Raw genomic sequence first — 113,131 nt, forward strand, 5'->3', positions numbered from 1 at the left:
GGTCATCTGCAGGAAATTATCGTTCAGAATTTCCGCGCCAAACCCGATACCAAAATGGCTGCAGCCCCCGAGCCGGATCTGAATGAGCTGTTGTGGACAATTGCCGTCTGCCGCCTGGTCTTCGGGCCGGAGATGAGCATTCAGGCGCCGCCGAATCTGAGTCCTGGCGTGCTTGAGAAAATCGTTGCGGCGGGCATTAACGACTGGGGTGGTGTATCCCCGCTGACGCCGGATTTCGTCAACCCGGAAGCGCCCTGGCCTCATCTGGAAGAGCTGGCGCGAGAAACCGCAATTGCAGGGAAGCACCTGCAGGAGCGACTGACGATTTATCCCGCCTACGCCATCGATTTCAACCAGTGGTTGGATTCCGCTATGCACGAGCGCGTGCTGGACATCATCGACACGGAAGGCTTTCCGCGCACCGATAGCTGGCTGACCGGACAGCACGCAGAGCTTCCGCAGGATGATGTTCGCTGGCTGGGCGAGACAGTCAGGGATATGGATGTGTCGGCTGATATTCGCGATATTCTGAACCGCGCAAGCACCGGAGAAGCGCTCTCTGAATCCGAGGTGGTGCGCCTGTTTCAAAGCCGGGGGCCGGACTTTGCGGCGGTCACGAAGGCGGCCAATACCCTGCGAGAAAAGCTTTGCGGCGACAGCGTCAGTTATGTGGTTAACCGCAATATCAACTACACGAATATCTGCTATTTCAAATGTCAGTTCTGCGCTTTTTCCAAAGGTAAGCTGAGCGAAAACCTGCGCGGCAGACCCTACGATTTGAGCCCCGAAGAAATTGCCCGTCGCTGTACTGAGGCTTGGTCGCGAGGTGCGACCGAGGTGTGTATGCAGGGCGGCATTCACCCGGAATATACCGGCCAGACCTATCTGGATATTTTGGCTACGGTGCGCAGCGCCACGCCGGATATGCATATTCATGCGTTTTCTCCCCTGGAAGTGTGGCAGGGAGCGGCGACTCTGGGGCAGGGTATTGAACCTTTCCTGCAGCAACTGAAAGAGGCGGGCTTGAATACCTTGCCCGGCACCGCCGCGGAAATTCTGGACGACGAAGTCCGTGCCCAAATCTGCCCTGACAAGATCAATACCCAGCAGTGGCTTGAGGTCATGGAAACAGCGCACCGCATTGGCCTGCGCACGACGGCGACCATCATGTTCGGTCATGTCGACCGCTTGGAGCACTGGGCTCGCCATCTGTTGCGGGTGCGCGATCTGCAGGCGCGGAGCGGCGGGTTTACCGAGTTTGTTCCCTTGCCCTTTGTCGCCTCTGAGGCGCCGGTTTATCTCAAAGGCAAGGCGCGTAAGGGGCCGACCTTCCGGGAGTCAGTGCTGATGCATGCCGTTGCCCGGCTGGTGTTGAACGGTCTGATAAATAATATTCAGGCCTCGTGGGTGAAGCTGGGCCACAACGGCGTCGAAGCCTGCCTGAATGCAGGTGTCAACGATGTGGGCGGTACCCTGATGAACGAAACCATCACCCGGGCGGCCGGTGCGACTCACGGTCAGGAAACCTCACCGCAGCAAATGGATGCCCTCATACGCGCCATGCAGCGCCAGCCGCGACAACGCACCACGCTGTATGAACCGGTCCCTGAAGAGCGCGAGCACACCGCCCGGGCGGCGGGGGCACTGCTGGATGTAATCAATACCCCTGCGCAGAAGTACGAGCGCTCCGGGGGGCGTAAAAATCTCGCCAAGAACGCCGCTGACGATCTGATTGCATCGGCCTGAAACTCACCAGTTTGGGCTAGGCGCGAAGGGCCGCAGTCGGCGTAGACTTTTCGGTGTTGCTTGCAACCTGGATTCAAGTTCGCTGAATTATAATGGAGCCCGCCATGCCTGCTACACCAGATCAAGTCAGAGCTGTCATAGACCAGTACGTACAAGCCTGGAAAACAGGCGACAAGGCCTTGTTGCTGTCCATTTTTGCCGAAGATTGCAGTTGGGAAGACCCGGTGGGAACACCGGCTTTTGTGGGGCATGAGGGGCTCGAGAAATTCTGGGCTTTTGCCTATCCTCAGGACGCAAGTCGCACACTGACACCCGTACCCGAGCAGGTTATCGTCTGCGGCAACGAAGGCATCCTGCGGTTTACCATGCAGGTGCGAGTGCCTTCAGAAAACAAAGGTTTAAACCTTCTCGTGACTGACCACTTTGTGTTGAACGACGCGGGCAGGATCAAATCGGCCCGGGCGTTCTGGGACGAGGGCTGCGTCTCCTGTCCGGATGGTATGGATATGTTCGTTCCGGATATGAGTGAGGCACATGTCTAGCGCTAGCTGCTGTTGAGACACAAAAAAGGCCGCAAAAGCGGCCTTTTTATTGCGTAGAAGAGGCTGGTTCAGCGTTTCTCCACAGGGACAAAGTCACGCTGAGCCGGGCCAGTATAGAGCTGGCGTGGACGACCAATGCGGGAGTTGTCCTTGTGCATTTCGTTCCAGTGCGCGATCCAGCCGGGGGTGCGGCCCAGGGCAAAGATAACGGTGAACATGGAGGTCGGAATGCCCAGCGCCTTCAGAATGATGCCTGAGTAGAAGTCCACGTTGGGGTAGAGCTTCTTCTCGATGAAGTAGTCGTCTTCCAGCGCGATTTTCTCCAGGCGGGTGGCGATTTTCAGCAGGGGATCGTCGATACCCAGTTCGCCCAGTACCTCGTCGGCAACCTTCTTCATGACGCGAGCGCGCGGGTCGAAGTTCTTGTAGACGCGGTGACCAAAGCCCATCAGGCGGAAGGGGTCATTTTTGTCCTTGGCGCGGGCCACGCACTCATCAACGCGCGACTCATCGCCGATTTCATTCAGCATTTCCAGTACGGCCTCGTTGGCGCCGCCGTGAGACGGCCCCCAAAGGGCTGCAATGCCTGCGGAAATACAGGCGAAGGGGTTGGCCCCGGTAGAGCCTGCAAGGCGCACAGTGGACGTTGAGGCGTTCTGCTCGTGGTCGGCGTGCAGCAGGAAAATAGTGTCCATGGCTTTGGCCAGGATCGGGTTCACCTTGTACTCTTCGCAAGGGTTGCCGAACATCATGTACAGGAAGTTCTCGGAATAGCTGAGATCGTTGCGCGGGTACATGAAGGGCTGACCGATGGTGTATTTGTAGGTCATGGCCGCCAGGGTAGGCATTTTCGCCATCAGACGAATAGCCGAGATTTCGCGATGCTCTTCGTCAGAGATATCCAGAGAATCGTGGTAGAAGGCGGATAGGGCGCCCACGACGCCGCACATGATGGCCATCGGGTGTGCATCGCGGCGGAAACCTTTGAAAAAGGTGCTCATCTGGTCGTTGACCATGGTGTGGCGGCGCACGGTGCTGTTAAAGGCTTCTTTTTCCTGCTTGTTCGGTAGTTCTCCGTACAGCAGCAGGTAGCAGGTTTCCAGGAAGTCGGATTCCTCCGCCAGTTGCTCAATAGGATAACCGCGGTGCAACAGCACCCCTTTGCCACCATCGATGTAAGTGATTTTGGACTCGCAGGCTGCGGTGGAGACGAAGCCTGGGTCATAGGTGAAGTAGCCTTCGCCCGTCAACGCACTTACTTCGATTACGTCTGGACCGATAGTACCTGAGTGCACATTCAGGTCGATGGTTTTGCCATCTATCGTCAGACTGGCTTTCTTGTCACTCATTACGACGAGCTCCTGTAGGGTAATGTCTTTTGAACGTCCTTTAACCGGAGCGACAAATATAGAGCCTCGAATAGTTTTGTCAACGTTGCATACTTTGGCGATTTGTCGTTAGCGAGGGCTAAAACCGGTTAATAATTAAGCGTTTCTGCTTTTCTTTTCACTTTCTGCATGCAAATGCAGCGCGGGGGCAGAATGTGAGCAATGAATTGCTGCTTTCTGGTGCAAATTATCGCCTAAGCACTTGAAATCTCATTTTTTTGCACGGGCCCGGTGCGATGGAAGTTGGTTTGTAATTGCCCGATGATGGTCCTATAATGCGCGGCGTTTCCGCTATGCAGGGTATTCATACTATATATAGTGTTTTGACTGTATATAGTTCGCCGTGCTCCAGTTCGGCCTTCGGGTCGTATCGAGTGGAAGCCTTGCTCCACATCCTTTTAATCGCCTGCGCAAGTCGGGCCAGAAAAAGTGTGACATTACCGTGAAAGATAAACGACCCGTAAACCTTGATATAGGGACGATTGCGCTGCCAATTACCGCGATTGCTTCCATCCTGCACCGTGCAAGTGGTGCCTTTATATTCTTCGCCGTTGCCATCCTCTTTGCTCTGCTGGGGCAGAGCCTGAGTGGGCCCGAAGGCTTTGCCGCCGCACAGGAGTGTCTGAACTCCTTCATTGGCAAGCTGCTGGTGTGGGGCACTCTGGCAGGCATCATTTACCACTCTGTGGCGGGTGTTAAGCATCTGGTCATGGATGCCGGTATCGGCGAGACGATGGAAGGCGGTATCCGTGGCGCCCAACTCGTGTTTGTCGTTTCTGCGGTACTGATTGTTATTGCGGGGTTGTGGGTATGGTAAAGGCAGTGACAAGTTTTGGCCGTAGCGGCCTGTCCGATTGGCTGGTTCAGCGCGTCAGCGGCGTTATTCTGCTGGTCTTCGCATTGGTGATGGTGTGCAAACTGGGGTTTGGCGGCGAGTTGACCTATGAGAGCTGGAAGGCCTTTTTTGATGGTATCTGCATGCAGGTACTGACCACGGCAGCTCTGCTGTCACTGGTTGCGCACGGTTGGATTGGTATGTGGTCCATTTCCACAGACTACTTCACCGAACGTTTGATGGGTACTAAGGGCACCGTGATTCGCCTGGCCTTTCAAGCGCTGTGCGCGGTGGTGCTGTTTACCTACCTCATCTGGGGTTTGCGGATTCTGTGGAGCTGATCAATGAGTAAGATTCGAACCATTTCTTTCGACGGTGTTATCGTCGGTGGCGGCGGCGCCGGTATGCGCGCGGCCCTGCAATTGGCCCAGTCCGGTTACAAGACTGCGGTTATCTCTAAAGTTTTCCCTACTCGTTCTCACACGGTATCCGCCCAGGGCGGCATCACCTGTGCGATTGCCAGCAACGATCCGAACGATCAGTGGGAATGGCACATGTACGACACCGTCAAGGGCTCCGACTACATCGGTGACCAGGACGCGATTGAATATATGTGTAGCGTTGGCCCGGAAGCGGTGTTTGAGCTGGATCACATGGGTCTGCCGTTTTCCCGTACCGAAGAAGGCCGTATTTACCAGCGTCCTTTCGGTGGTCAGTCCAAGAATTTCGGTGAAGGCGGTCAGGCTGCCCGAACCTGTGCTGCGGCCGACCGTACCGGTCACGCACTGCTGCATACGCTGTATCAGGGCAACCTGAAGAACAACACGGTCTTCTTTAATGAGTGGTACGCCACCGACATCGTCAAAAATCAGGACGGTGCGGTTGTCGGTGTTATCGCCATCTGTATTGAAACCGGCGAAGTGGTTTACGTGAAATCGAAAGCCACCGTATTTGCCACAGGTGGTGCGGGCCGTATCTACGCCTCTACTACTAACGCTCACATCAACACCGGTGACGGTATCGGTATGGCGCTGCGCGCCGGCTTCCCGGTACAGGATATCGAGATGTGGCAGTTCCACCCGACCGGTATTGCCGGCGCCGGCGTTCTGGTTACCGAAGGCTGTCGCGGTGAAGGCGGCTATCTGGTAAACAAGGACGGCGAGCGTTTCATGGAGCGCTATGCGCCCAACGCCAAAGACCTTGCTGGGCGTGACGTTGTTGCCCGCTCCATGGTTCTGGAAATCCTCGATGGCCGCGGCTGTGGCCCTGAAGGCGATCACGTATACCTGAAGCTGGATCATCTGGGTGAAGAGGTTCTCGAGAGCCGTCTGCCCGGTATCTGCGAGTTGAGCCGAACCTTTGCCCACGCCGATCCGGTGAAAGAGCCGATCCCGGTTGTGCCGACCTGTCACTACATGATGGGTGGTATCCCGACTAATATTCACGGTCAGGCCCTGACCCTGGATTCCAATGGCGAAGAGCAGGTTATTCCTGGCCTGTACGCCTGTGGTGAGGTTGCCTGCGTATCTGTCCACGGTGCCAACCGCCTCGGCGGCAACTCGCTGCTCGATCTGGTTGTATTTGGTCGCGCCTCTGGTCTGCACATTGAGAAAACTCTGCGCGAAGGTGTGGAAATGCGCGATGCCACCGACAGCGACGTTGAAGCTGCGGCCTCTCGTATTCATGCGCTAGACAACACCACCGGTGGTGAAAGCGTTGCCGCGCTGCGCAAAGAGCTGCAGAACACCATGCAGAATCACTTCGGTGTATTCCGCAATGAGAAATTCATGCAGGAAGGTATCAAGAAGCTGGCCGAACTGCGTGAGCGCATCAACAATGCGCATCTCGAAGACAAAAGCATGGCCTTCAATACTGCCCGTATTGAAGCGCTGGAGCTGCACAACCTGTTTGAAGTGGCTGAGGCGACTGCGGTTGCGGCTGAAGCGCGCAAGGAAAGCCGCGGAGCCCATGCTCGCGAAGACTACACCGAGCGCGACGACGAAAACTGGCTGTGCCACTCCATGTACTTCCCCGGTGAAAAACGTGTGGGTAAACGCGCTGTAAACTTCGCGCCGAAAACCCGCGAAGCGTTTGAACCGAAAACACGTACTTATTAAGTCGGGGAGATCAAAGAATGTTGCAAGTAAGTCTGTATCGCTACAACCCGGAAGTTGATCAAGAGCCCTACATGCAGGACGTTGAGGTCGATACCGGTGGTAAAGACCTGATGGTGCTGGATGTTCTGGAACTGCTGAAAGCTCAGGACCCGAGCTTGGGTTATCGCCGCTCCTGCCGTGAAGGTGTGTGTGGCTCCGACGGCATGAATATCAACGGCAAGAACGGTCTGGCCTGTATCATGCCGCTGTCTGAAGCCATGAAGGGCGGTAACAAGCTGATTTTGCGTCCGCTACCCGGCCTGCCGGTTATCCGCGACCTTGTGGTGGATATGGCGCTGTTCTACAAACAGTATGAGAAGGTGAAGCCTTACCTGATCAACGATACTCCGGCACCGGCGATCGAGCGACTGCAGTCACCCGAAGAGCGCGCCAAGCTGGACGGTCTGTATGAGTGCATTCTGTGCGCCTGCTGTTCCACGTCCTGCCCTTCGTTCTGGTGGAATCCGGATCGCTTTATCGGCCCGGCTGGGCTGTTGCAGGCCTACCGATTCCTGGCCGACAGCCGCGATACGGCCCAGCAAGAGCGCTTGGCCAACCTGGATGACCCGTTCAGTGTGTTTCGCTGCCACGGTATTCAGAACTGTGTGAATGTATGTCCCAAGGGCCTGAACCCGACTAAGGCCATTGGCCACATTCGCAATATGCTGCTGACTAACGCGACTTGATTTAGCAGTGAACTTTTTCAGGTATTTTATTGTAATACTTGAAATTTCGGCCCAGGCTGCCACTCTTGTAGCTGGGCCGGAACGCCTGTCTTGGCAGAGGTAAGTCAAGCAAGCGCAGTACGTCTACAATAGAAAAGAGGAACCGAATAACCCTTGCGGTTATCTGTATGATGCAGTCGGTTCTCGTGATGGCCAGGACCGTTTATCGGGGGAGAGCGGTTGGCGTTGCGCGAAGCGGTTCAAAGCGGATACCGCGTTTGAAGCAGGTGAAAATCCATGCAAAAAAGCTCGATGGAGTTGCTTTGGAGCAGTTCCCATATCTCGGGTGGCAATGCCGAGTACGTCGAACAGATGTACGAAACATTCCTCACAGACCCCAATGCCGTGCCGGAGGTTTGGCGCAGCTATTTTGAACAACTCCCGCGCGTTACCGAGCAGGTCGTCCGTGACATTCCGCATTCTCCGGTACGCGAGCATTTCGCCAATCTGGCCAAGGTTAAGGTTCGTCCCTCAGCCGCTGCAGCCAGCCCTGTGTCTGATCACGAGCGCAAGCAGGTCCGCGTTATCCAGTTGGTCAGCGCCTATCGCCAGCGAGGCCACCAGAAAGCCAAGCTCGATCCGTTGAACCTCTGGGAGCGAGCGCCGGTAGCAGACCTAGATCTTCACTATCATCAGCTTAGCGATGCCGATCGAGATACGGTTTTTCAAACCGGCAGCTTGTATATAGGCAAAGATCAGGCAACGCTTGGTGAGATTCACGAAGCACTGGAACGTACCTACTGCGGTACCGTTGGCGCCGAGTTCATGCATATTGTGAACACGGAAGAGCGCCAGTGGATTCAACAGCGTATGGAGAGTGTACGTTCTCGGCCAGAGTATGGATCAGATGTAAAGCGCCACTTGCTGGAGCGACTAACGGCTGCTGAAGGCCTGGAAAAATCGCTCGGTTCAAAATTTCCCGGCACCAAGCGTTTCGGTCTGGAAGGCGGTGAAAGCCTGATTCCGATGATGGACGCCATGATTCAGCGCGGTGGCGCCTACGGAACTAAAGAGATCGTGATTGGCATGGCCCACCGGGGCCGCCTGAACGTACTGGTCAATATACTGGGTAAAAATCCCGGTGAGCTGTTCGACGAGTTTGAGGGCAAGGCCCGCTATCAGGGCTCTGCTGACGTCAAATACCATCAGGGTTTCTCCTCGAACGTCATGACCAGTGGCGGCGAAGTGCACCTGGCGTTGGCCTTTAACCCGTCCCATTTGGAAATTGTCTCTCCGGTAGTGGAAGGCTCTGTCCGAGCCCGTCAGGATCGTCGCGATGATGAGGTTGGCAACAGTGTGATGCCGATTGTCATGCATGGGGATGCGGCCTTTGCCGGGCAGGGTGTGGTCATGGAGACCTTCCAGATGTCCCAGACCCGGGCTTACCGCACTGGTGGCACAGTGCATATCGTCATCAATAACCAGGTGGGCTTCACCACCAGTTTCCAAGCCGATGCGCGCTCGACCGAGTACTGCACCGACGTGGCAAAAATGGTGCAGGCACCGATTTTTCACGTTAACGGCGACGACCCCGAGGCTGTTCTCTTTGTTAGTCAGCTGGCGGTGGATTTCCGTCAGGAATTCAAGAAAGACGTGGTTATCGACCTGATCTGCTACCGCCGTCGCGGACACAATGAGGCGGATGAACCCTCCGGCACCCAGCCGCTGATGTACGCCCAGATCAAAAAGCAGAAAACCTCACGTGAGCTGTATGCCACCGCACTGATGGATCAGGGGGTTGTCGACAAGACAGATGTCGAGGAAATGGAAACCGAATACCGTGCGGCGCTGGATGAAGGCAAGCACGTGGTGAAAAGCCTGGTGATGGAGCCGAACAGTGGCATGTTTGTCGACTGGCGGCCCTTTATCGGTCACGACTGGCAGGCGCCAGGCGATACCAGCTACGAAGAAAAGCGTCTGCGGGATCTGGCCAACAAGATCAACACCATACCGGAAGGTTTTACCCTGCAACGGCAAGTGGCCAAGATCTACGAAGACCGGCGCAAGATGGCTGCGGGGGCTACGCCGATAAACTGGGGCTTTGCCGAAACGTTGGCCTACGCCTCGCTGCTGGACCAGGACTACGCAGTGCGCATTACCGGGCAGGATGTAGGCCGCGGTACCTTTTCCCATCGCCACGCGGTTCTGCACAGTCAGAAAGATGCCAGCACCTATATTCCGCTCCAGCATGTGGCGGAAGATCAGCCGCACTTCACAATACACGACTCGCTCTTGTCTGAAGAAGCCGTGCTGGCCTTCGAATACGGGTACGCGACGACTCAGCCTAATACCCTGGTGATCTGGGAGGCCCAGTTTGGCGACTTCGCCAACGGTGCCCAGGTGGTCATTGACCAGTTTATCAGCAGCGGCGAGTTCAAGTGGCAGCGGCTGTGTGGCCTGACCATGCTGTTACCACACGGCTATGAAGGACAGGGCCCCGAGCACTCGTCGGCGCGTCTGGAGCGCTTCATGCAGCTGTGTGCAGAGCACAATATGCAGGTCTGCGTACCTTCCACACCGGCGCAGGTTTATCACATGCTGCGTCGGCAGATGGTTCGGCCTATGCGTCGGCCGCTGATCGTCATGTCGCCGAAAAGTCTGCTCCGTCACAAGGATGCGGTCTCCACGATGGAAGAGCTGGCCAACGGTAGCTTCCAGACGGTCATTGACGAGGTGGATAATCTCGACAAGAGCAAGGTTAAGCGCCTGATTCTGTGCAGCGGCAAGGTCTACTACGACCTGTTGGAAAAGCGCCGCGAGCACGAAAAAAACGATATTGCGATTGTGCGTATGGAGCAGTTGTATCCCTTCCCATACGATCGCCTCAAAGAGGTGATTGGTGGCTACCCGAACCTGAAAAAAGTGGTTTGGTGCCAGGAAGAACCGCGCAACCAGGGGGCCTGGTACAACAGTCGTCACCGGATACTGCGCGTTGTGCACAGTTTCCGCCCGGACAAGAACCTGTTGCTGGGCTACGTGGGGCGCGACCCTTCGGCCTCGCCTGCGGCCGGTTATGCGGCACTCCATTTGGAGCAGCAGACTCGCTTCATACACGAAGCGCTAAGAATAGAAACACACTGACAACCCGGTATTGGTATTTAAGGAATTCTGATGACAACCGAAATCAAGGCACCCACTTTTCCCGAGTCAGTGGCCGATGGCACCATCGCGACCTGGCACAAGCAGCCCGGTGAGGCCTGTAAGCGCGATGAGCTGCTTGTTGATATCGAGACTGACAAAGTTGTGCTGGAAGTGGTTGCTCCAGCTGACGGCGTCGTCGAAGAAATTGTAAAAGCTGAGGGTGAGACTGTCCTGAGCGACGAAGTGATAGGTCGATTCAAGGAAGGGGCCAGCGGCAGTGCATCTGCTGACAAGGCCGAGACCAAGAAAGAAGACGAGCCCAAGACGGAAGAATCTGCGCCGGCAAAATCGGCCGAGGATCTGAAAGTCAGTCCGGCGGCGCGCAAAATGATCGAAGAAAACGGTCTGGACGCTGCGGCTATCACGGCAACAGGCAAGGGCGGTCTGATTACCAAGGAAGACGTTGTTTCCCACATGGAGCAACCCAAGGCGACAGACAAGCCTGAGGCGGCTGCCAAGGCCACGTCCTCGCAAGCGCCGGAAAAAGCCTCACTGGATAATCTGGTGGTGGGTGAGCGCGTCGAAAAACGCGTGCCAATGACCCGGATGCGCGCCCGTATCGCCGAGCGTTTGCTGGAAGCGTCCCAGGGTACCGCCATGTTGACCACCTTTAACGAGGTCAACATGAAGCCGATTATGGAACTGCGCAGCCAGTACAAAGAGCTTTTCGAGAAGACCCACAATGGCACTCGACTGGGCTTTATGGGCTTTTTCGTTAAAGCGGCCTGTGAAGCGCTGAAACGCTTCCCCGCGGTCAACGCGTCGCTTGATGGCAATGACATTGTGTATCACGGCTATCAGGATATTGGCGTTGCGGTGTCAACGGACAAAGGTCTTGTCGTGCCGGTGCTGCGCGATGCGGACGCGATGGGGATAGCGAACGTCGAGGACAAGATTCGCGATTTTGGTCTGCGTGCCCGGGACGGGAAGCTGGGTATCGACGATATTCAGGGTGGCACCTTTACCATCACTAACGGCGGGGTATTTGGCTCACTGCTGTCCACGCCCATTCTCAACCCGCCGCAAACGGCGATTCTGGGTATGCACAAAATTCAGGAGCGACCGATGGCGGTGAACGGCCAGGTGGAAATTCTGCCCATGATGTATTTGGCGCTGTCGTACGACCACCGTCTGATCGATGGCAAGGAAGCGGTACAGTTTCTGGTGACCATTAAAGATCTGATTGAAGACCCGGCGCGCATTCTGCTGGAAGTCTGATTATTGCCGGTCAGTGGTGCGGGCGCTGCGCGGCAACGGGCAGCGCCCGCTGACCATTCACTCGGAAAACAGTTTTAATTAAGGTTGAACTTATGTCGAAATTCGATGTTGTAGTTATTGGCTCCGGTCCCGCCGGATATGTCGCAGCGATTCGTGCTGCGCAGCTGGGCTTGAAAACCGCCTGTATAGAAAAAGCTAAAGGTAAGAACGGCAAGCCTGCCCACGGCGGCACCTGCCTGAACTGGGGCTGCATTCCCTCCAAGGCGCTGCTGGACTCTTCCCATAAATACGTTGAGGCGGCCCACGATTTTGCAACCCACGGTATTACCGCGAAAGACCTGAAGATCGATGTGCCGGCCATGATCAAGCGCAAGGATCAGGTGGTTGGACAACTGACCGGTGGTATTGGTGGCCTTTTCAAAGCCAACGGCGTGACCCCGATAGAAGGCTCCGGCAAACTGCTGGCGGGCAAAAAAGTTGAAGTCACCAAGGAAGATGGCTCCACCGACACACTTGAAGCCGAGCACGTGATTATCGCTGCCGGCTCGCTGCCGGTCGAAATCCCACCGGCTCCTGTTGATCAGGAAGTGATTGTCGATTCTACCGGCGCCCTGGATTTTCAGTCAGTACCCAAGCGTCTTGGCGTTATCGGCGCGGGTGTCATTGGTCTGGAACTGGGCAGCGTCTGGTCGCGACTGGGCAGCGAAGTGGTTGTACTGGAAGCCCTGCCTGATTTTCTGCCTGCTGTAGACCAGCAGATCGCCAAAGAAGCTGCCAAACTCTTCAAAAAGCAGGGGCTCGATATACGCCTCGGTTGCCGCGTGATGGACACCAAGGTTGCGAAGAAAAAAGTCACGGTTAAATACAATGACGGTGACAATGAGCAGGAAGAGGTTTTCGATAAGCTGATCGTAGCGGTGGGTCGTCGCCCTCACAGCCAGAGCCTGCTGTCGCAGGATTGTGGCGTAAATCTCGACGAGCGCGGCTTTATCTTCGTCAACGACTACTGTGAGACCGATGCTCCGGGCGTTTATGCCGTCGGTGACATTGTGCGCGGTCCGATGCTTGCTCACAAAGGTTCGGAAGAAGGTGTGATGGTTGCCGAGCGTATTGCCGGCAAGAAGACCGCCATGAACTACGATGTGATTCCAAGCGTGATTTACACCCACCCGGAAATTGCCAGCGTCGGTAAAACCGAAGAAGAGCTCAAGGCTGACGGCGTACCCTACAACGTGGGTGTGTTTCCTTTCGTCGCCAGTGGGCGCGCATTGGCGGCCAATGATTCCGCGGGCATGGTCAAAATGATCGCCCACGCCGAAACCGACCGCATTCTCGGTTGCCACATCATCGGCGCCAGCGCCGCGGATCTGGTTCAGCAGATCGTCATCGCCATGGAGTTTGGTTCCAGTGCGGAAGACATCGCGTTGACTGTGTTTGGTCACCCGACGCTGTCCGAGGCGGTTCACGAGGCAGCACTGGCCGTGGCGGGCCACGCCATTCATATTCCTAATCGGAAGAAACGATAGATTTTTTTGCGCAGGTATGCAGCCTGCGCAAAGAAAGGGGGAGGAGGCTCTGGCTGGTTGATTTATGATCAGCAGCTGGCGCTTTAATTTGCGATAGTCGCCATTTTCAGGGAAAATACGCGCCCACATTTTGCGGCTTTTCGCAATTTTTCGAGGGAGCAGGTCACACACTGACAGGATGAGATCTGCTTGAAGTTCCACAGACCGAGACGGTAAAAATCATGAACCTTCACGAGTACCAGGGCAAACAACTCTTTGCCGAGTACGGCCTGCCTGTATCCAAGGGTTTTGCCTGCGATACACCAGAAGAAGCAGTAGAAGCCGCCAAGAAAATTGGCGGAGATCAGTGGGTAGTAAAAGCACAGGTTCACGCCGGTGGCCGCGGTAAAGCGGGTGGTGTGAAGCTGGTCAGCAACACTGATGACATCAAAGCTTTCGCCGAAAAGTGGCTGGGCAAAAACCTGGTGACCTATCAGACAGACGAGAATGGTCAGCCGGTTTCCAAGATTCTGGTTGAGTCCTGCACCGATATCGATCAGGAACTTTACCTGGGTGCGGTAGTAGACCGCTCTACCCGCAAAATCGTTTTCATGGCCTCTACTGAAGGCGGTGTTGAAATCGAAAAAGTCGCGGAAGAAACGCCTGAGAAAATCCTGAAAGCTATTGTCGATCCGCTGACCGGCGCCCAGCCTTATCAGGGCCGCGAGCTGGCCTTTAAACTGGGTCTGAGCGGTGTGCAGGTCAAGCAGTTCGTTAACATCTTCCTGGGTCTGGCCAAACTGTTCCAGGAAAAGGATCTGGCCCTGCTGGAAATCAACCCGCTGGTTATCACCAGTGAAGGCAATCTGCACTGCCTGGATGCCAAGCTGAACATCGACAGCAACGCCATGTACCGTCAGCCTCAGCTGAAGGAAATGCACGATCCTTCGCAGGAAGACGAGCGCGAAGCGCACGCCGCGGCCTGGGAACTGAACTACGTGGCACTGGATGGCAACATCGGCTGTATGGTTAACGGTGCTGGCCTGGCCATGGGTACCATGGACATCGTCAAACTGCACGGCGGCGCTCCAGCAAACTTCCTCGACGTAGGCGGCGGCGCGACCAAAGAGCGTGTTTCCGAGGCCTTCAAAATCATCCTCTCCGACGAAAGTGTTAAAGCCGTTCTGGTTAATATCTTCGGCGGTATCGTTCGCTGTGACCTGATTGCCGAAGGCATTATCGGCGCGGTTGAAGAAGTTGGCGTCAAGGTGCCGGTTGTTGTTCGTCTTGAAGGCAACAACGCTGATCTGGGCACCAAACTGCTGGCAGAATCCGGTCTGAACATCATTGCTGCAAACGGCTTGACCGAAGCTGCTGACGCAGTTGTTAAAGCAGCGGCGGAGGGTTAATCAATGAGTATCCTTATCAACAAAGACACAAAAGTTATCTGTCAGGGCTTCACCGGCTCACAGGGTACCTTCCACTCTGAGCAAGCCATTGCCTACGGCACTAAAATGGTTGGCGGTGTAACCCCCGGCAAAGGTGGCCAGGAACATCTGGGCCTGCCCGTTTTCAACACTGTTTCTGAAGCGGTAGAAGCAACGGGCGCCGAAGCCTCTGTGATCTACGTGCCGGCTCCTTTCTGTAAAGATTCGATTCTGGAAGCAGCCAATAGCGGCATCAAACTGATCGTCTGCATCACTGAAGGTATCCCCACGCTGGATATGCTCGAGTGCAAGGTCAAGTGTGATGAGCTCGGTGTGCGCTTGATCGGCCCGAACTGCCCCGGTGTTATCACGCCCGGTGAGTGCAAGATCGGCATTATGCCTGGTCACATCCACCTGCCCGGCAAAGTGGGCATCGTTTCCCGCTCCGGTACCCTGACCTATGAAGCAGTCAAGCAGACCACCGACTTCGGTTTCGGTCAGTCTACCTGTGTTGGTATCGGTGGTGACCCGATTCCCGGTTCTAACTTTATCGACATTCTCGAAATGTTCGAGAAAGACGAGAAAACCGAAGCCATTGTCATGATTGGTGAGATCGGTGGTACCGCAGAAGAAGAAGCGGCTGCCTACATCAAAGCCAACGTGACCAAGCCGGTGGTTTCCTACATCGCCGGTGTTACTGCACCTCCCGGCAAGCGCATGGGCCACGCTGGCGCGATTATCTCCGGTGGTAAAGGTACTGCAGACGAGAAGTTTGCGGCGCTGCAGGACGCAGGTGTTAAAACCGTGCGTTCACTGGCCGACATCGGCAAGGCACTGCAGGAAGTAACTGGCTGGTAAGTTAAGCTTGTTGTTCAGGAAAGGCGGCTTCGGCCGCCTTTTTTATTGCCCGACGTTATTGCGCTGAAATTGAATAGTGCTCGTCAATCTGCTTGGCGAGGGTGATATCGCGCATGGAGATACCGCCCAGGTCGTGGGTGGTCAGTTCGATATCAACACGGTTGTATACGTTGGACCACTCCGGATGGTGATCCATTTTCTCTGCCAGTATGGCGACCTGGCTCATAAAGCCGAAGGCGCTGACAAAGTCTTTGAAGGTTAACTGGCGATAGAGCTTGTCTTCTCGCACGGTCCAATCAGGCAATTCGGCCATGACATCTTTGAGTTGGGATTCGCTAAATCGCATTGTCATACAGGTTTCTTCTCCAGATAAACGCCACATTCCATATGTGATGTATAAGGAAACTGGTCAAAAAATGCCAGTGAACTGATACGGTGATTTTGGCATAAATGCGTCAAATCACGTAACAGGGTATCCGGGTTGCAGGAGATGTACAGGATCCGCTCGAAACCGCCGACAAACTGGCGGCTGAAGTCGTCCAGGCCCGCCCGGGGCGGGTCAACGAACACGGTATTCAGGCTGTAATCTGACAGCTCCAGGTGTGACAGGCGGCGGAAAGGACGCACACCCTGCAGGGCCTGGGATATTTCTTCGGCGGATAGTCGTGCAAATTCAACATTGTGAATGGCATTGAGCTCACAATTTTCCCGGGCAGCCTGAGTTGAGGTCTTGGAAACCTCAGTGGCCAGCACTTTGTTGAAATAGCGCGACAGAGGCAGAGTAAAATTACCGCAGCCGCAATACAGTTCCAGCAGGTCATCGCTTGCCTGTTGAATCTGCCTGCAGGCCCAGCTGATCATCTTTTCGTTTACCCCCGCATTTGGCTGGGTAAAACTGTTCTCGTAATGGCGAAAGGTAAAGCGTTCGCCGTCGGCTTGCAGTTTTTCCGTGATATAGGGTTTGGATAGCACCAGACGTTGTTTGCGGCTGCGGCCGACAATGCCTATCGAAAACTCTTCCATCAAGGCGCGTGCCTCGCGCTCCCAGTTTTCGTCCAGTGGTCGGTGGTAGATCAGGCTGACCAGTACTTCGCCGCTTAACCCGGACAGAAACTCTGCCTGAAACAGGCGATGCTTGAGCGTTTCAGAAGCCGAGAGGGCGCTACGCAGCGGCTGCATAAGTTGCGCGATGGGTTCGCAAGCGACGGGGAAGTCGTCGATAACCACCGCCTTGCGATCACCGCCTTTTCGAAACATCACATACTGGGGCTCGTCGTCGATATGCTGAATCCTAAATTCCGCGCGCATTCGGTAGTGGCTCTCACTGGACGAGAAAATCTCGGCTTCAGGGGCCCCCAGTGCGGTAAAGGCGGGCCGCAGCTGCTCGACTTTGAGTTCCAGCTGTTCGCGGTAGGCTGAGGGTTTGAAATTGCTTAAGGGCATGAGGGTCTCAGTGGTGACGGTTTTGCCAGAGCATAAGGGCCTGCTGCTGGGCGTGTTCGGCATCGGTGGCCTTGCCCATCATACGCAGGGCGATGGCGATTGTGCCGGTAACAGCCAGCTCACCGTAGCTGTCCAGGGTTTCGCCTTTCCAGCAGGCCAGCAAATAATCGACCGGCAAGCTTTCTAACTTGTCCTGCTTGCCGGACAAGAGGCGCGGCCAGTTTTCAATCACCGTCTTGCTATTTTCAATAAGGTGGAGTTTCAAGTCAGCTTCCGGGCGGCGTTCAACTTCACCGGCCTCACCCTTGAACACGACGGCATTTTTCTGCCCCAGCAGTTGTGCGGCCAGCTGATGGTTGTCACCGTAGGCCGGGTGAAAAATGCTTTGCAGGGAATAGGGCGCAGCCGTTGGGTTGATCAGCCGTGTAAGGGTATGCACGGGCGAGCGCAGACCAAAGACATTGCGCAGATCGACAATGTCCTGCAGCGGTCTGCAAAAGACGCGAAGCGGGACAAATGCAAAATTGCTTTTAGCCAGTGCGTCCTGCGCAGCCTGCCAGTTTTCGCAGGCGGGATGGCCCAGTTCGGTAAGAACCTGTTCTGAATAGATTCGCCCTTCGGTGTGTCCGGCAGCGCCGTGCATAACAATGCGGTAGCCGGCTTTCGCGAGAGTCAGGGCCGCGAGCAGGTACCAGGGGTGTTGCCGCCGTTTGCCCGCGTAGCTGGCCCAGTCGATATCAACCGGCAGTTCCGGCCTGTCGATAAACTCGCGTACAGCGGTAACAAAGCCCGCGAGTTCTTCCGGGCTTTCTTCTTTGACTCTCAGCAGCATGAGAAAAGCGCCGAGTTGAACCGGCTCAACCTGGTTGCGAAGGATCATACCGAAGGCGTCGCGGGCTTCTTCAAAGTTCAGCGAACGCGAGCCGGTTTTGCCTTTGCCGAGAATGCGAACGTATTGTGCGAAAGGGTGCTCAGACATAGCGGCTCTGCTGCGGGTGTGTGAAGGTTAGAGGCAGTTTTCCGGGCGCGGCAAGCCGGCAATTTTGCTCAGTAGCTTGGCGGGGCTGCCGGGAAACAGTTTCAGAAAGTAGAGGCTGCTGCCTTTGTCGCTGCCCAGTTTCTGCTTGGCGTATTTTATCAGAGGTCGCATGGCTGGTGAGTGATCAAATTCCTGATAGAAGTCCTGAATCAGTTTGATCAGTTCCCAGTGATCGGGCGTCAGCTCAATGCCTTCTTTGACGGCGAGATGCCGGGCTACACCTTCATTCCAGTCACCAAGGTGGAGAAGGTAGCCCTCGTCATCCGTTGCCGGCGAAGTGCTTGAGGCCATATCAGAACCAGCTCAGATTGTGGCGGTAGCGGTCACTGAGTGTGACTAGATCGGGATAGTCGATGATGTGAATTGCCTTGTCGACCCGATCCAGCAGGCCTCGCTCTTCCAGGTCGGGACGCAGGGCGTAGAACTCGTTATCGGCGGGCTTGCTCAGTACGGCATACACCGCGTCGTGCATCAGCACGATAGGGTCGGCTGGCTGGCAGCTTGCAAGGCAATCGCGAAGCGCCGAACTTGCGCTGGGCGATTGCTGCACGAGATGTAGCGTGGCGTTGTTCATCAGATGCTCAATACCCGGTCATACTGCTCGCACAGCGCTGAAATGTCCCTGGCCCGACACAGCTCCACCGCCATGTTGAGGTCGCTGACGATTAGATTGCGCTGCGCAAGTGCGTCTTCATTTACCAGAATCGGCGCAACCTCGTAAAGAGGCAGGGAGCTGAGTACCGCTTCAACATTCTTGCTGCCGGTATTGGCGGTGTTCTGGCCTTTGAGAAGTTGCAGCACGCCGTCGTCGGTAAACAGCATGGCAACCTTCACCTCAAAAGCGCTGGCCGCCAAGGCAATATCAATGGCTTCCCGGGCATAACTGCTGCCGTAGGGGGCTTTGCGACAGATCATCAGCAGCGAGGCCACGATCAGGCTCCAAAGGTCATGATGCGGTCCGACACCAGCATGGCTTCGACCCACTGCCCGAGTCCGGACAGGTCGAAGCTGTCCAGCGCATTGGCGCCGCTCAGGCTATAGCGTTCCGCTTCGCGCTGATTAACGATACCGCGGCGCAGGGCGCTGGAAATGCACAGCACCATATCCACCTTATGTTGCTGGGCAAAGCTCTGCCAGGCCTTGGGCAGGTTTTCCTGATCCTGAGGCGTAACCATGTAGGCGTTGCCTGTGGCAACGGCGTCGTGAAAAAAGAATACGCGAAACAGATCATGGCCGCTCGCAACGGCGGCCTCGGCAAAACGCAGGGCCGAAGTCACTGATGGCGATGATTGAGGTGAGCCAAGTACGAGCAATGAATATTTCATAGAAGTAAAAAGCCCCGGCGTGCCGGGGCTTAAATCATATACTGAGTCGTGGCAGCTCAGTCATCGCCGGAGAAGGCCATGAGCAGGTGCAGCAGGCTCATAAACAGGTTGTAGATCGACGCGTACAGCGTGATGGTGGCGAGAATATAGTTGCGCTCGCCGCCGTTAACGATCTGGCCGGTTTGAAACAGGATCGCCGCACTGGCAAACAGCATAAAGCCGGCTGAAAGCGCCAGTCGCAGGGTCGGCATTTCAAATACCAGCGCCGCAACCACACCCAGCATCAGGATAATGCCGCCGGCGACGATAAAGCCGGACAGGAAGGAGAAGTCCTTCTTGGTGGTCACCGCGTAGGCCGACAGGCCGAGGAAGATAACGGCGGTGCCGCCGAGCGCCTGCATGACCAGTTCGGCGCCGACACTGCTTTGCATCAGGGCGCCCATCAATGGGCCGATGGCAAAGCCGACAAAGCCGGTGAACCCGAAAACGGCCAGCAAGCCCCAAGCGCTGTTGGCCAGCATTTGGGTTAGAAAAGCAAGGCCGATAAAGCCGCCGAGGAAAACCCAGGGGTTAATGGGAGCCATGCCGCGTGAAAGGAACGCCGTGAATGCGCTGAAAGCCAGAGTCATGGCCAGCAGCAGGTAGGTATTTTTCAGTACCTTGTTTGTGCCAACCGCCTCAATACCAGCAGGGCTATGAGCTTGGGCAACGGTTCTGTCTTGCATTGCAGTCTCCGAAATAAGTGTTTAGCTAAGCCAAATCATACTGTGCAGGGCGCCAAAAGCAAGGTTTTCCCATCGGCTATGGCGACGCTGTCTGCAAAGCTTAGAGGTTTGATTTGCAAGGAAGTTCAAGTAGGGAAAGGCAAGCAGGGAAATGGCGGAGGGGCAGGGATTTGAACCCTGGGTGGGCGTTAACCCACGCCGGTTTTCAAGACCGGTGCATTCAACCACTCTGCCACCCCTCCGCGGCAGTCGGCAATTATACAGAGCTGATTTTGACAAACAAGCATAAGAACAGACGATTCAGTGACTTTCGTTTCGAAAGTAGAGTTTTCGTCTGCCAATTGTGCTGGATGCCGCGCCATGGAACGACAAACGATCAATTCTGAGGGCGGGCTAAACCTGTCCTGTCTGGTTGCCGACCAAACAGATGGGCAGGGGCCATTGCTGGTGTTCTGTCACGGCTTTCCCGGTCTGGGCTTCAGCTGGCGCCACCAGCTATCGTATTTCGCCCGGCGCGGTTATCTGGCAGTGGCTTTGGATATGCGTGGCTACGGCGAAAGTGATGCGCCGGCTGCAATAGCGGATTATTCGCTGGATCATATTCGCGCAGATCTGCTGGCTGTGCTCGCTCATTTTGGCAAGGCTAGGGCCGTGTTTGCCGGGCACGACTTCGGGGCACCTGTGGTCTGGAATATGGCTTTGCATGAGCCGGAGCGTGTGGCGGGGATCGTGGTGCTTAGTGTTCCCTATGATCACGATTATTACGGCCGGGGCGGATTGGATACGGCCAGCCAATTGCCCAGCGCGTTATTTGCCGAAGTGGCGCAAACCCATTTCCTCCATGCCCATTACTTTCAGCGCCCCGGTGTCGCAGAAGGCGAACTGGACGAACAGAGCAGTACCTTTCTGCGCCGCCTGTTTTGGGCCTTGAGTGCGCAGGGCGAACTCCTGTCGGCCTTTGCTGCTTCTGACGATCGCCAGGGCTATATTAATGTGCTGCCAAAAGTTGAAAAGCTATTGCCTTGGAGCTGGCTCAGTCGCGCAGAATTTGCCGTCTACGCTGAGGTCTTTTCTCGTACCGGATTTCGCGGGCCTCTGAGCTGGTACCGGGTGGCTGATATCAACTGGCGACTCAATGCGCGTTATCTGAGCCAGTCGGTGACTGTGCCGGCCTGTTTCGTGGCGGGAGCCCAGGATCCGGTCATTGCGATGAGCGGTGAGGGTTGCTGGGATTTTATGCGCAGGAGGGTGCCTGACCTGCGAAAGGTGGAGCTTGTTCCCCAGGCCGGACACTGGGTGCAGCAGGAGCAGCCGGGCGCGGTCAATTCGATCGTTGAGGACTTTCTGCGCTCGCTTTCCCTGGACGGTTAGGGCGATGCCGTAAATGAGGAGCCAAAAAAAAGCCGATACCTTTCGGTGTCGGCTTTGACAGATCTCGCCGGTTTTAGCGATTGCGCGGGTCGTTGCTCGCGCGGGCTGGTATCACCCGATCCGGATCCGGCGCTGCAACAGCATTGCGGTCCAGTTCTGCCGGGATGGGGGAGCTGGTAGAAATTTCTACCGTCGTGACCGGCTTGGGGTTTTCGCGCGGATCATTGGCCGCCCGACCGCGGGCGCTCGGTGGTACCACTGGTTTGGCGGTTGGCGCAGCTTCGCTCGTTGCTTTACTAACGGCGGGTTTGGTCGCCGGGGCCGGTGCGGGCTGCTCCACTGGTTTTTCAGCTTCGGCCTGCTCGGGTGCTGCGGCTTTTGGCGCTTCATCTTGGGCTGGCTGCGCTACTTCTGAGCTTGCCGGTTCAGCACTCTCTGGCATGGGGGCCGGTTCCGTAACTGGTTCGGGTGCCGTCTCCTCGGGAGCTTTGGGTGTTGGTTGCTCCTGCAGCGCTTCAGCTTTTCGGGCTTCAGCCGCTTTTACTGCAGCGTCTACCGTATCTTGCGGGTTTACCGGCGTGTCGCTGGAATGGTCGCTGTCAGTTTGCGCCGGTGCCGGTTTTGGCTCGACCGGTGCTTTTGCAGGCACGTTTTCAGTAGCGCTTTCCGCCACAACAGGTGTCGCCGCCGCATCATTGGGCAGGGCGATCGCTTCTTCGCGCTTGCGCTCGGCCTTCTGTCTAGGTTTGCGGTTGCTCGGACGACGCTGTGGACGGTTCTCATCGCGCTTGTTATCGAGCTGCGCACTGTCGTCGCTCTGGCGGTTGCCGCCGGCGTCCTTGGGCTTGGGCTCGCTGCGTCGATTATCGGCCTGGTTGTTGGCGTCCTGATCGCTATTGCGGCGATTTTCGTTGCGATTGTCGTTACGGCTGTCACCGCGATTTTCGCCGTCGCGACGATTGCGGTTGCGGTTGCGATTGCGGTTGCGATTGCGCTGCTGCGGTTTATTGGTGTCCTGTTCGGGCTCGGGTGCGGGCTGTGCTTTGCTTGCCGGGGACGGGCGCGTGTCAATTTCTTCAGCCTGGAAGAAAGTGCTCAGGCTGGAGACAATTTTCTTGAACAGACCAGAGCTGCTTTCCTGCGGGGCAGCGCCTGAAACAGGCGTTGGTGCAGGCGCCTGGCTGGGCGCTTCAGCGCGCTGTGGTGCCGGCGCGCGGGGAGCCAGTGTAGAAACCGCGGCCTGTTGAATCGGCGGCAGTTCTTCGTCTTTGGCTTCCTGTTCTTCCTGAGCCGTTTCGAGCTCGCTGGTGATTTTGTAGCTTACCAGTTCTTCGTCGCCAACATCGGTATCGCGCAGGCGCTGTACTTCAAAATGCGGAGTTTCGAGGTTAACGGAGGGGATCACCGCAACCCGTACACTGGCGCGCTGCTCGATTTCGTGAATCGCTACGCGTTTTTCGTTGAGCAGGTAAGAGGCAACGGTGACTGGCACAATAGCGCGAACCTCGGCGCTTTTTTCCTTGTTGGCTTCTTCTTCAAGCAGGCGCAGGATCGACAGGGCCAGTGATTTGGTGTCGCGAATGGTGCCGTGGCCTTCGCAGCGCGGGCAAACCTTGGCGCTGGTCTCGCCCAATGAGGGGCGCAGACGTTGGCGTGACATTTCCAGTAGACCGAAGCGAGAAATGCGACCGAGCTGGACGCGGGCGCGATCGGGCTCCAGGGCATCGCGCATACGGTTTTCTACTTCGCGCTGATTGCGCGGGGCCATCATGTCGATAAAGTCAATAACGATCAGACCGCCGATATCGCGCAGACGAAGCTGGCGTGCAATTTCATCGGCTGCTTCCAGGTTGGTCTGCAGCGCGGTTTCTTCGATATCGCCGCCTTTAGTGGCGCGAGCAGAGTTGATATCGATGGATACCAGGGCTTCGGTCGGGTCAATGACCACAGAGCCGCCGGAGGGAAGGCTGACTTCGCGTTGAAAGGCCGACTCAATCTGGCTTTCAATCTGGTAGCGGTTGAACAGAGGAACAGGATCCTTGTACATGCGGATCTTGCTCTTGTACTGCGGCATCACCTGCTCGACAAAGGTTTTGGCTTCGTCGTAGGAGGTGTCATTGTCGATTAATACCTGATCGATGTCGTCGCGCAGGTAGTCGCGAATCGCGCGAATAATGACATTGCTTTCCTGCAGGATGAGCAGGGGGGCTTTGTTTTCTTCAGCGGCCTTGGTCACCGAGCTCCAGAGGTGGAGAAGGTAGTCCAGGTCCCATTGCAGTTCTTCGGAGCTGCGACCAATGCCCGCGGTGCGCACAATAACGCCCATGCCGTCAGGGATGGTGATATTGCTGAGGGCTTCTCGCAGCTGGCTGCGCTCTTCACCTTCGATTCGGCGAGAGATGCCGCCCGCGCGCGGGTTGTTGGGCATCAGCACCATGTAGCGGCCGGCTAGGCTGATAAAGGTGGTCAGTGCGGCGCCTTTATTGCCGCGCTCTTCTTTCTCTACCTGAACGATAACCTGGGTGCCTTCCTTGACCACATCCTTAATTTTGACGCGGCCATCCACATCGCCGGGCGAGCGGTAGAAGTATTCCTTGGAAATTTCTTTCAGTGGCAGAAAGCCGTGGCGTTCCGCGCCAAAGTCGACAAAGGCTGCCTCGAGGCTGGGTTCAACCCGGGTGATGGTTCCCTTGTAGATGTTGGATTTTTTCTGGATGCGGGTGCGGTTTTCGATATCGAGGTCGTACAGGCGCTGACCGTCGACGAGGGCAACACGCAGCTCTTCGGGCTGCGTGGCGTTGATAAGCATTCTTTTCATTTGGTAAATCCCTGTTCGTGAAGGATTTACCGCAGTGTTACTCGAGCTGAGAACAACTTACAGTAGCGTCAAGCCAGCGCAATAACGCAGTGTTTCAGGGCCTTTTACGGAGGCGGATCGCGCCTCTACGGCTAGGGGCGAACTGAAATGGCTTGGCGAAAACTCCCTGTGGGTTGTCTGAAAGGCGTGATTGCTAAGATCGGTGCGAGCCGTTTTCATCATTTCAATTTTCATATCTACAGTCTGTCGGCTGCTCGCTTGATCGCTTAACTTATCGGCGATGCCTTTGGCACCGCTTGCTCAATTCTCATATCTCTCGTGGTAACGATGCGGTAAAATCCACTCGCATTGTTAACGTGGGTGCAAGCAACGCAATGTTCGCGCTTGCACGGGCTTGTTCTCTAAAGTTTGCGGGTTCGGACTCATCCTTCGGGACGCTGTCGACAAACCTGCGGAGCCCTTGATCTCTTTGCCTCTTTTGTAAAAAGGTGCGCAGCCTGTGGGTTGTCGCGAGAGACCAAGCGGCTACTGGCGCGAATATAGCAGTTAAATTCTGCTCGATCAATCAGTTAGACGGGAAGTGTGGCTTGGGTATGGAATCCGGGCGGCCTCAGGCTGTTCAATTAGTGACCGTGGACGAGGGCGCCGAAGGGCAGCGCATCGACAACTACCTGCTCAAGGTGTTGAAAGGCGTGCCGAAATCGCGCATTTACCGCCTGCTGCGCAAGGGCGAAGTCCGGGTTAACAAGTCCCGGGTCAAGCCCGAGTTCAAGCTCGGGGTGGGGGATATTGTGCGGATTCCGCCGGTGCGGGTCAGTGATCCGGCGGAGAAAGCGACGGCCTTTGTCTCGGACTCAATGGCCGATACCCTGCAAAATGCCATCCTGTTTGAAGACGATCGCCTCCTTATAATCAATAAACCCTCGGGTTTGGCGGTTCACGGCGGTAGCGGCGTCAGTCTCGGCCTGATTGAGGCGCTGCGCAAGCTGCGACCGGAGGCGAAGTTTCTGGAGCTGGTGCACCGGCTAGACCGTGACACCTCCGGTTGCGTCATGTTGGCGAAAAAGCGGAAGACGCTCAAAACCCTCCACGGTCTGCTGCGTGGCGATGGCGTGGACAAGCGTTATCTGGCGTTGGTGGAAGGGCGTTGGTCACCGCGGAAAGAGCAGGTCAAGCTGCCTTTACTTAAAAATGTACTGAACTCCGGCGAACGCATGGTGAAAACCAACCCGGAGGGCAAATATGCGCTTACCCGTTATCAGGTGGTGCGGCGCTTTAGCGGGGCCACTCTGGTTGAGGCCAAGCCGGTAACCGGGCGCACCCACCAGATTCGGGTGCACTGCCAGGCGGCGGGGCACCCCATTATTGGGGATGACAAATACGGGCGCGATGAGGTGAACCAGCGCTTTCGAGAACGCGGGGTGCGGCGGCTGTTTCTTCACGCCTATCGCCTGCGCTTTGAGCTGGAAGGCGAGTGGATAGAGGTCGAGGCTCCGCTCAGCGAAGACCTCCAGTTGTTTGTAAGTAATGAGTCATAAGGGGTTGTAATGGTTGTCATATTTGATTGGGATGGCACATTGATCGACTCTGCGGGCAAGATTATCGCCTGCATGCAGCAGGCTGCGCGCGATGCGGCTTTGGCGCCGCCGACCGACGACCAGGTGCGCAATATTATCGGGCTCGGCCTGGATTTGGCCATAGCCCGCCTTTACCCCGATGCGTCACAGCGGCAACGTGATGAGGTGCGTGAGCACTATTCGCGTAACTTTATTGCGGCTGACCAGACCCCCTGTGCCTTTTTCCCTGGTGTGACCGATGGGCTTGCGTCGCTGCAGGAAAGGGGCGCGCAGCTGGCGGTGGCTACGGGCAAAAGTCGCAAGGGCTTGTCCCGAGTGCTGGAAAACCTGGGGATGGAGGCGTTTTTTGCGGCGACCCGCTGCGCCGACGAGACGGCGTCAAAACCTGATCCGCTAATGCTGCATGAATTGTGTGAGGAGTTTGGTATTCGGCCCAATGAGGCGATTATGGTGGGAGATACCGAATATGATCTGGAAATGGCACAGCGCATTGCCATGCCCAGCGTGGGTGTCAGCTACGGGGCGCATGCGGTGGAGCGTCTGACGCGCTGGCAGCCATTGCAGGTTATTGATGCGTTTGCCGAGTTGGACGATGTGTTGACTCGGCACTGCGGTTTTCGTCCTTGCGAGCCAAGCGAAGCAACCTTTTAGGGTTGGCAGAGACGTCACGAGTTTGCTTCGCTTCGCTTGGCATGCCCCGCAAAGCGTTTTGGGTGCGCAATGACGGGACGCTGAACATTGCTGATTGTGGGGGCGCTCGCAAGGACAGCCGCTAAATTCAGGGAACGGCAATACCGCGCTGGTTGAGCAGGGTGGTTAGCTGTATTAAGGGTAATCCAATCAAAGTGTTGGGGTCACTTCCTTCAAGTCTTTCGAAGAGCGATATGCCAAGGCCTTCCATTTTAAAACTGCCTGCACAGTCCAGCGGCAGCTCTTTTTCTACGTAGCGCTGAATCTGCTGGGCGCTGAGTTGTCGGAAGGAGACTGAGTAGCTGTCGACCAGGCTGTCAGTCTGGCCCAGGCCCGTCAGGCACAGCCCCGTATAAAAGGTGACCGTTTTCCCGCTGCAGGCGGCCAGTTGCTCGCAGGCCCGCTTTACCGTGCCGGGTTTGCCAAGGGGGGCTCCCTTTAGTGAGGCGACCTGATCGGAGCCAATGACCAGCGCTTTGGGGTGATGATGGGCCGCGGCTTGGGCCTTTTCCTGAGCCAGGCGCAGGGCCAGCTCGCTGGGTGATTCACCTTCATATGGCTGCTCATCGATGTCGGGACTGTGCCGGGTAAAGGTGAGACCGAGGCGATGAAGCAGCTCTGCACGGTAGGCTGAACCGGAAGCGAGAACGATTTCGTAGGGCATGGAGGCGGCACCGGGGCTAAACATACTGATTTGCAGGCAGTTTAGCGTATTTGGCTTTGACAAACCGCAGACTCGGCCCTATGATTGCGCGCCTATGCGAAGACAGCCTCTGCCCCGACAGGTGGACGCTCGGAAGTTAACGTCTACTGATGTTGAACTTTCCGGATGTCAGCCGGTGAGCGATTTCCCAAGATTTGCTGCGGGACTCTGCGACGAAGGCGGAGAGGTAGACGTTAAAATGCACTTTTTCCGGGACGATTCCCATATCCACCGGATCAGTGCCAGCCTGGCCACTGATGTTTCCGTGGTGTGCCAGCGTTGTATGCAGGCGATGCCCATCAGCATCTCCTCACAGTTTGAGCTGGGTATCGTCTGGACTGAAGCACAAGCCAAGGCGCTGCCTCGCGAACTGGATTCGGTGATTCTCGATGAAGAGCCACTGGATCTGTTTCCTCTTATAGAGGATGAGCTGATTATAGAAACACCGTTCACCAACTTTCATCCGGTCGGTGACTGCCAGCCCGCAGGGCCAGTAGCCTACGGTGAAGAACAACCTGAGACTGCCGAGGAGCGGGATAACCCCTTCGCGGTGCTGAAAGATTTAAAATCTAGCGATTAAACGCTGAGGAGCATTTAGCCATGGCTGTACAGAAGAGCAAAAAGACCCGGTCTCGCCGGGATATGCGTCGTTCACATGATGCGCTGAGCGGTCCCGCGCTGTCAGTGGATTCCACCAGTGGTGAGACTCACCGCCGTCACCACGTGACTGCGGATGGTTTCTACCGCGGCCGTAAAGTTGTAGCTGGCAAAGACGACGAGTAAATCTGGGCAGCAATGCCATCTTTAGCGATTGACGCCATGAGCGGAGACCACGGTCTCCGCTCTTCACTTCCGGCCGCCGCGAAGGCAATCGCTGAAATCCCCCTTCTAAAGTTGACACTGCTCGGCCAGAAGCAAGCCATTCTGGACGAATGTCAGCGACGCTCTATCGACCCCAGTCTTTTTACCTTGATCGACGTGCCGGATGTGATCGGCATGGACGACTCTCCCTCTATCGCCCTGCGCCAAAAACAGCAATCGTCCATGTGGAAGGCGATCGAGCTGCTGCGCGACGGGGAGGTTGAAGGTGTGGTCAGTGCCGGCAACACCGCCGCGCTGGTCGCCCTCAGTCGATTCCTGCTTGAGCGATCTCCCGGAATCCGCCGGCCTGCCATGTGTGCGCCGCTGCCGGGTGACGGTGGCGATACCTACATGCTTGATCTGGGCGCCAATGTGGACTGCAAGGCGGAAGAGTTACTGCAGTTTGCCCAGATGGGAGCGGCACTGGTTACCTGCCTTAAAGGTATCGACTCGCCCCGGGTTGCCCTGCTCAATATCGGCGAGGAGGCCAGCAAGGGCACCGACTTGGTGCGCGAGGCAGCAGATCTGCTGGCGGCAGCACCGGGGCTCAATTACACCGGTTTTATAGAAGGTTTTGACCTGTTTACCCACAAGGCCGATGTGATTGTTTGCGACGGTTTTGTAGGCAATATTGCCTTGAAAGTCTGTGAAGGCACGGCATCCTACATTTCTCGCCAGCTCAAAGACCGCTTCAGTGACAGCTGGTACGGTATGTTGAGTGGGCTGTTTGTGCAGCCGCTGTTGAAAGACTTCAAAGATGACATCAACCCCGATGAATATAATGGCGCGGCCTTGCTCGGCTTGAGTGGTGTGGTGGTAAAGAGTCACGGCAGTTCCAGTAAAAAAAGTTTCTACAGCGCGATTCGCCACGCGGCAAAAGCCGTCGATCAGGAGTTGCCACAGCGTATCGCGCAAAAACTTTCTCTGACATAAATCTGATACACAGGATAGGTATAAAAATGACGAAAGGATTGGCTTTTGTTTTTCCCGGGCAGGGATCACAAAAAGTTGGGATGCTGGCTGAAATCGCTGAACAGGAAGCGGTGGTCAAGGAAACCTTTCAGGAAGCCTCTGACGCGCTTGGCTATGATATGTGGGGTATGGTGCAGGGCGGCGAACAGGAAACCCTTAACCTGACGGAAAATACCCAGCCGGTGCTGCTCACTGCCAGTGTTGCCATGTGGCGGGTCTGGCAGGCTCGTGGCGGTGCGGCGCCTTCTTATATGGCCGGACATAGCTTGGGTGAATTTTCGGCACTGGTGTGTGCCGGCAGCCTGAGCTTTGCAGACGGCGTCAAGCTGGTTCGTGCCCGAGGCCAGTTTATGCAGACCGCGGTGCCGGTAGGCGAGGGCTCTATGGCTGCGGTGCTGGGACTGGATGATCAGGTGATACTTGATATCTGCCAGCAGTGCAGCGATGCCGGCGTGGTCGAGGCGGTGAACTTCAATGCGCCGGGTCAGGTGGTTATTGCGGGCAAGGTTGCCGCGGTCGACAAGGCGATTGAAGCATTGAAAGAGGCGGGGGCCAAGCGCGCCATGCCGCTGCCGGTCAGCGCGCCTTTCCACACGTCCTTGATGCAGCCCGCTGCAGAAAAATTGAGTGAAGCCATCAATGCCATCCAATGGCAGGCCCCAAGTGTGCCGGTGATACATAACGTGCACGCGAAGCCCGAAAGCGACGAAGCTGCGATTCGCGACATTCTGATCAGGCAGCTCTACAGTCCGGTGAAGTGGGTGGACTGCGTGCAGGCAATGGTTGAAGCCGGTGTGGATACAACGCTCGAGTGTGGCCCCGGAAAGGTTTTGAGTGGTCTGAATAAGCGCATCCACAAACCGCTGAACTGCCTCAATATTGAGGACCCGGCGAGCGTGGACAAGGCACTGCAAGCCCTGGTTTGATAACGAACAAAGATAATTGGAGAGCACAATGAGCGATAAAATCGCACTGGTAACCGGCGCCAGCCGTGGCATCGGCAAGGCCATTGCCACAGCGCTGTCGGCCCAGGGGATGACGGTGATTGGCACGGCCACTACAGAAAGCGGCGCTGAAGCGATTACCGCCTATTTGAAAGAGGCCGGCAATGCCGGTTGTGGCATGGCGCTGAATGTTTCTGACGCGGCGTCAGTTGATGGCGTGATAAAAGCGATCAACGAGCAATTTGGCGCGCCAACGGTGCTGGTTAACAATGCCGGCATCACCAAAGACAATATCATGATGCGAATGAAGGACGAGGAGTGGTTCGATGTGATCGACACCAACCTCAACTCCCTCTACCGCCTGTGCAAGGCCTGCCTGCGCGGTATGACCAAGGCGCGCTGGGGGCGTATCGTCAACATCAGCTCAGTGGTAGGCTCCATGGGTAATGCCGGTCAGGCCAACTACGCGGCCACCAAGGCCGGTATGAATGGCTTTTCCCGGGCGCTGGCGCGTGAGGTGGGGTCGCGCAATATCACCGTAAACAGCGTTGCGCCAGGCTTTATCGACACCGACATGACTGCCAAACTGCCAGAAGAGCAGCGCCAGGCACTGGCCTCCCAGATTCCGCTGGCACGGCTTGGTCAGCCCGAGGAAATTGCGGGCGTGGTAGCCTTCCTGGTCAGTGATGCTGCGGCTTATGTGACCGGGGATACCATCCACGTGAACGGCGGCATGTATATGGCGTAAACATTTGTTGTACGGGATATTTTTGCCAGAAATAGGGTGAATTCAGTAAAATCCTGTGCACAAATTTGAAATCACGGGGTACAATGCCGTCCATAATTTTGGGTGGTAGTTTATACGGGTTTTCTACACGGCTTCTGCCTCTGCGGCAGCTCCGGTAAAAACCGGCAAATACCGATTCATTAAACTAGGAGTCAATAACGACATGAGTAGCATTGAAGAACGCGTCAAGAAGATTGTTGCCGAGCAACTGGGCGTAAAAGAAGAGGACGTACAGGAGTCAGCTTCTTTCGTTGAAGATCTGGGCGCGGATTCTCTGGATACCGTTGAGCTGGTGATGGCGCTGGAAGAGGAATTTGAAACTGAAATTCCCGACGAAGAAGCCGAGAAAATCACGACTGTGAAGCTGGCCATCGATTACATCAAGGAAAACCTGCAGTAATCACACGCCATTAGAGCGTAACCGGTCTACAAAAAGCCGTTTCTATTGTTTAATAGAGCGGCTTTTTTTTTGGCGCCGAAAAAATGAGAAGATAGGCGCAACCGAACAGGATCGACAGGGGCGGAGAATGTTGAGAAGAAGAGTCGTTGTTACCGGAATGGGCATGGTGACCCCGCTGGGTAATAACCTGGATGAAACCTGGAAAAATATCTGCGCGGGCAAAAGCGGTATTGGCCCCATAGAGAGTTTCGATGTCAGTGCATTTTCTACGCGGTTTGGCGGCTCGATAAAGGATTTTGATGTCAGCCCTTATATGGAGGCGAAAGAAGCCAAGCGTTTTGATCCCTTTATTCACTACGGCATGGCGGCGGCGATACAGGCACTCGAAGACAGTGGCCTGGAAATCACCGAGAGCAATGCGGATCGCGTTGGCGCGGCGATCGGTTCCGGTATTGGTGGCATTGGCCTGATTGAAAAAAGTCGTCACATTCTGGATGAATCCGGTCCGCGCAAGCTGTCGCCTTTCACGGTACCGGGGGCGATTATCAATATGCTTGGTGGTTTGTTGTCCATTCGTTACAACATGCGCGGCCCCAATATTGCCATCACTACCGCCTGTACAACGGGCACTCACAATATCGGTATGGCCGGGCGAATGATCGCTTACGGCGATGCTGATGCCATGGTGGTTGGCGGTGCCGAGCTGGCAACCACCCCGGTTGGTCTGGGTGGTTTTGCCGCAGCGCGCGCTATGTCGACTCGCAACGACGACCCTCAGGCGGCTTCACGGCCCTGGGACAAGGATCGGGACGGTTTTGTCCTGTCTGATGGTGCAGGCGTGATGGTGCTTGAAGAGCTTGAAAGCGCCAAAGCCCGAGGAGCGACTATTTACGCTGAATTGCAGGGCTTTGGTATGAGTGCCGATGCCTTTCACATGACCTCACCGCCGGAGGATGGCAACGGTGCCGCCCGCGCCATGCAGGCGGCGCTTGCCGATGCAGGCGTGAATGGTGCTGACGTGCAGTACATTAATGCCCACGGTACTTCGACACCTGCCGGTGATGTGGCTGAAGCCCGCGCAGTTAAAACCGTTTTCGGCGAGGCGGTGCATCAACTGGCGGTCAGCTCCACCAAGTCCATGGTGGGGCATCTGCTGGGTGCGGCCGGTGCCGTTGAGGCGATATTCACGGTGCTGGCAATTCGCGATCAAATTGCCCCGCCTACCATTAATCTGGATCATCCCGATGATGAGTGCGACCTGAATTTTGTGCCACACAAAGCGCAGAATCTGCCCATCACCCGGGCTTTGTCGAACTCTTTCGGTTTTGGCGGCACTAACGGCAGTTTGCTGTTTGGCAAAGTCGATTGAGGGTGAGCGCTCAATCGACAGCAATGCAAACGCTGCATAACAGCAAGCCGACCCGCTCTGTTGCTCTTGAGGATCGCGGCTGGTCGCTGGGTGAGGCCCTGTTCGAAACCCTATTGGTAAAGCAGGGCAGCCCGGTCTGGCTCGAGGAACATCTGGCGCGCTTGGCTTTGGGCTGTGAGCGTCTTCAGTTCGATTTTCCCGAGCGGGCCTTGCGCGACGATATCCATCAACTAGTGAGCGAAAGCCGCGATGATAGAGCGGTACTGCGGTTGTGCTTGAGTGGCGACAGCCTCGGTGTCCGCGGCTATGGGGCGGTCAGCCGAACGCCTCACCGCTACTGTCAGCTGGCATTGCTGGCGCCGCCCGTCCGACAATATTGGGACGAGGGTATCCGCGCCTTTGTCGCGAAAACCCGTCTGCCTGAACAGGTTGAGCTGGCAGGAATCAAGCACAGCAACCGCTTGCCCCATGTACTGGCGAGAGCTGAGCGTAAAGCGACCGACTTTCCGGAGGGGCTGATGCTGTCAACTTCCGGGCTGGTTGTAGAAGGTATTGCGTCCAATTGTTTTATCGCCGTTAACGGCGAGCTGAAAACGCCGCTGCTCGACAGGGCCGGGGTAGAGGGCATTGTCCGGCAGAAAGTCATTGAGGTTTTGCGTACACAGGGCGTCACCATCAGCGAAGCGCGGCTTACTCTGAGCGATGTTGAAGGTGCAGACGAGCTGTTTTTCTGCAATAGCCTGATTGGGCTCTGGCCGGTGCGGCAGCTGGATTGTCTGTCATTTTCATCTTTCAGCTTGTGCCAGCGGGTGCAAAAGGAACTGGAATCCGTCTGGTATGTTTAAGTGGTTAAAACGGCTGCTGCCTTTGAGTCTGGTTTTTGTGACCCTGGCGGCACTGGTGGTGCTCTGGGCGGATCAGCAGCTCACGCGGCCTTTGAATGTGGCTGGTGACGAATATCTGCTCGATCTAAAGCCCGGCACCGGCTTTTCCAGTATGGCCGCGAGTCTCGCGGCTGATCAGGTGATTGACTACCCGGTTGAGCTGCTCAATATCTACGCGCGTTTTACGGGTTATGCAGGTGCTATACAGTCGGGTGAATACCGCTTGCAGCCTGGCCTGAACAGCTATGATTTGCTGGCATTGCTGGTCAGTGGCGAGGTAGTGCGCTACCGGGCCACCTTGATTGAAGGCTGGACCTTTGCCGATCTGACGGCTTATCTGGCGGCGCACCCTGATCTGGATAAACGGTTTGATTCCGACGCGCCCGTTTGGCCGCAGCTGGGTATCGCCAATCCACTGCATGAAAACCCGGAAGGACTGTTTTTTCCCGATACCTACAGCTTCGTTAAAGGGGCAACGGATATTGGCATCATGAAGCGGGCTTATCTTCGCATGCTGTCGGTGTTGGACGAGGAGTGGGCTGGCAGAAGCGAAGGTCTGCCATTCACTGATCTCTATGAGGCCCTGATTTTGGCATCGATTGTTGAGAAGGAAACCGGGCAGCCCCATGAGCGTGGGCGTATCGCCGGGGTTTTTGTCAGCCGCTTGCAGAAAAACATGCGTCTGCAAACCGATCCCACGGTTATCTATGGCCTGCCGATGGTGGAAAGAAAAAACCTGAGGTCCAGACATCTTGCTGATGTGAGTAACCCCTACAACACCTATCGCCACAAGGGCTTGCCACCGACGCCGATTGCCATGCCGGGCAGGGCGGCGATTCATGCGGCGCTGCATCCGTTGCAGGACGGCGCGCTGTTTTTTGTGGCGAAGGGCGATGGCAGCCACCAGTTTTCGGAAACACTGGAACAGCACCAGCAGGCAGTGCGAGACTACCAGCTGCAACGCCGCAAGGACTATCGTTCTTCGCCGGCTAAACAATAAACAAAAGGTTGGCTGTGAGCGGAAAATTTATCACTCTCGAAGGCACGGAAGGTGTTGGCAAGTCCACTAATCTCGCAGTAATTGCGCAGTGGCTCGAAATGCACAGCATCCCCTATATCCAGACCCGCGAGCCCGGCGGCACGCCGTTAGCTGAGCAATTGCGCGAGCTGCTTTTATCGCCGCGCGAAGAAAAGGTAGATCCAAAAGCCGAGCTGCTGATGGTCTTTGCGGCGCGTGCCCAACATCTGGCAGAAGTTGTGAAACCGGCGCTTGCCCGGGGGGAGTGGGTATTGTGTGACCGCTTTACCGACGCCACCTTTGCCTACCAGGGCGCTGGCAGACAATTACCGAAGTCGCTGATCGAACAGCTTGAACAACTGGTACAGGATGGGCTGCAGCCAGACTGTACTGTGCTGCTGGACTTGTGCCCGTCGGTTGGGCTGGCCCGAGCCCAGGAACGGGGCGAGCTGGATCGCTTTGAAGCTGAAGCACAGTCTTTTTTCGAACGTGTGCGCGAGGCCTACTTACAACGGGCTGCCGCTGACCCCAAACGTTTTCACATTATTAATGCGGATCAGTCTATGGAAGCCGTCGCCGCTGATATAAAAAAGGCACTGGATAACATGCTTCCTGGAGCTGCTCATGGCTGAGACCATATTGCCCTGGCAGGTTGCGCAGTGGGATCAACTGATCCGAGCCCAGGACGAGGGCCGTCTTGGCCACGCGCTGTTGTTATCGGGTCCGGGCGGTATCGGTAAACAGCGCTTTGCCCGCGCCCTGATGCACTGGCTGCTCTGCGAGCAACCGGCGGCCCAGGGTGCCTGTGGCAGTTGTCGCTCTTGCCGCTTCGGGCTGGACAACCCGGATGTCCATATCATTGAGCCGCCTGAAGGCAAGCGTCAGATTGGTGTGGATCAGGTGCGCGAGCTGGTGGCTGTATCGGCCCAGACAGCGCATCGCAGCGGTGGCCGAAAGGTGATTCTGATCCAGCCCGCCGATGCCATGAATAGCAATACCGCCAATGCGCTGCTCAAAACGCTGGAAGAGCCGACCGGGGATACGGTGTTGATTTTGATCAGTGATGAGCCAGCGCGCCTGCTGCCCACTATTCGCTCGCGCTGTCAGCAAATTCCGTTTCCTATTCCGGCGCGGCAATTAGCGCTCGACTGGTTGAAGATGACCGTCGCCGAGCCGCAGCAGTGTGAAGTGTGTCTGGATGAGGCGGGAGGGCGTCCGCTTGCGGCCCAGGCCTTGTTTGAAAATGATGGTTTGGCAGCGCGACAGCGCTGCGATGAGACCTTGCAGGGCTGGGTTGACGGGCAGTTGAATCTGTCTCAGGCATCTGACGCATTGAAGGAGTTTGAGCTGGATTTTCTGCTGGAATGGCTGGCCCAGCGCAGCCATCACTTGTTACTGGCGGTGATGGGCGGCGAAGGCTACAGTGTCAATACTGTATGGCAGCGCTGGCTTAAGCGTTCCGCCGCCGATATTCTCAGCTTTCAACAGCAGGTGCTGGAGCTGCGGGCTCAGGTTCAGCGGGGCGTTGCCGTCAACCGCACTCTGACTATGGAATCGTTGCTGTTGGCCTGGATTGCGGCGTCACAGCAGCGCGCGGGGCTTGGCCTCTAGCAACCATCCCGTTATGCTTGTGGCCTAGGTTTTATCTGCCTTGATTCTTTCGGTTTTAGTTCTTTCTGTTTTGGTTATAGGAGCAAAGTGAGAATGGCACTCAACCCGGGTGGTAAGGGTGGCATGCTGTCACTGAACATCAAGGATAAATCTGTGCTGTTCAGCGCCTACATGCCCTTTGTGCAAGGTGGTGGTCTTTTTATCCCCACCAATAAGCCCTATCAGGTCGGTGATGAGGTCTTCATGTTGCTCACCCTGATGGATGAGCCGGAGAAAATACCGGTTGCAGGCAAGGTGGTGTGGATAACACCGCGCGGGGCGCAGGGTAACCGCAGTCCCGGCATTGGTGTTCAGTTTATTGGTGACGACGACACGGCCAACCGCAAAATCGAGGAATATCTGGCAGGCATGCTGGATTCGGATCGCGCTACACACACAATGTAGCCTGCTTGAGTTGCATTCAGCTCAATCCCGGTGATTTGCGCCTTTTGCATTGCGGGGCGCGACATTTAACCCGTTCGGGTACAGGAATACGGAACAGTTACTATGTTGATCGACAGCCACTGTCATTTGGACAGACTGGATCTCTCTCCTTATGACGGCAATCTTGACGCAGCTCTGCAAGCCGCGCGCGAACGCGGTGTGAAACGCATGCTTTGCATTGGTATTGATCGGGGCAACGCCCAGACCGTTATCGATATCGCCAATCGCCATCCGGATATCTTTGCCTCGGTAGGTATTCACCCGCTGGATCTTGCCGACGAAGTTGAAGCGACAGAGGCTTTGGTAGCATTGTCGGAGAGCGAAAAGGTGGTTGCCATTGGTGAAACCGGTCTCGATTATTATTACTCCGAAGACAACAAAAATGCGCAGCAGGCCAGTTTTCGTAACCACCTGCGCGCCGCCGCCCAGACGCGCAAGCCGGTTATTGTGCACACCCGCAATGCACGGCAGGACACACTGGATATTATTCGCGATGAATCCGACCCCGAGGTGGCCGGTGTTCTGCACTGCTTCACGGAAAGTCGGGAGATGGCGCACGCGGCGCTGGATATGAATTTCTACATTTCCTTCTCCGGTATTATCACCTTCAAGAATGCCGCAGATTTACGCGAAGTGGTTGCCAGCGTGCCGCTGGATCGTATGCTGGTTGAAACCGACTCCCCGTATCTCGCGCCGGTACCATTTCGGGGTAAGAAGAACGAGCCAAAATACGTGGTGGAGGTGGCGCAGTGCGTTGCTGACATCAAAGGCATATCTTTTGACGAGGTGGTCGCGCAGACTGCCGACAATTTTAATCGCCTGTTCAATCTGGCTGCATGAGAGGCTGAGCTGTTGACCGACCTGCTGAAAACCCCGCTGTACGACCTTCATCAACAACTGGGTGCCAAGATGGTGCCCTTCGCCGGCTATGCCTTGCCTGTTCAGTACGCCGATGGGGTGCTCAAGGAACATCTGGCCACCCGAGACAGCGCGGGCCTGTTTGATGTCTCCCACATGGGGCAGATTCGCCTGAACGGAGAGGGCATCGCCGAGGCTCTTGAAAAAGTGCTGCCGCAAGATGTCATCGGCCTTGGTGAAAATCGCCAGCGCTATGGCCTGCTGACCAATGAGCAGGGTGGCATTCTGGATGACCTGATGTTTGCCAATTGTGGTGACCACTTCATGCTGGTGGTAAATGCCGCTTGCAAGCACGAGGATTACGCTTGGCTTCGCAGGCACCTGCCTGACAGCATCGATATGACCCTGCTTGAGGATCGCGCGCTGCTGGCTCTGCAAGGCCCCAAAGCACGGCAGGTGATGGCGCAGCTCGCACCCGGCGCGGAGAAGATGGTGTTTATGGATACCGCCGACCTTACGGTGGCCGGCGTTGACTGCTGGGTAAGCTGCTCCGGTTACACCGGCGAAGACGGCTATGAGATTTCTGTTCCTGCCGCAAGCGCTCAAGCTGTGGCCGAGGCGCTGCTCGCCAATGAGACGGTCTCTGCCATCGGTCTGGGTGCGCGTGATTCCCTGCGGCTGGAAGCGGGACTTTGCCTCTACGGGCACGATATCGATGTCAGCAAAACCCCGGTAACCGCCAACCTGAAATGGGCGGTATCCAAGGCCAGGCGTCTGGGTGGTGAGCGCGCGGGTGGTTATCCAGGTGCTGAGGTGATTGCAGAGCAATGGCAGACGGGTGGCGACAGTCAGCGAACGTTGCTGGATATCGACGGTCGCGCACCGGTGCGCGAGGGTGCGCCACTGGTCAATGAACGGGGCGATAAGATTGGCATCGTCACCAGCGGCGGTTTCGGGCCCAGCGTGGGCAAGCCGGTCGCAATGGGCTATGTGAACATCGAAGCCCTAGACGCCCCGGTATTTGCCGAGGTGCGCAAGAAGAACATTCCGGTCAGCCCGCGCAGTAAACCCTTTGTTGAACAGCGTTACTTTCGCGGCTGATAGCTCGTGAGCAACTATCCACTGGGCATTATTGAAGGCTTTTACGGCCGCCAGTGGTCTTGGGCTGAGCGTCATTCGATGGCGGGCTTTCTGGCCGCAGCCGGTTACAGTCATTACCTCTACGCGCCCAAGGGCGACGCCTCCTTGCGCAATCAATGGCGGGAGCCTTTTGACGATTTGAGCGAGCTGAGATGTCTGGCGGCGGCCTGTCATGAGCACGGTCTGGCCTTTGGCGTCGGCTTGTCGCCTATGGGGCTGCAGATTCGCTACACCGAAGCCGACAGAAAGCTGTTGGCAGCCAGGGTAGGGGAGTTGTCATCCATTGGCCTCGACACGCTCTGGGTATTATTTGATGACATGCGCGGTGATCTGACCGATATTGCGGCCACTCAATGCCGGGTAATGGCCGATGTGCGGGCGCTTTTTGATGGGCAATTGGCCGTTTGCCCGAGCTACTACAGTTTTGACCCGGTGCTGGACGAAGTGTTTGGTCAGCGGCCGCCGGGCTATCTCGAGCAGTTGGCTGGTGGCTTGTGCGATTCCATCGATATTCTCTGGACGGGAAATCAGGTGGTCAGCCAAGCGATTACCCCGGCGGACTGCGAGCGCTTTACCGCGCTGGCGGGGCGAAAGCCCCTGCTGTGGGATAACTACCCGGTCAACGACGGTCGCAAAACCAGTCCGTTTCTGCATTTAGCACCCTTTGCCGGCCGGGCTGGCTTGGAGCCCGTCAGCGCCGGGCACTTTGCCAACCCCATGAATCAGCCGAATCTGTCAAAAATTCCGCTTTCTTCATTGCCGGCACTGGTCGATGGCTACACTGACGAGGCGGCGTTGATGGACAGGGCGCTGGCGCAATTGCCTGAGGCCTTGTCCCGTCTGATAGCGCGGGACTGGCAGCGATTTCAGCGCGAAGGTCTGGACGCGATCAGCGCGGACGACAAGCTGGTGTTGCGGCAGGACTACCAACAGATTGAGCACCCTGTGGCCGATGAAGTCGTCGATTGGTTGGGCGGGGGCTATGTTTTCGACCCGGACTGCCTGACTGGCTAGCGGGCGTCAGCGGTTGCGCAATGACACGGCTTGCGGTAATGTCTGCACCCCATGTTTACATGGTAAACATGAGTTGCGGGTGCTGCACTGACATTGCTGGCACAGCAGGTTGCCAAAACCTGACCCGCGACGAGCGATCGACCCTGAACGCCCGTCGGTTTCAACGACTGCCGGTTCGCCGGTGATGTGTTCAAGCTGCACTGCAGCCAATAACTCAAGTGATGTGAGGAAAACACATGATTTACGAAGGCAAGGCCATTTCGGCCAAGTTCCTGGATAACGGTATTGCTGAGCTGTGTTTTGATCAGCAAGGCGAATCAGTCAACAAATTCGACCAGTTGACCCTGCGGGATCTGGACGAGGCCACCAAAGCCTTGGCCAAGGAAAAAGACCTGAAAGGGGTTCTGGTAACCAGCGGAAAATCGGTCTTTATTGTCGGTGCCGATATCATGGAATTCACCGACATGTTCAAGCTGCCTGACGACGAGCTGAAAGGCTGGGTGCGTGAGGCCAATGGCATTTTCAGCCGTTTTGAAGACCTGCCGGTTCCGACGGTTGCCGCAATCAACGGCATCGCGCTTGGTGGTGGCTATGAAATGTGTCTGGCCTGCGACTACCGCGTTATGTCCAGCAAGGCCCGCGTCGGCCTGCCCGAAGTAAAGCTCGGCATTAACCCCGGCTTTGGCGGCACTGTGCGTCTGCCGCGCGTCATCGGCCCTGATAACGCCATGATGTGGGCGGCGACTGGCAACGACCAGAAGCCCGACTCTGCCCTGAAGGACGGCGGTGTTGACGCTGTTGTTGAGCCAGAGTTGCTGAAAGAAGCCGCTCTTGACCTGTTGAACAAGGCGATCGATGGCACCTTTGACTATAAAGCCCGTCGTCAGGAAAAACTGGATCCGGTCAAGCTGAATGACATTGAGCGCATGATGTCCTTCACCACCGGTAAAGCCATGATCGCGCAGCAGGCCGGCAAGAACATGCCTGCACCGCTGACGGTCGGCAAATCAATGGAGAAGAATGCGGCGCTGCCACGCGACGAAGCTATCGAAGTTGAAATTGAATACTTCGCCAAACTGGCCAAAACTCCCGAAGCCGCTTCCCTGGTTGGTCTGTTCCTGAACCAGCAGGCGCTGGGCAAGCGCAACAAGCAGTGGGAAGGCAAGGCCGCTCCGGTTGAGAAAGCTGGTGTATTGGGTGCGGGCATTATGGGGGGCGGTATTGCTTACCAGAGCGCCTATAAAGGCACCCCCATTCTGATGAAAGATATCGCCGATGCGGGGCTGGATCTGGGTATGAGCGAGGCCACCAAGCTGCTGGCCAAGCGCGTTGACCGCGGTCGCATGTCTGCGCTGCAGATGGGTGAAGTACTGAGCAGCATCCGCCCGACGCTGGATTACACCGGTTTTGATAAAGCCGACGTTGTGGTCGAAGCGGTTGTTGAAAATGTGAAGGTCAAGCACGCAGTGCTGGCCGAGTGCGAACAGCATATCCGGGAAGACGCGGTGCTGGCCTCCAACACCTCCACCATCTCCATTACTCGTCTGGCTGAACCACTGAAACGCCCGGAAAACTTCTGCGGTATGCACTTCTTCAATCCGGTGCACCAGATGCCCTTGGTCGAAGTTATCCGCGGTGAGAAAACCAGCGATGAAACGGTAGCGCGCGTTGTTAAATACGCCACGCAGATGGGCAAGACGCCTATTGTTATCAACGACTGCCCCGGATTCTTTGTTAACCGTGTTCTGTTCCCGTACTTTGCCGGTTTCGACATGATGGTCCGCGACGGGGTGGATTTCCGCCGTATCGACAAAGTCATGGAAAAATTCGGCATGCCGATGGGCCCGGCCTACCTGATGGACGTGGTCGGTATCGACACCGGTTTCCACGCCGCCGAGGTGATGGCAGAAGGCTTCCCCGAGCGCATGAAGCACGACTACACCGGTATCTCCGAGCTGATGTTCAAGGCGGACCGCTACGGTCAGAAAAACGGTGTGGGCTTCTACTGCTACGAGAAAGACAAGAAGGGCAAGCCGCGTAAGCAGGAAGACGAAACGGCCCTGAAAATGGCAGCAGATTGCGCCGAGAAATCCATTGAGATTTCCGACGAGGATATCGTGGCGCGCATGATGATCCCGATGTGTACCGAAACCCTGCGCTGCCTCGACGAGAACATCGTCAGCTGCCCGGAAGATGCCGACATGGGCCTGATCATGGGTATCGGCTTTCCGGTATTCCGCGGCGGCGCGTTGCGCTACATCGACCAGATGGGTGCCAAGGCCTTCTGTGAACTGGCGGATCGCTTCAGCGATCTCGGCGCGCTCTACGAGCCCACCGAAAGCATTCGCAAAATGGCCGCTAACGGCGAAACCTTCTTTAAATAATCTGGTGCAGGAGCTTAAACAATGAGTTACCAAGATACTGATGTTGTAATTGTTGATTGCGCCAGAACCGCTATGGGGCGCTCAAAGAACGGTGTGTACCGCAACGTACGTGCGGAGAACATGTCGGCCGCACTGGTTGACGCGCTGCTGGCGCGCAACCCCGAGCTGGATCCGGCGGATATCGAAGACGTTATCTGGGGCTGTGTTAACCAGACCCTAGAGCAGGGCTGGAACATCGCCCGCATGATGTCTGTGCTGACGGTTATTCCACACACCGTGGCGGGCCAAACGGTCAGCCGTCTGTGTGGTTCATCCATGTCGGCACTGCATACCGCCGCACAGGGTATTCAAACCGGCTACGGTGATGTTTTCCTGGTAGGCGGCGTTGAACACATGGGCCACCTGGCCATGAACCATGGCATCGATCCCAACCCGCAGGCCAGCAAGCACGTTGCACGCGCGGCCGGCATGATGGGTATGACGGCTGAAGCGCTGGGCATGCTGCATGGCATTACCCGCGAGCAGCAGGACCAGTTTGGTCTGCGTTCACACCTGCGCGCTGCCGATGCTCGCGCCAACGGTCGCTTTGATAACGAGATTCTGGCGATCGAAGGTCATGACGAATCCGGCAAGAAAATTCTGGTCACCGAAGACAACACGATCCGCCCGGAAACCACGTTGGAAGGTCTGTCTGAACTCAAGCCCGCTTTTGATCCGCGTAACGGTACCGTAACTGCGGGTACCAGCTCCCAGATAGCCGACGGCGCGTCCGCTATGTTGGTGATGTCGGGTGCCAAGGCGAAAGCCATCGGTGCCAAGCCCCGCGCCCGGATTATCGGCATGGGTGTGGCCGGTGTGGATCCGTCCATCATGGGTTACGGCCCGGTGCCGTCTACCCAGAAAGTACTAAAAAAACTGGGTATGACCATCAAGGACATCGACTGTGTCGAGCTGAATGAGGCCTTTGCAGCACAGGCATTGCCCGTTCTCAAGGATCTGGAACTGCTCGACGTGATGGACGAGAAGGTCAACCTGAACGGCGGCGCCATTGCCCTGGGTCACCCCTTTGGTTGTTCCGGCACGCGTATCACCGGCACGCTGCTGAATGTGATGGAGCAGCAGGACAAAAGCGTCGGCCTGTCCACCATGTGTATCGGCATGGGGCAGGGTATCAGCACCATTATCGAACGCCTCTGATTTCAGATGTTGTTCGCGAAACGGGCCTTACTAACTAAGGGGGCCCGTTTTTTGTGGGCGCAGGTTTTGCGGCGCCCATGACGTGCTAACATTGCCGCCTGATTTTATTAGTCACGATTCAGTTTATGACCGTCCCTGTTCTGATAGCCCATCAATCGCCGGAATCCCTGCTAAAGGCCCAGCCACCCGGTGGGTTGGTTGCCATTGCTTACAGCCTGACGCGTTTCTGGTCGAGCCAGGGCGGCGAGGATGTGCTGGTGGCAGTCTACGAACGCCAGGCGGACTCGACGCGTTTTCTGGTTGCTCCGGACAGCTCGGCGCTCCGCGAGGAGCTTGCTGGCTTTACTGGCGACCTTGACGCGCTGGCGGACCAGCTGCAGACCGAGGTCTTCGCCAGCGATCAGGCCATAGCCCTTACACCGGTGCATATTCCCAAGCCTTGGGGAGAGGAGATCTGGTATACCGGCATGGAAGATCGAGGCATTGCCCTGGCCGGTCACGCCAGCCGGGCTATACCCTTGCCTTGGGTTTTGTCAGCCCTGCCGGAGCAGCTTACCGCTAACCGCGAGCAGGGGATCATCCTGCTGAAAATACTTGCGCCGCGCCCTGAGGAGGTCTTTGGTGACCTCTACTTCGAGCTGCATGAGGAAAAGCGGGAAGTTTACGTGGTGACAGCCGTTGACGAGCGCGCCTGGCCCAATGGTGAGGGGGCTATACGCTTTGGTTTTGATCCGGGGGTTAGGGCTGAATACCCGGACGATCAGGCCTTCCGCAAGGCCTTTGCCAGCGCAGTCAGTGACTACGAAGCGGTGAGGCGGGAGATTGACGCCAGCCTTGATCAGCGCGCTGCAAAAGAGGGGCAGGCGGGCGATCGGGAGGCCTGGCTGGCGGATTTGCCTGCGGAGCTCACCGAGAAGGAAAAAACACTGCGCGAGGCGATGAATCGTTTCACGGCACTGAAGCCCCTAAGGGTGGGCGATGTGGTCAAAGTGCCGACCTTGACCCCGCACTCCCTGCAGCACGGTGTCCGAACCGTGGAGTTTCAGACCCCGGTCTACGAGCGTCTGATTGTCGCCTTCGCCCAAAAGGTGCTGACCCAGAGCCACTGGGATACGGCCAAAGCGGTCGAGTTGATGAAGTTGGAAGCGGAGCCCGAGGCATCGTTTGAGCGCTTGTCAGCGGGCGAGGGCGTGGTCGAGGAGCGCATTGTCGATTTCGATGATTTTGAAGTTCGCCGATTTACCGTTGCACCGGGCGCGGTTGTGCACATTCCTTCGCCGCCGGACTACGCGGTGCTGATGCAGGTGCAGGGCGAGCTGGTGTTGGGCATCTGCCCCTTGCAGCCGGAGCAGGCGGTGATGCTGCCGCGCGACTGGGAGTCGCCGGCACTGGCGAACGAATCGGCGAATACAATCATATTTCTGGTCGCTTACCCTCGATGATGGCTGCGCCAGCGGCTTGCGGGGCGTGGGGCGCTGTGGCACAATTGCCGACCAAAATTTGCAGGCTAAAATGTATTTGCTTGATATTTAGCCTGCCAATACAAAGGCTTATAGCTGCCTTTTGAAGAATTTGCGAAAGTGGCGGAATTGGTAGACGCACTGGATTTAGGTTCCAGCGCCGCAAGGCGTGAGAGTTCGAGTCTCTCCTTTCGCACCATACAGTTTTGACAATCTACTTTTTCGACAGACAGGTCGCGCCTCAGCTGCGGCTACCTCAGAGGGATTCCCATGCAAGTGTCAGTAGAAACGACTTCTGGTCTGGAGCGTCGTTTAATCGTCGGTGTACCTGCAGAGCGCATCGACAGCGCGGTTAACTCCAAGCTTCAGAAGGCGGCCAAAACCGTTCGTCTCGATGGCTTTCGTCCCGGCAAGGTGCCGATGAAGGTTATGCGCCAGCGTTTCGGTGAATCTGTGCGCATGGAAGTGCTGGGCGAAGTGATGAATGAGTCCTTCTACGAGGCCATTCAGCAGCAGGACCTGAAGCCGGCCGGTCAGCCCGCCATTGAGCCCAAGTCCATGGATGCCGGTCGCGATCTTGAATATGTCGCCACCTTTGAGGTTTTCCCCGAAATTGAGCTGAAAGACTACAGTAGCATCAAAGTGGTCAAGCCGGTCGCTGAAGTGACTGATGCTGATCTCGACAAAATGATCGACAACCTGCGCGAGCAGCGAGCGGCTTATGAAGTAGTCGAGCGCGCCGCGAAAGACGGTGATCAAGTGCTCATCGACTACGTGGGCACCAAAGACGGTGAAGAGTTCGACGGTGGCAAAGCCGAAGACTCCAATCTGGTTCTGGGCTCAGGCAGTATGATTCCCGGTTTTGAAGACGGCATCATCGGCATGTCTGCGGGCGAAGAGAAGGTCCTGGCGCTGAGCTTCCCCGAGGATTATCACAGCGAAGAGCTGAAGGGTGCCGCGGTTGAATTCAAGATTACCGTCAAGGAAGTCAAAGAAAAGGTTCAGCCTGAGCTGAACGACGAGTTCTTCAAGTTGTTCGGTGTGGAAGAGGGTGGAATGGATGCCTTTCGCGCCGAAGTAAAGAAAAACATGGATGGCCAGCTGGAAAGTGCAATTGAAAACCGCATCAAACAGCAGATCATGGATGGCGTGTTGGAAGTCCACAGCGACCTGCAGGTACCGAAGGCGCTGATCAGTCAGGAAATTGACGCGCTGCGTAATCAGCAGTTACAGCAGTTCGGCGATCTGGCCAAGCAAATCAACGCCAAAGACATCTTTCCGGATGAAGTGTTCGCGGAAAATGCCGAGCGCCGCGTCAAGCTGGGGCTGGTGTTGAATGAGCTGGTCAGCAAGGAAGGCATTGAAGCCGATGCGGACAAAGTGCGCGAAACCATAGAAAAGATGGCGGCGAGCTATGATGATTCCGAGCAGGTGGTAAACTGGTACTACAGCAACCCGCAGCAGCTGCAGGGAATCGAATCGCTGGTGGTGGAAAATCAGGTTGTTGATAATCTGCTTGAAAAAGCGCAGGTTAGCGAGGAAACTTCCAGTTACGAAAAAGTGATGTCGCCACCCGAAGAAGCGACCGCAGAAGACGAGTAAGTCGTCTTCAGTGTGGTAGGCTCCTAAAGCGATCGGGTGAAAATTCGGTCGCTTTGTTTTTTGTGGGTCGGATTTTTACAGTTACTGCTTTTGTAGAAACTACAATGGCGACGCTGAATTCAGTAAGCAGCCGGAGAATAAAGAGGGACTATGTCGCGCTACAGCTCAGAAGGTTACAACTCTACCCAGATAAATAATCTCGGCCTGGTGCCGGTCGTCGTAGAGCAGACAGCTCGTGGTGAGCGCTCCTTCGATATTTACTCCCGCCTGCTTAAAGAGCGGGTGATTTTCTGTATTGGTCCGGTTGAAGACCATATGGCCAACCTGATTGTGGCGCAGATGCTGTTCCTCGAGTCGGAAAACCCTGACAAGGATATCCATCTCTACATCAACTCTCCGGGTGGCTCTGTCACTGCAGGTCTGTCGATTTACGACACCATGCAGTTCGTCAAGCCAGACGTCAGCACCATGTGCATCGGTCAGGCGGCCAGCATGGGTGCCTTTCTGCTGTCCGGCGGCACCAAGGGCAAACGCTACATTCTGCCCAATGCGCGGACCATGATTCACCAGCCCAGCGGTGGTGCGCATGGGCAGGCGACGGATATCGATATCCACGCCCGCGAAATTCTGATTATCCGCGAGCGGCTGAATGAGCTGATGGCTCAGCACACGGGACAGGATATTGAGAAGATCCGTCTGGATACGGAGCGGGATAACTTCATGAATGCCGAACAATCCAAGGCTTACGGCCTGGTGGACGAGGTCATGATGCGCCGCAAACTGGCTGACAATACGTAGTAGTCTACGTAGTATTCGTTGTGCCGCGGGCTTGCAAATCGCGGCAAAAATCAGCATCTTTAGAGTGTAAAAGTTTTTAATGCACCTTTTTGGTGCATCTGTTGGAGAGCTTGATGGCAGATCACACGAAAGACGGGGACGACAGCGGCAAACTGCTGTACTGCTCGTTTTGCGGCAAAAGCCAGCACGAAGTCAGAAAACTGATTGCGGGTCCGTCTGTATTTATCTGCGACGAATGTGTTGATCTCTGTAATGACATTATTCGCGAAGAGATTCAGGAAAGTAGCAGCGAAGGCGGCCACGATCGCCTGCCTACCCCCGCTGAAATCAAGGATATCCTGGGTCAGTACGTTATTGGTCAGGAGCGCGCCAAGAAGGTCCTGGCGGTCGCGGTTTACAATCACTACAAGCGTCTGCGCTATGCAGATGCCAGCGGTGACGATGTTGAGCTCGGCAAGAGCAATATATTGCTGGTAGGGCCTACCGGTAGCGGTAAAACCCTGCTGGCAGAGACTCTGGCCCGCTTGCTCGACGTACCCTTCACCATTGCGGATGCGACCACCCTGACCGAAGCCGGTTATGTGGGTGAGGACGTTGAGAACATCATTCAGAAGCTCTTGCAGAAGTGCGACTACGATGTTGAAAAAGCCCAGATGGGGATTGTTTATATCGATGAGATCGACAAGATCTCCCGTAAATCAGACAACCCTTCAATCACCCGCGATGTGTCGGGTGAAGGTGTGCAGCAGGCACTGCTGAAGCTGATCGAGGGCACGGTAGCCTCGGTGCCGCCTCAAGGCGGTCGCAAGCACCCGCAGCAGGAGTTTCTGCAGGTTAATACGGCGAATATTCTCTTTATCTGTGGCGGCGCCTTTGCCGGCCTGGACAAGGTTATTCGCGATCGCTCTGAGCGCGGCGGTATCGGTTTTTCTGCCGAGGTCAAAAGCAAGAACGACAAGCGCAACGTGGGTGAGGTGCTGGCGGAGCTGGAACCGGAAGATCTGGTGCGCTACGGCCTTATCCCCGAGTTTGTCGGTCGTCTGCCAGTGATTGCAACCCTGGAAGAGCTCGACGTTGATGCGCTGATCAGCATCCTGACCGAACCCAAAAACTCGCTGACCAAGCAGTACAGCAAGTTGTTCGAGATGGAAGGCGTGGATGTGGATTTCCGCGAAGATGGTCTGCGCGCGGTTGCCGAGCGGGGCATGGAGCGCAAGACCGGTGCCCGCGGTCTGCGGTCCATTCTTGAGGCTGTTCTTCTCGATACCATGTACCAGATTCCCTCGCTGGAAAATGTCAGCAAGGTGGTTATCGACGAATCGGTCATCAAGGGCGAGTCCGAGCCCATGCTGGTGTATCACAACAACGACAAGAAAAAAGCCGCGCCAGACGATTAATTTCTGAGCAAGTCGTTGAATATGGGCTGAAAATACGGCCCATATTCAACTATTTCACTGTCAATCCCTTGTAATTCCCGCGTCGACGCCCCATGTTAATGGAAGTCGGACACAGGTGCCGACCTCCGTTCCACCTGTTACGAGGTTACCAATGGGTGATTCCAACGAGATGAAGGATTTTCCGTTACTGCCGTTGAGGGATGTGGTTGTCTACCCTCATATGGTGATACCCCTTTTTGTCGGGCGCGATAAATCAATTCGTGCGCTCGAAACGGCGATGGCATCCAATAAGGAGATCATGCTGGTCGCCCAGCGTGATCCGAATGTCGATGAGCCGGGCACGGACGATCTTTACGATGTGGGTACTGTGTCCAATATTCTCCAGTTGCTGCGCCTGCCCGATGGCACGGTCAAGGTACTGGTAGAAGGCAGTTACCGCGCAGAAATTCACCAGGTGGAAGACAATGGTGAGTTTTTCCAGTCACAGGTTTCTGCCCTTGAATCTGAAGAAGTGGACGAGGCTGAAGTTGAGTCCCTGATTCGCAGCGCCATTACTCACTTTGAAAAATATGTCAATGTCAGCAAGAAGATACCCGCTGAAGTTCTGACCTCACTGTCGGGTATCGATGAAGTGGGCCGACTGGCCGATAGCGTTGCCGCTCACATGACCATGGAGCTGGAGCAGAAACAGGCGATCCTCGAGATGTTGTCAGAGCGCGAGCGCCTGGAACATCTGATGACCGTCATGGAATCTGAAATCGATCTGTTTACCGTGGAAAAGCGTATTCGCGGCCGGGTCAAAAAGCAGATGGAGCGCAGCCAGCGCGAGTATTACCTGAATGAGCAGATGAAGGCCATTCAGCGCGAGCTGGGCGATATGGAAGAGGGCGGCAACGAACTCGAAGCCCTGGAAGCCAAGATTAAAGAAGCGGGGATGAGCGCTGAGGCCGAAGAAAAGGCCATGTCAGAGCTCTCCAAGCTGAAAATGATGTCGCCCATGTCGGCTGAAGCCTCTGTTGTTCGCGGCTATATCGACTGGTTGATTTCGATCCCCTGGCAGAAGCGCTCCCGGGTTAAACACAACCTCGATAAGGCCGAGGACGTGTTGAATGCCGATCACTACGGTCTGGAAGAGGTCAAAGACCGGATCGTCGAATATCTCGCCGTACAAAAGCGCGTGAAAAAAGTTAAGGGCCCCGTGCTGTGTCTGGTTGGCCCGCCTGGTGTGGGTAAAACCTCGTTGGGGGAATCCATCGCCCGATCCACCAACCGTAAATTTGTGCGAATGGCGCTGGGCGGTGTGCGCGATGAAGCGGAAATCCGTGGTCACAGACGTACCTATATCGGCTCAATGCCGGGCAAAATTATTCAGAAACTGTCCAAGGTCGGTGTGAGAAATCCGCTGTTCCTGCTCGACGAAATTGACAAAATGGGTATGGACCATCGGGGCGATCCGGCCTCAGCCCTGCTTGAAGTGCTCGACCCGGAGCAGAACAACAGCTTCAGCGATCATTATCTGGAAGTGGACTACGATCTGTCAGACGTTATGTTTGTCTGCACATCCAACTCCCTTAACATACCGCCGGCCCTGCTGGACCGGATGGAAGTTATCCGTATTCCGGGTTACACCGAAGCGGAAAAAACAAACATTGCGCGGCGCTATCTGATACCCAAGCAGATGAAAAACAATGGTCTTAACGAAAAAGAGCTGACCATTGAAGAAGACGCCATTCGCGACACTATTCGTTTTTATACTCGTGAGGCCGGGGTGCGCGGATTGGAGCGCGAGCTGGCAAAAGTCTGTCGCAAGGTTGTGAAAAGTCTTGCCAGAAAGCAGGGTAAAGATTCGCAATTGCTGGTGTCATCTGACAATCTCGGTGAATATCTTGGCGTGCCTAAATTCAGCTTCGGCAAGGCCGAAGAGGAAAACCGCATCGGCCAGGTGACCGGTCTGGCCTGGACACAGGTTGGCGGCGAATTGCTCACCATCGAAGCAGTCTCGGTGGTTGGTAAAGGCCGGCATGTAAAAACCGGCTCGCTCGGCGATGTTATGCAGGAGTCTATTCAGGCGGCTCTGACAGTGGTTAAGAGTCGCTCGCAAGCGCTGGGAATTCCTGCAAATTATCACGATACGCACGATATCCATATTCATGTGCCTGAGGGTGCCACTCCTAAAGATGGACCCTCGGCGGGTACAGGTATGTGTACGGCATTAGTGTCGGTGATAACCGGTATTCCGGTAAAATCTACTGTTGCCATGACCGGTGAGATTACACTGCGCGGTCAGGTGCTGAAGATCGGTGGGCTCAAGGAGAAACTTCTCGCAGCTCACCGCGGTGGTATCACCACGATCATCATTCCCGCTGAAAACGAGCCGGATTTGAAAGAGATCCCGGACGATATTAAAGCGGATCTGGAAATCAAACCGGTCAAATGGATTGATGAGGTTTTGGAAATAGCACTTGAGCATTTACCAAAGCCAATTTCTGATGAGGAGTACCTTGCGGGCTTGTCTCAGCAGAAGTTGGATGCGGATGTGACGGATGGCCAGGGAAGCTCGCGATTTAGTGCGCATTGACGCGACACTTCCTTGACCGTCATAAAAGCAGTTGGTATAAATCCCACTCTGATTCAGTTGATAAGCCTGTTGTCACTGAGACTAGGGAGTGGTTTATTAATTACTTTCTTTACGCATTGCCTACTAAACGAAGGGGATAATAAGTGAATAAATCTGAGCTAATCGACGCCATCGCTGCTTCAGCGGACCTGCCAAAAGCTGCTGCGGGTCGCGCCCTTGACGCGGTTGTCGATTCAATTACGGATGCATTGAAAAAAGACGATTCGGTTTCTCTGGTTGGTTTTGGTACTTTCAGTGTAAAAGAGCGCGCTGCTCGCACTGGCCGTAACCCGCAAACCGGTGAGCCAATCAACATTGCTGCGGCAAAGATTCCCAGCTTTAAAGCGGGCAAAGCACTGAAGGACGCTGTTAACTGATACGGCGCCTGTTTTGTAAAAAACCCGTTCGGAGTCTTTGAGCTCCATAATAAAGGCGCATCGAAAGATGCGCTTTTTTTGTAAGTAGTGGACTAACATGCTTCAGAATATCCGCGACAACATTCAGGGCGTCGCCGCCAAAATCATTATCGGTCTGATGATCGTTCCCTTTGCGCTGTACGGTATCGACTTTCTGTTCAGCGGCAGCACTGAAACGCCTGTCGCCGTGGTCAATGGTGAGAAGGTAAGCCAGTATGAACTGGATCAGGCGCTTGCCATGCAGAAACGTCAGCTGCTGGCGATGATGGGGGATAACATTGACCCCGGTCTGCTGGACGATGCGGTTTTGCGTCGACCGGCGCTCGATTCGTTGATTCGCCAGAAGGTTCTGTTGCAGGCCGCCGAGGAGGCGGGAATCGCGGTACCAGATCGGGTGCTGAACCAGACTATTATGCAGATGCCGCAGTTCCAGGAAGGGGGGCGCTTTTCCACTGAGCGCTTTCGCCAGATCCTTGCCGCCCAGGGTTTTACCCCGCAACTGTTCCGCTCACTGCTGCGCACTGATCTGTTGATCGATCAGTTGAATCAGGGCGTTGCCGGCTCAACCTTCATTACCGATTTTCAGGAAAGTGCTGCGATTCGCCTCGGCGATCAAAAGCGCAGTTTTTACTACCTCACGGTTGATACCAAGCGCTTTGCCGAGCAGGCCACGCCATCGACAGAAGCGATTGAAGCCTACTACCAGCAGAATCAGAGTCGCTTCAAATCGCCCGAAGCGGTTCGGCTTGCCTACCTCGAACTGAAGATCGAAGATTTCTACAAGCCGGTGGCCGAAGAAGATATACGAGCTGCATACCAGCAGGAGATCGACTCTGCGAAACAGCTTACCGAGCGACGGGCAGCTCATATTCTGCTTGAAGGCAGTGATAAAGAGGCCCGGCAAAAGCTTGAGGCAGCCCGCGAGCGTATCCTGGCGGGAGAAAATTTTGCCGATGTGGCAAAGGAGCTTTCCGACGATTTTGGCAGCGCCGAGCAAGGTGGTGATCTCGGCTTTAGTGCTGGTGATACCTTCCCGGAAGCTTTTGAAGAAGCCCTGGCAGAGCTGGAAGTTAGCGAGGTCTCTGAGCCGGTCGAAACAGACGCCGGCCTGCATCTGGTCAAGCTGCTTGAAGTGCGTGAACCTGAGGTTGCTTCGTTTGAGTCTCGCCGAGCAGAACTTGAGCGGCAGTTGCAGGAACGTGCTGCAAAGCCCCGCTTGGTCAGTGAAGTAGAAGCGCTCCGCGACCTGGTGTTTAACGCTGACGGTCTGGAGGAACCTGCCAAGACCCTTGAGCTTGAGGTACAGGAAAGCGATTGGCTGACGGCCGATCAGAATGACGGATTGCTGGCCCACTCCGCGGTCAAGGCTGCGGCTTTCAGTGCTGAATTGCGCGAGCAGGGTTATAACTCGGAGGTGTTTGAGGTCTCACCGAGTCATTATGTGGTTCTGCATCCCCTCGCGTACCGCCCACCTGAGGTTCAGCCACTGGCTGAGGTCCGGGACGCGATTGTTGCGACCCTGAAAGAGCAGGAAGGTCGTGAGCGTGCAGACCAAGTTGCGCGGGAGCTCATGGCAGCGCTTCGCGCTGGTCAATCAGCTGAAGAGCTGGCCAAAAAGACCGAAGGTGTCGATTGGCAGGTAGCTGTGCGGTCTTCAAGACAGGACTCCAGCATCTCAGAATCCGTTCGCCGTAAAGTCTTTCAGATGGCGCGTCCACAAGAGGGCGGGAATGTTGCCATGACCCGCGATGCAGGCGGTAATTCAGTGGTTATTCAGCTCACAAATGTATACGATGGTGAGCGAAGTCTGGTGGCGGAAAATCGTCGCCGAGAACTCTTGGCGGGCGCACAACGCGTGCAGGCGAATCAGAGCTACAACGCCTATTTTGCCAGCCTGATGCGCCGTGCTGAGGTGAAGTACAACTGATCAGCCGTTGCCGATACGTCTGTATCGGCACAAGGAAACATAATAATGATAGAGCCGGGATCAGAAAGCGCATTACCCGGTGGACAGTTGGATATCTGGTTGGCGATTTCGGCCCATGTGGCCGACCATCGCCAGGACGCTGCCTATGAGGCTATGCTGGATACCGGTGAGCTGGATCACTACCATTCCCTGCAATACCCGGAACATCGCTTTGATTATCTATTGAGTCGAGCGTTGTTGAGAACTGTCCTGTCCTGTTACACAGGCCTGGCGCCGGAAGCGCACCGTTTTACCCGTAACGAGTTCGGCAAGCCGCAACTTGATCCGACGCAGTTGCCGGAAGGGGTGTTTTTGCCCCAGTTCAATCTGTCGCTAACCGATGGTGTTGCGGTCTGCGCAATCAATCGCAGTGCGCCGCTTGGCATCGATGTGGAATATCACGGCGACGGCCGCTCGATGGTAGAAGTGGCAGACCAGTATTTTTCTCCCATTGAAACGGCGGAGCTCAAACGGCTGCCGACAGCGAGCCAGAGAGCAGGCTTTTTTCGCTATTGGACACTCAAAGAGTCGCTTATAAAAGCCCGCGGTGAAGGTCTGTCGGTGCCACTGGACAGCTTTTCCTTTCGGGTGGCCACCGGCGTGCAGGCTAACACCCAAACCGCAAAGCTGGTGTCCATGGCCGAAGGGTTTTTGCCGTCTGCACAACAGTGGGATTTTCGCTATTTTGATCTCGGTGAAGATTACACGGTTGCGGTGAGTATGGGTGAACCCATTGACCATATCTGTCTGCGCGAAACCATCCCGCTGGTGGGTTGTGTCGATGTGCAGTCCACCTCGGATTTGTTCTCCCACGCCCATCAGGACGCACTTTACGCTGCTTTCTGTTAGAATCCCCCGCCTTTAGGATTGCCAAAATCATCGGGGGAAACCGTGTTCAAGGTACTGACGCGTAATCAGATTTCAGTAAAAGGTTTGGATCGTCTGCCACGCCAGCAATACGAAATTGCCAGCGAGTTCAACTCGCCCGACGCAATTTTGCTGCGCAGCCATAAGCTGGCTGTCGATGAAATTTCACCCTCGGTTATGGCTGTTGCCCGTGCCGGCGCCGGGGTCAACAATATTCCCGTTGCCGACTGCACTAAACGCGGTATCCCGGTGTTTAACACGCCGGGCGCCAATGCCAATGCCGTTAAGGAGCTGGTCATCGCCGGTATGACGTTGGGGTCTCGCGGTATTCTCGACGGTATTAAGTACGTTTCCACGTTGGGCGAGATGACTGATGGCGCGGAAATGAGCGCGCTGCTCGAGAAGGAGAAAAAACGCTTCAAGGGCCAAGAGCTGCAAGGCAAGACATTGGGTGTCGTGGGGCTCGGCGCGATAGGCTCGCTGGTGGCGCGTGCCGGCCTTGATCTGGGGATGGACGTTATCGGCTACGATCCGGCACTGTCAGTGGATGCAGCCTGGCGCCTGCCCAGCTCGGTGCGCCGCATGGAAAACATTTCCAGCCTGTTTGCCCGGGCTGACTACATCAGTCTGCACTTGCCGGTATTGGATGCGACCCGCGGTCTGGTCAACGCGGAGCTGCTGGCAAACTGCAAACCGACCCTACGCCTGTTGAACTTTGCCCGAGAAGAAATTGTCGACAATGCGGCGATCATCGAAGCTCTGGATGCCGGTCGTATTGGCCGCTATATCGCGGATTTCCCGGCACCTGGCCTGATCGGTCGCGACGACGTCGTACTGATGCCACATATTGGCGCCAGCACCGACGAAGCCGAAGAGAACTGCGCCGTTATGGCCGCCGATCAGCTTCGCGACTTTCTGGAAAACGGCAATATCAAGAATTCTGTCAATTTCCCGGCCCTGGCGCTTGAGCGAACCGGCGGTACGCGCATTGCCATCAGTAACAGCAACGTTCCCAAGATCCTCGGCCACGTGCTGTCAGCGTTGGCCGATGCCGACCTCAACGTGATTGATATGTTGAACAAGAGTCGCGATGATGTGGCCTATAACCTGATTGATGTCGCGGCGGCGCCGACTGATGACGTGATCGACAGGATTCGTGCCATAGAAGGCGTTATTAACGTACGGGTCATAGCCTGACCTGCACGCGTCTTAGCCTGAGAAAGGGGGTAGCGTGAGCAAATTGGATACCATCGCTGAGTTGATCCAGGGTCAGCGAGGCAAGCCCCCCATAGACAAATGGCACCCCGATCTCAGTGGCGATATCGATATTGTCATTCGCAGTGACGGGCGCTGGTTTCACGAAGGCGGTGAGATCAAGCGCCACGAACTGGTCAAACTCTTTGCCTCTATACTGCGCCGGGAAGCCGATGGCGACTACTACCTGGTAACGCCTGTCGAGAAGTGGCGGATTCAGGTAGAAGACCTTCCTCTGCAGATCATCGATGCGGAAATCGAGCCAGACCGTATTGGCGTGCTGACCAATGTCGACGACTGGTGCATTCTGGGTGAGAGTCGGCCTTTGGTGGTGAGCACCGATTCCGACAGTGGCGAACCGCGCCCGCAGGTTGAGCTGGATCATGGCCTCAGTGCCCGGGTTGCACGGCCCGTGTTTTATCGCTTGGTGGATGAAGCTGAGGTCGACGGAGGCCAGCTCTGGCTCCAGTCACAGGGCCAGCGCTTTTCACTGGGTCACACGGAGTAAAGCCGATATGGCCAGAATTTCCCTAAGTAAGAAACACAATAAGCCTGATTCCGAAGTCAGACAGATGGTCGAGGAACTTGCGCAGTCGATGGCTCGACGCCATGGCGCGAAAACGGCTTGGAGCGGTGATAAATCGGTCAAAATTGACCATTCGCGACTGTCAGGTCGGCTGGATATGCTGCCGGGTGAGGTGCGTATTGAGGTCAAGCTGGGGATGCTTGCCGGGGCTTTCAAGGGAACCATCGAGGCGGAATTGAGAAAGGCGCTCGACGAGAAGCTGGGTTAGCGCGCCGCCAGGCCACGTTATTCTGATCAATAAATAAAAAAGCGAAAAAGTTTGGAGAAAATAGCAACTTCGCTGCTCTAAAGAGCACTAGCCAACGACGGAGAAGCTTTGTGAGGCAAATAAGCAGTCAGATCAATCTTTGGGCCCTGGTGCTGATGTCGGCGCTGATGGGTGCGTTAAGCAGCTCGGTACACGCGGCCTGGCCACTTTCCGACAGTGAAGAGAACCCGCTACCCAGCCTTGCCCCCATGCTGGAAAAAGTTAATCCGGCCGTCGTCAATATTTCCACCTATACCACCCGTACGGTTCAGCAGAACCCGCTGCTGAGAGACCCGTTTTTTCGCCGTTTCTTTAATATGCCCGAGCAGCAAATGCCCGAGCGGAAACGCCGCACCACCAGCGCCGGTTCAGGCGTGATCATCGACGCCTCCAAGGGCACTGTGGTGACCAATCACCACGTGATTGACGGGGCCGATGAAATAACTGTCGCGCTGGAAGATGGGCGCAGCTATACCGCGACGCTTATCGGATCAGATCCGGATGTGGATATCGCGGTATTGAAAATCGACGCAAAAAACTTGCGCGAAATACCCGTGTCGGATTCAGAGAAGCTGCGTGTCGGTGATTTTGTGGCCGCTATCGGTAATCCCTTCGGCCTCGGTCAGACAGTGACCACCGGTATCGTGAGCGCCCTCGGTCGAACGGGTCTGGGGATTGAAGGCTATGAGAACTTTATTCAAACCGATGCCTCCATCAACCCTGGCAATTCCGGCGGTGCGCTGGTGAACCTGAAAGGAGAGCTGGTGGGGATTAATACCGCCATTATCGCGCCTGCAGGTGGCAATGTCGGTATCGGTTTTGCGATACCCACCAATATGGCAAACGCCAGTATTTCCCAGATTCTGGAGCACGGCGAGGTCAAACGCGGACAGCTGGGTGTGATTATTCAGGACTTGACCCCTGAGCTGGCGGACGCATTTGGTATCGACAATGGTCAGCGCGGCGCACTGATTGCTGAAGTGCAACCGGGTACCGCAGCCGACAAGGCCGGACTGAAAGCCGGGGACGTTGTGGTCGCAGTCGACGGCAAGGATATCCTCAGTTCCGCTCAGCTACGCAACGCGGTAGGTGTTCGGAAAATCGGCGATACGCTCACATTGACGGTCGTTCGGGATGGTAAAAAACGCATCATCAAATCCAAAATTGGTGAACCTTCCCAGCTGGTAGCCGGCAAGGACGAGGCGGTACATAAATTCCTTGAGGGCGCGTCTCTCAAGGAAGCCGACGACAAGGACGGTGTGCTGGTGTCCGAGATAGAGCAGGGTACGGCTGCGGCGCGTTCTGGCTTGAGACCGGGTGATGTCATTGTCTCTGCCAACAAACAGCGCGTGAAGACGATTGCCGAGCTGCGCAAGGCAGTAAAAGATTCCGATAAGCGGTTGTTGCTGCAGGTAAAACGCGGACGCGCTGCCCTGTACATCGTTATTCAGTAAAGTGTGAGCGGCTTAACTCTTTGGATTGCAGGGTTAAGCCGCGGTTCAGCTGGTCGGGCTAGACTGGAACTATTCTGGTCAAGGAAGGTGGCGGTGATGCGTATTCTGATAAGTCTGGCCCTGTCGGCGTTGCTGGCGGCCTGCGCGGGCGCGCCTGTTGCAACCGACTACGATACTGATTTTCCCTTTGCGTCTGTGCGTAACTATGCCTGGCTGGACAGTGGTTCAGCCGAGGACGCGCAGCCGGCTGCCCGCAGTAATGATCTGATGCGTGATCGTCTGCGCAAGGCCATCGACGATCGCATGGCGGCGCAGGGCTTGCGTAAAGTCTCCTCCTCAGACAAGGCGGATATTCTGCTCACTTTTCATATGGGTATAACCGAGAAGGTTGAGGTCTTTGATTTTCATGATCACTTCGGCTATTACCCCTGCTTTGACCGATTCTGTCGGCGCGGCGGGCATGCCTATTATCCGGGCGGGATAAACCATGATCACTGGGAGTCCGAGTACCACGAAGGCCGGCTGGTGATCGATATGATCTCGCCGGCTACACGCAAACTGGTGTGGCGTGGCATCTCCGAACGGCGCATTCCATTCATGGAAACGCCCGAACAGCGCCGCCTGTTTATTGTCGATACGGTGGGCACAGTGATCAGCCGATTCCCGCCGGGAAATCACGCGCATTAGCGGTTGAATCTGTCTGCCAGATAACAGACAATACCGCGCCGCGGCAGACAGGCTTTGCCGCACGTTATGGTGGTCCTTCCGGTCCCCTCGCAACGATAGATGGTAAACCCCGCCAGGCCCGGAAGGGAGCAACGGTAGCCGTCGACTCGTGTGCCGGGGTGTGGCTGGTTGGGCCGCCACCCAATTTCCTCCCAGATTCACGGCTCAAGCCCAAGTACTCTCTGGTACGGGCAAGTTCAAGTCGTGGCCCCGCTGGTGTATCCTAGACCGCTTGATTTTACGTCATCAGGAAAACCATGAGTTATCAGGTTCTTGCGCGAAAATGGCGGCCCAAAAGCTTCCGCGAGCTGGCCGGTCAGGCCCATGTGCTGAAGGCTCTGGTCAATGCCCTTGATCACGACCGCCTTCATCACGCCTATTTGTTTACCGGTACGCGAGGTGTCGGCAAAACCACGATCGCCCGTATCCTGGCCAAGTGTCTGAACTGCGAAACGGGTGTCAGCTCCGAGCCCTGCGGAACCTGCGGTGCCTGTGTGTCGATCGCCGAGGGGCGTTTTGTTGACCTGATTGAAGTGGACGCAGCCTCCAAGACCAAGGTCGATGACACCCGTGAGCTGTTGGAGAATGTGCAGTACACGCCTACGCGCGGTCGCTACAAGGTCTACCTTATTGACGAAGTGCACATGCTGTCGACCCACAGTTTCAATGCGCTGTTGAAAACCTTGGAAGAGCCACCGCCTCACGTCAAGTTCCTGCTGGCCACCACTGACCCGCAAAAAATTCCGCCCACGATTCTTTCCCGCTGTCTGCAGTTCAGTCTGAAAAACATGACGCCGGAAAAAATCGTTGAGCACCTGACGCACATACTCGGTCAGGAGATGATTGCCTTTGAAGAACCGGCACTTTGGCAGTTGGCGCGATCGGCCCAAGGCAGCATGCGCGATGCGCTGAGTCTGACTGATCAGGCAATTGCCTTCGGTGGCGGCAAGCTAAACGCGGTCGATGTGGAATCCATGTTGGGTACCATTGATCAAGGCGCTGTGGGCGATCTTGCACGCAGTCTGGCTGACGCCGATGCACCCGCCGTGCTGCAGGTTGTCGCCAGACAGGCGGAGCAGGGCGTGGACTTTGCGGCAGTGCTCAATGATCTGCTGTCGTTGCTGCACCGTATTGCGATTGCGCAGGCCGTCCCCGATGCCGTCGATCGTGCACTGTCGGATGCCGCCACGGTGACTGAGCTGGCGGGCAAAGTGCCCCCGGAAGACGTTCAGTTTTTCTACCAGGTCGGCCTGTCCGGACGTCGGGATTTGCCGTTGGCACCGGATGCGCGCAGCGGTCTTGAAATGGTGCTGTTAAGAATGCTGGCCTTCAAACCGGCGGGCGTTCATCAGCTGCCGGTCTCTGCTCCGGATGGTGGCTCTGGCGAAAAAAAGCCGGTAGCGCCGCCGCAGGTGACGGCGCCGTCAGCGCCAGTTGACAAGCCTGCAGCGAGCGCGCAAAAGCCTGAATCGGCGGAGCAGGTAAACGAGCAGTCCCCGCCGGCCGAAAGACCAGCGCAGGCTGCTAAGGTAGAGAGCGGGGTGATTGGGCTGACCGATCTGACACCCGATTTATGGCGCGAACGTTTCGATGAGTTTGGTCTGGCGGGTTTGCTCCGCTCAATCTGTTCACATTGTGTATTGGAATCAGTGCAGGGCAGCAAGCTGAACTTTGTGATCGCCGAGGCTAACGCCCACCTGTTGAATGATACCCATGTCGAGCGATTCGAAAAGGCACTGCAGGCCTATTTCGAGCACAAGCTGTCGGTGGCGGTTACTCAGGCAGCAGAGGTTGATCAGGAAACACCTGCAGATTATCAATTGCGCATGGAGCAGGAAAATCTGGATCAGTTGAAGCTGCTGATCCGGGAAGACCCGAATGTCTTGCGCCTGATGCAGGAGTTCCAGGCCACGGTCGATGAGGCCAGTATCCGGCCAGCGACGGACAAGTAGTGAGGATTGAGTATGCAAAATCTGAAAGACCTGATGAATCAGGCGGGCAAGATGCAGGAACAAATGCAGAAGGCTCAGGAAGAGCTCGCCAAGCGGGAAGTGACCGGTGAAGCCGGTGCAGGCATGGTCAAGGTCAACATGAACGGCCGCCACGCCGTGCGTTCAGTGCAGATTGATGACAGTCTGCTGAAAGAAGACAAAAGTCTGCTCGAAGACCTGCTGGCGGCTGCAGTCAATGATGCAGTGCGGCGCGTGGAAGAGAGCAACAAGGACGCCCTGGGTAAAATGTTTTCCGGTGTGCCGGGCGGCTTCCCCTTTCAATGAGTCGCTTTCAATGAGTCACTACAGCCCCCTGATTGAAGAACTGATTGAGGCCCTGCGTGTGTTACAGGGTGTGGGGCGCAAGTCGGCCCAGCGAATGGCCTTCAATCTGCTGCAGCACAAACGCGAGGGTGCGCTGGCACTCAGTGCTGCGCTTGAAAAAGCGGTCAGTCATATTGGGCAGTGCCAGCACTGCCGTTGTCTTACCGAGCAGCCGGTTTGCCATCTCTGTGCCAGCGAAAAGCGGGACAGATCAACATTATGCGTTGTCGAGTCACCGGCGGATGTGATCGCTTTTGAGCAGGCGGGTGGTTACAACGGGCAGTATTTTGTATTGATGGGGCATCTCTCTCCGATCGACGGTATCGGCCCCGAGGACATCGGTATTGATCGCCTGATCGAGCGTGCTCAGGCATTGCAGATCGGCGAGTTGATTCTCGCTACCAACCCCACCGTTGAAGGCGAAGCCACTGCCTACTATATCGCCGAGCAACTGCGCGAGATGGGCGTGAAAGTATCCCGCATTGCGCACGGGGTGCCGCTGGGGGGGGAATTGGAATACGTCGACAGTGGCACCTTGGCCCATGCCCTCAGTGGCCGGCGGGCGGTTCAATGACGGTTCTTTACGAATTTATCGACAGCGATTCAGCGCTGGCTGATATGAGTGTCGCCTTGGCCGACGCAGCAGTTATTGCTGTCGATACTGAATTTATGCGCACCGATACCTTCTACCCGATACCGGCGCTGTTGCAGCTCTCTGATGGCGTTAAGGTTTATCTGGTCGACCCATTGGCGATTGGCAACTGGCAGCCCCTGAACGCGTTGCTGACCGACCCAAGCGTATACAAAGTGATGCACTCGGTCAGTGAAGATATGGAGGTTTTTCAGCGCCTGCTCGGCCTGGTGCCGGAGCCCCTGCTTGATACCCAGGTTGGTGCGGCGCTGGCAGGGCTCGACAGCGGTATGGGTTACCAGCGTCTGGTGGCTGAAATTCTGGGGGAAGAGGTCGATAAGGGGGAGACCCGCTCTGACTGGCTGCAGCGTCCCTTGAGCGAGAGTCAGTGCCTGTATGCGGCCCTCGACGTGGTTCACCTGCTGCCGGTTTATCGCAGCCTGCAAGCACGCCTTGAAAAGCAAGGCCGTTTTAAATGGTGGCTTGAAGAAGGTGATCGCCAGGTGCGTTCATCTGTCGCCCTGCCACCGGAGCGATACTATCAGCGGGTTAAATCTGCCTGGAAACTGTCGCCTCAGGAGCAGGCTCGACTCAAAGCGCTGTGCAATTGGCGCGAAACTGAGGCCAGAGAACGCAACGTGCCTCGTGGACGTATTGTGAAGGATGCGATGTGTATCGACATTGTCCGGCGACAGCCGGAGAGCCCTGCGGATCTGGCGCGGCTCAAGGGCATGAACCCTTCTATTGTGCGCCGTTTTGGAGAGGCCATCTGTGAAGCGATTCGTAATGCGCCGGCACTGAGCGAGGCCGAGCGCCTGCCGCCGCCGCCAGCCGGAGAACAGCGGGAGCAGGCCAAAGCACTGAAAAAGCGGATCGATGAGATCAGCGAGGCATTAGAAATCTCCCGTGATGTGCTGATGAGCAAGAAAGTATTGGAAGAAACGGTGCGTTTGCAGGCCCTGCCAAATGAGAGTGAAGGTTGGCGCAGCGCAGTATTGGCGTCGATTTTGAACGACGTATTCGAAAAGGGCGAAGCATGAAAGTTATTGTCAGTATTTATCGGAGCCCTAAAAAAGAGGGCATGTACCTTTACGTGGACAAGCGTGAAGGCCTGGAAAGGGTGCCGGAGCCCTTGCTCAAACAGTTCGGTGAGGCAGAACTTGCGATGACACTGCTGCTGACGCCCGAGCGCAAGCTGGCTCGCGCGGAGGCGCCGAAAGTACTGGAAGCTATAGGCGAGCAGGGCTTTTTCCTGCAAATGCCGCCGTCTACCTTTGAGGCCAAAAGCTGAGAATGGATAAATTTTGGGAAACCAAAACCCTGAATGAGATGACCAGCGCCGAGTGGGAATCGCTCTGCGACGGCTGCGGCAAGTGTTGCCTGCACAAGCTCGAAGATGAGGACACCGGGGATATTTACTATACCCGGGTTGCCTGCCAGTTGCTCGATATTGAAACCTGTCGGTGTAGCGATTACGCTGACCGCCTCAAAAAAGAGCCGACCTGTGTCAAATTGACGCCAAATGACGTGGATAATCTGCAGTGGTTGCCGTCCAGCTGTTCCTATCGACGTTTGCAGGACGGCCGCGGGCTGCCTGCCTGGCACCATTTGGTGTGTGGCGACAGAAACCGGGTGCATGAAGACGGGCACTCCATTATGGGCTTGTGCGTTAGTGAGCGCCATGTGCATCCCGACGGCTTGGAAGAGCACATCGTGCACTGGGTGAATTGATAAGCTTATGGAACCGTTGATCGAACAGCAGGAATATCTGACCGCGTGGGCCTCCTATATAGGCGCCTGCACAGTCCTGATTATTATCGGATGGCTCTGGACCCGGGTTATCGGCAATGTCTACCTCAGAACCGTTATTCGCTTTGTTGCGATAGCGTCGCTGTTGTTGCCTATCGTGCATGAAGACAGCAATGAGATACTGGTGCCGGCGCTGGTCGTGGTTTTACTCGGCGCATTTATAGGCAACACCGTGGCCGCCATCAAAGCTATGAATATCCTCGTTGGCACCTGGGTGATTGCATTGGTGCTCGGGCTGGTTGTCGCCAGATTTATAGCCAAGCGCCAGCGCAGCCGGGCGGCGGTTTCACAAGCTGATAGTCAGAGCAAAGAGCCTGATGTGAATAGCGGCGACGGTGCCGAAGGCACGCTGCATACAGATTGATAGAGTAAAAGGAAGCAACTATGAAGTTTGAAGGCACAGAAAATTATGTGGCCACGGATGACCTGAGACTGGCGGTGGATTCAGCCGTTACCCTGCAGCGACCGCTGTTGATCAAGGGTGAGCCGGGTACCGGCAAAACCATGCTGGCGGAAGAAGTGGCCAAAGGCCTGGGCAAGCGGTTATTACAGTGGCATATCAAGTCCACCACTAAAGCCCAACAGGGGCTCTACGAATATGATGCGGTTTCACGACTGCGCGATTCACAACTTGGCGACGATAAAGTCCATGATATCAGTAACTACATCAAGCGCGGCAAGCTGTGGGAAGCCTTCGCAGCAGACGAGCAAGTGGTATTGCTGATCGATGAAATCGATAAGGCGGATATTGAATTTCCCAATGACCTGCTGGTAGAGCTTGATAGGATGGAGTTCCACGTCTATGAAACGGGGGAAACCGTCAAAGCCAAGCACCGTCCGATCATCATTATTACCAGTAACAATGAAAAAGAGTTGCCGGACGCTTTTTTGCGTCGCTGTTTTTTCCACTTTATCAACTTCCCCGACCGGGAAACCATGCAAAAAATCGTGGCGGTACATCATCCGGACGCGAAGCAGTCGCTGGTCAGTGAGGCGCTGGAAGTATTCTTCGATGTGCGCAGCATTCCGGGCCTGAAGAAAAAGCCGTCTACCTCTGAGCTTATTGACTGGCTCAAACTGTTGATGGCGGACGATGTGCCTGAAGAAATTCTGAAAAACCGCGACAGCAGCAAGGCTATTCCGCCGCTGTATGGCGCACTGCTGAAAAATGAGCAGGATGTCCATCTGCTTGAGCGCCTTGCCTTTATGCACCGTCGCGAGAGCCGTGGTTAATCGCTTATGCTTGTTAGTTTTTTCTACACGCTGAAAGAGACCGGAGTGCCGGTCAGCATCCGCGAGCTGCTGGACCTGATATCCGCCTTAAAGGCCAGACTCGTCTTTGCCAACATCGACGATTTCTATCATTTGGCGCGTCTCTGTCTGGTTAAGGACGAGAAGTACTACGATCGTTTTGATCTGGCCTTCGGCCGCTATTTTCGGGATCTCGAAACCCTGGATGACGTCATCGAGGCCATGATTCCGGATGACTGGCTGCGCACCGAGTTTCTCAAACAGCTCACCGACGAAGAAAAGGCAAAGATCGAATCTCTCGGCGGTCTGGATAAACTGATTGACGAGTTTAAAAAACGTCTCGAAGAGCAGAAAGAGCGCCACGAAGGCGGTAATAAGTGGATTGGTACCGGTGGCACTTCTCCCTTCGGACACAGCGGTTACCATCCGGAAGGCATTCGTGTCGGTGGCGAAAGCAAAAACAAAAAAGCCGTAAAAGTCTGGGAAAAACGCGATTTCAAAAACTTGGATGACAGCGTTGAACTTGGTACCCGTAATATCAAAATAGCGCTGCGGCGGCTCCGCAAGTTTGCTCGCACCGGCGCCGCCGACGAGCTGGATATGGATGATACGATCAGCTCAACTGCACGCAATGCGGGGCTGCTGGATATCAAAATGGTGCCTGAGCGACACAACGCGGTAAAAGTTCTGCTGTTTTTTGACGTGGGCGGCTCCATGGACCCCTACGTTAAAACCTGTGAAGAGCTGTTTTCCGCTGCGCGTACCGAGTTCAAGCATCTGGAGTATTTTTACTTCCACAACTATCTCTACGAATCCGTGTGGAAGAACAATATTCGCCGCCACGCGGAACGCACGCCAACCTTGGATATCCTGCACAAGTACAGCGCTGACTATAAGGTGATCTTTGTTGGGGATGCGTCTATGTCCCCTTACGAAATCCTCCAGCCCGGCGGCAGTGTTGAACATTGGAACGACGAGGCCGGTGAGGTATGGGTTGATCGGGTGAAGTCGACCTATGACAAGGTGGCCTGGATCAATCCGGTTCCACAGGATGAGTGGGGTTGGACCCAGTCCATCGATCTGGCCTACCGTCAAATGGAAGGGCATATGTATCCTCTGACTCTAAAAGGACTCGAGGATGCGATGGCTTATCTGGCCAAGTAAATTAATATAATTTCGTAAAGAAAAAGCCTGCCCTTTGTTAGGCAGGCTTTTGCTGGGATAAGCGAATTATTCATTCAGCTTATTCTGCTTCCTCGGTTTCGTCCTGGTAGTCCTGCCAGGCTTCTTTCACGTCATTGGATGCGGTGCGCATCTGATCCACGATGTCGTTATACATCTCGGCGATCGCGTCCTGTTCGTCCTGAGTAGCCGCATCAGCTTCTCGCATATTGGTCGCTACCCGCTGTTGAAATTCGCTGGCAGCTTGCTGCATATCAGCCGTTGCCTCGTCAACATTCCTCAACATGTCGTCATACATATTGCTGATTTGCCGGCGCTCATCGGCGGTTGCATTGGCGGCCTTGTCGCTAAGGCATTCCATATAAGCTTCACTTTCCTGAGCGAAATCACTGACCTCAGCCTTTGCCTGATCCATTTGCGACTGGGTCGCGGTATCGCCTTCGGGTACGTTCGGCATTTCCGGCTCGTTGCAGTCAACGGCGAAAGCCGTTGAAGAAAACAAGGTAATACCTGCAGCAGTTAACAGAGCTTTTGAGTAGTTCATGCTTCTCTCCTCCTTAAGTTTCGTTGCTAACTGAAACTAGTGGGAGGGAGAAGCTAACTCAAATCCGATGCCGGTAATTTGCCGCAGAGGCTTGCAGCAGTATAAAAAAATGCGAAGGCGCACACGAAACGCATGTGCGTTCACTTCGCTGGGGTGTGAATTTTGACGATTAACGCACCTTAATTTCGGTCCACAGGCGACTGGTAAAACGGCGCTCCTTGGAATTGCGGGCCGAAATTGTTTCCAGGGTTTCCAATTGCGGGTCACTCGGGAATATCGCATTGATCGCGAGAATCTCGGGTTCGATCAGATCCTTGGCCGCGGCATTGGGGTTGCCGGTGCCGACGATGTTACTGAGCTCGGCGGCATTTTCCGGGGCCATCATGAAGTTGATGAACTGATGGGCCAGCTCGGGGCTGCGAGCCTTTTTCGGTATGACCATGTTATCCAGAGCAAGAACAGCTCCCTGCTTGGGAATCGAAAAACCAATACTGAAGGGGCGACCGGCTTCTCTGGCGTCACTGCGGGCCTGAAACATATCACTGGAATAACCGTGCGCTACCCAGATGTTGCCGACGGTCAGCTCCTTGATATAACTGGAGGAGTTGAAGGCGGCCCAATAGGGCTTGGCTTTCAGAATCACCGCCTGGGCTTCTTTCAGGTGCTGTTCATTGGTGTCATTGACGGAGTAGCCGAGGTACTTCATCGCCGCGGCGATCAGTTCTTCCGAATCATCCATCACGGTGACCTTGCCCTTGAGTTTGGCCAGTACTTCCGGGTCGAAAATGATTCGCCAGTCTGCCGGATCGAGGCCCAGCTCCTGCAGCCGGTTTTCGTTATAGCCGATCAGCGTGGTGGTAAAGGCGTAGGGCAGGCTGTACTGATTGCCCGGGTCGTAGCTGCGACTCATAAAGCCGGGCGCCATATTTTTCACATTGCCGAGCTTGGTTTTATCCAATGGCATCAAAAAGCCTTGCTTGATCAGTGCTTCGACAGCATTCTGGGTGGGAATGACAACGTCATAGTCACCGCCGCCGGCGAGCAGTTTGGCCATCATTTCCTCGGTAGAGGAAAAGTAGTCCTGCACCACTTTACAGTTACATTGCTGCTCGAAACGGGTGACCGTCTCGTCGGCTATGTAGTCGTTCCAGTTAAACAGGTTCAGCGTTTTCTGGGCTTGCGCGGACGACACCGCAGCAAGGCTCAATACCACAGCAGTTACGAGTTTCTTCATGGCGTTCAGCTCCGAAGGGTTTGCGGTGAAAAGCGCGAAAGCACAGTAATCAACACCAGCGTCAGCAACATCAGCAAGGTTGAAATCGCATTAACCTCCGGTGTAACAGCGATCTTGACCATGGAGTAGATCTCCAAGGGTAAAGTTGAGCTGCCGACACCGGCGGTAAAAAAGGTGACGACGAAGTCGTCGATAGACAAAGTAAAAGCCATCATCATGCCAGCGACAATACCGGGCATCAGCAGTGGCAGGGTGATTAAACGAAAGCTCTGCCAGGGCGAGGCGCCAAGATCGCGAGCTGCTTCCAGCAAGGTGTCATCCATGCCGGCCATTCGCGATTGCACCGCCATCGCAACAAAGCCGATACAGAATGTTACGTGGGCAAGGATGATGGACATCATGCCGAGACTGATGTTCATCAGCATAAAGGTCAGCAGCAGGCTGACACCAATCAGAATGTCGGGCATGGCCACCGGGCCGAGGACCAATGCGGTCAGCCATTTCTGGCGAAAGCGATGCAGGGCGACGCCCGCCAGTGTACCGAGCACACCAGCGACGATAGCCGCGCAGGTAGCAATGATCAGAGAATTCGTCGCTGCCTGCAGCATGGCATCGTTTTCGAGCAGTTGTCGGTACCACTTCAGGGTAAAGCCAACCCATTCGGCGTTCAGGCGGGAGTCGTTAAAGGAAAAGATCGCCACCACAATCAGCGGTATGTAGAGAAAGGCGTAGACAGCCACTGCAGCGGCTGTAACAAAGGGGTTTCGGCGGCTCATGTCAGCGCACCCGGTGTCCGGCCAAGGCGCCCGGCAATTACAACCAGAAGCAGGGTGATACCGGTCAGCACCAATGACAACACGCTGCCGAAGGGCCAGTCGCGGCTTTCCACAAACTGCTGTTTGATCACATTGCCAATCATAATGCCATTGGTGCCTCCCAACAGGTCAGGTATGGCGAAGATACCCAGGGTTGGGATAAAGACGAGCACAGCGCCGGCGTAAAGGCCGGGCAGGCTCAGTGGCCAGGTGACCTTCCAGAAGCGCTGGGCGCGACTGGCACCAAGATCCTGCGCTGCGTCGAGCAGGGCCGGGTCGTGTTTTTCCAGATTGGCGTAGAGTGGCAACACCATAAAGGGCAGGTGAACGTAGACCAGGCAGGTGATCACCGCGACACTGCTGAACATCAGGTTGACTGGCTCAAGGCCGAGAAGGGCCGTGATCTGGTTCAGTCCTTCGGTTAACGCGCCCTGGGGGCTGAAGATAATCATCCACGCATAAATGCGCACCAGAAAGTTGCTCCAGAAGGGGAGTATCACCAGCAGTATCAGAAGTTCGCGATGCCGTTTGGGACTGGCGGCAATGGTCAGCGCCAGCGGGTAGGCCAGCAGTGCGCAGACGGCCGTTGTCAGCAGCGCAAACAGGAGAGACTTGAGCAGCAGCTGAAGATAAAGCGTGCTTTCAAACAGGCGCGCCCAGTTTTCTAGGGTCAGGTCAAAGGTAAGGGAACCTTCCTCCAGATAATACCAGGGCGCAAGCCCCCCGTAGTCGCCGGGAAAGCGGAACGACGCCAGCAGCATCATCAGGCCGGGCAACAGAAAAAACAGCAGCAGGTAAGCCGCCGGGGGCAGCGTCAGCAGAAATCTGGCCCCTTTTTCCTGAAAACGACTCATGTCAGCGAACCAGATGGCCGGCGTCGTGCGGCCAACAGATTTCTACCGCGTCGCCGGTATCCAACAGGCGTGCGCGGCCTGGCGCACTGTTGGCGAGTAGTGCCTCAATCAGCACCGGGGTGCCGTCGCGATTGACTTCGATGATGTAGACGGTCACATCGCCCAGATACAGCATGTCGTGTACAGTGCCCGGAAAATGCACTTCGTCGCTGGTCGGGGCCACGTTTTTTGCCAGCCGGATTTTTTCCGGGCGTAAGGTCAGGGCGCAGTCGTCGCCGGGCGTGAAATCAATGGCCGGATTGCTCTGCACGCTCAATTCACCGAGGCCTTCGATAGCTATGCGAGTGGTGGCTGTACCGCTGCTCACAACCTTGCCCTCGATCAGATTGCACTGACCGATAAAGTCTGCGACGAAACGATTTTTTGGGCTGCTGTAAAGCTGTGAAGGTTCGTCAATCTGGCTGACTTCTCCCTTGTTCATGACCGCGATGCGGTGCGACAGGGCCAGAGCTTCGCCCTGATCGTGGGTAACGTAGACAAAGGTGATCCCGACTTCCTTCTGCAGGTTGATCAGCTCAATCTGCATCTGTTCGCGTAGTTTGGCATCCAGAGCCGAAAGGGGCTCATCCAGCAGTAGCAGGCGGGGGCGGTTGACCAGTGCTCGGGCAATGGCGATGCGCTGACGCTGGCCGCCTGACAGCTCTTCCGGGTAGTGTCGGGCTTTGTCGGGCAGGCGAACGTCGTCCAGCACTTCGTGAACGCGCCGTTCGATTTCCGTTTTGCCCACGCCGCTGAGTCGCAGCGGGAAGGCGATATTGTCCGCCACCGTCATGTGGGGAAACAGGGCGTAGCTCTGAAAAACCGTATGTACCGGACGCTTTTCCGGGGGCAGCGCGATCAGGGATTTGCCATCCAGCAGGATGTCACCCGAGTCCGGGGTGTCGAAGCCGGCAATTGAGCGCAGCAGGGTTGTTTTGCCGCAGCCGGACGGGCCAAGCAGGGTAAAGAATTCCCCAGCCTGTACCTGAAGACTGACCTCATTGAGTGCCTGAAAGTCGCCGAACCGGCGTGATACGTTACGGATCTCCAACACGCCTGGCAGACTCTCCTGTGGCCAAAACCGGGGGCGATAAAAACGGCGCTAATGTCGGGCTAAGTGTGTCCGGCGTCAATACCCCTGATCAAAAAAAATGAAAATAGTTTTTAAGGGGGGGAGTAGAGAACGGGCCGCCCGAGGGCGGCCCAGTCCGTCAGACGTGTATACCCTTCAGCACGGCTGCCAGTGCTACCTGTTCTGCGGAGGCTTCGGTTTTCGCTTCGCCTTCGGCGCCTTTGGCTGCGGAGGAATCCGGGAAGGTTTTGAAGACCATATTCATAATGATCTCGGTGGCCTTGGGCATAATCGCATTCAGCACCTGCATGGTGATACCCAGCGGCGTCGCGATGCGCTTGGGCCGCTTGACGATGGCCTCGCCAATCATGTTTGCCGCTTCTTCCGGTGTCAGCGTCGGAACGGCCTGGTAGATCGAGGTGGGACCGATCATCGGGGTGCGCACCAGCGGCATGTTGATGGTGGTGAAGGCAATGTTGCGGTCTGAAAACTCGGCCGCAGCGCTGCGCGAGAAGGCATCGAGAGCCGACTTGGAAGCAGCGTAAGCGGAGAACCGGGGCGAGGTGCCCACGATAACCGCAATGGACGAAATATTGATGACATGACCCTGGCGCCGCTCAAGCATGGCCGGGGCAAAGCCCATTACCAGGCGGATAGCACCGAAGTAATTGAGTTGCATGGTGCGTTCAAAGTCGTGGAAGCGATCAAATGTCAGCTCCAGAGAGCGGCGGATCGAGCGACCGGCGTTGTTGATCAATACATCAACGTGGCCGTGGTTTTTCAGCACAGTTTCTACCAGCTTGTCGCAGGATTCCATATCAGAAACATCGCAGGGGTAGGCAAACGACACGCCGCCCCCGGCCTTGATTTCTTTCTGGGTTTCTTCCAGTTTCTCAATGCTGCGGGCGACCAGTACAACCTGGGCGCCAGCTTCTGCCAACTGCAGGGCAGCTGCCTTACCGATACCGGATGAGGCCCCAGTGATAACCACAATTTTACCCGCAACGTTACCTTTCAGGGTGCGATCCTTGAACAGGTCCGGGTCCAGTTTACGTTCCCAGTAATCCCAGATTGCGGGCGCGTATTCTTCCAACTCCGGCAGTTTAATGCCGCTGCCTTTTAAAGCACGCTCGGTTTCGCGGGTGTCGTAGCGTGTCGGCATGTTGGCAAACTTAAGGGCATCGGCCGGGATGCCAAAGTCGCCCAGTACTGCCTGCATAATGCGTTTGATGGGAGGGAGATTGGACAGCATGCCGCGGATGCTGTCCGGAATAAAGGCAAACATGCGGGTGTCGATGCGCAGTGCCATGCGCGGCGCATGACCTGCTTCGGCGAAAATATTCAGCACTTCGCCCACCCGTTTAGAGTTGGGGTCGGTCAGGTGAAAACAGGTGTTATCGAGCTTGGGCTTGTGAGAGATGTGATCGATGGCGTCGGCAACGTAATCTACCGGCACGATATTCATCTGGCCGCCTTCAATACCGATCAGCGAAACCCAGGGGGGCAGCATACGGCGGAATTTCTGCAGTACCTTGAAGAAGTAATAGGGGCCGTCGATTTTATCCATTTCACCGGTTTTGGAATGTCCCACCACCATGGCAGGCCGGTACACGCGCCAGGGAATGGAGCACTCCTTGCGTACAATGCCTTCGCTCACGTGCTTGGTGCGGAAGTAGGGGTGCTTGAGGCCCTCGGCTTCGTCAAACATGTCTTCGCGGAAGGTGCCGCGATAGAGACCGGCGGCGGCAATAGAACTGGCCAGATGGAAGCATTTTGCCTGCAGTTGTTCGGCGCAGGTTACCGCATTGCGGGTGCCTTCGACGTTGGTTAACTCCTGACTTTCGGCGTCAGCTTTCAAATCGTAAATGGCACCGAGGTGGTAGAAGTGATCGATCTTGCCGGTAAGAGCTTTCATGTCCTTGGCGGAAACACCGAGGCGTTTCTTGGAAAGGTCGCCGGTAATGCCGACGATTTTATCCTTATCGACGCCACACTGTTCTATTAACGTTTGAATCTTGTGTTTGGAGCTTTTTCTAACCAACACATAGATGGTGCCGTCGCGCTTGCAGAGGTTCTGGATAAGAAAGCGTCCAATAAAACCTGTTCCGCCAGTGACAAAGTAGTTCATGCCTTGCTCCTCGATTAAAAAGCGTTATTTGTTTTATTTAGTTATGCGTTGCTCAGGTCGACTGCCTGCTCCAGCTCGATAAAGGCATCGTGAATGTAACCACCGAGTTTGTCCAGATTTGGAAGGGCATGGGATGCCACAAGACCAAAATGCAGGTGCCTGTCGTAACTGTAGAGCGTGATATTCATATGGTTGCCCGGAGTCAATGCGCTGATCGGGTAACTTTCCTCAAGCCGTGCACCGCGAAGGTAAAGTGCGTTGCGCGGGCCGGGTACATTGGAAACGAGTGTATTGCCGAGCGGCGGCAATACATCGCTGAGTTTAAGCAGTTCTGCCAGTTGTGCAAACACGCCCAGAGTAAGCGTATAGGCAATGACCGACGATGGCGCAACGCCGTCGACCTGATAGCGCACATTGCGCAAGGTAAAACCGATTTCACGCAGGCGTTCGTAGGGGTCTTGGGTCTTTCGCGCCAGATCCACCAGGACAATGCCGATGCGGTTACCGCCTTCCTCCTCGCCTTCAGTGCGAAGGTTTACCGGCATCTGAATCGTAATGGGCTCCTCGAGATCGGTGCCGCATTCTTCAAGATAGCGATGCAGGGCACCATCAATACAACTCAGCGCGACATGGTTCAGTGTTGAGCGCGTAATTTTTCGCAGCCGATTGACTCGTTCCATCGATACTGTGGCGGTTGATACTTGGCGTCCCGCCGAAACCTGCCCGTTAAGCACGGTTTTGTGTTTGGAGGTGAAGGGAACCGCGACCGCATTTTTGGTGAGGTTGACCTGTTCCAGTACCAACTGGGTGGTGAGCTTTGATAAGCCCGCCATCATTTTCAGCTGATCGCGGCTTTTGCTGAACAGGGTGCGAACGATGCTACCCACCGAAGGTCGCTCGCGCTCGCGGTGCTCGCGCTCTGTCGGCACTGACCACACCGGGGTGATTTTCTTTGTTCGGGGCGACTCGGAAAAGCTGCGAATCGTCCAGCGAGTAATCGTCACCCCGTCGGCGTAGGCGTGGTGCAAGCGGGTGTAGACCGCGAAGCGATCGCCATCCATACCGTCGAGGAGGTGGAATTCCCACATCGGTCGACTGCGATCCATCTTCGGGGTGTGCAGTTCACCAGCGAGGCGGTTAAGGGCACGGCGGTTTCCGGGGGCGGGTAATTCGCGATAGAAAATATGGTCGTGCAGAGAAAAGTTTTCCGCCCGGCGCCATTCCGGCAAGCCCAGTTTCGCGAAGTGAATAACCTGATTGAAGGGCGGTTTGACTTGGTCTGTCGTGGTGAGGAGTTCGGTATACAGCTCTTTGACAAAGTCCGGCCCGGCGTTTTTGGGTTTGCGGAAGATCATAAGGCCGCCGACGTGTTTCGGGCTCGCCTCGGTTTCCGTCAAAAAGAATGCTAAGTCCATCATGGACAGCTTACTCATAGTACCCCCAGTTTTTTCAGTATCGATAACGACTTACTGCGGACTTTCTGTGGCTGAGTCTACGGTATTGCGTTTCCATTCCCCAAATCAATGAGTTTATAAACGTTATTCTCGTAAGTAATGGCTTTTTCTTCTTCCAGTATAGACGGGTGGTTCCGAGCTTGCTGGCTCAGCGTTTGAACGCAATCAGTGCGGCGGTTACGGCGACGTTGAGTGACTCAACGCCATTGTGCATGGGGATGGCCAGGGCGGTGTCGCTCAATTTACCGATGGTTTTGGAAACCCCTTCCGTTTCGTTGCCCAGAACATACACGGTTGGCCCCGGGGCTTGCCAGTCCAGCAGGGACTCCTTGGCGTGGGAGGATAGCGTGGCGATACGGCAGCCGCGCTGCTGCAGTTTTGTCAGAGATGGCTCCAGCTCCTGACAGAAGTAAATGGGTGCCTTGAACAGGGTGCCGGCGCTGGCCTTTATAACCAGCGGCCCAAGGCTGGCGCAGCCATTTTTGGGCAACAGCAGACCGTTGATACCACTGGCGGCAACGCTGCGAATAATCATGCCGAGGTTCTGCGGGTTGGTAATCCGGTCCAGAGCCAGTAACCGAAAGCTTTCAGGTAGCGGGTCACGCAGGGTTGCGATATCGCGATAGCCGGGCAGGGTAATATCCAGAGCCACGCCCTGATCCTGGCGGCCATTGCGGGAGATACGGGCAAGGGCATCGCGCGAGTGAAACAGGGTTTCAATATCACGCTGTTCGGCCAGAGTCTGAATATCGCGAATAATCCCGTCTTTGCGGTTGCTGTCAGCGAGGTGCAGCCGATAGGCGGGCAGGGTTTTGTCCTGCAGGGCCTCCAGCACCGGCTTTCGACCGTAGATAGTCAGCATCTGTTCGAAGAACTGTTTGCGGGCGAGGTACTGTTCAGAATCCTGCTGGGTCACTGTGTTTTGTCCAGTTGGCGGCGGTACTGTCCCGGTGACAGGCCAGTCCACTTTTTGAATGAGCGATGAAAAGCGCTGCTGTCCTGAAAACCCATCAATAAGGCAATGGTGTTGATCTTGAGTTCACGCCGCTTGATATAGGCGAGCGCAGTCTCTTTGCGAAATTCATCTTTCAGGAACTGGTAACTGGTGCCTTCTTTCTGCAGATGACGGTGCAGGGTGCGCACCGACATATTCAGATGTTCGGCAATCTTCTGGGCCGAGGGGACATCACTGCCCAGATGGCGGGCGAAGATCGCTTTGACCTTTTCCTGATAGGCGTCATTGTCTGCGGGATCGCTACGACTGATCAAGGGGTAGGGTGCAGAACGCAGAAAACCCTGCAGCGAACTTTCGGTTTGCACCAGCGGACTGTCCAGCAGGTCTTCAGTCAGGATCAGCCCATAGTCTTTCATACCGCCGCGCACTGGTGCGCCAAACAGCGACTGGTATTCCCGAAGCAAGTGCTCGTCTTCGCTGACAAAGTGAACTTCCTCAGGTGTAAGCGGATTGCCCGTGAACCAGCTGAACAGACGCCACATCATGTACAGGGTCGAGGCCTGAGAAGTGTGGCCAGTGTTCTTTTCATGCTGTGCTGGCGGCGTAAAGCGGATAAGACAGTGACCTGTTTCCGGATCGTCGGTAATCGGGACGCGTCTAGGCGCATTGGCCTGGCGAAACTGGTCGCAATAGTCGAGGAATTCCGCGTTGCGAATAATACCCTGACGCAGGGTTTTGCAGCCCAGAATATACAGACACATCATGCGAAAAGTGCCCGGCGGAGCCCGGTCCGGCGTCATCATGCCAAAGGCTTCATCCTGCAGCAGAATCATCAGTTGCCGATAGAGCCGGCTGTAGACGCGGGTGGGCACACTGGTCAGTGCGGGATCTTCCTGAGTAAGGACGTTGTAGTCCTCGAGCTCAAGGTCGGCCAATACTTCCTCCACCTTGTAGCCGTGATTGGCAAGCACTCTCAGCAGGGAGCGGAAGGCCTTGATAGGCATCGTGTCTCTGGCAGTTGAGGACACGTCCTGCCTCAGGTTTGTGAGCGGTTGTAGGCGCGGGAGGCCGAGAGGCGGGCCCGCTCAGCGGCGGCTTTCAACTGCTCGGCAATATCGAGTATTTCCTGACCGCTGAGGTCGCGGGTGATGGTGCCGGTGGAAAACATCAGTTCCGGCAGTTGATCGTAGCCAAATACCGGCACGGTGATGTTGCACACAGGGTAGCGGGTGCCAGGATCAATTCGATCAAGATGGTAGTGCGATTGGAGCAGGGATTTCTGATATTTCTCGGTGACCTGTTCCAGTGCATCGATATCCCAGGTTCCTCTCAATTGGGTCAGATCGTCAAAGAGGGTCTCTTCGGCTTCGGTTTTCAGCGTGACCTCAAAGCCTCGGGCGCGAATGGCGATGACTGAGATGCGCAGTTTTTGATCAAGCTGCTCGTCAATGCCCCTGCCAAGTTGATGTTGGCCGGCCTCAAGCCACTGCTCCAGCTGTTTCGCGGGGGACCAGGCGATAAAGCTAGCCCCGAGCGGTGCCATAAAGGGTAATCTCATGCCCAGCTGATAGGGCGACAGCATGGGGTTGGAGTTGCCGTAGTGGGCGAGCAGCACCAGATTGCGACCGCTACGCCCCGCCGCCCCACAGCCCATACCCAGCTTTTGAGCGAGAGTTTCGAGCTCGGGGCGAGCGTATTCGAGTACCGGAAACAGCGCAAAGGCGGCGTTGCCCGCAGCGACAATATTCGGCCCTAGGCGATAGGCCTTGCTGCGCTGATCCTGCACCAGAAAGCCGTAGTGGGCCATCGTCGTCAATATGGCGTGACAGGTGGCTTTGTTAAGGCCGAGCTTGCGGGTGATTTCGGTAAGCCCGAAAGCTTCCTGCGGGTTGGAGGTCAACAGATCCAGAATAGCCAGGGCGCGGGCAGTGGGTTTGGAGAAGAGAGCCATAATCGATAATCAAAGAAAATAGGCTAAAAACTTAAACCACCCGGACGGCTGGTACAAATGAATTTGCTGTAATCGATAGAAAGGCTCTAGTCGGCGTACCGCGCACCTCAATGGCACAGTTATTGCTCTAACTTGGCGCATGGCACCGATTCGATGATCGATTTTTGGGCGCTGGCAAGGCTGAACGCCTGTCAGTGGCTGCGTCTGCCGCAGCTTTATCCGAATACAGTCTGTCCTCAAATCGGTGCGCTGGGATGATCCGCTGGTGCTAGTGCTGCACCAAAGTGGTGACTGGATGAAATAAGGCACTGAATTGGTGCGAATTCTGGGGAGACTTATGAACAATGCAATGCGATGGGGCCTGGCACTTGTCGGTCTGACAATGGCATCGACCGCGATGGCCGATGAACTAAACGGCGCAAATACCGCCTGGATTCTGACTTCTACGGCCTTGGTGCTGTTTATGACGCTGCCGGGTCTGGCCCTGTTCTATGGTGGTCTGGTACGCAGTAAGAACGTGCTGAGCGTACTCATGCAATGTTTCGCCATTGCCTGTATCGCTTCAGTGCTCTGGTTTGTGGTTGGCTACAGCATCGCCTTTACCGAAGGCAATGCCTTTATGGGCAGCCTGAGTGCGCGCGCCTTCCTAAACGGTGTCGGCGAAGAGACCCTGTCAGGCGATATTCCCGAGACCCTGTTTGTCATGTTCCAGATGACCTTCGCCATCATTACCCCGGCGCTGATCGTGGGTGGCTTTGCCGAGCGCATGCGCTTTTCGGCCGTGGTGCTGTTTTCGGCGCTTTGGCTGTTGGTGGTATACGCACCCATCACCCACTGGGTGTGGGGCGGTGGTTGGCTCGCGGAAATGGGCCTGCTGGATTTTGCCGGCGGCACGGTGGTGCACGTGACGGCGGGTGTGGCGGCGTTGGTGTCGGCGTTGGTGCTGGGTAATCGCAATGGCTTTTCGACCACGGCGATGCCTCCTCACAACCTCACCATGACCATGATGGGGGCGGGCATGCTCTGGGTTGGCTGGTTTGGCTTTAACGCGGGCAGTGCGCTGGCGGCCAACGGCGACGCGGCGATGGCGATGCTGGTAACCCACCTGTCGGCGGCGGCCGGTGCGTTTACTTGGTTGAGCATTGAGTGGATTCGCTTTGGTAAGCCCAGTGCCTTGGGTGCCGTAACCGGGATGGTGGCAGGACTGGGTACCATTACGCCGGCTTCTGGCTTTGTGGGACCGGCAGGGGCTCTGGTTATTGGTATCAGTGCGGGCATCGTTTGCTTTTATGCCACCCTGACCATCAAGCAGGTTCTGAAAATTGACGACTCGCTGGATGTTTTTCCGGTGCACGGTGTCGGCGGAATTCTGGGAACCTTCATGGCCGGCATTTTTGCCAGCGACCAGCTTGGTATCTTCAGCGGTCAGGGCTATGCCGATGGTGTCACCATGTCGTCACAGGTGGGTGTTCAGCTGATCGGCATCGGTGCAACCTTTACCTACACTGCGGTAGTTACCTTCGTTCTGTTGAAACTTGTGCAGCTGATCTGTGGTCTGCGGGTCAGCCCGGAAGAAGAAACCGAAGGCCTGGATATCGTCGGTCACAATGAGGCTGGTTACGATATCTGATAAGGTAAATTTGCCATTGAAACGCCCGGCCTTGGCCGGGCGTTTTTATTTGGGGATCGGTTTTGGTGATATACTTCTGCGCAGTTGCATGGGGGCTGTGTCGATAGGAGAGGCTTGGGGACAAAGTAAATGGACGTGAAGTTTCTGCTGGTTTCCGTCGCCAACGGAGAAGAGTTTGCCTTGGCAGAGGCAGGCAGCTATACCATAGGCCGCAATGAAGATTGCGATCTGGTGGTGAGCGAAGGCTACCCCTCGCGTCAGCACGCGCGAATTTCCGTAAAGGAGGGGCAAGTTGTGCTGGAGGATCTTGGCTCGACCAACGGTACCTACGTCAACAAGCGTCAGATTGATACGCCCACCACCCTCAAGCCGGGCGACGTTATCAAATTTGACTCCGCCGCCTATCACCTGGTGTCCCCGGAGAGTGGCAGTTCGACACTGGTGATGCGCAATCTCGGCAGCACCAGCCAAGTTCCCGACTCGTCGTCCATTGTCATTGAGGAAGAGCAGGATGTGGGGTCTGAGACCGCCTTCCATCAGGCATTTCCGCTCCCTGCGGACTGGGGTGAGCCCGGCGAGAGCAGTCAGACCCTGGGAGCGTCGTCATTCTCCAAGGAAGAGATCGACAAGCTGCTCGATCGCAGCCTGCCAAAGGATCGCAAAGTCAGTGCGGCGCTGGTGATCACCAGCGGCAATCACAAATCCCGGGTAGTGGGTCTGATTGCCAAGGGGCAGTCAGAGCGCTGGAGCATTGGGCGCAGTAAAAAGTGTCAATTTCCGCTCAGCGATCCGAGTGTCAGCAGCGAGCACGCGACCCTGCAGTTCTCAGGAGGCGCGTGGGAGATTATTGATGCGAACTCCACCAATGGCATCAAGATAAACGGCCGGCGTGAGATGAAAGGGCGCCTGCGCGACGGTGACAAGCTGTCGCTGGGGCAGGTCAACATGGTCTTTCGATTGTTTTGACACTGTGACGGCACTTGTTCTCTACAGTACCTCGGCCTGCCACCTCTGCGAACTGGCAGAAGATATGCTGCTTGATGTTCAGGCGCGCAGGCCAAGCCTTCAATTTGAAAAAGTCGATATTGCCAACGATGACCAGCTGATTGAGCGGTATGGGGTGCGCATTCCAGTGCTCAAGCGCCGGTCAGACGGCGCCGAGCTGGGTTGGCCCTTTGACGACCTGGCTTTGCGGGAGTGGCTGGCAGGCTAGTCACCGACGCGCACGGCCAGTACGTCGCAATGCGCACCGTGCAGTACGCCGTTGGCGGTAGAGCCGAGGATCAGGGCCAGCCCCTGACGGCCATGGCTGCCGACCACGATTAGATCTGCGGCAACGTCTTCGGCCAGTTGATGTATTTGACTCTCCGGGCGGCCTATCATTAAATGCAGGCGCTCGGGGGCTATCTGATAGCGGCGACCAAACTGTTCCAGTTGTTTTTCCGCCTGTTCCTGAAGCTGGTCCTGCACACCTGAGAAATCCATCGGAATATCGCCGCCGTAGGCGAGGCTTAACGGCTCTATCACGTGAACCAGATGCAGCATGGCCTGGTTGCGAGTGGCAATATCATTGGCGCGATTTACCACGGCTGCGGACTCTTCAGAAAGGTCGATTGCAGTCACGACACACTGATAATTTTGCATGGATGTTTGCCCTCCGCTGGTGCATTGCGTTCTTTCATTAAGGTACAGATTAACCCGTCCGTCCAGTGTTTAGGAGGCAATTTTGGCCTGGATTATAGCGTTCTTCGTGGTTGCCTTCGTGGTGGCACCGGTGGTTTGGGTGATGCCGACCCCGGCCCAGCGTCGGCAGGCGCGATTGCGGCAGCACGCCCAGTCCTTGGGCTTGAGCATCAGTATTACCGAGCTGCCCCAGTCCCGGCGCGACCGGGTCAGAAAGGAGCCCACCCGTTTGGGGGTTCGTTACTGCCTGCCGATTGTCAGGGAAAAGAGCTTCTATCGGCCGCAGTGGCTGATCTGGCGAGAAGCTCCCGAGGGCGAGGAAGCGGTATCTGAGCGCTGCCCGGCACCGCTCAAAGGCCAGTCAGCGGCGTTGCGCGAGCGCATGACGCCCGATATGGTGGCGCTGGAATCCGGCGCAGAGGGCTACGCGCTCTACTGGCGCGAGCGCGGCGATGAGTCCGCGGTCGACGCCGTGGCCGAGCTACTGGAAGAGGTGCGACAACTGGCGGGTGGAGAGCGATATGTCAGAAAGTGAATTGAAAACCGGTCGCTACCGTCACTACAAAGGCGGCGAATATCAGGTACTTGGCGTGGCCAGGCACAGTGAGACCGAAGAGCAGCTGGTGGTGTATCGCCCGCTCTACGGAGAGCGCGGGCTGTGGGTGCGACCGCTGACCATGTTTACGGAAACCATTGAGCGCGATGGTCTTGTCCAGCCACGATTTGAACTTGTCGCCGCTGATTCGATATGAGATTGTGCGCTCTTCCCCCAAATTCAGGAACTTAGGGGCCTTGAGCTTGACCCTTAGAGGGCGACCCCTTATATATGTCGCCTCGTCCAGTGTGGTGCAAGCCACAGGTAAGAAAATGTCAGAAGGAAATTATGGCCAAATCGCTGGTAATCGTGGAGTCACCCGCGAAAGCAAAAACCATCAACAAGTACCTGGGCCCCGATTACATCGTGAAGTCCAGTGTTGGTCATATTCGGGATTTGCCGACCAGCGGTAGTGGCACTAAAACCGTTGACCCGAAGGCGCGCGCCCAGGCGGCAGCCAAGACCCGCAAGCTGTCGCCGGAAGAAAAAGCTGAGCATAAACGCAAAAAAGCCCGCGAGCAGTTGATTAATCGGATGGGCGTTGACCCTGACAATGGCTGGGAAGCGCGCTATGAGATTCTGCCCGGCAAGGAAAAAGTGGTCGCCGAGCTGAAAAAGCTCGCCAACGAAGTCGATTACGTCTATCTCGCAACGGATTTGGACCGCGAAGGGGAGGCCATTGCCTGGCACCTGCGCGAAGCCATTGCCGGCGATGAAAGTCGTTACCGGCGGGTGGTCTTCAACGAAATTACCAAGAAAGCGATTACCGAGGCCTTCTCCAAACCCTCCAGCCTCGATCTGAATCGCGTCAACGCCCAGCAGGCCCGTCGTTTTCTTGACCGCGTCGTGGGCTACATGGTGTCCCCCTTGCTCTGGTCAAAGGTCGCCCGCGGCCTGTCGGCGGGGAGAGTTCAGTCGGTGGCGGTGCGGCTGATTGTTGAGCGAGAGCGCGAGATCCGGGCCTTTATTCCCGAAGAATTCTGGCAGGTTCACGCTGACCTGAAACACGCCAGGGGCGACCTGCGCGTGGAAGTGAAAAAGCAGGCGGGCAACAATTTTCGGCCCGGCAGCGAAGACCAGGCTATGGCAGCCGTTCAGGCGCTGCAGCAGTCCAGCTACAAGGTCAGCGAGCGCGAAGACAAGCCGACCACATCAAAACCTTCGGCCCCGTTTATTACCTCAACCCTGCAACAGGCGGCCAGTACCCGCATGGGTTTCGGGGTTAAGAAAACCATGATGCTTGCCCAGCGCCTCTATGAAGCGGGTTACATCACCTACATGCGTACCGACTCTACCAACCTCAGCGCCGATGCGGTAAATCAGGCGAGAGATTTTATTGTCGATCAGTACGGTAAGCGCTATCTACCGGAGCAACCTAATCGCTATAGCAGCAAGGAAGGCGCTCAGGAGGCTCACGAAGCAATTCGTCCCTCCGACGTAACGACGCAACCAACCCAGCTGAAAGGCATGGAGCGCGATGCAGAGCGGCTTTACACCCTGATCTGGCGCCAGTTTGTGGCCTGCCAGATGACGCCTGCCGAGTTTACCAGCTCCAGCGTGACGGTCACCGCGGGCGACTTTGAACTGAAAACCCGCGGTCGTGTGATGCGCTTTGATGGCCATCTGCGAGTGCAGCCACCGGCTGGCAAGAAAGATGACGATACGGAATTGCCTGATGTCAAAGTCGGCGATGACCTGGATTTGATCAAAATTGATCCGACCCAGCACTTCACCAAGCCGCCGCCGCGCTATACCGAGGCCTCCCTGGTCAAAGAGCTGGAAAAACGCGGTATCGGTCGTCCTTCAACTTATGCCGCGATTATCTCCACTATTCAGGATCGCGGTTACGCCCGCGTCGAAAATCGCCGTTTCTACGCCGAAAAAATGGGTGACATCGTTACCGATCGGCTGGTGGAAAGCTTCAGCGATCTGATGGATTACAGCTTTACCGCCAAGATGGAAGAGTCGCTGGATGAAGTGGCCGAATCCAAGAAGGACTGGCGGGAGTTGCTCAATGATTTCTACCGGGACTTTTTCAAGCGCCTGGAACAGGCCGGTGCGGAAGACGCCGGTATGCGCAGCAATCAGCCCTCGGAGACCGATATAGAGTGCCCGGACTGCGGGCGCAATATGCAGATTCGCACCGCCAGCACCGGTGTCTTTCTCGGTTGCTCCGGCTACGCGCTGCCGCCGAAGGAGCGCTGCAAGCGCACAATCAACCTGATTCCCGGCGACGAAGTGGTTCGCGCCGATGCCGATGACGAGGAAGAATCGCGGCTGCTGATCAACCGCCACCGTTGCCCCAAGTGCAACACGGCGATGGACAGCTATCTGATTGACGAGGCTCGCAAACTGCATGTGTGCGGCAATAATCCGGACTGCAGTGGTTTTGAAGTAGAGCAGGGCCAATTCAAGATCAAGGGTTACGACGGCCCGGTTATTGAGTGCGATAAGTGCGGTGCCGACATGCAGCTCAAAACCGGGCGCTTTGGCAAGTACTTTGGCTGTACTTCCGATGATTGCAAAAACACCCGCAAGCTCCTGCGCAGCGGCGAACCGGCACCGCCGAAAATGGATCCGGTGCCGATGCCAGAACTGGCCTGTGAGAAAGTTGACGACTACTACGTGCTACGCGATGGCGCTGCCGGTCTGTTTCTCGCCGCGAAAGGGTTCCCGAAAAACCGGGAAACGCGCGCGCCGCTGTTAGCGGAAATTCTTCCGCACAAGGATGAGATCGACAGCAAGTACGATTACCTGTTTTCGGCGCCTGTTGCCGATGATGCGGGTTTGCCCACGGTGATCCGTTTCAGTCGTAAAAGCCAGGAACACTATGTACAGACGGAAGATGGCGGCAAACCGACTGGCTGGGCGGCATTCTACCGCGATGGCAAATGGCAGGTAGAGAAAAAGGCGGCGCGAAAGAAGGCGCCGGCCAAGAAAAAAGCCCCCGCCAAGAAAAAGGCGGCAGCCAAAAAGAAAGCGGCCGCCAAGCCTAAAGGAGAGTGATGTGGCAGCCAGTGTTCGCGCGCACGCCAATCTGCAGCTGTTCCTGGCTCGCAAGTGCATAGAGTGCTTGGGCCTGGACCCAGACCCGTTTTGGGGAGAGCACGGGGAGATGATTGCGCGCGATCACGCGATCTTTCACCTGCAACTGGCCTACCGCTGCCATCTGGCTGATCTTTGTGAGCAGCAGCAACAGACCTTGCGCCCTTCGAGCGCCAGGCAGGCTTTGGAGCTGCTGCAGGGCGAGCAGATTCCGGAAATAGCCGAACTGGCGGAAAAGGAAAGTTATCAGGAGTGGCTGTCAGCGCTGCTGGATGAAAACTTCATGCCGGCTGTTTCTGGTGGGGCGGGGTTTGTGGATCGCAATGATCTGATTCCGGTGACAGTACCGAACGCCCTGTCAGGTCAGTCAGCCCTGTCAGGTATTGCCGATGAGCTGGCATCTCTGTTTGCTCGCCACCGGGATACTCAGCAAGAGTACTGAAGCTTCCTTGGCCCGGGCAGCCGGGGTTGATACAATTCGTCTACCAGAAGAGGCGTCGCCTCATCATCAAGACAAGGTGTCAGTGTGTTTTCTTACCTCGAACTCGTGGAACTCCCCAACGGCGACATCGTACTGCAGCGTTCAGATGACGATGGTGAGCCGCTGGTGGTGATCAGTTTCTCCGAGGAATCCCGCCAGTTTATGGCTGTGCCTCCGCTGGAGGTTGCACGCGCCATGATTCAGGCCGGTATTCAGGTGGCCTCTGAATCTCCTGATATTGCCATCGAAGAAGAAATCGAAGGCGAGGAGGACCTGCTGGATTCAACCGTGAGCAACAAAACGGTTCACTGAACCCCTTCAAGGTAAATAATCACGCATTCCGCCTGACCTTTTCGAGCGGCCCATTCCAGTTGCGCATAGGCGCTTTCACTCAGCGGCTTGCGGGCCATCATCACCACCGTGTGGCTGCGTCCGCCCTGAAGGGTTCGCAGGGCCAAACCCATGGTATCTTCAGCCTTGCGAGCCAGCACCTGCAGCAGGTGATGGCCGCTCTTGCGCACGCTGTCGCTGAGGAAGCTTTTGACCGACATATCACCGATCCAGCAGACCCAGCGATTGTCGTCGGTATCATTGAGTTCGCGCAGAATACCGCTGAGCAGCAGTTGGCGCGACAGCGGGTTGCTGGCCGGTATATGCAGTTCGGCAATACGGCTGTGATCGTCGCTGGGGGCAAGCAGGTGTTGTTGTGCATTCATAATCAGTGTCTCCGCAGTATGCCAACGCTAAGGCCTTCAATCGCGAAATCCTGTTCGCGCAGGTCAACTTCAATCGGAGAGTAATCCTTATTCTCCGGCAGCAGCAGGATCTGGTGCTTGCTTTTGGTCGGTTTAAAACGCTTGACGGTGACTTCATCGCCAATACGCGCCACAACAATATCGCCGTTATTGGCGATTGGTGTGCGGTGGACTGCCAGCAGATCATCTTCAAAAATACCGATTTCGATCATGCTGTCACCGCGAACCCGCAGAAAGTAATCTGCGCGCGGCGAAAAGGTTGCGCCGGGCATATCGCAGTAATCTTCAATATGCTCCTCGGCAAGGATGGGGTTACCGGCGGCGACCCGGCCGACGATGGGGATGCCGCTGCTGGACGCCGGCAGGCGAATGCCCCGGGATGCGCCGGCAATCATTTCAATAGCACCTTTGCGGGCGAGGGCTTTAAGATGCTCCTCGGCCGCATTGGGCGAGCGAAAGCCCAACTCGCGGGCGATATCGGCGCGAGTAGGTGGGTAGCCGGTTTCTTCTATGTATCGCTTGATCAGGCTGAGAACGTCCTGTTGCCTGGCTGTCAGTGTGCTCATATTTTTAACCTGTTTGCATATACAGTGTCCTGTCAGTATATACAGTAAGGCTTGGGCTGCAAGTTTTTTTTAGGCTTGACTGGGCGTGGGGCCAAGCGCGACCAAGGCAGCCGCGCGGGAAAGGAGGGTAGAGCGGGATTTAGGCCGGTCGACAGTGCTTAGAAGTCGTCGATCAGGCCATTAATGGTATCGGGCTCTATTTCCCCCAAGGGGTCGTCCCAGCCCTTGCCGTTATAATCGCTGGCGTCGCGGTAATCGTCATCCGATAATTCAAAGGGATTGCGCCAGTCTTCCGGCTCTTCTACCGGTTCCAGCAGTAGTTCGTCCCAGCTCTCCATGTCGAATTCGCAAATGGCACCATCCAATAGCTGGGTTTCGATGGCATCGTCAATAGCGACGACTTCAAAAATCGAACCGAGTTGCAGGTCTTTATACCAGCTCCCTACTTGAGGTGTGACATTATTCATTGCTTGCTCCTCACGGTACGTCGCGTCCCCTACAAAGTAACACTCGCTGGGTGGCTGTCCAGAGTCTGATTTGGGCAAAAAATTCATGCCAACAAGGATACGCATTAACCGCTAGAAGGCGTAAAATCGCTGGTTTTTCATTTGTTTAAAATTTGAATGGCGCTGGCCTTCAGTGACTGCAGCGGCATTTTTATGCAGAGTTTGCATAAGCGGCTGCCTTGTCGTACAAAAATATTCTAGGAAAAAACACCGGCCTGTGATGCAGGCCCTTTTTGTTCACTGCTTTGCACGGCTTCAAGGGGATGAAGGATGATTAATGAGTGGCTGGAGAAGTTGCCGGCGGGTGAGTACCCTTGGCTGTGGAAAGTCTTTCTGGCAGTTTTGGCCACGGCGCTCGTCAATTATTTGACGGGCAAGGCGTTAGATCGCCTGCAGACGCATCTGGAGCGAACCCACAACGTCTGGGACGACGCGCTGCTCGCGTCCATTCGCCGTCCCGCTTACTGGATGATCTGGCTGGTGGGCTTCAGTTACGCCCTGCAACTGATTCTGCAGACCTCGGACGCCGAAATCTTCACCGTACTCAATTCGCTGCGCGCCGTGCTTGCGGTGTTGATATTGACCTGGTTTCTGGTCGGCCTGGTGGGGCAAATCGAGCAGAGATTGCTGTCGGGCGAATATACCAAGTCCGATGAACCCTTTGACCCGACGACCGTTATGGCGCTTGGCAAGCTGGTCAAGACGGCGATCATTATCACCGCTACGTTGGTGGCTATGCAGACGCTGGGCTACAGCGTGACGGGTGTGCTGGCTTTTGGTGGTATCGGTGGTATCGCCGTGGGCTTCGCGGCCAAGGACCTGCTGGCCAATTTCTTTGGCGGCCTGATGGTGTACCTGGACCGGCCCTTCGCCGTTGGTGAATGGATACGCTCACCGGACCAGAATATTGAAGGAACCGTTGAAAACATAGGTTGGCGTCAGACCCGCATTCGCACCTTTGATCAGCGTCCGCTCTATGTGCCGAACGCAACCTTCACCCAGATCTCGGTCGAAAACCCTTCACGCATGCTGAACCGGCGTATCTATGAAACCATCGGTGTGCGTTATGACGATGCCCGCCAGCTGGCGGCCATTGTCGAGGCTGTGCGCAGCTATCTTGAGCAGCACGACGAGATCGACCAGAACAAGACTTTGATCGTTAACTTCAACAGCTTTGGGCCGTCGTCGCTCGATTTCTTTATTTATACCTTTACCAAAACCACCAACTGGGTGAAATACCACGCGATCAAGCAGGCGATACTGCTGGATATACTGGGCATTATTCACCAGCACGATGCCGATGTTGCGTACCCGACAACGACGGTCAAGCTGCAGCAAGAAATGGCGCAACAGATCGAAGGAGAGTCAGCCAGTGAGTGATGTTATCGCGATCATCGGTGGCACCGGCCTGTGCGACTGGGAAGGCGCTGAAACGATCGCTTCGCAAACAATACCGACACCCTACGGCGAGGCCAGCGCGCCCTTGCGGCGCATCCGCTACAAAGGCAGTGAATTTGTCTTTCTGCCCCGTCACGGAGACGGTCATCGTTTTCCGCCGCACAAGATCAACTACCGGGCCAATATCTGGGCCCTGGAGTCAGAAGGGATAGGCAAGGTTATTGCCGTCAACGCAGTGGGGGGCATTCATCCGGATTGTGGAACCGGCGCATTGGTGGTGCCAGATCAGATCATCGACTACAGCTACGGTCGCGAACACACCTTTTACGATGGCAGTGATGGCCGCCTGGACCATGTGGATTTCGGCGAACCATACAGCACACACTTGCGCAGCCGTATTCTGGCGGCCGGCCAACAGCTGGCGATGCCGCTGTTGGATGGCGGGGTCTATGCCTGCACTCAGGGGCCGCGGCTGGAGAGCGCCGCTGAAGTTCAGCGGCTGCAGCGCGATGGGGCGGATCTGGTGGGTATGACCGCCATGCCCGAAGCCGGGCTGGCGCGCGAGTTGGGGCTGGAGTACGCCTCGCTGTGTCTGGTGGTGAATCCGGCGGCTGGTCTGAGCAGTGAGCCGATCACCATGGACGATATTCAGAAAGTCATCGACTCCGGCATGCAGGCGGTGAAGCAGGTGTTGGCGGCAGCCGTCAACGCATAGCGGTTTTGTCGTCTGTCTTGCTGGCGAGAGGGGTGATCTTGACCAGCACCCCGAACATCGGGTGATCCAAATAGTGCACTTCACCACTGCGCATGCGTCGGTTCTGACGCATGACCACCGTGCGCTCTACATAGTAGCTGCTGTCGTTGGCCGCCAGCAGATCCAGGTTGCTGGCAGGACGCGATTCGGTCACACCGTCTGATAGGACATCGTCCTGATTTTGTTGTTGCTCTTCCTGGTGCGGCCGAAAGTTCGGGTCGTTGACCGGGAAGGGTGTCGGCAGTGCCGGAAATTCGGAGCGTCGGGCGGCCTGCAATTCCTCTTCTGAGGGGGCAAAACCCTCCGCTTCCTGCAATATGGCCGCGCCGTGTCCGAAGTCGCTTAGCCACAGGTCGGTATCGATGTGCAGGTAGCGCTCAAGCGCAACTTTTATATAGCCTTCGAGTTCATAGTGCTGGCCGACCGGGTCGCCGCCCTGAATCAGAATGGGAGTGGCGCTGGCTCTGGGGTTGAGTTTCTGTGGCCAGCTGCCGCTGAACAGCAGGCGGTAGCGGTGGGCACCGCGAATCTTTTTGACCATGTCCGCAAATTCGGGGTCGGGAATAGAGTCCTGCAGAATAAACGGGCGGGGGGGCTCACGCATTTCGCCGCTCTGGCCGCCGTCGACGGAGGCTGCCTCACCCAGCAGGGAGCGGGCTGACTCTACCGCAGCTTCAGCGCGGGCATTGGCTTCTTCGTCGGCCGAGGCGGGGAATTGCTCCGGAAACAATTCCTTGCAGGCTGGGTCCAGGCTGCGGTTTGAGGCTGGCGCTTCCGGCTCGCGGTAATCCTCCGGGTAGCCTTCGCCGGCGTCGACGCGCTCAAGAATATCCAGCAGCCGGTTTTCTGTGTTGCCGCCGGCATCGCGGGGCGAGCAGAGATCTTCGAGAAAGCGCTGTCGGGTTTTCAGGCGGGTAAGACCCTCAGGGTAGCGCAGGTGCAGCTGATTGCGCCATATTTCGTCGTACTCGCCCGAGCCTGTGCGGTTGGCGAATACTGCCAGATGAACCTGATACCAACCGTCAAGACGCTCTTCCGAGGTATTGGCGAGGAGGCTTTGGCTGGTCAATGTCAGAGCCGTGGCGAGCAGAATTCGGGGGAGTTTTTTCATGCGGCGGGGGCAAGCTCTCTTATCAGATTTTCGACAAACTCGAAGCGCGCCTCATTATCAGTCAAGGCTTCCGAGAAGCGCAAGGCTGTAGCCCCGTCTAGCCGGAAGGTAGCGGGCCGGGTCTGCACCAGTGTGACCAGGTTGGCGGGATCAATTCGGGGTTCGTCGGAAAACTCCAGTCGGCCGCCCTGGGCAGACGCTTCCACCTTGGTGATGCCGAGTCGGTCCGCCTCGAGTTTAAGGTGGGCCAGTCGGAACAGGTTTTTGGTGGCATCGGGCAGTAGCCCGAAGCGGTCGATCATTTCTACCTGCAGTTCCCGCAAGTCGTCTTCACTGGCGGCGCTGGCAATGCGTTTGTACAGAATCAGGCGGCCCTGCACATCCGGCAGGTAGTCGTCGGGAATCAGGGCGGGCAGGCGCAGGTTGATATCCGTGCTGGTGGCCGGCTTTTCCACATCGATGGTGCGGCCTTCCTTGATTGCCGCTACGGCCCGCTCCAGCATTTCCATATAGAGACTGAACCCCACGGCGCTGATCTGCCCACTCTGTTCGTCGCCCAGCAGCTCGCCGGCACCGCGAATTTCCAGATCGTGGGTTGCCAGGGTAAAGCCAGCGCCGAGGGTGTCGGCTTCGCTGATGGCGGTCAGGCGCTTCTCTGCGTCGGGGGTCATCTGTCGCGCGGGCGGCGTCAGCAGATAGGCATAGGCTTGATGGTGGGAGCGTCCAACCCGGCCGCGCAGCTGATGGAGCTGCGCCAGTCCGAATTTATCCGCCCGTTCAATAATGATGGTATTGGCGTTGGGAACGTCGATGCCGGTTTCAATGATGGTAGAGCACACCAGCACGTTAAAACGCTTGTGGTAGAAGTCGCTCATCACCTGTTCCAGATCGCGTTCGCGCATTTGGCCGTGGCCAATGGAGACGCGGATTTCCGGTACCGCTTCCTGCAGTTCCCGCGCGGTTTTTTCGATGGTTTTGACATCGTTGTGCAGATAGTAAACCTGGCCGCCACGCAGAATCTCCCGCAGGATCGCTTCCTGTACCAGGGCGCTGTCGTACTCGCGGACAAAGGTCTTTACCGACAGTCGGCGCGCGGGCGGGGTGGCGATGATAGACAGATCGCGCATGCCGGACATGGACATGTTCAGGGTGCGGGGAATCGGCGTGGCGGTCAGGGTCAGGATGTCCACTTCCGCGCGCAGGGCCTTAAGCACTTCCTTCTGGCGCACTCCAAAGCGGTGTTCTTCGTCAATAATAACCAGGCCGAGGTTTTTGTATTTAAGGTCACCGCCAAGTAGTTTGTGGGTGCCGATAAGAATGTCGATTTTGCCCGCGTTCAGCTTTTCAATAATGGCATTCTGTTCACTCTGGCTGCGAAAGCGGGATACCACATCAACCGTAATTGGCCAGTTGGCGAAGCGATCGCGAAAGGACTCGAAGTGCTGCTGGGCGAGCAGGGTGGTGGGTACCAGGATGGCGACTTGCCGGCTGTCCTGCACTGCGATAAAGGCGGCGCGCATGGCAACTTCTGTTTTGCCGAAGCCCACATCACCGCAGACCAGTCGATCCATCGGCTTGGCCGATTGCATATCGTTGACGACTGCCTCAATAGCCTGTTCCTGATCCGGAGTTTCTTCAAAGGGGAACTCGCTGGCAAAGCGCAGGTAATCTTCGCGTTCAAGGGGGTAGGCATAGCCCCGGCGGGCTTCCCGCTTGGCGTAGATGTCCAGCAGCTCTGCGGCCACATCACGAATTTTCTCGGCGGCTTTTTTGCGCGCCTTGGTCCACTGATCCGTGCCCAGTTTGTGCAACGGCGCGGTGGCCTCATCGGCACCGCTGTAGCGGCTGATCATGTGCAGGGCGCTGACAGGCACATAGAGCTTGGCGCCGTCGGCGTATTCCAGGGTAAGAAACTCTTCCGCCTGATTATCGACTTCAATGCTCTGCAGGCCCTGATAGCGACCGACGCCGTGATCGATATGCACCACCGGTGCGCCAATGCGCAGTTCAGCCAGATTCTTGACGGTCTGGTCGCTGGCGGTGGTCGCCTTGCGGCGGCGACGGCTCTGGGCGACGTGATGGCCGAACAGCTGGCTTTCGGCAACGGCGGCGAGGCAATCGTTACTGAGAACGGCACCATGTTCGAGTGCCGCCGTGGTGATGCACAGCGGGTCCATACTGCCCACAAATGCTTCCCAGCTGTCGATTTCGCGGGGCTTGAGTTTGTGCCTTGCCAGCAGTTCCATCAGGGCCTGCCGCCTGCCGGCGGATTCAGCGCACAATAAAAGACGGTTGTTTTGGTTAAAACTGCGCAGAGCGGCGGCCGGGTCACTGCTGTGCGCGTCAATCTGCAGCGCCGGTGGCGGCGCGGAGGGCAGGTTGCGATTGTCGCCCTCGACCGGCAGCTCATCGCTGTGTAACACGATCTGAGGCTGTTGCTTCAATTTACTGAAGACCTCGTCTACCGCCAGGAAGATTTCCGCAGGCGTCAGTACCGGTCGTTGGCGGTCGCCCTGACGCTGTTCATAGCGCTGCCGGGCATCGCGCCAGAAATGCTCGGCCGAGGCTTCAATGCCGGCGACCGTGGCGATGGTGGCATCCTCCGGCAAGTAGTCGAACAGGCTGGCGCATTCGGAGAAAAACAGGGGCAGGTAGTACTCAATGCCGGTCGAGGCAATGCCATCGCAAATATCCTGGTACACCGGGCATTGGCGGTGATCAACGTCGAAACGGGCGTGCCAGCGGTCCCGAAAGCCGCGAATACCCGCTTCGTCGAGGGGGTATTCCCTGCCGGGCAGCAGGTTGACGCTGTCAAAGGGCTCGATGCTGCGCTGGGTTTCCGGGTCAAAGCTACGCAGGGTATCGATTTCTTCGTCAAACAGGTCAATCCGGTAGGGCACGCGACTGCCCATGGGGAATAAATCGAGCAGCGCACCGCGCAGGGTGTATTCGCCGTGCTCATAAACGGTATCCACATGGCGGTAGCCGCTTTTCTCCAGAGAACGCCGCATTGCCTGTAGATCCAGCATCTGGCCTTTGGCCAGACGCAGGCTGTGACCGCGTATGTAATCCAGCGGCGGCAAACGGTGCAGCAGGGTGGTAACCGGTACCACCAACACGCCCCGGCGCATGGTGGGCAGCTCTGCCAGGCAGCGCAGCCGCTCGGAGATGATGTCCTGATGGGGTGAGAAAAGGTCGTAGGGCAGGGTTTCCCAGTCCGGCAGCAGGTGCACATCAAGGTCCTGGGCGAAGAAGCGCAGTTCCTGCTCCATGCGGTAGGCGGTGGCGGTATTGTCGGTAATCAGCACCACCGGGCCGCTGCACTGGCCGGCAATTTCGGCAACTGCCAGACTCTGGGCGGCAGCGTGGGCCGAGCCGAGCCGCAATTTGCGTCCGGCGCGTATCTGGAGATCGAGACCTATAGTCAGCACGTGTAGCGGAATCCGTTGAAAGTGTCAGGGGTCGTCAAGGCGGGCCGCATTTTAGCCCGAGCGTCGCATAATTTCACAGAATGCTGTTGATTGCCGACGTGAATGCCTTGGTAGCCGGGGGCTGTAAAGGGTGGAATAGGGCGAATGTTGTCAGCAAACCTGATGATCTGGTTGAACTCAGGGCCCGGAATAAAGATAATACGCGCACATTTTTCCGCGCAATCAACAGGGTACCCCGCAGTGACCGAGAGAAAACGTGCACGTCCGGCTGACTATTTCGCTGATTGGAAGGAGCGTGAAGCGCTTGCTGAGGGAATGATTCCCCTGGTTGGCAAGCTCTACCGTAACAACAACGTGAAAACGTATATCTACGGTCAGGCCTTGGTGAACCGCTCCGTACTGGAAATCATGCAAGCGCATCGCGTGGTCCGCCAGGTAGAACAAAACGAACTCTCCGAATTTGAAACCTTCCCTGTGATCAAGGCGTTGGCGGATCTGGATCTGGGTACAGCCCATATCGACGCTGGTCGCATTGCCGTTGGTTATGAGACCGAAGGCAAGTCTCAAGGTATCTCGGTAGAAGAGTACGTTAAAAGCCAGGTGTCGGACCTGATCGGAGCGTCAGCTGAGCCAAGCCGTGAATCCCGCGATGTGGTGCTGTACGGCTTTGGTCGCATTGGTCGTCTGATGGCGCGGCTGCTGATTGAAAAGGCCGGTGGCGGTGAGAACCTTCGCTTGAAAGCGGTTGTTGTTCGCCCCAGCGGTAAAGAAGACGATCTGGTCAAGCGCGCCAGCCTGCTGCAGCGCGATTCAGTGCACGGCCAGTTCAAGGGCACTATTCGCGTTGATGAGGAGCGAAGCTCCTTTGTTGCCAACGGCAACGAGATCAAGGTGATTTACGCCGGTTCGCCGCAGGAAATTGATTACACCGAATACGGCATTAAAGATGCTATTGTTGTCGACAATACCGGCAAATGGCGTAACCGCGACGGGCTCTCCCAGCATTTGGCCTGCCCGGGTGTCAGCAAGGTTATTCTCACGGCGCCAGGCAAGGGCGACCTGAAAAATATCGTGTTTGGCATTAACGATGGCGAAATTAGCAATGACGACACGATAATTTCTGCGGCCAGCTGCACCACCAATGCCATTGCACCGCCGCTGAAAGCGCTCGACGACGAATTCAAAGTGCTTAATGGTCACGTCGAGACTGTCCACGCCTACACCAACGACCAGAACTTGATTGACAACTACCACAGCGCCAAGCGCCGTGGTCGCAGCGCACCACTGAATATGGTACTCACCGAAACCGGTGCAGCCAAAGCAGTGGGCAAGGTATTGCCCCAGATGCAGGGCAAACTGACCGGTAACGCTATCAGGGTTCCAACGCCAAACGTCTCCATGGCGATCATGAAACTGACCCTAGGTCGCGAAACCACCGTTGAGGAAGTGAATGAGTACATGCGCAAGGTTGCGCTGCATTCACCGCTGCGCAAGCAAATAGATTACTCAAACTCGCCAGAGGTGGTTTCCAGCGATTTCGTTGGATCGCGCCATGCCTGTATCTACGATAGTGAAGCAACCATTGTGAATGGTAGCTCAGCTGTGATCTATTGCTGGTACGATAACGAATTCGGTTACAGCTGCCAGGTACACCGAATTCTGGAAAAAATGGCTGGCGTCGATTACGCCATCTACCCCAAAGAGAGTTAATACACGCGTGCGGTGGGTTGGGGAGCTCACCGCGTGACAAGGGCTCTCCGGCAAGTTTGCATTACAGTGATTCACTGCTGTAATGCTGAGTGTCGTCCCCTCTAACGGTTGATTCGCGCGGCGGGTCAACAGCTTTCGCATTAACATGAGTGCTAGGCAGGCTGATGATCAAGATTAGTAAGGGTCTGGATTTGCCCATTACCGGTGCACCGGCTCAGCAGATAGATGCTGGTCCGAAAGTGCGCACGGTAGCGGTGGTCGGTTTCGACTACGTGGGTATGAAGCCGACGATGGAAGTGTCGGTTGGTGATCGGGTTAAAACCGGTCAGTTGCTTTTCACCGACAAGAAAACCGCAGGAGTGCGCTTTACCGCGCCTGCCACTGGTGTTGTTTCCGCGATCAATCGCGGCGAGCGCCGTGTGCTGCAGTCGGTGGTCATCGATGTTGAAGACGACGACTTTGTCGATTTTGGCAAAGTTGAGGCGTCTCAGCTGGATTCTCTCGACGAACAGGCTGTTCGCAGCAAACTGATTGAGTCCGGCCTGTGGACAGCGCTGCGCACTCGTCCTTTCAGCAAAACACCGGCGATCGACAGCCAGGCGACGGCGATCTTCGTCAATGCCATGGATACCCGGCCACTGGCCGGTGATCCGCAGGTCGTTATTGCCGAGCAGCGCGATGCTTTCGTCAGCGGTCTGAAAGTTCTTTCCCGTCTGAATAGCAATCTGACTGTTTGCAAGGCGCCGGGCGCTGATATCCCCGACGCGCCGTCGGTCAAGGTTGAAGAGTTTGCCGGTCCGCACCCGGCGGGCCTCCCCGGTACTCACGTTCACTTCCTGATGGGGGCGTCTTCCAAAAAGATTGCCTGGACCGTGGACTATCAGGATGTCATCGCTATTGGCCAGCTGTTTACTACCGGACAGCTGTGGACCGAGCGCGTGGTTGCGTTGGCCGGCCCACAGGTCGAGCAGCCCCGCCTTTTGCGCACCCGCATCGGCGCGCATCTGGATGAACTGGTTGCCGGCCAGGTAAAACCCGAAGATAACCGAGTAATTTCCGGCTCGGTACTGGGCGGGCGAACGGCGCGTGGCCCGGTCGCTTACCTCGGCCGCTTCCACAATCAGGTCAGCGTATTGAAAGAGGGCACAGAGCGCGAATTCATGGGCTGGTTATCGCCGGGCATGCAGAAGCACTCTACGCTGAAAATCTACCTGTCCCAGTTTGCCCCCCAGCGCCTGTTTAACTTCAACACCAATACCAACGGCAGCGAGCGGGCCATGGTCCCCGTGGGCGTGTACGAGAACATCATGCCGCTGGATATATTGCCGACCCAGCTGCTGCGTGCACTGATTGTCGGTGACACCCAGATGGCCCAGTCGCTTGGCGCACTGGAACTGGACGAAGAAGATCTCGCTCTGTGCACCTACGTGTGCCCGGGCAAATACGAATATGGTCCGATCCTGCGTGAGAATCTCACGCGTATCGAGCACGAGGGTTAATGATGGGGCTGCGAAAATTACTCGATTCGATGGAGCCGCACTTTCATAAGGGCGGCCGCTACGAAAAGTGGTACGCCCTCTATGAGGCGGTTGATACCATTTTCTATTCACCGGGATCGACAACCAAAACCACGGCTCATGTGCGTGACGGTATAGACCTGAAACGCATTATGATCACGGTTTGGTTCTGTACCTTCCCGGCGATGTTTTTCGGCATGTGGAATCTTGGCTATCAGGCCAATTCCGTGTTGCTGGAAACCGGCGCGGCTATGAACGCCGACTGGCGTACTCCGCTGATTTCAGCACTCGCGGGTAACGACCCGGCAAACCTGTGGGATAATTTCTGGTACGGCTTCTGGTATTTTGCGCCGATCTATTTTGTGACCTTTGTGGTGGGCGGCTTCTGGGAAGTCCTGTTCGCCATGAAACGCGGCCACGAAGTCAATGAAGGCTTTTTTGTAACCTCCATACTGTTCGCGCTGACCTGCCCGCCCAGCATCCCGCTGTGGATGGTGGCGCTGGGCATCAGCTTTGGTGTTGTGGTCGGCAAGGAAGTGTTTGGCGGAACCGGAAAGAACTTCCTGAACCCCGCATTGACCGGGCGCGCCTTTCTGTTCTTTGCCTATCCGGCAAGCATGAGCGGCGATGGGGTCTGGACGGCAGTAGACGGCTTCACTGGCGCCACTGCACTATCGATTGCGGCGAGCGATGGTGTCGGCGCTTTGGAACAGAGCATGAGCTGGTGGAATGCTTTTGTCGGCCTGATGCCGGGTTCGATTGGCGAAACCTCGACACTGGCCATCTTTATTGGCGGCGCTTTCCTGTTGTGGACGCGCATTGCTTCCTGGCGCATTGTCGCCGGTGTGATGATCGGCATGGTGGCGCTTTCAACTCTGTTTAACAGCATTGATTCCACTAACCCGATGTTCAGCCTGCCCTGGCACTGGCATATGGTTGTGGGTGGCTTTGCCTTCGGCATGATTTTTATGGCAACAGATCCGGTTTCGGCATCCATGACCAATACCGGCAAGTGGATTTTTGGTGCGCTGATCGGTGTGATGGTGGTGCTGATTCGCGTGGTTAACCCGGCCTTTCCGGAAGGCATGATGCTTGCGATTCTGTTCGCTAACCTGTTTTCACCGCTGATCGACCACTTCGTTGTCGAAGCAAATATCAAACGGAGGCTCGCGCGTGGCTAGTAACGATACGATCAAGAAAACGCTGCTGGTCGCCGTCGCTCTCTGTATCGTCTGCTCGCTGGTGGTTTCCAGTGCGGCGGTACTGCTGAAGCCGGCGCAGATTAAAAACAAGGCGCTGGATCGCAAGAGCAATATTCTGGCAGCCGCCGGTATGCTCGAGCCCGGCCAGAGCGATGCGGAAATTGAAGAGATCTACGCGTCAAAAATTACCCCGCGTATTGTCGACCTGAAAAGCGGTAGGTATACCGATGAGTTCAGTCCGGAAGGTTTTGAGCAGAAAAAAATTGCCAAGAACCCGAAAACCTCAATCGATCTCAATGATGCGGAAGATCAGGCGAATATTTCCCGTCGCGAGAATTTCAGCATTGTCTATCTGGTAGAGAACAATGGTCAGCTAGACAAGATCATTCTGCCGGTTCATGGCTATGGCCTGTGGTCGACGCTGTACGGTTTTCTGGCGCTGGAGTCTGACCTCAACACGGTTGCCGGTTTCGGTTTCTACGAGCACGGCGAAACGCCGGGGCTTGGCGGTGAAGTCGATAACCCGAAATGGAAGAACCAGTGGCAAGGCAAGGAAGTCTACGACGACGGTGAAGTCGCGCTGGGCGTAGTGAAAGGTTCGGTTGACCCTGACAAAGAAGGTTCCGAGCACAAGGTCGACGGTTTGTCTGGTGCAACCTTGACCAGTAACGGTGTCACCAACCTCGTGCATTTCTGGATGGGTGAAATGGGATACAAACAGTTTCTGGCTAACTTGAAGTCAGGGGAGGCGTAATCGTGTCGATGAAGGAAACCCTTACCGGGCCGGTATTCAACAACAACCCGATTGCCTTGCAGATTCTGGGTATTTGCAGCGCGCTGGCGGTTACCTCCAGCATGAAAGTCACACTGGTTATGTGCGTGTCGGTTATCGCCGTTACTGCCTTTTCCAGCATGGCTGTTTCAAGCATCCGGCACCACATTCCCAGCAGCATCCGGATCATCGTGCAGATGGTTATCATTGCCTCGCTGGTTATTGTGGTCGACCAGGTGCTCAAGGCCTACTTCTTCACTATCAGTAAACAGCTGTCGGTCTTCGTTGGTCTGATCATTACCAACTGTATCGTCATGGGGCGGGCAGAAGGTTTTGCAATGAAGAATGGCCCAATCGCCAGTTTTGTTGACGGCGTGGGCAACGGTCTCGGCTACAGCGTTGTGCTGTTGTTTGTAGCCTTCTTCCGCGAACTGCTGGGCTCCGGCAGCTTGTTCGGCATCCAGCTGCTTGAAACGGTGAACAATGGCGGCTGGTATGTTCCCAACGGACTGATGCTGCTGCCCCCCAGTGCTTTCTTCCTGATTGGTTTCTTTATCTGGGCACTGCGAGCCTGGAAAACTGAGCAGGTTGAAGAACCGGAATTTAAAATCTGCCCTAATACCCGCGCACAGGAGGCCGTGTAAATGGAATACTATCTGAGCCTCTTTATTCGCTCGGTCTTTATCGAGAACATGGCCCTGGCGTTCTTCTTGGGCATGTGTACCTTCCTGGCCATCTCGAAAAAGATTCAGGCGGCCCTTGGTCTTGGTATCGCGGTTATCGTGGTGCTGACGATAACAGTGCCGGTGAACAACCTGATCTATACCTATTTGCTGGCGGACGGTGCGCTGGCTTGGGCCGGTTTGCCTGACGTGGATCTGAGCTTTCTCGGTTTGCTGAGTTATATCGGCGTTATCGCGGCCATTGTTCAGATCATGGAAATGTTTCTGGATAAGTATGTACCGGCTCTCTATAGCGCGCTGGGCGTGTTCCTGCCGCTGATCACCGTAAACTGCGCGATTATGGGTGCGTCACTGTTTATGGTTGAGCGCGATTACAACCTGGGCGAGTCTGTAGTGTACGGCGCTGGCGCCGGTACCGGTTGGGCGCTGGCGATTGTGGCACTGGCGGGGATTCGCGAGAAAATGAAATACAGTGATGTGCCAGAAGGTCTTCGTGGCCTCGGTATTACCTTTATTACTGTTGGCTTGATGTCGTTGGGCTTTATGTCCTTCGGCGGCATCGATCTGTAACCGGGGAGACTGACGTAGTATGAATACAGTAATCATTCTCGGTGTCACCATGTTCACAGCGGTAGTTCTCTCGCTGGTGGCGGTGATTCTATTTGCCCGCTCCAGGCTGGTGAGCTCGGGCAACGTGAATATCGAGATCAACGGTGAAAAAACCATCACGGTTCCGGCGGGCGACAAGCTGCTGGGTACGCTGGGATCCAACGGCCTGTTTCTGGCCTCGGCCTGTGGTGGCGGCGGTAGCTGCGCCCAGTGCAAGTGCATCGTCGAGGAAGGCGGTGGCTCAATGCTGCCGACCGAAGAAGCCCACTTTACCCCGCGCGAAGCTCGTCAAGGCTGGCGGCTGTCCTGTCAGACCCCGGTCAAACAGGATATGAAAATCGAAATCCCGGAAGAGGTTTTCGGCGTTAAACAGTGGGAGTGTACGGTTGAATCCAACCCCAATGTGGCGACCTTTATCAAGGAGCTGACCCTGCGTCTGCCGGAAGGCGAAAACGTCGATTTCCGCGCTGGGGGATATGTGCAGCTAGAGTGTCCGCCGCACGTGGTGAAGTACAAGGACTTCGATATTCAGGAAGAATATCTGGACGACTGGAAGAAGTTCGGCTTTCTGGATCTTGAATCCAAGTGCAACGAAACCACGATCCGCGCTTACTCCATGGCGAACTATCCGGAAGAAAAAGGCCTGGTGAAATTCAACATTCGCTGTGCCACGCCGCACCCGAGTGATCTGACGGTACCGCCCGGTATCATGTCCTCTTGGGTGTTTAACCTGAAGCCCGGCGACAAGGTTAAGGTTTACGGTCCGTTTGGTGAGTTCTTCGCCAAGGACACCGACGCGGAAATGGTGTTTATTGGCGGTGGTGCCGGTATGGCACCGATGCGTTCGCACATTTTTGACCAGCTCAAGCGCCTCAGCAGCAAGCGCAAGATATCCTTCTGGTACGGCGCGCGCTCGATGCGCGAAGCCTTCTACGTTGAAGAGTTCGACAAGCTGGCAGAAGAGAACGAGAACTTTAAATGGCATCTGGCCCTGTCTGATCCATTGCCTGAAGATAACTGGAACGGCCTGACCGGCTTTATTCACCAGGTACTGTACGACAACTACCTGCGTGACCATCCGGCCCCCGAAGATTGTGAATACTACATGTGTGGTCCGCCGATGATGAACGCGGCCTGTATCAAGATGCTGGAAGACCTCGGCGTTGAGAAAGACAACATCCTGCTGGATGACTTTGGTGGCTGATATCTTTAAAGCAATGTTTACAAGGGCAGCCCTCGGGCTGCTCTTTTTCGTTTTGGTCGGCTGTGACGGCTCACCCAAAGTGGTCAAGCTGGAAGGCGCGACCATGGGAACCCGCTACAACGTGACGCTTTTGCCGCCGCGAGGTTTCGACGAGAAGCGAGCGCAAAAAGAGTTGGATTCACTGCTGGCCGTATTTAATCAGATCGCTTCGACCTATGAGCCTCAATCTGAGGTAAACGCACTGTCAGCTATGCCCCTCAATGAGTGGCAGGACATCAGTCAGACCCTGTCGGAGATGCTGCTGATCAGCCTGGAAGTGAATTGGCTGACAGGCGGCGCTTTTGATGTGACGATATCCCCGCTGGTGGAGTTATGGGGCTTTGGTGCCGAGCAACGACCGCAACAGGTGCCAGAGGCGTCAGCCATTGCAGCCGCATTGGAAGACACCGGTTTTCGCCATATTCAACTGGACCTGACCGAACCTCGTATCAAACTCAAACGGCCAGTTACGGTGGATCTATCGGGTATCGCCAAGGGCTATGGCGTCGATATGGTGGCAGAATGGCTGGAACGCCAGCAGGTGGCCGATTACCTGGTTGAGATTGGTGGAGAAATCCGCGCGGCGGGCAGCAGTCCCCGCGGTGATGACTGGCGTGTCGGCATCGAAAAGCCTGAAGGCTTCAGTAGTGGCGTTCAGCAGGCGATCCGCGTCAGCGGCTATGGCTTGGCAACCTCCGGCGACTACCGCAATTATTTTGAAGAAGAGGGCGTGCGCTACTCGCACACCCTGGATCCGAAAACGGGTTACCCGATCTCCCACACGACGGCATCAGTAACCGTCGTGGCGGAGACGGCGGGTTACGCCGACGCCCTTGCCACTGGCTTTCTGGTCTTGGACGCTGAAAAAGCGCTGCGACTCGCCGAAACCCACGGTCTGGCGGTATACGTGATCGAGAAGGGCGAAAACGGATTTGTTTCACGCTGGAGCTCAGCGTTTGAACCCTACCTCGATTAAGGCGTATGGTGGGGATGAGGTGATGTTATGAAGATGCTGTTGGTTACATTTCTGGTGATGCTGTTTCTGATGGCCATCATGGCGATCGGGGTGTTGATGGGGCGCAAGCCCATCAAGGGCTCTTGTGGCGGCGTCGCCAATGCGTTGAATGAGCCGGACTACGTCTGCGACCTCTGCGGCAATGATCCGAATAAGTGCGAAGAGGAAAGCGGTAAGGCAGCAAAAGCCGCCGCCCAGAGCAGCAACTTCTACGACGCCGGCTAAGGCTGCGCTTACGCCCGGAGGCCGCTTGGGTTAAGATCGAAGCAAAGGCCTTCCGGGAGTGTTCTACACTATGCGGTACTATGCGCTGGAAAAGCTGATCAATCTCCACGACGGTTACCGCAAAACCTTCAAGATTGACGACCACCATCTTCTGCTGGTGCAGGAGGAGGGCGAGCGCTTTCTCGTTGAATCCTTTTGCCCGCACCGGGAACACAGTCTGCTCGACGCCACCATTTTTGGCGATACGATTACCTGCCCCCACCATCACTATCAGTTCCACTTGAGTAGCGGCGCGGTACTGGCGTCCACCGAAGAAGCCTGTCGCCGCTTGCGGGTCTATTCTCTGGTCGAAGAGGCCAGGGAAGTGGGAGTCATGCTGTAATATTCCCCTCGCCAACCAGCTATAAACCGGATAGGCTGCCGTTATTTCCCAGCCGTAGTGCAGCCCCTTAGTCTTATGTCTTTCCTCCGTTTTTCCCCCCTGTTTTTTGTTCTCGCTTTGCAGGCCAATGCCGGGCACAGCGCCCCAGCCGACGAGATAAATTCCTTGACGCTGACTGGCGCATTGCACGCACCGGCGACTGTCGAGCGGGTTTACGCGCTTAATCCGGGGCCCCACTGGAACGAAGCCCGGTTGGCAGCCTTACGGGATGCGATTCTTAACAGCGCCACCCACGGCCTGGAACCCGCTGCCTATCATGGCAGATTGCTGTCTTCCTCGGGCCTCAGCTCCGCAGAACGCGATGTTTATGCCACCGATGCCTATCTGGCACTGGCGGGCCATCTACTGGGCGGGATGGTCAAACCGCTAACGCTTGAACCTACCTGGACTGCGAAAGGACGGGAGCGTGATCTTGCGCTCTACTTTCTGGAACAGCAGGATGCGGACAGCATAGGCCGATCGCTGGAAGCGCTGGCGCCATCACAACCGCGTTATCACCGTCTCAGAGAGGCGCTGATTCGCTATGAAATAATCGCGCGTGAGGGCGGGTGGAACGCTATTGCAAAGGGTCCGGCTTTGAAGCCTGGCGATCGCTCTGAGCGCGTGATTGCCTTGCGCAAAAGGCTACTGCTGGGCGGTGATATTGAGGGTGGTGATGACTCACCGGATCTTTACGACAACGCTCTGGCAGAGGCAGTGCGGGTATTTCAACGTCGTGCCAATCTGGAGCCCGATGGTATCGTCGGGCCTGTGACACTGCGGAAGCTGAACCTGAGTGCAGAGCAGCGGGTGCGGCAGATAAAGGTCAATCTCGAGCGCTGGCGCTGGTTGCCAGATAACCTCGGGCGCCGCCACATTCGGGTCAATATAGCTGATTACCGGCTCGAAACTCACGAAGGGGCAGAGATAACCGAGATCTACGATGTGGTGGTAGGGCGGCCCTATCGACAGACCCCGGTTTTTTCCGCGTCAATGTCCTACCTGGTCCTCAATCCCTGGTGGGAAACCCCGCGCAAGCTTGCCCGTCTCGATCTGCTGCCAAAGTTTCAGGAAAACCCGGCGTTTATTCAGGAAATGGGGTACCAGCTTCTTGACTCTCAGGGGCAAGTGGTCGATCCGGTCGCTGTCGACTGGAGCAGCTTGGGACCGGCGAAATTCCCGTTTCGCGTGCGCCAGGCGCCGGGGGATAAAAATGCCTTGGGCCGCGTGAAGTTTATGTTTCCCAATGTGCACGAAGTCTATCTGCACGATACTCCGTCTCGTGATCTGTTCAGTAAGACTCGACGTGATTTTTCCTCCGGTTGCATCCGCGTCAGTGATCCCTTGGACCTTGCGGCTTGGGTACTTAAGTCCTCTCCGGACTGGTCGCGGCGCAGAATTGAAGACGTGGTGGCCTCGGGGCGGGAGATGACGGTTCGATTGGCCGATAAAGTGCCGGTGCACCTGCTTTACTGGACAGTTGTGGTTAATGATGAAACTGGCGACATACGCTTTGTTGAAGATATTTACGATCGTGATACCCGAATATGGGAGGCCATGAATGCCAGTCAGTAGAAATGCTTTGCTAACCCTTTGCCTGATGGCGTGCCTGGTGGTAGCGCCCTCGGGTAATGCCTTTGATAGCGGCGCTGCGGGCTTTTCTGTGCGGGTGAATGGCCTGCAAATACCTTACAGGATATTGGGATTGACCGCGATGCCGGGGGAATCCCTGAGTATTCAGGCGCCGGAAAAGTCCCGGGTGCAGGCAAGCGCTGGTTCTGTGGCTCAGGATGGCCCGGAACGCTGGAACTGGCAAGCGCCGGGGCAGGGACTTGCCACGATCACCGTGTCTGAAGCATCGGGCAAAACGATGCAGCTGAACGTGTTTGTACTGCGGCCTGCAGCAAGCGTAAAAAATGGCCTTATTGATGGCTACCGCATGGGGAGCTATCCACAGCAGCCCTATCGGGGCTTGGAGGCCTACGAGCCTCCGGAAGGTTTTATCGAAGTTACCCCTGCGTTGTTTGATGTCTATCTGTCACCCCATTTTCGGCTCGGGCAGTTTCTCTGCAAGCAGGCGCCGGTCAATGGCAAGCAGTTCATGCTGTTCAGGCCGGAGCTTATACTCAAGCTCGAAACCATTTTGCAAAGATTAAATGAGCGAGGTATTACTGCCGATACCCTGTTTATTATGAGTGGCTTTCGCACACCGCACTACAATCACACTATCGGCAATAGCAAGAACTCGCGTCATATCTATGGCGGGGCGGCAGATTTTTTTGTGGATGTCTCACCGCGCGACGGTCGCATGGATGATCTTAACGGCGATGGACGGATTGATCGGGCCGATGCGGCGCTGGTCTACACGCTGGTGGAGGAACTCAGCCGTAGCCGTGACTGGCAGGCAGGCGGTCTGGGAGAATACGGTGTCAGCAGTTCCCATGGGCCTTTTGTCCATGTGGATGTGCGTGGCCAAAGGGCGCGCTGGGGACGCTCGGTCCGCAAGTGATGCGAGCCGCTAGTCGGTAAACAGTGCAGCCAGGCCCGAGGCAAAAGGTGGTTTGATCACGCCCTTTTCGGTAATGATGCCGCTGACCAACTCTGCGGGTGTTACATCGAAGGCCGGGTTTAGGGTTTTTATTTCCTTAAGGGTCGCCTGATGCTCGCCGAATTTTCTGACTTCGTTGCTGTCGCGCTGCTCAATCGGAATCAGCGATCCGTTGGCGGTCGACAGGTCTATGGTTGAGGATGGGCAGGCGACATAGAAGGGAATGCCGTAGTGTCTGGCGAGAATCGCCACGCCCAAAGTACCAATCTTGTTGGCCACATCGCCATTGGCTACTACTCGGTCGGTGCCAACAATGACCAAATCAATTGCGCCAGACGCCATGGTCTGCGCAGCCATATTGTCAGTCAGCAGGGTGACATCGATACCGGCACAGTGCAGTTCCCAGCTTGTCAGCCGCGAACCCTGTAGCAGAGGGCGGGTTTCATTGGCGTATACCCGAAAGGAAATACCCTGTTCGTGGGCGAGGTAGAGCGGTGCCGTTGCCGTACCAATGCCGCCGGTGGCGAGCGCACCTGCATTGCAATGGGTCATCACCCCACAGCCTTCGCGAATCAGCGGCAATGCCTGTTCACCGATGCCGCGACACAGGGCCTCATCTTCAGCGTGGATTGCCTCGGCTTCGCTTACCAGCCGTTGCCACAAGCCTTCGCTGTCGCCGGTAAAATCATCACTTAATCGCTTAAGACGTTGCAGTGCCCACTGCAGGTTTACCGCCGTGGGGCGCGAGTTGTTGATGTAGTCGGCCTGGTGATTGAGCTCGGCGATGAATTCGGGCAGGGGGAGGGCGGTATGGGGAGCGAGCACCACGCACAGCCCGTAGGCGGCCGCGATGCCGATGGCCGGTGCGCCGCGCACTTTCAGTGCGTGAATGCTGGCGTAGAGCTGCTCGGCACTTTCCTGTTTTTCGTAGTGCACATCGTGGGGCAGGCGAGTCTGGTCGAGTAACCAGAGCTCGCCGTTTTCCCAGCGTATCGCTTTGGGGAAGTCGCCTATCATCGACGGGTGGGCAGTACGTCTTTCAGCTTGTTGTGCATGTCGAGAATAGCGGCTTCGGTGTCTTCCCAGCCGACGCAGCCGTCGGTGACGGAAACACCGTATTTCAGGTCTGCCAGATTTTCAGGAATCTTCTGGGCGCCGCCGTGAATGTGGCTTTCCACCATCAGGCCGACAATGGATTTGTTACCTTCCAGAATCTGGTTGGTGACGTTCTCCATGACCAGCGGCTGCAATTCCGGTTGCTTGTTGGAATTGGCGTGGCTGCAATCCACCATGATATTAGCGGGCAACTTATGCTTGGCGAGCTCCGCTTCAGCCAGTTTGATATGCACAGAGTCGTAATTGGGGCCGCCACTGCCGCCGCGAAGTACTACGTGGGCGTAAGGGTTGCCGCGGGTGTGGATGACCGCAACCTGGCCTTCATTATTGATGCCCAGAAAACGGTGTGGCTTGGAGGCTGACTGCATGGCATTGATCGCCACTTCCAGAGAACCGTCAGTACCGTTCTTGAAACCGACCGCCGAGGACAGGCCGCTGGCCATCTCCCGGTGAGTCTGGGATTCGGTGGTGCGCGCGCCGATTGCCGACCACGCGATGCAGTCCTGCATGTACTGGGGCGAAATCGGATCCAGTGCTTCGGTAGAGGTGGGCAGACCCAGCTCACAGATGTTGATCAGCAGCTCGCGACCAATATGCAGGCCTTCCTGAATCTTGAAGGTATCGTTCAGGTGGGGGTCGTTAATCAGGCCTTTCCAGCCTACCGTGGTGCGCGGCTTTTCGAAGTAAACACGCATCACCAGATGCAGGGTGTCTTCAACCTTGGCCGCCAGCGCTTTCAGGCGCTCGGCGTAGTCCATCGCAGCTTTGGTATCATGAATAGAGCAGGGGCCGACGACCACAAACAGGCGTTTGTCTTTGCCATCGAGAATATCGCGAATAACCTGGCGCGACTCGCCGACGGTTGCGGCAGCCGTTTCCGACAGGGGCAGCTCGGATTTCAGTTTGGCCGGCGTAATCAGGATTTCCTGTTCGGCAACATTTAAATTTTCAAGTACTTCAGTATTCATTTAAGATTCCCGCGTTCCGCCGGGTTGATGACTTATAAGGCCCGGCATTCTAACGCAAAAAACACCGTATGGGATATGTATGAGGCGAATAAGCGCCGTTTACACCGCGATTCTGCTGGGCTCGAGTGCTTCCCTCCCTGCTGCGCCGGAAACCGCCGATGATGAGCTGCCAATCGTTCGTCTGAGCCCGGCAGTTCGCGAGAGCGATCGCGGCTCTGATTTTTATCAGCGCATCCCCTGTCGAGAGTTGGGAGCGGCGGATGTGCGCACGGATGCCGAACGCGCCCACTTGGATGCCCGCAAAAAGCAGTGTCTGGAGAAATATCGCCAGTTTGCGCCCAGGTCGTTTCAGCGGTGAGTCGTCTTCGGGTCTACAAAAAAGACAAAGCCCGGCCCCAGCAATGGCAGGACGAACTAACGATTACCCGGCTCAGCGACGATGGTCGGGGGGTGGCGAAGCGTTCTGGCAAGGTGGTATTTGTTGAGCGTTGTCTGCCAGGTGAAACTGTCACGGCCCGAAGTTATCGCACAGGCAAACGCTTTGATGATGCCGAGCTGATAGCGGTAACTGAGCCTTCCAGTCAACGGGTTGAGCCACCTTGCCGCCACTACAACGACTGTGGCGGCTGTCAGCTTCAGCATATGGGCATCACCACTCAGCGAGAGTATAAAACCGAGCGCTTTGCGGCCATGCTGTCGCGGCTGAACGGACCAGAAGCGCTGCCACCTATAGTGGGGGAGGCATTCGGCTACCGCCATCGAATACGATTGGCCTTCGAAAAGGGTCGCGTTGGACTTAAAGCCGCGCGCAGCCATGCCATTGTGCCGGTTCCCGAGTGCCTTATCCTTCGACCTGCTCTGGCAGGGGCCATGAAAACTCTCTACCGGCATAGTGAGAGCTTTTCAGCTCTGTTTCGCGGTGAAATAGAGCTGGTTGAGGGGCAGGGTGGACAGGTCGCCTGCGCGCTGTCGCTGACCAAGAAGCCGACAGCGGCTGCGCTTTCCCGCTTTCTGGCCTCATTCCCCCTGCCGGTCAGTCTGATTGTCGTCGGCGACGAGGTACTCAGGCTGGAGGCGGCGGAGCTACTCTATCCAGACGGCGACCTGCGCTTCGAGCCCAGCGATTTTACCCAGGTAAACCCGGACGTTAACCGGCAGTTGCTGGCACAGGTCGGTGACTGGTTGGCCTTGACGCAAGAGGATTGGCTGCTGGATGCCTTTTCCGGTCTGGGGAATTTCAGCCTGGCTCTGGCAGCCCTGTGTAGCCGGGTTCTGGGGCTGGAAAGTGATGCGGAAATGGTTGCCCGAGCCCGGCTTTCGGCTCCGGCGACTGTGCGCTTTGAGCAGGCCGACCTGTTTGAACCGAAGCTGTCCTTGCCTGAGGGGCTTAACAAGGCAGTGATCGATCCACCCCGGGCCGGTGCCAGCGCTCTGTGTGAAAAACTCGCGGCCATGCCTCTGCGGAGAATTGTCTATGTCAGTTGTGACCCGGCTACGCTGGAGCGCGATGCCGGAATCCTGATGGCAGGCGGTTATCGCCTGGAGTCTGCGCGTTGGGTGGATATGTTCCCGCAAACTCACCATATGGAGTCAGTACTGCTGTTTAAGCGTTAGTAGTTGGCGAGATTAAACTGCTGTGGCTTTTTGCCGATCGGGTCACTGGCAGGGTGCCGGATATCCCCTTACTATGGCCCGATGATAATAAAAAGTACGGGTACGACCATGCGATTTCTGCTAGTGCTGGCTGGCCTGCTGTTGGCGGGCTGTAATGACAGTTCAAGTTCCTCCTCTTCCCCGCCTGCGGCGATAACAGGCCCGCAAACACCCGCGCCCCCGGTCGCGAGACAGGGCCTGCCCGAGGGTGTGCCACCGGCCGCACGCGGCGTTGAGCCGGCGCTGCCGGTGAATCCGGCCTGGCCATTTGCTGGCAGCGCGCCGCGCACGCTTGGTACCGGCCGCTATGCCGGCGGCGCCTATTACTGGACCGACTTTATTTACGATGCCAACGGCGCCCTTGGGCCTAATCCGCCGGCTTACCGCGTCGGCACGCCTTCCGGCGGCAGTTATCACTACCCTGACGAGGCCATGGCGGGTAATGGCGCTGATATTTTTCGGGTAGGCATCGGCCGCGACGACACCAGTCTGCATCTGCGGGTTGATTGGCAGACCCTGCTAGATCCCGCCGTCCCCATCGCCGCCTTCGCCCTGGACTACAAGGAGGGCGGCCAGGATACCCTGCCGGGCATTCCCCGTATTACTGCTCCGGGCATTGATGCTCTGGTGTTTCTGTCCAGTGCGGGCGTGACGGTGGATCGCCTGGACGGCAACGGCCCCATAGCCTTCGGCCAGATTACGACGGATCGGGCCTCACGGTCTTTTGTCGCGCAGATTGGCAGCACGCTGTTTAGCTATGAGCGTCCCTGGAACGTTTACCTGTTGGCGGGTATTCACGACGGCAACGGCGGTTTTCTGGACGACAACGCCGCTTTCCGTAAATTGCCCACCCAGCCGCCTGTGTTCAACGTGGCGTTCAGGAATTACGACGATGAACCGGTGGCCAATAACTTCTGGTTCGATCAGGAGCAGGCGATTGCACTGAACAGCGGTGATATCAGCGAATTTGTGCTGGAGTTAGACTGGAGTCGGATGGGTGAAACGGAACCGGAACCGCTGCCAAAGGGCTACAGCAATCGCTGGTATGTCTCTTCCCTGTCGGGCACGGCGCTGAAGGCTGATGGTCAGGAGGCGGGGATTGATCGCAGCGAAAACCCGGTGACCCAGCCCCAGTACTACGATGCCGTGCAGCCCTATGGCATCTACGTCCCGGAAAATTATCAGGAAAGCGAGGATGAGCCGACGCTGTTTACCTGGCTGCTGCACAGTCTCACCCAGAACCATAACCAGTACGCTGCCACGGTGCCAAACTTTCTAGACGCCGCCTGTGAGCGCTTGCGCCAGTCGATCTGTGTCACCACATTGGGGCGGGGGCCAGCGGGTTTTTACAGTGGTCCTGCCGAGGTGGATTTCTGGGAAGTCTGGCGCGATGTCGCGGCCCATTACACCATTGATCCGGAGCGGGTAATCAGCAGTGGTTATTCGATGGGTGCGATCGGCACCATCAATCTGATGATCAAATACCCGGATGTCTTTGCCGGTGGTGTGGTACTGGCGGGCTCTCATGCGGACAGCACGCTTTTACCCTGTTCACCGGGGACGTCCGGGTGCGCTGAGCCCAAAGGCCCTGAGCTAATGCAGAACCTGAAGTGGAATGGTTACTACCACGCTCACGGCAGCTTTGACCAACTGGTGCCATTTGTCGATGCCCGCGCTACGGTGGATGCCATGAAAGACAATGGTTACCGCTATGTCTTTGACCATTATGTAGCGGAGGACCACGTTATATGGACGCTGAAAGATGCGGCGTATTCGGCTTACGAGGAAGCCGCCAAATGGATGGTCGGCTGGTTGGCCGAAACCGATACGCGCAAACAGAACCCGGGCGATTTTATCTATCGCTGGGAGCCCTCAGCAGTTGATTCCGTTTTGGACGTTGGCCCGCAAGGTGCCTGGTGGTTGAGTGACATTGCGGCGGTAGAGGATGTGGACTTTGCCGAAATCCGTCTCGATTCCGGGGCTTTGCCTGAGCGGGTTGTGACCGCTGATTTCGAAGGAAACCAGTTTCTTCCTCCCAATGATATGACCCGCAGCCCGGCACTGCGTGAAGAACAGCGCTGGGAAGGTGATACTCTGGAAACCGTTGCCGGCACTCTGACGGTTGGTCTGGAGAATGTTGCGGCCTTGACGCTTGATCTGGAACGAGCCGGTATTGCCGGCCGGGCGGATCGGGAAATACAGCTCGATTCCACGCATCCGGTGACGCTGACATTGACGGGGCTGGAGCCTGGTGCCCAGTTGATGACGGGCAGTAAGACAGTGATGGAGCAGAGCGGACAGGTAACGCTGAACCTGCCCGCAGGTGCCGGGCAGGTTATTAGCTTTTCAGCGCTTTGAGCGCCTTTACATTTTGCTGATAATGTCGTCGGCGTAGCGTTTTACGCCGTCTATTTTCTTGTCGATATCGTCGGTTTCGCCGTGATAGAAAGGCCAGGGCATGGTCAGGATGTGAGTCACGCCCGCATCCTCCAGCTTTTTGTAGCCGTCGACGGTAAAGGCGTCGGACGGAGTGGCCATCACGCTGAAGGGCAGGTGGTCGCGGCCGTATTCCTTGCGATAGGCTTTTACCTTGTCGATGCAGGCGATAATTTCATCGGAGGTTTGCAGGTCCGTCACCCAGCCGTCGCCCAGACGGGCGGCGCGCTTCATGGCCGCATCGCTGATGCCGCCCACCCAGATGGGAATGTGCGCCGTCGGTGCCGGGTTCATTTCCAGCTTGTCGAACTGATAATACTTGCCCTGATAGTCCACCATCTCGCCGGACCAGAGCAGGCGCATCACCTCAACCATTTCATCGGCACGCTTTCCGCGCGTGTGGAAGTCCTGTTGCATCAACTCGAATTCATCTTTGGACCAACCGACACCGATGGCAGGAATGATGCGGTTATCAGAAATGATGGCGGCGGTGCTGATGGCTTTGGCTACCAGAAAGGGATTGCGCATGGGCAGCACAAAAATGTTGTTAGTGAACTTCAGTCGTTTGGTGATAGTCGACAGGGCTCCCGCCATCACATAGGGGTCGGGCCAGTCGGTAAAGGCCTCCCAGCGCCGCGAACCGTCGTCGGTGTAGGGGTAGGGCGTGCGGATCGATTCCGGGTGAACCACGTGATCTGAAAAGGACATCGCTTCCCAGCCGCAGTCGTCCGCGACGGGTGCGAGTTGGGTCAGATGGGCGACGGTGCTGAAGGAGGTAGAGAGTACAAATTTCATATCAAATTCCGTGCTTTGTTCGAATATGGGCGAGCAGTCCATCGGCGGCTCGCTCCAGCGTTTGAATGACGCCGTCAAAGGCTTCGGCTTCTTTGTAATAGGGGTCGGGAATCTGCGCGTTACCGCCGTTTTTGCAGTAGTTCATAAACAGGTTGATCTCGCCGGTGAAGTCTTTCGGCGCCCAGGCTTCCACGTTGGTCAGGTTGATCCGATCCATGGCAATCACATAGTCAAAACGCTGATAGTCTTCGTCACAGATCTGCCGGGCAATCTGATCGCTGATGTCATAACCTGCACGCAGTGCGGCTGACTGAGAGCGTTCATCCGGGGATTTACCAAGGTTGAATGCCGCGGTGCCACAGGAGTCCGTGTGAATTTGATCGCTCAGCCCTGCCGAGCGAATCCGGTGTTCGAAAATCCCTTGAGCCGCTGGCGACCGACAGATATTTCCAAGACAGACAAAAAGTACACCAACAGACATGGGGGCTCCTGAATAAAGATGGTTAGAGTAGGCGGGAAGGGCCTGCGCTGCATCACCCGAACGGAGGGCAGCAGAGCCGCGGGGCTAGTACAGCAGATGTTCCTGCAACTGTTGGCGCTCTTTGGGGCCGATGCCCAATGCCGTTTGCAGGTAGTTGTCCATGCTGCCGTAGGTTTCGTCGATGACCTCGAAGGCCGCGTTGATATAGTCCGCATCGACACCGAGCAGGGCTCGCGCTGCCTCTTCGTTTGCCCGAAACAGGCTGCCGATTTTGATCCAGCGCAGCCAGTTTGCCATTTGCTTCTGGGTGTAAGTATTGGTTGCCAGGTAATCCTCAAGGATGGTTTCTCGCGGCACGTTCAGTGCGCTTAGCACCAGCGCAGCGGCAAGTCCGGTTCGATCTTTACCGGCGGTGCAGTGAAATACGGTCGGGTAACTGCTGCTGTGCAGGAGTTCCTGCATAAATTCGCGGTAGACCGGTGTGTGGTTTTCGATCATCTCGCGATTGGCCGCGATCATCAGGGCTCGCACTTCGTCGGTACTGGTGTCGGGGTTGGTGACAAAGCCCCTCATATCATCAACCGCGGTCGCGGCAATGGCGATTGGCTTGTTGAACACACTCACCGAGGTGTCGGGGGCGAAGCGGTTAGGCGCTTCGGCGCGTTCTGCCTCAGAGCGAAAATCGATTACACGCCGGATCTCGAGGCGTTCGATGTATTGCTCATCGGCGGCACTGAGCCCGGCGAGTTTATCCGAGCGGTACAGCACACCCCAACGCAGGGTTCTGCCGTCCCGAGTCTGGTATCCGCCGAGGTCGCGGAAGTTATGGGCGCCATCAAAGGGCAATTTGCGGCTGTGGACAGACTGCTCGGCAGACCAATACGCCGGTAGTGGCCTTTCGTCCAATGGGAGGGAATCAGAACAGGCCGTGAGCAGCGTCAGGATCAGGCAAAGCGTGAGCGCACTCAGCGATAGTTTGCGGGTCATGGTTTTCTCAAATTTCT

General features: G+C 56.2%; 111 protein-coding genes, 2 tRNA genes and 1 other RNA gene (2 of these 114 cut by a window edge). 80 read left to right on the forward strand and 34 right to left on the reverse strand.

Annotated features, from left to right (window positions below):
• Together cofH and ABY734_RS03210 are read left to right on the forward strand one after the other, a co-directional pair.
• A protein-coding gene (cofH, locus tag ABY734_RS03205) for a 5-amino-6-(D-ribitylamino)uracil--L-tyrosine 4-hydroxyphenyl transferase CofH (RefSeq protein WP_372777533.1) crosses the window boundary here: on the forward strand, positions 1 to 1,746 show its 3' portion. It extends 741 nt beyond the left edge of the window; only the last 1,746 of its 2,487 coding nucleotides appear in the window; its start codon lies off the left edge, out of view; its stop codon occupies positions 1,744 to 1,746.
• Positions 1,747 to 1,850: 104 nt separating this feature from the next.
• The gene (locus ABY734_RS03210) at positions 1,851 to 2,288 is read left to right on the forward strand and encodes a nuclear transport factor 2 family protein (RefSeq protein WP_372777534.1); all 438 of its coding nucleotides are present in this window, start codon (positions 1,851 to 1,853) and stop codon (positions 2,286 to 2,288) included.
• 68 nt (positions 2,289 to 2,356) lie between these two features.
• Here ABY734_RS03210 and ABY734_RS03215 read toward each other — a convergent pair whose 3' ends face one another.
• Positions 2,357 to 3,637: a citrate synthase gene (locus tag ABY734_RS03215; RefSeq protein WP_372777535.1), complete on the reverse strand. Its 1,281-nt coding sequence runs from the start codon at positions 3,635 to 3,637 to the stop codon at positions 2,357 to 2,359.
• A 481-nt stretch (positions 3,638 to 4,118) separates the two neighbouring features.
• On the opposite strand from ABY734_RS03215, the gene sdhC reads away from it, so the two are divergent.
• From sdhC to sucD, 9 genes are all read left to right on the forward strand, one after another.
• On the forward strand, positions 4,119 to 4,493 hold the full coding sequence (sdhC, locus tag ABY734_RS03220) for a succinate dehydrogenase, cytochrome b556 subunit (protein WP_372777536.1): 375 nt from the start codon (positions 4,119 to 4,121) through the stop codon (positions 4,491 to 4,493).
• Positions 4,494 to 4,498: 5 nt separating this feature from the next.
• The gene (gene sdhD, locus ABY734_RS03225; RefSeq protein WP_372777537.1) at positions 4,499 to 4,852 is read left to right on the forward strand and encodes a succinate dehydrogenase, hydrophobic membrane anchor protein; all 354 of its coding nucleotides are present in this window, start codon (positions 4,499 to 4,501) and stop codon (positions 4,850 to 4,852) included.
• A 3-nt stretch (positions 4,853 to 4,855) separates the two neighbouring features.
• Positions 4,856 to 6,628: a succinate dehydrogenase flavoprotein subunit gene (gene sdhA, locus ABY734_RS03230; RefSeq protein ID WP_372777538.1), complete on the forward strand. Its 1,773-nt coding sequence runs from the start codon at positions 4,856 to 4,858 to the stop codon at positions 6,626 to 6,628.
• Between the two features lie 17 nt (positions 6,629 to 6,645).
• Positions 6,646 to 7,353 (forward strand): succinate dehydrogenase iron-sulfur subunit, encoded by a 708-nt coding sequence (locus tag ABY734_RS03235; RefSeq protein WP_372777539.1) that lies wholly within the window; start codon positions 6,646 to 6,648, stop codon positions 7,351 to 7,353.
• 276 nt (positions 7,354 to 7,629) lie between these two features.
• Positions 7,630 to 10,473: a 2-oxoglutarate dehydrogenase E1 component gene (locus tag ABY734_RS03240; RefSeq protein WP_372777540.1), complete on the forward strand. Its 2,844-nt coding sequence runs from the start codon at positions 7,630 to 7,632 to the stop codon at positions 10,471 to 10,473.
• A gap of 30 nt (positions 10,474 to 10,503) precedes the next feature.
• Positions 10,504 to 11,751 carry a 2-oxoglutarate dehydrogenase complex dihydrolipoyllysine-residue succinyltransferase gene (gene odhB / locus ABY734_RS03245; protein ID WP_372777541.1) on the forward strand — a complete coding sequence of 416 codons (1,248 nt, stop codon included), beginning with the start codon at positions 10,504 to 10,506 and terminating at the stop codon, positions 11,749 to 11,751.
• Positions 11,752 to 11,843: 92 nt separating this feature from the next.
• Entirely contained in the window at positions 11,844 to 13,277 is a 1,434-nt protein-coding gene (gene lpdA / locus ABY734_RS03250; protein ID WP_372777542.1) for a dihydrolipoyl dehydrogenase, read from the forward strand.
• A gap of 221 nt (positions 13,278 to 13,498) precedes the next feature.
• Complete coding sequence (sucC, locus tag ABY734_RS03255) at positions 13,499 to 14,665, forward strand: ADP-forming succinate--CoA ligase subunit beta (RefSeq protein WP_372777543.1); 1,167 nt, start codon at positions 13,499 to 13,501, stop codon at positions 14,663 to 14,665.
• Positions 14,666 to 14,668: 3 nt separating this feature from the next.
• Positions 14,669 to 15,541, forward strand: a complete 873-nt coding sequence (gene sucD / locus ABY734_RS03260) for a succinate--CoA ligase subunit alpha (protein WP_372777544.1) — start codon at positions 14,669 to 14,671, stop codon at positions 15,539 to 15,541.
• 55 nt (positions 15,542 to 15,596) lie between these two features.
• Here the strand turns inward: sucD and ABY734_RS03265 are convergent, their stop codons facing one another.
• The 9 genes from ABY734_RS03265 to ABY734_RS03305 all read right to left on the reverse strand — a co-directional run bounded on the left by ABY734_RS03265 (position 15,597) and on the right by ABY734_RS03305 (position 20,315).
• Complete coding sequence (locus ABY734_RS03265) at positions 15,597 to 15,893, reverse strand: 4a-hydroxytetrahydrobiopterin dehydratase (protein WP_372777545.1); 297 nt, start codon at positions 15,891 to 15,893, stop codon at positions 15,597 to 15,599.
• On the reverse strand, positions 15,890 to 16,984 hold the full coding sequence (trmA, locus tag ABY734_RS03270) for a tRNA (uridine(54)-C5)-methyltransferase TrmA (RefSeq protein WP_372777546.1): 1,095 nt from the start codon (positions 16,982 to 16,984) through the stop codon (positions 15,890 to 15,892). The genes ABY734_RS03265 and trmA overlap by 4 nt, the downstream gene beginning before the upstream one ends.
• A gap of 7 nt (positions 16,985 to 16,991) precedes the next feature.
• Positions 16,992 to 17,963: a glycosyl transferase family protein gene (locus ABY734_RS03275; RefSeq protein ID WP_372777547.1), complete on the reverse strand. Its 972-nt coding sequence runs from the start codon at positions 17,961 to 17,963 to the stop codon at positions 16,992 to 16,994.
• Between the two features lie 27 nt (positions 17,964 to 17,990).
• Complete coding sequence (locus ABY734_RS03280; protein WP_372777548.1) at positions 17,991 to 18,314, reverse strand: TusE/DsrC/DsvC family sulfur relay protein; 324 nt, start codon at positions 18,312 to 18,314, stop codon at positions 17,991 to 17,993.
• A gap of 1 nt (position 18,315) precedes the next feature.
• A complete protein-coding gene (gene tusB / locus ABY734_RS03285) occupies positions 18,316 to 18,597 on the reverse strand; it encodes a sulfurtransferase complex subunit TusB (RefSeq protein WP_372777549.1) in 282 nt (93 codons plus the stop codon).
• On the reverse strand, positions 18,597 to 18,953 hold the full coding sequence (gene tusC / locus ABY734_RS03290) for a sulfurtransferase complex subunit TusC (protein ID WP_372777550.1): 357 nt from the start codon (positions 18,951 to 18,953) through the stop codon (positions 18,597 to 18,599). The genes tusB and tusC overlap by 1 nt, the downstream gene beginning before the upstream one ends.
• 2 nt (positions 18,954 to 18,955) lie before the next feature.
• The gene (gene tusD, locus ABY734_RS03295) at positions 18,956 to 19,348 is read right to left on the reverse strand and encodes a sulfurtransferase complex subunit TusD (RefSeq protein WP_372777551.1); all 393 of its coding nucleotides are present in this window, start codon (positions 19,346 to 19,348) and stop codon (positions 18,956 to 18,958) included.
• Positions 19,349 to 19,404: 56 nt separating this feature from the next.
• A complete protein-coding gene (locus tag ABY734_RS03300) occupies positions 19,405 to 20,073 on the reverse strand; it encodes a Bax inhibitor-1/YccA family protein (RefSeq protein ID WP_372777552.1) in 669 nt (222 codons plus the stop codon).
• A gap of 152 nt (positions 20,074 to 20,225) precedes the next feature.
• A tRNA-Ser gene (locus ABY734_RS03305) sits at positions 20,226 to 20,315 on the reverse strand.
• 118 nt (positions 20,316 to 20,433) lie between these two features.
• Between ABY734_RS03305 and ABY734_RS03310 the strand changes: the two genes are divergently transcribed.
• Entirely contained in the window at positions 20,434 to 21,444 is a 1,011-nt protein-coding gene (locus tag ABY734_RS03310) for an alpha/beta fold hydrolase (protein WP_372777553.1), read from the forward strand.
• A 73-nt stretch (positions 21,445 to 21,517) separates the two neighbouring features.
• Here ABY734_RS03310 and rne read toward each other — a convergent pair whose 3' ends face one another.
• On the reverse strand, positions 21,518 to 24,262 hold the full coding sequence (gene rne, locus ABY734_RS03315) for a ribonuclease E (protein ID WP_372777554.1): 2,745 nt from the start codon (positions 24,260 to 24,262) through the stop codon (positions 21,518 to 21,520).
• Between the two features lie 593 nt (positions 24,263 to 24,855).
• Between rne and rluC the strand changes: the two genes are divergently transcribed.
• Both rluC and ABY734_RS03325 read left to right on the forward strand, forming a co-directional pair.
• Positions 24,856 to 25,800 (forward strand): 23S rRNA pseudouridine(955/2504/2580) synthase RluC, encoded by a 945-nt coding sequence (rluC, locus tag ABY734_RS03320; RefSeq protein ID WP_372777838.1) that lies wholly within the window; start codon positions 24,856 to 24,858, stop codon positions 25,798 to 25,800.
• Positions 25,801 to 25,809: 9 nt separating this feature from the next.
• Positions 25,810 to 26,490: an HAD-IIIA family hydrolase gene (locus ABY734_RS03325; RefSeq protein WP_372777555.1), complete on the forward strand. Its 681-nt coding sequence runs from the start codon at positions 25,810 to 25,812 to the stop codon at positions 26,488 to 26,490.
• A 127-nt stretch (positions 26,491 to 26,617) separates the two neighbouring features.
• Here the strand turns inward: ABY734_RS03325 and ABY734_RS03330 are convergent, their stop codons facing one another.
• The gene (locus ABY734_RS03330; protein ID WP_372777556.1) at positions 26,618 to 27,217 is read right to left on the reverse strand and encodes a nucleoside triphosphate pyrophosphatase; all 600 of its coding nucleotides are present in this window, start codon (positions 27,215 to 27,217) and stop codon (positions 26,618 to 26,620) included.
• A gap of 151 nt (positions 27,218 to 27,368) precedes the next feature.
• Here ABY734_RS03330 and ABY734_RS03335 point away from each other — a divergent pair, with 151 nt between their 5' ends.
• From ABY734_RS03335 to ABY734_RS03535, 41 genes are all read left to right on the forward strand, one after another.
• The gene (locus ABY734_RS03335; protein ID WP_372777557.1) at positions 27,369 to 27,812 is read left to right on the forward strand and encodes a YceD family protein; all 444 of its coding nucleotides are present in this window, start codon (positions 27,369 to 27,371) and stop codon (positions 27,810 to 27,812) included.
• Positions 27,813 to 27,832: 20 nt separating this feature from the next.
• The gene (gene rpmF / locus ABY734_RS03340) at positions 27,833 to 28,015 is read left to right on the forward strand and encodes a 50S ribosomal protein L32 (protein WP_372777558.1); all 183 of its coding nucleotides are present in this window, start codon (positions 27,833 to 27,835) and stop codon (positions 28,013 to 28,015) included.
• A gap of 12 nt (positions 28,016 to 28,027) precedes the next feature.
• Positions 28,028 to 29,026: a phosphate acyltransferase PlsX gene (gene plsX, locus ABY734_RS03345; protein ID WP_372777559.1), complete on the forward strand. Its 999-nt coding sequence runs from the start codon at positions 28,028 to 28,030 to the stop codon at positions 29,024 to 29,026.
• Positions 29,027 to 29,052: 26 nt separating this feature from the next.
• Complete coding sequence (gene fabD, locus ABY734_RS03350; RefSeq protein ID WP_372777560.1) at positions 29,053 to 29,991, forward strand: ACP S-malonyltransferase; 939 nt, start codon at positions 29,053 to 29,055, stop codon at positions 29,989 to 29,991.
• Positions 29,992 to 30,019: 28 nt separating this feature from the next.
• A complete protein-coding gene (gene fabG / locus ABY734_RS03355; RefSeq protein WP_372777561.1) occupies positions 30,020 to 30,757 on the forward strand; it encodes a 3-oxoacyl-ACP reductase FabG in 738 nt (245 codons plus the stop codon).
• Positions 30,758 to 30,959: 202 nt separating this feature from the next.
• Positions 30,960 to 31,196: an acyl carrier protein gene (gene acpP / locus ABY734_RS03360; RefSeq protein WP_183409231.1), complete on the forward strand. Its 237-nt coding sequence runs from the start codon at positions 30,960 to 30,962 to the stop codon at positions 31,194 to 31,196.
• A gap of 127 nt (positions 31,197 to 31,323) precedes the next feature.
• On the forward strand, positions 31,324 to 32,565 hold the full coding sequence (gene fabF, locus ABY734_RS03365) for a beta-ketoacyl-ACP synthase II (RefSeq protein WP_372777562.1): 1,242 nt from the start codon (positions 31,324 to 31,326) through the stop codon (positions 32,563 to 32,565).
• 23 nt (positions 32,566 to 32,588) lie between these two features.
• Positions 32,589 to 33,410 carry an aminodeoxychorismate lyase gene (gene pabC, locus ABY734_RS03370; RefSeq protein ID WP_372777563.1) on the forward strand — a complete coding sequence of 274 codons (822 nt, stop codon included), beginning with the start codon at positions 32,589 to 32,591 and terminating at the stop codon, positions 33,408 to 33,410.
• Complete coding sequence (mltG, locus tag ABY734_RS03375) at positions 33,403 to 34,449, forward strand: endolytic transglycosylase MltG (protein ID WP_372777564.1); 1,047 nt, start codon at positions 33,403 to 33,405, stop codon at positions 34,447 to 34,449. The genes pabC and mltG overlap by 8 nt, the downstream gene beginning before the upstream one ends.
• Before the next feature lie 14 nt (positions 34,450 to 34,463).
• Positions 34,464 to 35,099 (forward strand): dTMP kinase, encoded by a 636-nt coding sequence (tmk, locus tag ABY734_RS03380; RefSeq protein ID WP_372777565.1) that lies wholly within the window; start codon positions 34,464 to 34,466, stop codon positions 35,097 to 35,099.
• Positions 35,092 to 36,078: a DNA polymerase III subunit delta' gene (locus ABY734_RS03385; protein ID WP_372777566.1), complete on the forward strand. Its 987-nt coding sequence runs from the start codon at positions 35,092 to 35,094 to the stop codon at positions 36,076 to 36,078. The genes tmk and ABY734_RS03385 overlap by 8 nt, the downstream gene beginning before the upstream one ends.
• A gap of 93 nt (positions 36,079 to 36,171) precedes the next feature.
• Positions 36,172 to 36,522 (forward strand): PilZ domain-containing protein, encoded by a 351-nt coding sequence (locus ABY734_RS03390; RefSeq protein ID WP_372777567.1) that lies wholly within the window; start codon positions 36,172 to 36,174, stop codon positions 36,520 to 36,522.
• Between the two features lie 102 nt (positions 36,523 to 36,624).
• The gene (locus ABY734_RS03395) at positions 36,625 to 37,401 is read left to right on the forward strand and encodes a TatD family hydrolase (RefSeq protein ID WP_372777568.1); all 777 of its coding nucleotides are present in this window, start codon (positions 36,625 to 36,627) and stop codon (positions 37,399 to 37,401) included.
• Positions 37,402 to 37,413: 12 nt separating this feature from the next.
• On the forward strand, positions 37,414 to 38,520 hold the full coding sequence (gcvT, locus tag ABY734_RS03400; RefSeq protein ID WP_372777569.1) for a glycine cleavage system aminomethyltransferase GcvT: 1,107 nt from the start codon (positions 37,414 to 37,416) through the stop codon (positions 38,518 to 38,520).
• 6 nt (positions 38,521 to 38,526) lie between these two features.
• The gene (locus tag ABY734_RS03405; protein ID WP_372777570.1) at positions 38,527 to 39,573 is read left to right on the forward strand and encodes a beta-N-acetylglucosaminidase domain-containing protein; all 1,047 of its coding nucleotides are present in this window, start codon (positions 38,527 to 38,529) and stop codon (positions 39,571 to 39,573) included.
• A gap of 236 nt (positions 39,574 to 39,809) precedes the next feature.
• A complete protein-coding gene (gene fadB, locus ABY734_RS03410; protein ID WP_372777571.1) occupies positions 39,810 to 41,957 on the forward strand; it encodes a fatty acid oxidation complex subunit alpha FadB in 2,148 nt (715 codons plus the stop codon).
• Between the two features lie 21 nt (positions 41,958 to 41,978).
• Positions 41,979 to 43,154 (forward strand): acetyl-CoA C-acyltransferase FadA, encoded by a 1,176-nt coding sequence (gene fadA / locus ABY734_RS03415; protein ID WP_372777572.1) that lies wholly within the window; start codon positions 41,979 to 41,981, stop codon positions 43,152 to 43,154.
• A gap of 125 nt (positions 43,155 to 43,279) precedes the next feature.
• Positions 43,280 to 44,596 (forward strand): hypothetical protein, encoded by a 1,317-nt coding sequence (locus ABY734_RS03420; protein ID WP_372777573.1) that lies wholly within the window; start codon positions 43,280 to 43,282, stop codon positions 44,594 to 44,596.
• Between the two features lie 132 nt (positions 44,597 to 44,728).
• Positions 44,729 to 44,813, forward strand: a tRNA-Leu gene (locus ABY734_RS03425).
• Positions 44,814 to 44,884: 71 nt separating this feature from the next.
• Positions 44,885 to 46,216: a trigger factor gene (gene tig, locus ABY734_RS03430; protein ID WP_372777574.1), complete on the forward strand. Its 1,332-nt coding sequence runs from the start codon at positions 44,885 to 44,887 to the stop codon at positions 46,214 to 46,216.
• A gap of 150 nt (positions 46,217 to 46,366) precedes the next feature.
• Positions 46,367 to 47,014, forward strand: coding sequence for an ATP-dependent Clp endopeptidase proteolytic subunit ClpP (gene clpP / locus ABY734_RS03435; protein ID WP_372777575.1), 648 nt, complete (start codon positions 46,367 to 46,369; stop codon positions 47,012 to 47,014).
• Positions 47,015 to 47,127: 113 nt separating this feature from the next.
• Positions 47,128 to 48,411 (forward strand): ATP-dependent Clp protease ATP-binding subunit ClpX, encoded by a 1,284-nt coding sequence (gene clpX / locus ABY734_RS03440; RefSeq protein WP_372777576.1) that lies wholly within the window; start codon positions 47,128 to 47,130, stop codon positions 48,409 to 48,411.
• A gap of 151 nt (positions 48,412 to 48,562) precedes the next feature.
• Positions 48,563 to 50,989 (forward strand): endopeptidase La, encoded by a 2,427-nt coding sequence (lon, locus tag ABY734_RS03445; RefSeq protein WP_372777577.1) that lies wholly within the window; start codon positions 48,563 to 48,565, stop codon positions 50,987 to 50,989.
• A 143-nt stretch (positions 50,990 to 51,132) separates the two neighbouring features.
• Positions 51,133 to 51,405 (forward strand): HU family DNA-binding protein, encoded by a 273-nt coding sequence (locus ABY734_RS03450; RefSeq protein WP_183409215.1) that lies wholly within the window; start codon positions 51,133 to 51,135, stop codon positions 51,403 to 51,405.
• A gap of 97 nt (positions 51,406 to 51,502) precedes the next feature.
• Complete coding sequence (locus tag ABY734_RS03455) at positions 51,503 to 53,371, forward strand: SurA N-terminal domain-containing protein (protein ID WP_372777578.1); 1,869 nt, start codon at positions 51,503 to 51,505, stop codon at positions 53,369 to 53,371.
• Positions 53,372 to 53,416: 45 nt separating this feature from the next.
• Entirely contained in the window at positions 53,417 to 54,259 is an 843-nt protein-coding gene (locus ABY734_RS03460) for a 4'-phosphopantetheinyl transferase superfamily protein (RefSeq protein ID WP_372777579.1), read from the forward strand.
• Positions 54,260 to 54,301: 42 nt separating this feature from the next.
• On the forward strand, positions 54,302 to 55,474 hold the full coding sequence (locus ABY734_RS03465; protein ID WP_372777580.1) for a phosphoglycerate dehydrogenase: 1,173 nt from the start codon (positions 54,302 to 54,304) through the stop codon (positions 55,472 to 55,474).
• 34 nt (positions 55,475 to 55,508) lie between these two features.
• Positions 55,509 to 56,039, forward strand: a complete 531-nt coding sequence (locus ABY734_RS03470; RefSeq protein ID WP_372777581.1) for a DUF1285 domain-containing protein — start codon at positions 55,509 to 55,511, stop codon at positions 56,037 to 56,039.
• Positions 56,040 to 56,046: 7 nt separating this feature from the next.
• Positions 56,047 to 56,325, forward strand: coding sequence for a polyhydroxyalkanoic acid system family protein (locus ABY734_RS03475; protein ID WP_372777582.1), 279 nt, complete (start codon positions 56,047 to 56,049; stop codon positions 56,323 to 56,325).
• A gap of 155 nt (positions 56,326 to 56,480) precedes the next feature.
• Positions 56,481 to 57,818, forward strand: coding sequence for a DegQ family serine endoprotease (locus ABY734_RS03480; protein WP_372777839.1), 1,338 nt, complete (start codon positions 56,481 to 56,483; stop codon positions 57,816 to 57,818).
• Between the two features lie 96 nt (positions 57,819 to 57,914).
• Positions 57,915 to 58,505 (forward strand): DUF4136 domain-containing protein, encoded by a 591-nt coding sequence (locus tag ABY734_RS03485; protein ID WP_372777583.1) that lies wholly within the window; start codon positions 57,915 to 57,917, stop codon positions 58,503 to 58,505.
• A 76-nt stretch (positions 58,506 to 58,581) separates the two neighbouring features.
• An RNA gene (gene ffs / locus ABY734_RS03490) (signal recognition particle sRNA small type) lies at positions 58,582 to 58,678 on the forward strand.
• A 123-nt stretch (positions 58,679 to 58,801) separates the two neighbouring features.
• Complete coding sequence (gene dnaX / locus ABY734_RS03495; protein WP_372777584.1) at positions 58,802 to 60,496, forward strand: DNA polymerase III subunit gamma/tau; 1,695 nt, start codon at positions 58,802 to 58,804, stop codon at positions 60,494 to 60,496.
• A gap of 12 nt (positions 60,497 to 60,508) precedes the next feature.
• A complete protein-coding gene (locus ABY734_RS03500) occupies positions 60,509 to 60,820 on the forward strand; it encodes a YbaB/EbfC family nucleoid-associated protein (protein ID WP_372777585.1) in 312 nt (103 codons plus the stop codon).
• Positions 60,821 to 60,830: 10 nt separating this feature from the next.
• On the forward strand, positions 60,831 to 61,433 hold the full coding sequence (gene recR, locus ABY734_RS03505; RefSeq protein WP_372777586.1) for a recombination mediator RecR: 603 nt from the start codon (positions 60,831 to 60,833) through the stop codon (positions 61,431 to 61,433).
• Complete coding sequence (rnd, locus tag ABY734_RS03510; RefSeq protein ID WP_372777587.1) at positions 61,430 to 62,530, forward strand: ribonuclease D; 1,101 nt, start codon at positions 61,430 to 61,432, stop codon at positions 62,528 to 62,530. The genes recR and rnd overlap by 4 nt, the downstream gene beginning before the upstream one ends.
• Positions 62,527 to 62,781, forward strand: a complete 255-nt coding sequence (locus ABY734_RS03515) for a YcgL domain-containing protein (RefSeq protein WP_372777588.1) — start codon at positions 62,527 to 62,529, stop codon at positions 62,779 to 62,781. The genes rnd and ABY734_RS03515 overlap by 4 nt, the downstream gene beginning before the upstream one ends.
• A gap of 2 nt (positions 62,782 to 62,783) precedes the next feature.
• Entirely contained in the window at positions 62,784 to 63,221 is a 438-nt protein-coding gene (locus ABY734_RS03520; RefSeq protein WP_372777589.1) for a YcgN family cysteine cluster protein, read from the forward strand.
• 7 nt (positions 63,222 to 63,228) lie between these two features.
• Positions 63,229 to 63,663 carry a hypothetical protein gene (locus ABY734_RS03525; protein ID WP_372777590.1) on the forward strand — a complete coding sequence of 145 codons (435 nt, stop codon included), beginning with the start codon at positions 63,229 to 63,231 and terminating at the stop codon, positions 63,661 to 63,663.
• 20 nt (positions 63,664 to 63,683) lie between these two features.
• Entirely contained in the window at positions 63,684 to 64,532 is an 849-nt protein-coding gene (locus ABY734_RS03530) for an AAA family ATPase (RefSeq protein ID WP_372777591.1), read from the forward strand.
• A 6-nt stretch (positions 64,533 to 64,538) separates the two neighbouring features.
• On the forward strand, positions 64,539 to 65,714 hold the full coding sequence (locus tag ABY734_RS03535; RefSeq protein WP_372777592.1) for a VWA domain-containing protein: 1,176 nt from the start codon (positions 64,539 to 64,541) through the stop codon (positions 65,712 to 65,714).
• Positions 65,715 to 65,793: 79 nt separating this feature from the next.
• Here ABY734_RS03535 and ABY734_RS03540 read toward each other — a convergent pair whose 3' ends face one another.
• From ABY734_RS03540 to ABY734_RS03585, 10 genes are all read right to left on the reverse strand, one after another.
• Positions 65,794 to 66,276, reverse strand: a complete 483-nt coding sequence (locus ABY734_RS03540) for a hypothetical protein (protein WP_372777593.1) — start codon at positions 66,274 to 66,276, stop codon at positions 65,794 to 65,796.
• A 169-nt stretch (positions 66,277 to 66,445) separates the two neighbouring features.
• Positions 66,446 to 67,510: a PotD/PotF family extracellular solute-binding protein gene (locus ABY734_RS03545; RefSeq protein ID WP_372777594.1), complete on the reverse strand. Its 1,065-nt coding sequence runs from the start codon at positions 67,508 to 67,510 to the stop codon at positions 66,446 to 66,448.
• A gap of 5 nt (positions 67,511 to 67,515) precedes the next feature.
• Positions 67,516 to 68,286, reverse strand: a complete 771-nt coding sequence (locus ABY734_RS03550) for an ABC transporter permease (RefSeq protein WP_372777595.1) — start codon at positions 68,284 to 68,286, stop codon at positions 67,516 to 67,518.
• Entirely contained in the window at positions 68,283 to 69,179 is an 897-nt protein-coding gene (locus tag ABY734_RS03555; RefSeq protein WP_372777596.1) for an ABC transporter permease, read from the reverse strand. Before ABY734_RS03555 ends, ABY734_RS03550 begins: the two co-directional genes overlap by 4 nt.
• A 1-nt stretch (position 69,180) precedes the next feature.
• A complete protein-coding gene (locus ABY734_RS03560) occupies positions 69,181 to 70,272 on the reverse strand; it encodes an ABC transporter ATP-binding protein (RefSeq protein ID WP_372777597.1) in 1,092 nt (363 codons plus the stop codon).
• A 157-nt stretch (positions 70,273 to 70,429) separates the two neighbouring features.
• Positions 70,430 to 72,418: an SDR family oxidoreductase gene (locus tag ABY734_RS03565; protein WP_372777598.1), complete on the reverse strand. Its 1,989-nt coding sequence runs from the start codon at positions 72,416 to 72,418 to the stop codon at positions 70,430 to 70,432.
• Positions 72,419 to 72,459: 41 nt separating this feature from the next.
• Positions 72,460 to 73,851, reverse strand: coding sequence for a wax ester/triacylglycerol synthase family O-acyltransferase (locus tag ABY734_RS03570; protein ID WP_372777599.1), 1,392 nt, complete (start codon positions 73,849 to 73,851; stop codon positions 72,460 to 72,462).
• 169 nt (positions 73,852 to 74,020) lie between these two features.
• The gene (locus tag ABY734_RS03575; RefSeq protein WP_372777600.1) at positions 74,021 to 74,788 is read right to left on the reverse strand and encodes a TrmH family RNA methyltransferase; all 768 of its coding nucleotides are present in this window, start codon (positions 74,786 to 74,788) and stop codon (positions 74,021 to 74,023) included.
• A complete protein-coding gene (locus tag ABY734_RS03580) occupies positions 74,785 to 75,831 on the reverse strand; it encodes an AraC family transcriptional regulator ligand-binding domain-containing protein (protein WP_372777601.1) in 1,047 nt (348 codons plus the stop codon). Before ABY734_RS03580 ends, ABY734_RS03575 begins: the two co-directional genes overlap by 4 nt.
• Positions 75,832 to 75,863: 32 nt before the next feature.
• The gene (locus ABY734_RS03585) at positions 75,864 to 76,778 is read right to left on the reverse strand and encodes an IclR family transcriptional regulator (RefSeq protein WP_372777602.1); all 915 of its coding nucleotides are present in this window, start codon (positions 76,776 to 76,778) and stop codon (positions 75,864 to 75,866) included.
• A gap of 337 nt (positions 76,779 to 77,115) precedes the next feature.
• Here ABY734_RS03585 and ABY734_RS03590 point away from each other — a divergent pair, with 337 nt between their 5' ends.
• From ABY734_RS03590 to ABY734_RS03600, 3 genes are all read left to right on the forward strand, one after another.
• Positions 77,116 to 78,408 carry an ammonium transporter gene (locus ABY734_RS03590; RefSeq protein ID WP_372777603.1) on the forward strand — a complete coding sequence of 431 codons (1,293 nt, stop codon included), beginning with the start codon at positions 77,116 to 77,118 and terminating at the stop codon, positions 78,406 to 78,408.
• Positions 78,409 to 78,537: 129 nt separating this feature from the next.
• Complete coding sequence (locus ABY734_RS03595) at positions 78,538 to 79,374, forward strand: FHA domain-containing protein (protein ID WP_372777604.1); 837 nt, start codon at positions 78,538 to 78,540, stop codon at positions 79,372 to 79,374.
• Between the two features lie 4 nt (positions 79,375 to 79,378).
• On the forward strand, positions 79,379 to 79,621 hold the full coding sequence (locus ABY734_RS03600) for a glutaredoxin family protein (protein WP_372777605.1): 243 nt from the start codon (positions 79,379 to 79,381) through the stop codon (positions 79,619 to 79,621).
• Here ABY734_RS03600 and ABY734_RS03605 read toward each other — a convergent pair.
• The gene (locus ABY734_RS03605) at positions 79,618 to 80,052 is read right to left on the reverse strand and encodes a universal stress protein (RefSeq protein WP_372777606.1); all 435 of its coding nucleotides are present in this window, start codon (positions 80,050 to 80,052) and stop codon (positions 79,618 to 79,620) included. The two genes, ABY734_RS03600 and ABY734_RS03605, sit on opposite strands and share 4 nt — an antisense overlap.
• A gap of 82 nt (positions 80,053 to 80,134) precedes the next feature.
• On the opposite strand from ABY734_RS03605, the gene ABY734_RS03610 reads away from it, so the two are divergent.
• The 5 genes from ABY734_RS03610 (at position 80,135) to ABY734_RS03630 (ending at position 84,524) form a co-directional block, all read left to right on the forward strand.
• Positions 80,135 to 80,626, forward strand: coding sequence for a hypothetical protein (locus ABY734_RS03610; protein ID WP_372777607.1), 492 nt, complete (start codon positions 80,135 to 80,137; stop codon positions 80,624 to 80,626).
• Positions 80,613 to 80,843, forward strand: a complete 231-nt coding sequence (locus ABY734_RS03615; protein WP_372777608.1) for a DUF1653 domain-containing protein — start codon at positions 80,613 to 80,615, stop codon at positions 80,841 to 80,843. Before ABY734_RS03610 ends, ABY734_RS03615 begins: the two co-directional genes overlap by 14 nt.
• A 131-nt stretch (positions 80,844 to 80,974) precedes the next feature.
• Positions 80,975 to 83,692: a type I DNA topoisomerase gene (topA, locus tag ABY734_RS03620; RefSeq protein ID WP_372777609.1), complete on the forward strand. Its 2,718-nt coding sequence runs from the start codon at positions 80,975 to 80,977 to the stop codon at positions 83,690 to 83,692.
• A 1-nt stretch (position 83,693) separates the two neighbouring features.
• Complete coding sequence (locus ABY734_RS03625) at positions 83,694 to 84,173, forward strand: DUF6586 family protein (RefSeq protein WP_372777610.1); 480 nt, start codon at positions 83,694 to 83,696, stop codon at positions 84,171 to 84,173.
• 84 nt (positions 84,174 to 84,257) lie between these two features.
• On the forward strand, positions 84,258 to 84,524 hold the full coding sequence (locus ABY734_RS03630) for a hypothetical protein (RefSeq protein WP_372777611.1): 267 nt from the start codon (positions 84,258 to 84,260) through the stop codon (positions 84,522 to 84,524).
• Here ABY734_RS03630 and ABY734_RS03635 read toward each other — a convergent pair.
• From ABY734_RS03635 to ABY734_RS03645, 3 genes are all read right to left on the reverse strand, one after another.
• The gene (locus tag ABY734_RS03635) at positions 84,518 to 84,928 is read right to left on the reverse strand and encodes a hypothetical protein (RefSeq protein WP_372777612.1); all 411 of its coding nucleotides are present in this window, start codon (positions 84,926 to 84,928) and stop codon (positions 84,518 to 84,520) included. The genes ABY734_RS03630 and ABY734_RS03635 overlap by 7 nt on opposite strands.
• 2 nt (positions 84,929 to 84,930) lie before the next feature.
• Complete coding sequence (lexA, locus tag ABY734_RS03640) at positions 84,931 to 85,533, reverse strand: transcriptional repressor LexA (protein ID WP_372777613.1); 603 nt, start codon at positions 85,531 to 85,533, stop codon at positions 84,931 to 84,933.
• Between the two features lie 158 nt (positions 85,534 to 85,691).
• Positions 85,692 to 86,000: a DUF6763 family protein gene (locus ABY734_RS03645; protein WP_372777614.1), complete on the reverse strand. Its 309-nt coding sequence runs from the start codon at positions 85,998 to 86,000 to the stop codon at positions 85,692 to 85,694.
• A gap of 309 nt (positions 86,001 to 86,309) precedes the next feature.
• Between ABY734_RS03645 and ABY734_RS03650 the strand changes: the two genes are divergently transcribed.
• Positions 86,310 to 87,419 carry a mechanosensitive ion channel family protein gene (locus tag ABY734_RS03650; protein WP_372777615.1) on the forward strand — a complete coding sequence of 370 codons (1,110 nt, stop codon included), beginning with the start codon at positions 86,310 to 86,312 and terminating at the stop codon, positions 87,417 to 87,419.
• Complete coding sequence (locus ABY734_RS03655) at positions 87,412 to 88,152, forward strand: S-methyl-5'-thioinosine phosphorylase (protein ID WP_372777616.1); 741 nt, start codon at positions 87,412 to 87,414, stop codon at positions 88,150 to 88,152. The genes ABY734_RS03650 and ABY734_RS03655 overlap by 8 nt, the downstream gene beginning before the upstream one ends.
• Here ABY734_RS03655 and ABY734_RS03660 read toward each other — a convergent pair.
• On the reverse strand, positions 88,142 to 89,302 hold the full coding sequence (locus ABY734_RS03660; protein WP_372777617.1) for a CsiV family protein: 1,161 nt from the start codon (positions 89,300 to 89,302) through the stop codon (positions 88,142 to 88,144). The genes ABY734_RS03655 and ABY734_RS03660 overlap by 11 nt on opposite strands.
• Complete coding sequence (gene mfd / locus ABY734_RS03665; RefSeq protein WP_372777618.1) at positions 89,299 to 92,733, reverse strand: transcription-repair coupling factor; 3,435 nt, start codon at positions 92,731 to 92,733, stop codon at positions 89,299 to 89,301. Before mfd ends, ABY734_RS03660 begins: the two co-directional genes overlap by 4 nt.
• Before the next feature lie 240 nt (positions 92,734 to 92,973).
• Here mfd and ABY734_RS03670 point away from each other — a divergent pair, with 240 nt between their 5' ends.
• The 12 genes from ABY734_RS03670 (at position 92,974) to ABY734_RS03725 (ending at position 104,639) form a co-directional block, all read left to right on the forward strand.
• Complete coding sequence (locus ABY734_RS03670) at positions 92,974 to 94,443, forward strand: glyceraldehyde-3-phosphate dehydrogenase (RefSeq protein WP_372777619.1); 1,470 nt, start codon at positions 92,974 to 92,976, stop codon at positions 94,441 to 94,443.
• Between the two features lie 164 nt (positions 94,444 to 94,607).
• On the forward strand, positions 94,608 to 95,942 hold the full coding sequence (locus ABY734_RS03675; RefSeq protein WP_372777620.1) for a Na(+)-translocating NADH-quinone reductase subunit A: 1,335 nt from the start codon (positions 94,608 to 94,610) through the stop codon (positions 95,940 to 95,942).
• A 2-nt stretch (positions 95,943 to 95,944) separates the two neighbouring features.
• Positions 95,945 to 97,141, forward strand: a complete 1,197-nt coding sequence (locus ABY734_RS03680) for an NADH:ubiquinone reductase (Na(+)-transporting) subunit B (protein WP_372777840.1) — start codon at positions 95,945 to 95,947, stop codon at positions 97,139 to 97,141.
• Complete coding sequence (locus tag ABY734_RS03685) at positions 97,134 to 97,916, forward strand: Na(+)-translocating NADH-quinone reductase subunit C (RefSeq protein ID WP_372777621.1); 783 nt, start codon at positions 97,134 to 97,136, stop codon at positions 97,914 to 97,916. Before ABY734_RS03680 ends, ABY734_RS03685 begins: the two co-directional genes overlap by 8 nt.
• An 8-nt stretch (positions 97,917 to 97,924) precedes the next feature.
• A complete protein-coding gene (locus tag ABY734_RS03690) occupies positions 97,925 to 98,578 on the forward strand; it encodes an NADH:ubiquinone reductase (Na(+)-transporting) subunit D (protein ID WP_372777841.1) in 654 nt (217 codons plus the stop codon).
• Positions 98,579 to 99,187 carry an NADH:ubiquinone reductase (Na(+)-transporting) subunit E gene (nqrE, locus tag ABY734_RS03695; protein WP_372777622.1) on the forward strand — a complete coding sequence of 203 codons (609 nt, stop codon included), beginning with the start codon at positions 98,579 to 98,581 and terminating at the stop codon, positions 99,185 to 99,187.
• Between the two features lie 19 nt (positions 99,188 to 99,206).
• Complete coding sequence (gene nqrF, locus ABY734_RS03700) at positions 99,207 to 100,430, forward strand: NADH:ubiquinone reductase (Na(+)-transporting) subunit F (protein WP_372777623.1); 1,224 nt, start codon at positions 99,207 to 99,209, stop codon at positions 100,428 to 100,430.
• A complete protein-coding gene (locus ABY734_RS03705; RefSeq protein WP_372777624.1) occupies positions 100,423 to 101,445 on the forward strand; it encodes an FAD:protein FMN transferase in 1,023 nt (340 codons plus the stop codon). Before nqrF ends, ABY734_RS03705 begins: the two co-directional genes overlap by 8 nt.
• Positions 101,446 to 101,472: 27 nt before the next feature.
• A complete protein-coding gene (nqrM, locus tag ABY734_RS03710; RefSeq protein ID WP_372777625.1) occupies positions 101,473 to 101,709 on the forward strand; it encodes a (Na+)-NQR maturation NqrM in 237 nt (78 codons plus the stop codon).
• Positions 101,710 to 101,779: 70 nt separating this feature from the next.
• Positions 101,780 to 102,091, forward strand: a complete 312-nt coding sequence (locus ABY734_RS03715; RefSeq protein WP_372777626.1) for a Rieske (2Fe-2S) protein — start codon at positions 101,780 to 101,782, stop codon at positions 102,089 to 102,091.
• Between the two features lie 75 nt (positions 102,092 to 102,166).
• Complete coding sequence (locus ABY734_RS03720; protein WP_372777627.1) at positions 102,167 to 103,705, forward strand: murein L,D-transpeptidase; 1,539 nt, start codon at positions 102,167 to 102,169, stop codon at positions 103,703 to 103,705.
• Positions 103,692 to 104,639 (forward strand): D-Ala-D-Ala carboxypeptidase family metallohydrolase, encoded by a 948-nt coding sequence (locus ABY734_RS03725; protein WP_372777628.1) that lies wholly within the window; start codon positions 103,692 to 103,694, stop codon positions 104,637 to 104,639. Before ABY734_RS03720 ends, ABY734_RS03725 begins: the two co-directional genes overlap by 14 nt.
• Positions 104,640 to 104,648: 9 nt before the next feature.
• Here ABY734_RS03725 and mtnA read toward each other — a convergent pair whose 3' ends face one another.
• Positions 104,649 to 105,695, reverse strand: a complete 1,047-nt coding sequence (gene mtnA / locus ABY734_RS03730) for an S-methyl-5-thioribose-1-phosphate isomerase (RefSeq protein ID WP_372777629.1) — start codon at positions 105,693 to 105,695, stop codon at positions 104,649 to 104,651.
• Positions 105,692 to 106,762 carry a 3-deoxy-7-phosphoheptulonate synthase gene (locus ABY734_RS03735; protein ID WP_372777630.1) on the reverse strand — a complete coding sequence of 357 codons (1,071 nt, stop codon included), beginning with the start codon at positions 106,760 to 106,762 and terminating at the stop codon, positions 105,692 to 105,694. Before ABY734_RS03735 ends, mtnA begins: the two co-directional genes overlap by 4 nt.
• 79 nt (positions 106,763 to 106,841) lie before the next feature.
• Here ABY734_RS03735 and ABY734_RS03740 point away from each other — a divergent pair, with 79 nt between their 5' ends.
• The 3 genes from ABY734_RS03740 (at position 106,842) to ABY734_RS03750 (ending at position 110,773) form a co-directional block, all read left to right on the forward strand.
• The gene (locus ABY734_RS03740) at positions 106,842 to 107,120 is read left to right on the forward strand and encodes a hypothetical protein (protein WP_372777631.1); all 279 of its coding nucleotides are present in this window, start codon (positions 106,842 to 106,844) and stop codon (positions 107,118 to 107,120) included.
• Complete coding sequence (locus ABY734_RS03745) at positions 107,117 to 108,376, forward strand: class I SAM-dependent RNA methyltransferase (RefSeq protein WP_372777632.1); 1,260 nt, start codon at positions 107,117 to 107,119, stop codon at positions 108,374 to 108,376. The genes ABY734_RS03740 and ABY734_RS03745 overlap by 4 nt, the downstream gene beginning before the upstream one ends.
• Before the next feature lie 108 nt (positions 108,377 to 108,484).
• Positions 108,485 to 110,773, forward strand: a complete 2,289-nt coding sequence (locus ABY734_RS03750) for a hypothetical protein (RefSeq protein WP_372777633.1) — start codon at positions 108,485 to 108,487, stop codon at positions 110,771 to 110,773.
• 6 nt (positions 110,774 to 110,779) lie between these two features.
• Here ABY734_RS03750 and ABY734_RS03755 read toward each other — a convergent pair whose 3' ends face one another.
• From ABY734_RS03755 to ABY734_RS03770, 4 genes are all read right to left on the reverse strand, one after another.
• Entirely contained in the window at positions 110,780 to 111,646 is an 867-nt protein-coding gene (locus ABY734_RS03755; RefSeq protein WP_372777634.1) for an LLM class F420-dependent oxidoreductase, read from the reverse strand.
• A gap of 1 nt (position 111,647) precedes the next feature.
• Positions 111,648 to 112,127, reverse strand: a complete 480-nt coding sequence (locus ABY734_RS03760) for a low molecular weight protein-tyrosine-phosphatase (RefSeq protein WP_372777635.1) — start codon at positions 112,125 to 112,127, stop codon at positions 111,648 to 111,650.
• 84 nt (positions 112,128 to 112,211) lie between these two features.
• Entirely contained in the window at positions 112,212 to 113,114 is a 903-nt protein-coding gene (locus ABY734_RS03765; RefSeq protein ID WP_372777636.1) for a tyrosine-protein phosphatase, read from the reverse strand.
• Between the two features lie 7 nt (positions 113,115 to 113,121).
• Positions 113,122 to 113,131: the final stretch of an AraC family transcriptional regulator gene (locus tag ABY734_RS03770; RefSeq protein WP_372777638.1), read on the reverse strand. The gene runs 1,094 nt beyond the window's last position; only the last 10 of its 1,104 coding nucleotides appear in the window; its start codon lies off the right edge, out of view — the gene reads right to left on this strand; it ends in the stop codon at positions 113,122 to 113,124.

Origin of the sequence: Litorivivens sp. (assembly GCF_041624475.1) — a bacterium.
In the GTDB taxonomy this organism is placed as follows: Bacteria; Pseudomonadota; Gammaproteobacteria; order Pseudomonadales; family Spongiibacteraceae; genus Litorivivens.

What these genes read in the sequence shown, in the direction of transcription:
- ABY734_RS03500 (WP_372777585.1), top strand. Translation starts at nt 60,509, where the DNA reads ATGCAAAATCTGAAAGACCTGATGAATCAGGCGGGCAAGATGCAGGAA.
- ABY734_RS03565 (WP_372777598.1), bottom strand. Translation starts at nt 72,418, where the DNA reads ATGAACTACTTTGTCACTGGCGGAACAGGTTTTATTGGACGCTTTCTT.
- ABY734_RS03755 (WP_372777634.1), bottom strand. Translation starts at nt 111,646, where the DNA reads ATGAAATTTGTACTCTCTACCTCCTTCAGCACCGTCGCCCATCTGACC.
- ABY734_RS03275 (WP_372777547.1), bottom strand. Translation starts at nt 17,963, where the DNA reads ATGTCTGAGCACCCTTTCGCACAATACGTTCGCATTCTCGGCAAAGGC.
- ABY734_RS03720 (WP_372777627.1), top strand. Translation starts at nt 102,167, where the DNA reads ATGTCTTTCCTCCGTTTTTCCCCCCTGTTTTTTGTTCTCGCTTTGCAG.
- ABY734_RS03300 (WP_372777552.1), bottom strand. Translation starts at nt 20,073, where the DNA reads ATGCAAGACAGAACCGTTGCCCAAGCTCATAGCCCTGCTGGTATTGAG.
- sdhA (WP_372777538.1), top strand. Translation starts at nt 4,856, where the DNA reads ATGAGTAAGATTCGAACCATTTCTTTCGACGGTGTTATCGTCGGTGGC.
- ABY734_RS03740 (WP_372777631.1), top strand. Translation starts at nt 106,842, where the DNA reads ATGAGGCGAATAAGCGCCGTTTACACCGCGATTCTGCTGGGCTCGAGT.
- rluC (WP_372777838.1), top strand. Translation starts at nt 24,856, where the DNA reads ATGGAATCCGGGCGGCCTCAGGCTGTTCAATTAGTGACCGTGGACGAG.
- ABY734_RS03420 (WP_372777573.1), top strand. Translation starts at nt 43,280, where the DNA reads ATGACCGTCCCTGTTCTGATAGCCCATCAATCGCCGGAATCCCTGCTA.
- ABY734_RS03240 (WP_372777540.1), top strand. Translation starts at nt 7,630, where the DNA reads ATGCAAAAAAGCTCGATGGAGTTGCTTTGGAGCAGTTCCCATATCTCG.
- fadA (WP_372777572.1), top strand. Translation starts at nt 41,979, where the DNA reads ATGAGTTACCAAGATACTGATGTTGTAATTGTTGATTGCGCCAGAACC.
- fabF (WP_372777562.1), top strand. Translation starts at nt 31,324, where the DNA reads ATGTTGAGAAGAAGAGTCGTTGTTACCGGAATGGGCATGGTGACCCCG.
- ABY734_RS03680 (WP_372777840.1), top strand. Translation starts at nt 95,945, where the DNA reads ATGGGGCTGCGAAAATTACTCGATTCGATGGAGCCGCACTTTCATAAG.
- ABY734_RS03385 (WP_372777566.1), top strand. Translation starts at nt 35,092, where the DNA reads ATGGCTGAGACCATATTGCCCTGGCAGGTTGCGCAGTGGGATCAACTG.
- ABY734_RS03675 (WP_372777620.1), top strand. Translation starts at nt 94,608, where the DNA reads ATGATCAAGATTAGTAAGGGTCTGGATTTGCCCATTACCGGTGCACCG.
- ABY734_RS03590 (WP_372777603.1), top strand. Translation starts at nt 77,116, where the DNA reads ATGAACAATGCAATGCGATGGGGCCTGGCACTTGTCGGTCTGACAATG.
- tig (WP_372777574.1), top strand. Translation starts at nt 44,885, where the DNA reads ATGCAAGTGTCAGTAGAAACGACTTCTGGTCTGGAGCGTCGTTTAATC.
- ABY734_RS03645 (WP_372777614.1), bottom strand. Translation starts at nt 86,000, where the DNA reads ATGAATAATGTCACACCTCAAGTAGGGAGCTGGTATAAAGACCTGCAA.
- ABY734_RS03395 (WP_372777568.1), top strand. Translation starts at nt 36,625, where the DNA reads ATGTTGATCGACAGCCACTGTCATTTGGACAGACTGGATCTCTCTCCT.
- pabC (WP_372777563.1), top strand. Translation starts at nt 32,589, where the DNA reads ATGCAAACGCTGCATAACAGCAAGCCGACCCGCTCTGTTGCTCTTGAG.
- ABY734_RS03475 (WP_372777582.1), top strand. Translation starts at nt 56,047, where the DNA reads ATGGCCAGAATTTCCCTAAGTAAGAAACACAATAAGCCTGATTCCGAA.
- plsX (WP_372777559.1), top strand. Translation starts at nt 28,028, where the DNA reads ATGCCATCTTTAGCGATTGACGCCATGAGCGGAGACCACGGTCTCCGC.
- clpX (WP_372777576.1), top strand. Translation starts at nt 47,128, where the DNA reads ATGGCAGATCACACGAAAGACGGGGACGACAGCGGCAAACTGCTGTAC.
- topA (WP_372777609.1), top strand. Translation starts at nt 80,975, where the DNA reads ATGGCCAAATCGCTGGTAATCGTGGAGTCACCCGCGAAAGCAAAAACC.
- lpdA (WP_372777542.1), top strand. Translation starts at nt 11,844, where the DNA reads ATGTCGAAATTCGATGTTGTAGTTATTGGCTCCGGTCCCGCCGGATAT.
- ABY734_RS03210 (WP_372777534.1), top strand. Translation starts at nt 1,851, where the DNA reads ATGCCTGCTACACCAGATCAAGTCAGAGCTGTCATAGACCAGTACGTA.
- ABY734_RS03530 (WP_372777591.1), top strand. Translation starts at nt 63,684, where the DNA reads ATGAAGTTTGAAGGCACAGAAAATTATGTGGCCACGGATGACCTGAGA.
- trmA (WP_372777546.1), bottom strand. Translation starts at nt 16,984, where the DNA reads ATGCCCTTAAGCAATTTCAAACCCTCAGCCTACCGCGAACAGCTGGAA.
- acpP (WP_183409231.1), top strand. Translation starts at nt 30,960, where the DNA reads ATGAGTAGCATTGAAGAACGCGTCAAGAAGATTGTTGCCGAGCAACTG.
- ABY734_RS03455 (WP_372777578.1), top strand. Translation starts at nt 51,503, where the DNA reads ATGCTTCAGAATATCCGCGACAACATTCAGGGCGTCGCCGCCAAAATC.
- ABY734_RS03485 (WP_372777583.1), top strand. Translation starts at nt 57,915, where the DNA reads ATGCGTATTCTGATAAGTCTGGCCCTGTCGGCGTTGCTGGCGGCCTGC.
- ABY734_RS03390 (WP_372777567.1), top strand. Translation starts at nt 36,172, where the DNA reads ATGGCACTCAACCCGGGTGGTAAGGGTGGCATGCTGTCACTGAACATC.
- ABY734_RS03650 (WP_372777615.1), top strand. Translation starts at nt 86,310, where the DNA reads ATGATTAATGAGTGGCTGGAGAAGTTGCCGGCGGGTGAGTACCCTTGG.
- fabG (WP_372777561.1), top strand. Translation starts at nt 30,020, where the DNA reads ATGAGCGATAAAATCGCACTGGTAACCGGCGCCAGCCGTGGCATCGGC.
- fabD (WP_372777560.1), top strand. Translation starts at nt 29,053, where the DNA reads ATGACGAAAGGATTGGCTTTTGTTTTTCCCGGGCAGGGATCACAAAAA.
- ABY734_RS03715 (WP_372777626.1), top strand. Translation starts at nt 101,780, where the DNA reads ATGCGGTACTATGCGCTGGAAAAGCTGATCAATCTCCACGACGGTTAC.
- tusD (WP_372777551.1), bottom strand. Translation starts at nt 19,348, where the DNA reads ATGAAATATTCATTGCTCGTACTTGGCTCACCTCAATCATCGCCATCA.
- ABY734_RS03660 (WP_372777617.1), bottom strand. Translation starts at nt 89,302, where the DNA reads ATGAAAAAACTCCCCCGAATTCTGCTCGCCACGGCTCTGACATTGACC.
- mtnA (WP_372777629.1), bottom strand. Translation starts at nt 105,695, where the DNA reads ATGATAGGCGACTTCCCCAAAGCGATACGCTGGGAAAACGGCGAGCTC.
- ABY734_RS03215 (WP_372777535.1), bottom strand. Translation starts at nt 3,637, where the DNA reads ATGAGTGACAAGAAAGCCAGTCTGACGATAGATGGCAAAACCATCGAC.
- ABY734_RS03735 (WP_372777630.1), bottom strand. Translation starts at nt 106,762, where the DNA reads ATGAATACTGAAGTACTTGAAAATTTAAATGTTGCCGAACAGGAAATC.
- ABY734_RS03570 (WP_372777599.1), bottom strand. Translation starts at nt 73,851, where the DNA reads ATGAGTAAGCTGTCCATGATGGACTTAGCATTCTTTTTGACGGAAACC.
- ABY734_RS03765 (WP_372777636.1), bottom strand. Translation starts at nt 113,114, where the DNA reads ATGACCCGCAAACTATCGCTGAGTGCGCTCACGCTTTGCCTGATCCTG.
- ABY734_RS03330 (WP_372777556.1), bottom strand. Translation starts at nt 27,217, where the DNA reads ATGTTTAGCCCCGGTGCCGCCTCCATGCCCTACGAAATCGTTCTCGCT.
- tusB (WP_372777549.1), bottom strand. Translation starts at nt 18,597, where the DNA reads ATGAACAACGCCACGCTACATCTCGTGCAGCAATCGCCCAGCGCAAGT.
- ABY734_RS03605 (WP_372777606.1), bottom strand. Translation starts at nt 80,052, where the DNA reads ATGCAAAATTATCAGTGTGTCGTGACTGCAATCGACCTTTCTGAAGAG.
- nqrE (WP_372777622.1), top strand. Translation starts at nt 98,579, where the DNA reads ATGGAATACTATCTGAGCCTCTTTATTCGCTCGGTCTTTATCGAGAAC.
- ABY734_RS03525 (WP_372777590.1), top strand. Translation starts at nt 63,229, where the DNA reads ATGGAACCGTTGATCGAACAGCAGGAATATCTGACCGCGTGGGCCTCC.
- ABY734_RS03690 (WP_372777841.1), top strand. Translation starts at nt 97,925, where the DNA reads ATGAAGGAAACCCTTACCGGGCCGGTATTCAACAACAACCCGATTGCC.
- nqrM (WP_372777625.1), top strand. Translation starts at nt 101,473, where the DNA reads ATGAAGATGCTGTTGGTTACATTTCTGGTGATGCTGTTTCTGATGGCC.
- ABY734_RS03585 (WP_372777602.1), bottom strand. Translation starts at nt 76,778, where the DNA reads ATGGCTCTCTTCTCCAAACCCACTGCCCGCGCCCTGGCTATTCTGGAT.
- ABY734_RS03545 (WP_372777594.1), bottom strand. Translation starts at nt 67,510, where the DNA reads ATGAAGAAACTCGTAACTGCTGTGGTATTGAGCCTTGCTGCGGTGTCG.
- ABY734_RS03615 (WP_372777608.1), top strand. Translation starts at nt 80,613, where the DNA reads ATGTCAGAAAGTGAATTGAAAACCGGTCGCTACCGTCACTACAAAGGC.
- rpmF (WP_372777558.1), top strand. Translation starts at nt 27,833, where the DNA reads ATGGCTGTACAGAAGAGCAAAAAGACCCGGTCTCGCCGGGATATGCGT.
- odhB (WP_372777541.1), top strand. Translation starts at nt 10,504, where the DNA reads ATGACAACCGAAATCAAGGCACCCACTTTTCCCGAGTCAGTGGCCGAT.
- ABY734_RS03235 (WP_372777539.1), top strand. Translation starts at nt 6,646, where the DNA reads ATGTTGCAAGTAAGTCTGTATCGCTACAACCCGGAAGTTGATCAAGAG.
- dnaX (WP_372777584.1), top strand. Translation starts at nt 58,802, where the DNA reads ATGAGTTATCAGGTTCTTGCGCGAAAATGGCGGCCCAAAAGCTTCCGC.
- ABY734_RS03635 (WP_372777612.1), bottom strand. Translation starts at nt 84,928, where the DNA reads ATGAATGCACAACAACACCTGCTTGCCCCCAGCGACGATCACAGCCGT.
- ABY734_RS03595 (WP_372777604.1), top strand. Translation starts at nt 78,538, where the DNA reads ATGGACGTGAAGTTTCTGCTGGTTTCCGTCGCCAACGGAGAAGAGTTT.
- ABY734_RS03750 (WP_372777633.1), top strand. Translation starts at nt 108,485, where the DNA reads ATGCGATTTCTGCTAGTGCTGGCTGGCCTGCTGTTGGCGGGCTGTAAT.
- lon (WP_372777577.1), top strand. Translation starts at nt 48,563, where the DNA reads ATGGGTGATTCCAACGAGATGAAGGATTTTCCGTTACTGCCGTTGAGG.
- ABY734_RS03310 (WP_372777553.1), top strand. Translation starts at nt 20,434, where the DNA reads ATGGAACGACAAACGATCAATTCTGAGGGCGGGCTAAACCTGTCCTGT.
- ABY734_RS03725 (WP_372777628.1), top strand. Translation starts at nt 103,692, where the DNA reads ATGCCAGTCAGTAGAAATGCTTTGCTAACCCTTTGCCTGATGGCGTGC.
- sucD (WP_372777544.1), top strand. Translation starts at nt 14,669, where the DNA reads ATGAGTATCCTTATCAACAAAGACACAAAAGTTATCTGTCAGGGCTTC.
- fadB (WP_372777571.1), top strand. Translation starts at nt 39,810, where the DNA reads ATGATTTACGAAGGCAAGGCCATTTCGGCCAAGTTCCTGGATAACGGT.
- ABY734_RS03550 (WP_372777595.1), bottom strand. Translation starts at nt 68,286, where the DNA reads ATGAGCCGCCGAAACCCCTTTGTTACAGCCGCTGCAGTGGCTGTCTAC.
- rne (WP_372777554.1), bottom strand. Translation starts at nt 24,262, where the DNA reads ATGAAAAGAATGCTTATCAACGCCACGCAGCCCGAAGAGCTGCGTGTT.
- ABY734_RS03480 (WP_372777839.1), top strand. Translation starts at nt 56,481, where the DNA reads ATGTCGGCGCTGATGGGTGCGTTAAGCAGCTCGGTACACGCGGCCTGG.
- ABY734_RS03520 (WP_372777589.1), top strand. Translation starts at nt 62,784, where the DNA reads ATGGATAAATTTTGGGAAACCAAAACCCTGAATGAGATGACCAGCGCC.
- ABY734_RS03265 (WP_372777545.1), bottom strand. Translation starts at nt 15,893, where the DNA reads ATGACAATGCGATTTAGCGAATCCCAACTCAAAGATGTCATGGCCGAA.
- sucC (WP_372777543.1), top strand. Translation starts at nt 13,499, where the DNA reads ATGAACCTTCACGAGTACCAGGGCAAACAACTCTTTGCCGAGTACGGC.
- lexA (WP_372777613.1), bottom strand. Translation starts at nt 85,533, where the DNA reads ATGAGCACACTGACAGCCAGGCAACAGGACGTTCTCAGCCTGATCAAG.
- ABY734_RS03460 (WP_372777579.1), top strand. Translation starts at nt 53,417, where the DNA reads ATGATAGAGCCGGGATCAGAAAGCGCATTACCCGGTGGACAGTTGGAT.
- recR (WP_372777586.1), top strand. Translation starts at nt 60,831, where the DNA reads ATGAGTCACTACAGCCCCCTGATTGAAGAACTGATTGAGGCCCTGCGT.
- ABY734_RS03760 (WP_372777635.1), bottom strand. Translation starts at nt 112,127, where the DNA reads ATGTCTGTTGGTGTACTTTTTGTCTGTCTTGGAAATATCTGTCGGTCG.
- ABY734_RS03515 (WP_372777588.1), top strand. Translation starts at nt 62,527, where the DNA reads ATGAAAGTTATTGTCAGTATTTATCGGAGCCCTAAAAAAGAGGGCATG.
- ABY734_RS03540 (WP_372777593.1), bottom strand. Translation starts at nt 66,276, where the DNA reads ATGAACTACTCAAAAGCTCTGTTAACTGCTGCAGGTATTACCTTGTTT.
- ABY734_RS03325 (WP_372777555.1), top strand. Translation starts at nt 25,810, where the DNA reads ATGGTTGTCATATTTGATTGGGATGGCACATTGATCGACTCTGCGGGC.
- nqrF (WP_372777623.1), top strand. Translation starts at nt 99,207, where the DNA reads ATGAATACAGTAATCATTCTCGGTGTCACCATGTTCACAGCGGTAGTT.
- rnd (WP_372777587.1), top strand. Translation starts at nt 61,430, where the DNA reads ATGACGGTTCTTTACGAATTTATCGACAGCGATTCAGCGCTGGCTGAT.
- ABY734_RS03535 (WP_372777592.1), top strand. Translation starts at nt 64,539, where the DNA reads ATGCTTGTTAGTTTTTTCTACACGCTGAAAGAGACCGGAGTGCCGGTC.
- ABY734_RS03580 (WP_372777601.1), bottom strand. Translation starts at nt 75,831, where the DNA reads ATGCCTATCAAGGCCTTCCGCTCCCTGCTGAGAGTGCTTGCCAATCAC.
- ABY734_RS03555 (WP_372777596.1), bottom strand. Translation starts at nt 69,179, where the DNA reads ATGAGTCGTTTTCAGGAAAAAGGGGCCAGATTTCTGCTGACGCTGCCC.
- ABY734_RS03280 (WP_372777548.1), bottom strand. Translation starts at nt 18,314, where the DNA reads ATGGCCTCAAGCACTTCGCCGGCAACGGATGACGAGGGCTACCTTCTC.
- clpP (WP_372777575.1), top strand. Translation starts at nt 46,367, where the DNA reads ATGTCGCGCTACAGCTCAGAAGGTTACAACTCTACCCAGATAAATAAT.
- mltG (WP_372777564.1), top strand. Translation starts at nt 33,403, where the DNA reads ATGTTTAAGTGGTTAAAACGGCTGCTGCCTTTGAGTCTGGTTTTTGTG.